The organism is Mesorhizobium sp. LSHC412B00 (genome assembly GCF_000503035.1).
Classification (GTDB): domain Bacteria; phylum Pseudomonadota; class Alphaproteobacteria; order Rhizobiales; family Rhizobiaceae; genus Mesorhizobium.
The window spans coordinates 1-113,705 of the sequence record NZ_AYWB01000013.1 but is presented as its reverse complement, the minus strand read 5'-3'; the positions used below and the strand labels follow the sequence as shown (position 1 = coordinate 113,705).

At 64.3% G+C, this 113,705-nt stretch carries 104 protein-coding genes and 1 pseudogene (1 of these 105 running past the window's edge); 49 read left to right on the top strand and 56 right to left on the bottom strand.

What is annotated here, in order from left to right; translation table 11 throughout:
* Nucleotides 1-759, top strand: partial view of a glutathione-dependent disulfide-bond oxidoreductase gene (gene yghU / locus X757_RS143340; protein ID WP_023693764.1) — the 3' portion only. 111 nt of this gene lie to the left of the window's left edge; the window shows 759 of its 870 coding nt (coding positions 112-870); its start codon lies beyond the left edge, outside the window; the stop codon is at nt 757-759.
* 152 nt (nt 760-911) lie between these two features.
* On the opposite strand, the gene X757_RS143345 is transcribed toward yghU, so the two are convergent.
* On the bottom strand, nt 912-2,108 hold the full coding sequence (locus X757_RS143345) for a PLP-dependent aminotransferase family protein (RefSeq protein WP_023708936.1): 1,197 nt from the start codon (nt 2,106-2,108) through the stop codon (nt 912-914).
* Nucleotides 2,109-2,375: 267 nt separating this feature from the next.
* Between X757_RS143345 and X757_RS143350 the strand changes: the two genes are divergently transcribed.
* On the top strand, nt 2,376-3,116 hold the full coding sequence (locus X757_RS143350; RefSeq protein ID WP_023693766.1) for a sulfotransferase family protein: 741 nt from the start codon (nt 2,376-2,378) through the stop codon (nt 3,114-3,116).
* Between the two features lie 22 nt (nt 3,117-3,138).
* On the opposite strand, the gene X757_RS07920 is transcribed toward X757_RS143350, so the two are convergent.
* The 4 genes from X757_RS07920 to X757_RS1000000168610 all read right to left on the bottom strand — a co-directional run bounded on the left by X757_RS07920 (nt 3,139) and on the right by X757_RS1000000168610 (nt 4,957).
* A complete protein-coding gene (locus tag X757_RS07920) occupies nt 3,139-3,327 on the bottom strand; it encodes a hypothetical protein (RefSeq protein WP_023671412.1) in 189 nt (62 codons plus the stop codon).
* Nucleotides 3,328-3,612: 285 nt separating this feature from the next.
* Entirely contained in the window at nt 3,613-4,317 is a 705-nt protein-coding gene (locus X757_RS143355) for a Crp/Fnr family transcriptional regulator (RefSeq protein ID WP_023685922.1), read from the bottom strand.
* Nucleotides 4,318-4,487: 170 nt separating this feature from the next.
* Nucleotides 4,488-4,661, bottom strand: a complete 174-nt coding sequence (locus X757_RS1000000168615; RefSeq protein WP_023689840.1) for a hypothetical protein — start codon at nt 4,659-4,661, stop codon at nt 4,488-4,490.
* A gap of 140 nt (nt 4,662-4,801) precedes the next feature.
* The gene (locus X757_RS1000000168610) at nt 4,802-4,957 is read right to left on the bottom strand and encodes a hypothetical protein (RefSeq protein ID WP_023671409.1); all 156 of its coding nucleotides are present in this window, start codon (nt 4,955-4,957) and stop codon (nt 4,802-4,804) included.
* 251 nt (nt 4,958-5,208) lie between these two features.
* Between X757_RS1000000168610 and X757_RS1000000169440 the strand changes: the two genes are divergently transcribed.
* Together X757_RS1000000169440 and X757_RS143360 are read left to right on the top strand one after the other, a co-directional pair.
* A complete protein-coding gene (locus X757_RS1000000169440; RefSeq protein ID WP_023727084.1) occupies nt 5,209-5,337 on the top strand; it encodes a hypothetical protein in 129 nt (42 codons plus the stop codon).
* Nucleotides 5,338-5,591: 254 nt separating this feature from the next.
* Nucleotides 5,592-6,428, top strand: a complete 837-nt coding sequence (locus X757_RS143360; protein WP_023727083.1) for a hypothetical protein — start codon at nt 5,592-5,594, stop codon at nt 6,426-6,428.
* Between the two features lie 645 nt (nt 6,429-7,073).
* On the opposite strand, the gene X757_RS1000000165830 is transcribed toward X757_RS143360, so the two are convergent.
* The 21 genes from X757_RS1000000165830 to X757_RS143445 all read right to left on the bottom strand — a co-directional run bounded on the left by X757_RS1000000165830 (nt 7,074) and on the right by X757_RS143445 (nt 33,583).
* Nucleotides 7,074-7,766 carry a hypothetical protein gene (locus tag X757_RS1000000165830; RefSeq protein ID WP_156933465.1) on the bottom strand — a complete coding sequence of 231 codons (693 nt, stop codon included), beginning with the start codon at nt 7,764-7,766 and terminating at the stop codon, nt 7,074-7,076.
* Nucleotides 7,767-7,798: 32 nt separating this feature from the next.
* A complete protein-coding gene (locus tag X757_RS0134570) occupies nt 7,799-8,977 on the bottom strand; it encodes a hypothetical protein (protein WP_023689836.1) in 1,179 nt (392 codons plus the stop codon).
* Nucleotides 8,978-9,056: 79 nt separating this feature from the next.
* Nucleotides 9,057-9,779, bottom strand: coding sequence for a TfuA-like protein (locus tag X757_RS143365; protein WP_023727078.1), 723 nt, complete (start codon nt 9,777-9,779; stop codon nt 9,057-9,059).
* Between the two features lie 5 nt (nt 9,780-9,784).
* Nucleotides 9,785-10,939, bottom strand: a complete 1,155-nt coding sequence (locus tag X757_RS0134565; RefSeq protein WP_023727077.1) for a YcaO-like family protein — start codon at nt 10,937-10,939, stop codon at nt 9,785-9,787.
* A gap of 23 nt (nt 10,940-10,962) precedes the next feature.
* Complete coding sequence (locus tag X757_RS143370) at nt 10,963-14,124, bottom strand: AAA family ATPase (protein WP_023727076.1); 3,162 nt, start codon at nt 14,122-14,124, stop codon at nt 10,963-10,965.
* Between the two features lie 302 nt (nt 14,125-14,426).
* Nucleotides 14,427-15,503, bottom strand: a complete 1,077-nt coding sequence (locus tag X757_RS143380) for a substrate-binding domain-containing protein (RefSeq protein WP_023727075.1) — start codon at nt 15,501-15,503, stop codon at nt 14,427-14,429.
* A gap of 120 nt (nt 15,504-15,623) precedes the next feature.
* Complete coding sequence (locus X757_RS143385; RefSeq protein ID WP_023727074.1) at nt 15,624-16,676, bottom strand: ABC transporter permease; 1,053 nt, start codon at nt 16,674-16,676, stop codon at nt 15,624-15,626.
* Nucleotides 16,676-18,193 (bottom strand): sugar ABC transporter ATP-binding protein, encoded by a 1,518-nt coding sequence (locus X757_RS143390; RefSeq protein WP_023727073.1) that lies wholly within the window; start codon nt 18,191-18,193, stop codon nt 16,676-16,678. Before X757_RS143390 ends, X757_RS143385 begins: the two co-directional genes overlap by 1 nt.
* Nucleotides 18,190-19,188: a LacI family DNA-binding transcriptional regulator gene (locus tag X757_RS143395; RefSeq protein WP_023735418.1), complete on the bottom strand. Its 999-nt coding sequence runs from the start codon at nt 19,186-19,188 to the stop codon at nt 18,190-18,192. Before X757_RS143395 ends, X757_RS143390 begins: the two co-directional genes overlap by 4 nt.
* A 265-nt stretch (nt 19,189-19,453) precedes the next feature.
* Nucleotides 19,454-19,918 (bottom strand): GFA family protein, encoded by a 465-nt coding sequence (locus X757_RS143400; RefSeq protein WP_023727072.1) that lies wholly within the window; start codon nt 19,916-19,918, stop codon nt 19,454-19,456.
* A gap of 31 nt (nt 19,919-19,949) precedes the next feature.
* Nucleotides 19,950-20,486 (bottom strand): isochorismatase family protein, encoded by a 537-nt coding sequence (locus X757_RS143405; protein WP_023727071.1) that lies wholly within the window; start codon nt 20,484-20,486, stop codon nt 19,950-19,952.
* An 80-nt stretch (nt 20,487-20,566) separates the two neighbouring features.
* Entirely contained in the window at nt 20,567-22,576 is a 2,010-nt protein-coding gene (locus X757_RS143410; RefSeq protein WP_031251450.1) for an amidase, read from the bottom strand.
* 99 nt (nt 22,577-22,675) lie between these two features.
* Nucleotides 22,676-24,706, bottom strand: coding sequence for an SEL1-like repeat protein (locus X757_RS143415; RefSeq protein WP_156933464.1), 2,031 nt, complete (start codon nt 24,704-24,706; stop codon nt 22,676-22,678).
* A gap of 80 nt (nt 24,707-24,786) precedes the next feature.
* Complete coding sequence (locus X757_RS01000000165105; RefSeq protein ID WP_245275088.1) at nt 24,787-26,004, bottom strand: WD40 repeat domain-containing protein; 1,218 nt, start codon at nt 26,002-26,004, stop codon at nt 24,787-24,789.
* Between the two features lies 1 nt (nt 26,005).
* Nucleotides 26,006-26,395 (bottom strand): hypothetical protein, encoded by a 390-nt coding sequence (locus X757_RS1000000169075; RefSeq protein ID WP_023727067.1) that lies wholly within the window; start codon nt 26,393-26,395, stop codon nt 26,006-26,008.
* A gap of 106 nt (nt 26,396-26,501) precedes the next feature.
* Complete coding sequence (locus tag X757_RS143420; protein WP_023727066.1) at nt 26,502-27,272, bottom strand: exodeoxyribonuclease III; 771 nt, start codon at nt 27,270-27,272, stop codon at nt 26,502-26,504.
* A 7-nt stretch (nt 27,273-27,279) separates the two neighbouring features.
* Entirely contained in the window at nt 27,280-27,924 is a 645-nt protein-coding gene (locus X757_RS143425) for an alpha/beta family hydrolase (protein ID WP_023727065.1), read from the bottom strand.
* 212 nt (nt 27,925-28,136) lie between these two features.
* On the bottom strand, nt 28,137-29,258 hold the full coding sequence (locus X757_RS143430; protein WP_023727064.1) for a tetratricopeptide repeat protein: 1,122 nt from the start codon (nt 29,256-29,258) through the stop codon (nt 28,137-28,139).
* The gene (locus X757_RS143435; RefSeq protein ID WP_023712534.1) at nt 29,255-30,160 is read right to left on the bottom strand and encodes a Ku protein; all 906 of its coding nucleotides are present in this window, start codon (nt 30,158-30,160) and stop codon (nt 29,255-29,257) included. The genes X757_RS143430 and X757_RS143435 overlap by 4 nt, the downstream gene beginning before the upstream one ends.
* Nucleotides 30,161-30,608: 448 nt before the next feature.
* Nucleotides 30,609-33,101, bottom strand: coding sequence for a DNA ligase D (gene ligD, locus X757_RS143440; protein WP_023727063.1), 2,493 nt, complete (start codon nt 33,099-33,101; stop codon nt 30,609-30,611).
* A gap of 257 nt (nt 33,102-33,358) precedes the next feature.
* Entirely contained in the window at nt 33,359-33,583 is a 225-nt protein-coding gene (locus X757_RS143445) for a hypothetical protein (protein ID WP_023727062.1), read from the bottom strand.
* 591 nt (nt 33,584-34,174) lie between these two features.
* Between X757_RS143445 and X757_RS08015 the strand changes: the two are divergent.
* The 5 genes and pseudogenes from X757_RS08015 to X757_RS143465 all read left to right on the top strand — a co-directional run bounded on the left by X757_RS08015 (nt 34,175) and on the right by X757_RS143465 (nt 39,859).
* Nucleotides 34,175-35,180 (top strand): annotated as a pseudogene (locus tag X757_RS08015) (aldo/keto reductase).
* A 406-nt stretch (nt 35,181-35,586) separates the two neighbouring features.
* The gene (locus X757_RS143450) at nt 35,587-36,534 is read left to right on the top strand and encodes a substrate-binding domain-containing protein (RefSeq protein ID WP_023673481.1); all 948 of its coding nucleotides are present in this window, start codon (nt 35,587-35,589) and stop codon (nt 36,532-36,534) included.
* 171 nt (nt 36,535-36,705) lie between these two features.
* Complete coding sequence (locus X757_RS143455; protein ID WP_373432849.1) at nt 36,706-38,337, top strand: sugar ABC transporter ATP-binding protein; 1,632 nt, start codon at nt 36,706-36,708, stop codon at nt 38,335-38,337.
* Nucleotides 38,334-39,350, top strand: coding sequence for an ABC transporter permease (locus X757_RS143460; protein ID WP_023727059.1), 1,017 nt, complete (start codon nt 38,334-38,336; stop codon nt 39,348-39,350). Before X757_RS143455 ends, X757_RS143460 begins: the two co-directional genes overlap by 4 nt.
* Nucleotides 39,351-39,361: 11 nt before the next feature.
* Nucleotides 39,362-39,859: a GNAT family N-acetyltransferase gene (locus X757_RS143465; protein WP_023703086.1), complete on the top strand. Its 498-nt coding sequence runs from the start codon at nt 39,362-39,364 to the stop codon at nt 39,857-39,859.
* 66 nt (nt 39,860-39,925) lie between these two features.
* Here X757_RS143465 and X757_RS143470 read toward each other — a convergent pair whose 3' ends face one another.
* Nucleotides 39,926-40,159: a hypothetical protein gene (locus X757_RS143470; RefSeq protein WP_031193476.1), complete on the bottom strand. Its 234-nt coding sequence runs from the start codon at nt 40,157-40,159 to the stop codon at nt 39,926-39,928.
* A 145-nt stretch (nt 40,160-40,304) separates the two neighbouring features.
* Nucleotides 40,305-40,934 carry a glutathione S-transferase family protein gene (locus X757_RS143475; protein ID WP_023703088.1) on the bottom strand — a complete coding sequence of 210 codons (630 nt, stop codon included), beginning with the start codon at nt 40,932-40,934 and terminating at the stop codon, nt 40,305-40,307.
* A gap of 210 nt (nt 40,935-41,144) precedes the next feature.
* Here X757_RS143475 and X757_RS143480 point away from each other — a divergent pair, with 210 nt between their 5' ends.
* The 7 genes from X757_RS143480 to X757_RS143510 all read left to right on the top strand — a co-directional run bounded on the left by X757_RS143480 (nt 41,145) and on the right by X757_RS143510 (nt 48,638).
* The gene (locus tag X757_RS143480) at nt 41,145-42,131 is read left to right on the top strand and encodes a sugar kinase (RefSeq protein ID WP_023699147.1); all 987 of its coding nucleotides are present in this window, start codon (nt 41,145-41,147) and stop codon (nt 42,129-42,131) included.
* Entirely contained in the window at nt 42,128-43,405 is a 1,278-nt protein-coding gene (locus tag X757_RS143485; protein ID WP_023673474.1) for a D-tagatose-bisphosphate aldolase, class II, non-catalytic subunit, read from the top strand. Before X757_RS143480 ends, X757_RS143485 begins: the two co-directional genes overlap by 4 nt.
* 52 nt (nt 43,406-43,457) lie before the next feature.
* Nucleotides 43,458-44,048 carry a DUF922 domain-containing Zn-dependent protease gene (locus tag X757_RS143490; RefSeq protein ID WP_023673473.1) on the top strand — a complete coding sequence of 197 codons (591 nt, stop codon included), beginning with the start codon at nt 43,458-43,460 and terminating at the stop codon, nt 44,046-44,048.
* Between the two features lie 194 nt (nt 44,049-44,242).
* The gene (locus tag X757_RS143495) at nt 44,243-45,328 is read left to right on the top strand and encodes an ABC transporter ATP-binding protein (protein WP_023673472.1); all 1,086 of its coding nucleotides are present in this window, start codon (nt 44,243-44,245) and stop codon (nt 45,326-45,328) included.
* 39 nt (nt 45,329-45,367) lie between these two features.
* Nucleotides 45,368-46,693: an ABC transporter substrate-binding protein gene (locus X757_RS143500; RefSeq protein ID WP_023693796.1), complete on the top strand. Its 1,326-nt coding sequence runs from the start codon at nt 45,368-45,370 to the stop codon at nt 46,691-46,693.
* A gap of 141 nt (nt 46,694-46,834) precedes the next feature.
* The gene (locus tag X757_RS143505) at nt 46,835-47,734 is read left to right on the top strand and encodes a carbohydrate ABC transporter permease (RefSeq protein ID WP_373432851.1); all 900 of its coding nucleotides are present in this window, start codon (nt 46,835-46,837) and stop codon (nt 47,732-47,734) included.
* 1 nt (nt 47,735) lies between these two features.
* Complete coding sequence (locus X757_RS143510; protein ID WP_023673469.1) at nt 47,736-48,638, top strand: carbohydrate ABC transporter permease; 903 nt, start codon at nt 47,736-47,738, stop codon at nt 48,636-48,638.
* 31 nt (nt 48,639-48,669) lie between these two features.
* On the opposite strand, the gene X757_RS143515 is transcribed toward X757_RS143510, so the two are convergent.
* Nucleotides 48,670-49,374 carry an SDR family oxidoreductase gene (locus X757_RS143515; protein WP_023673468.1) on the bottom strand — a complete coding sequence of 235 codons (705 nt, stop codon included), beginning with the start codon at nt 49,372-49,374 and terminating at the stop codon, nt 48,670-48,672.
* 131 nt (nt 49,375-49,505) lie between these two features.
* Between X757_RS143515 and gcvA the strand changes: the two genes are divergently transcribed.
* Nucleotides 49,506-50,405, top strand: a complete 900-nt coding sequence (gene gcvA / locus X757_RS143520) for a transcriptional regulator GcvA (protein ID WP_023727057.1) — start codon at nt 49,506-49,508, stop codon at nt 50,403-50,405.
* A 58-nt stretch (nt 50,406-50,463) separates the two neighbouring features.
* On the opposite strand, the gene X757_RS143525 is transcribed toward gcvA, so the two are convergent.
* Together X757_RS143525 and X757_RS143530 are read right to left on the bottom strand one after the other, a co-directional pair.
* The gene (locus X757_RS143525; RefSeq protein ID WP_023673466.1) at nt 50,464-51,567 is read right to left on the bottom strand and encodes an NAD(P)/FAD-dependent oxidoreductase; all 1,104 of its coding nucleotides are present in this window, start codon (nt 51,565-51,567) and stop codon (nt 50,464-50,466) included.
* 108 nt (nt 51,568-51,675) lie between these two features.
* A complete protein-coding gene (locus tag X757_RS143530) occupies nt 51,676-52,092 on the bottom strand; it encodes a helix-turn-helix domain-containing protein (RefSeq protein WP_023727056.1) in 417 nt (138 codons plus the stop codon).
* 137 nt (nt 52,093-52,229) lie between these two features.
* Between X757_RS143530 and X757_RS143535 the strand changes: the two genes are divergently transcribed.
* Nucleotides 52,230-52,817, top strand: coding sequence for a dihydrofolate reductase family protein (locus X757_RS143535; protein WP_023727055.1), 588 nt, complete (start codon nt 52,230-52,232; stop codon nt 52,815-52,817).
* A 95-nt stretch (nt 52,818-52,912) separates the two neighbouring features.
* On the opposite strand, the gene X757_RS143540 is transcribed toward X757_RS143535, so the two are convergent.
* Nucleotides 52,913-53,416, bottom strand: a complete 504-nt coding sequence (locus X757_RS143540; RefSeq protein WP_373432850.1) for a VOC family protein — start codon at nt 53,414-53,416, stop codon at nt 52,913-52,915.
* A 244-nt stretch (nt 53,417-53,660) separates the two neighbouring features.
* On the opposite strand from X757_RS143540, the gene X757_RS143545 reads away from it, so the two are divergent.
* Entirely contained in the window at nt 53,661-54,869 is a 1,209-nt protein-coding gene (locus tag X757_RS143545; RefSeq protein WP_023708705.1) for an MFS transporter, read from the top strand.
* A 30-nt stretch (nt 54,870-54,899) separates the two neighbouring features.
* Here the strand turns inward: X757_RS143545 and X757_RS143550 are convergent, their stop codons facing one another.
* On the bottom strand, nt 54,900-57,194 hold the full coding sequence (locus tag X757_RS143550) for a cation:proton antiporter (RefSeq protein ID WP_023727053.1): 2,295 nt from the start codon (nt 57,192-57,194) through the stop codon (nt 54,900-54,902).
* Nucleotides 57,195-57,432: 238 nt separating this feature from the next.
* Here X757_RS143550 and X757_RS143555 point away from each other — a divergent pair, with 238 nt between their 5' ends.
* Nucleotides 57,433-58,164, top strand: coding sequence for a DUF2270 domain-containing protein (locus X757_RS143555; RefSeq protein ID WP_023727052.1), 732 nt, complete (start codon nt 57,433-57,435; stop codon nt 58,162-58,164).
* Between the two features lie 37 nt (nt 58,165-58,201).
* Here X757_RS143555 and X757_RS143560 read toward each other — a convergent pair whose 3' ends face one another.
* Nucleotides 58,202-58,546 (bottom strand): PQ-loop domain-containing transporter, encoded by a 345-nt coding sequence (locus X757_RS143560; RefSeq protein ID WP_023673886.1) that lies wholly within the window; start codon nt 58,544-58,546, stop codon nt 58,202-58,204.
* 284 nt (nt 58,547-58,830) lie between these two features.
* On the opposite strand from X757_RS143560, the gene X757_RS143565 reads away from it, so the two are divergent.
* Nucleotides 58,831-59,136, top strand: coding sequence for a hypothetical protein (locus tag X757_RS143565; RefSeq protein ID WP_023689804.1), 306 nt, complete (start codon nt 58,831-58,833; stop codon nt 59,134-59,136).
* 52 nt (nt 59,137-59,188) lie between these two features.
* Here X757_RS143565 and X757_RS143570 read toward each other — a convergent pair whose 3' ends face one another.
* Together X757_RS143570 and X757_RS143575 are read right to left on the bottom strand one after the other, a co-directional pair.
* A complete protein-coding gene (locus X757_RS143570; RefSeq protein WP_023730380.1) occupies nt 59,189-59,821 on the bottom strand; it encodes a glutaminyl-peptide cyclotransferase in 633 nt (210 codons plus the stop codon).
* A gap of 29 nt (nt 59,822-59,850) precedes the next feature.
* The gene (locus X757_RS143575) at nt 59,851-61,071 is read right to left on the bottom strand and encodes a hypothetical protein (RefSeq protein ID WP_023727051.1); all 1,221 of its coding nucleotides are present in this window, start codon (nt 61,069-61,071) and stop codon (nt 59,851-59,853) included.
* Nucleotides 61,072-61,460: 389 nt separating this feature from the next.
* Here X757_RS143575 and X757_RS143580 point away from each other — a divergent pair, with 389 nt between their 5' ends.
* From X757_RS143580 to X757_RS143590, 3 genes are all read left to right on the top strand, one after another.
* Nucleotides 61,461-62,213: a thioredoxin family protein gene (locus X757_RS143580; RefSeq protein WP_023695474.1), complete on the top strand. Its 753-nt coding sequence runs from the start codon at nt 61,461-61,463 to the stop codon at nt 62,211-62,213.
* A gap of 86 nt (nt 62,214-62,299) precedes the next feature.
* A complete protein-coding gene (locus X757_RS143585) occupies nt 62,300-62,572 on the top strand; it encodes a hypothetical protein (RefSeq protein WP_023727050.1) in 273 nt (90 codons plus the stop codon).
* A gap of 48 nt (nt 62,573-62,620) precedes the next feature.
* A complete protein-coding gene (locus tag X757_RS143590) occupies nt 62,621-63,625 on the top strand; it encodes an NAD(P)-dependent alcohol dehydrogenase (RefSeq protein WP_023727049.1) in 1,005 nt (334 codons plus the stop codon).
* A gap of 18 nt (nt 63,626-63,643) precedes the next feature.
* Here the strand turns inward: X757_RS143590 and X757_RS1000000165825 are convergent, their stop codons facing one another.
* The 3 genes from X757_RS1000000165825 to X757_RS143600 form a co-directional block, all read right to left on the bottom strand.
* Nucleotides 63,644-65,464: an ATP-binding cassette domain-containing protein gene (locus X757_RS1000000165825; RefSeq protein WP_198024419.1), complete on the bottom strand. Its 1,821-nt coding sequence runs from the start codon at nt 65,462-65,464 to the stop codon at nt 63,644-63,646.
* A gap of 109 nt (nt 65,465-65,573) precedes the next feature.
* The gene (locus X757_RS143595) at nt 65,574-66,719 is read right to left on the bottom strand and encodes a sugar ABC transporter substrate-binding protein (RefSeq protein WP_032996317.1); all 1,146 of its coding nucleotides are present in this window, start codon (nt 66,717-66,719) and stop codon (nt 65,574-65,576) included.
* Nucleotides 66,720-66,877: 158 nt separating this feature from the next.
* Nucleotides 66,878-67,534 carry an SGNH/GDSL hydrolase family protein gene (locus X757_RS143600; protein WP_023727046.1) on the bottom strand — a complete coding sequence of 219 codons (657 nt, stop codon included), beginning with the start codon at nt 67,532-67,534 and terminating at the stop codon, nt 66,878-66,880.
* 166 nt (nt 67,535-67,700) lie between these two features.
* Here X757_RS143600 and X757_RS143605 point away from each other — a divergent pair, with 166 nt between their 5' ends.
* From X757_RS143605 to X757_RS143615, 3 genes are all read left to right on the top strand, one after another.
* Nucleotides 67,701-68,936, top strand: a complete 1,236-nt coding sequence (locus tag X757_RS143605) for an ROK family protein (protein WP_023727045.1) — start codon at nt 67,701-67,703, stop codon at nt 68,934-68,936.
* Nucleotides 68,937-69,180: 244 nt separating this feature from the next.
* Nucleotides 69,181-71,730, top strand: coding sequence for a caspase family protein (locus X757_RS143610; RefSeq protein ID WP_023727044.1), 2,550 nt, complete (start codon nt 69,181-69,183; stop codon nt 71,728-71,730).
* A 14-nt stretch (nt 71,731-71,744) separates the two neighbouring features.
* Nucleotides 71,745-72,050, top strand: a complete 306-nt coding sequence (locus X757_RS143615; RefSeq protein WP_023727043.1) for a hypothetical protein — start codon at nt 71,745-71,747, stop codon at nt 72,048-72,050.
* A gap of 22 nt (nt 72,051-72,072) precedes the next feature.
* Here the strand turns inward: X757_RS143615 and X757_RS1000000168095 are convergent, their stop codons facing one another.
* The gene (locus tag X757_RS1000000168095; protein ID WP_023733969.1) at nt 72,073-72,435 is read right to left on the bottom strand and encodes a hypothetical protein; all 363 of its coding nucleotides are present in this window, start codon (nt 72,433-72,435) and stop codon (nt 72,073-72,075) included.
* Nucleotides 72,436-72,569: 134 nt separating this feature from the next.
* Here X757_RS1000000168095 and X757_RS1000000166875 point away from each other — a divergent pair, with 134 nt between their 5' ends.
* Nucleotides 72,570-74,666, top strand: a complete 2,097-nt coding sequence (locus X757_RS1000000166875) for an alpha/beta fold hydrolase (protein WP_032996325.1) — start codon at nt 72,570-72,572, stop codon at nt 74,664-74,666.
* A gap of 9 nt (nt 74,667-74,675) precedes the next feature.
* Here X757_RS1000000166875 and X757_RS143625 read toward each other — a convergent pair whose 3' ends face one another.
* Nucleotides 74,676-75,293, bottom strand: a complete 618-nt coding sequence (locus X757_RS143625) for a TetR/AcrR family transcriptional regulator (RefSeq protein WP_023727040.1) — start codon at nt 75,291-75,293, stop codon at nt 74,676-74,678.
* Between the two features lie 302 nt (nt 75,294-75,595).
* Between X757_RS143625 and X757_RS143630 the strand changes: the two genes are divergently transcribed.
* Genes X757_RS143630 through X757_RS143640 form a run of 3 tightly spaced genes read left to right on the top strand, consistent with a single transcriptional unit; the run spans nt 75,596 to nt 79,349 of the window.
* Nucleotides 75,596-76,072 (top strand): (2Fe-2S)-binding protein, encoded by a 477-nt coding sequence (locus X757_RS143630; protein WP_023727039.1) that lies wholly within the window; start codon nt 75,596-75,598, stop codon nt 76,070-76,072.
* On the top strand, nt 76,069-77,052 hold the full coding sequence (locus X757_RS143635) for a xanthine dehydrogenase family protein subunit M (RefSeq protein WP_023727038.1): 984 nt from the start codon (nt 76,069-76,071) through the stop codon (nt 77,050-77,052). The genes X757_RS143630 and X757_RS143635 overlap by 4 nt, the downstream gene beginning before the upstream one ends.
* Nucleotides 77,049-79,349, top strand: coding sequence for a xanthine dehydrogenase family protein molybdopterin-binding subunit (locus X757_RS143640; protein WP_023727037.1), 2,301 nt, complete (start codon nt 77,049-77,051; stop codon nt 79,347-79,349). Before X757_RS143635 ends, X757_RS143640 begins: the two co-directional genes overlap by 4 nt.
* Before the next feature lie 184 nt (nt 79,350-79,533).
* Here the strand turns inward: X757_RS143640 and X757_RS143645 are convergent, their stop codons facing one another.
* A complete protein-coding gene (locus tag X757_RS143645; RefSeq protein WP_023727036.1) occupies nt 79,534-80,544 on the bottom strand; it encodes an NAD(P)-dependent alcohol dehydrogenase in 1,011 nt (336 codons plus the stop codon).
* Nucleotides 80,545-80,650: 106 nt separating this feature from the next.
* Here X757_RS143645 and X757_RS143650 point away from each other — a divergent pair, with 106 nt between their 5' ends.
* Both X757_RS143650 and X757_RS143655 read left to right on the top strand, forming a co-directional pair.
* Nucleotides 80,651-81,598: a LysR family transcriptional regulator gene (locus X757_RS143650; protein WP_023688979.1), complete on the top strand. Its 948-nt coding sequence runs from the start codon at nt 80,651-80,653 to the stop codon at nt 81,596-81,598.
* 95 nt (nt 81,599-81,693) lie between these two features.
* Nucleotides 81,694-82,194 carry a hypothetical protein gene (locus tag X757_RS143655; RefSeq protein ID WP_023713519.1) on the top strand — a complete coding sequence of 167 codons (501 nt, stop codon included), beginning with the start codon at nt 81,694-81,696 and terminating at the stop codon, nt 82,192-82,194.
* A gap of 140 nt (nt 82,195-82,334) precedes the next feature.
* On the opposite strand, the gene X757_RS143660 is transcribed toward X757_RS143655, so the two are convergent.
* From X757_RS143660 to X757_RS143670, 3 genes are read right to left on the bottom strand one after another with little or no spacing between them, the layout of a single operon-like run.
* The gene (locus X757_RS143660) at nt 82,335-83,222 is read right to left on the bottom strand and encodes a ribokinase (protein ID WP_023727035.1); all 888 of its coding nucleotides are present in this window, start codon (nt 83,220-83,222) and stop codon (nt 82,335-82,337) included.
* Nucleotides 83,219-84,094, bottom strand: a complete 876-nt coding sequence (locus X757_RS143665; RefSeq protein ID WP_023727034.1) for a MurR/RpiR family transcriptional regulator — start codon at nt 84,092-84,094, stop codon at nt 83,219-83,221. The genes X757_RS143660 and X757_RS143665 overlap by 4 nt, the downstream gene beginning before the upstream one ends.
* Nucleotides 84,091-85,092 (bottom strand): sugar phosphate isomerase/epimerase family protein, encoded by a 1,002-nt coding sequence (locus tag X757_RS143670; RefSeq protein ID WP_023727033.1) that lies wholly within the window; start codon nt 85,090-85,092, stop codon nt 84,091-84,093. Before X757_RS143670 ends, X757_RS143665 begins: the two co-directional genes overlap by 4 nt.
* A 239-nt stretch (nt 85,093-85,331) precedes the next feature.
* On the opposite strand from X757_RS143670, the gene X757_RS143675 reads away from it, so the two are divergent.
* From X757_RS143675 to X757_RS143700, 6 genes are read left to right on the top strand one after another with little or no spacing between them, the layout of a single operon-like run.
* Complete coding sequence (locus X757_RS143675; protein WP_023727032.1) at nt 85,332-85,934, top strand: CDP-alcohol phosphatidyltransferase family protein; 603 nt, start codon at nt 85,332-85,334, stop codon at nt 85,932-85,934.
* A 41-nt stretch (nt 85,935-85,975) separates the two neighbouring features.
* Entirely contained in the window at nt 85,976-87,757 is a 1,782-nt protein-coding gene (locus X757_RS143680) for a bifunctional alpha/beta hydrolase/class I SAM-dependent methyltransferase (RefSeq protein ID WP_031251437.1), read from the top strand.
* 4 nt (nt 87,758-87,761) lie between these two features.
* Nucleotides 87,762-89,117 carry a phosphatase PAP2/dual specificity phosphatase family protein gene (locus X757_RS143685; RefSeq protein WP_023712500.1) on the top strand — a complete coding sequence of 452 codons (1,356 nt, stop codon included), beginning with the start codon at nt 87,762-87,764 and terminating at the stop codon, nt 89,115-89,117.
* Between the two features lie 10 nt (nt 89,118-89,127).
* The gene (locus tag X757_RS143690) at nt 89,128-89,562 is read left to right on the top strand and encodes a hypothetical protein (RefSeq protein ID WP_031199625.1); all 435 of its coding nucleotides are present in this window, start codon (nt 89,128-89,130) and stop codon (nt 89,560-89,562) included.
* 3 nt (nt 89,563-89,565) lie between these two features.
* On the top strand, nt 89,566-90,234 hold the full coding sequence (locus tag X757_RS143695; protein WP_023685463.1) for a lysophospholipid acyltransferase family protein: 669 nt from the start codon (nt 89,566-89,568) through the stop codon (nt 90,232-90,234).
* Between the two features lie 20 nt (nt 90,235-90,254).
* Entirely contained in the window at nt 90,255-91,184 is a 930-nt protein-coding gene (locus X757_RS143700) for a phosphatidate cytidylyltransferase (protein ID WP_023713517.1), read from the top strand.
* Between the two features lie 10 nt (nt 91,185-91,194).
* On the opposite strand, the gene X757_RS143705 is transcribed toward X757_RS143700, so the two are convergent.
* From X757_RS143705 to X757_RS143730, 6 genes are all read right to left on the bottom strand, one after another.
* On the bottom strand, nt 91,195-92,802 hold the full coding sequence (locus X757_RS143705) for an FGGY-family carbohydrate kinase (protein WP_023727029.1): 1,608 nt from the start codon (nt 92,800-92,802) through the stop codon (nt 91,195-91,197).
* A 144-nt stretch (nt 92,803-92,946) separates the two neighbouring features.
* Nucleotides 92,947-93,675 (bottom strand): SDR family oxidoreductase, encoded by a 729-nt coding sequence (locus X757_RS143710; protein WP_023727028.1) that lies wholly within the window; start codon nt 93,673-93,675, stop codon nt 92,947-92,949.
* Between the two features lie 27 nt (nt 93,676-93,702).
* Complete coding sequence (locus tag X757_RS143715; protein WP_023727027.1) at nt 93,703-94,962, bottom strand: sugar ABC transporter permease; 1,260 nt, start codon at nt 94,960-94,962, stop codon at nt 93,703-93,705.
* Entirely contained in the window at nt 94,959-95,783 is an 825-nt protein-coding gene (locus X757_RS143720) for an ATP-binding cassette domain-containing protein (protein ID WP_023715131.1), read from the bottom strand. Before X757_RS143720 ends, X757_RS143715 begins: the two co-directional genes overlap by 4 nt.
* A 151-nt stretch (nt 95,784-95,934) precedes the next feature.
* Complete coding sequence (locus tag X757_RS143725) at nt 95,935-96,999, bottom strand: sugar ABC transporter substrate-binding protein (RefSeq protein ID WP_023727026.1); 1,065 nt, start codon at nt 96,997-96,999, stop codon at nt 95,935-95,937.
* Between the two features lie 229 nt (nt 97,000-97,228).
* Nucleotides 97,229-98,113 carry an AraC family transcriptional regulator gene (locus tag X757_RS143730; protein WP_023702911.1) on the bottom strand — a complete coding sequence of 295 codons (885 nt, stop codon included), beginning with the start codon at nt 98,111-98,113 and terminating at the stop codon, nt 97,229-97,231.
* A gap of 309 nt (nt 98,114-98,422) precedes the next feature.
* On the opposite strand from X757_RS143730, the gene X757_RS143735 reads away from it, so the two are divergent.
* From X757_RS143735 to X757_RS143750, 4 genes are all read left to right on the top strand, one after another.
* The gene (locus X757_RS143735) at nt 98,423-99,484 is read left to right on the top strand and encodes a maleylacetate reductase (protein ID WP_023727025.1); all 1,062 of its coding nucleotides are present in this window, start codon (nt 98,423-98,425) and stop codon (nt 99,482-99,484) included.
* Between the two features lie 301 nt (nt 99,485-99,785).
* On the top strand, nt 99,786-100,667 hold the full coding sequence (locus X757_RS143740) for a metal ABC transporter solute-binding protein, Zn/Mn family (protein WP_023727024.1): 882 nt from the start codon (nt 99,786-99,788) through the stop codon (nt 100,665-100,667).
* A 26-nt stretch (nt 100,668-100,693) separates the two neighbouring features.
* Nucleotides 100,694-101,488 carry a metal ABC transporter ATP-binding protein gene (locus X757_RS143745; RefSeq protein ID WP_023685455.1) on the top strand — a complete coding sequence of 265 codons (795 nt, stop codon included), beginning with the start codon at nt 100,694-100,696 and terminating at the stop codon, nt 101,486-101,488.
* On the top strand, nt 101,472-102,299 hold the full coding sequence (locus X757_RS143750) for a metal ABC transporter permease (RefSeq protein WP_023727023.1): 828 nt from the start codon (nt 101,472-101,474) through the stop codon (nt 102,297-102,299). The genes X757_RS143745 and X757_RS143750 overlap by 17 nt, the downstream gene beginning before the upstream one ends.
* A gap of 692 nt (nt 102,300-102,991) precedes the next feature.
* Here the strand turns inward: X757_RS143750 and X757_RS143755 are convergent.
* Nucleotides 102,992-103,345: a cupin domain-containing protein gene (locus X757_RS143755; RefSeq protein ID WP_023672492.1), complete on the bottom strand. Its 354-nt coding sequence runs from the start codon at nt 103,343-103,345 to the stop codon at nt 102,992-102,994.
* Between the two features lie 460 nt (nt 103,346-103,805).
* On the opposite strand from X757_RS143755, the gene X757_RS143760 reads away from it, so the two are divergent.
* The gene (locus X757_RS143760; protein WP_023727022.1) at nt 103,806-105,761 is read left to right on the top strand and encodes an acyltransferase family protein; all 1,956 of its coding nucleotides are present in this window, start codon (nt 103,806-103,808) and stop codon (nt 105,759-105,761) included.
* A 50-nt stretch (nt 105,762-105,811) separates the two neighbouring features.
* Here the strand turns inward: X757_RS143760 and X757_RS143765 are convergent, their stop codons facing one another.
* The gene (locus tag X757_RS143765; protein ID WP_023727021.1) at nt 105,812-106,804 is read right to left on the bottom strand and encodes an HNH endonuclease; all 993 of its coding nucleotides are present in this window, start codon (nt 106,802-106,804) and stop codon (nt 105,812-105,814) included.
* Between the two features lie 243 nt (nt 106,805-107,047).
* Between X757_RS143765 and X757_RS143770 the strand changes: the two genes are divergently transcribed.
* Together X757_RS143770 and X757_RS1000000165815 are read left to right on the top strand one after the other, a co-directional pair.
* Complete coding sequence (locus tag X757_RS143770; protein ID WP_023727020.1) at nt 107,048-108,322, top strand: DUF763 domain-containing protein; 1,275 nt, start codon at nt 107,048-107,050, stop codon at nt 108,320-108,322.
* Nucleotides 108,323-108,469: 147 nt separating this feature from the next.
* Entirely contained in the window at nt 108,470-109,237 is a 768-nt protein-coding gene (locus X757_RS1000000165815) for a hypothetical protein (RefSeq protein ID WP_156933462.1), read from the top strand.
* A gap of 57 nt (nt 109,238-109,294) precedes the next feature.
* On the opposite strand, the gene X757_RS143775 is transcribed toward X757_RS1000000165815, so the two are convergent.
* On the bottom strand, nt 109,295-110,179 hold the full coding sequence (locus X757_RS143775; protein WP_023730350.1) for an NmrA family NAD(P)-binding protein: 885 nt from the start codon (nt 110,177-110,179) through the stop codon (nt 109,295-109,297).
* 203 nt (nt 110,180-110,382) lie between these two features.
* Between X757_RS143775 and X757_RS143780 the strand changes: the two genes are divergently transcribed.
* On the top strand, nt 110,383-110,691 hold the full coding sequence (locus tag X757_RS143780; RefSeq protein ID WP_023727019.1) for a hypothetical protein: 309 nt from the start codon (nt 110,383-110,385) through the stop codon (nt 110,689-110,691).
* A gap of 65 nt (nt 110,692-110,756) precedes the next feature.
* Here X757_RS143780 and X757_RS143785 read toward each other — a convergent pair whose 3' ends face one another.
* Together X757_RS143785 and X757_RS143790 are read right to left on the bottom strand one after the other, a co-directional pair.
* Nucleotides 110,757-111,356, bottom strand: coding sequence for a DUF6456 domain-containing protein (locus X757_RS143785; RefSeq protein ID WP_023727018.1), 600 nt, complete (start codon nt 111,354-111,356; stop codon nt 110,757-110,759).
* 327 nt (nt 111,357-111,683) lie between these two features.
* Nucleotides 111,684-112,376: a GcrA cell cycle regulator gene (locus X757_RS143790; RefSeq protein ID WP_023689006.1), complete on the bottom strand. Its 693-nt coding sequence runs from the start codon at nt 112,374-112,376 to the stop codon at nt 111,684-111,686.
* 80 nt (nt 112,377-112,456) lie between these two features.
* On the opposite strand from X757_RS143790, the gene X757_RS1000000168605 reads away from it, so the two are divergent.
* Both X757_RS1000000168605 and X757_RS143795 read left to right on the top strand, forming a co-directional pair.
* Nucleotides 112,457-112,657, top strand: coding sequence for a hypothetical protein (locus X757_RS1000000168605; protein WP_023709399.1), 201 nt, complete (start codon nt 112,457-112,459; stop codon nt 112,655-112,657).
* Nucleotides 112,658-112,917: 260 nt separating this feature from the next.
* Complete coding sequence (locus X757_RS143795; protein WP_023727016.1) at nt 112,918-113,580, top strand: S24 family peptidase; 663 nt, start codon at nt 112,918-112,920, stop codon at nt 113,578-113,580.
* Nucleotides 113,581-113,705: the final 125 nt, after the last annotated feature.

Genomic DNA, 113,705 nt, shown 5'->3' with positions numbered 1-113,705 from the left:
GTCGGCAAGCATCCGCTGCAGCTCTATTCGCTGGCGACGCCGAATGGGGTCAAAGTGACTGTCATGCTGGAGGAGCTTCTGGCGCTCGGCCACAAGGGCGCCGAATACGACGCCTGGCTGATCCGCATCAACGATGGCGACCAGTTCGGCTCGGGGTTTGTCGAGGTCAACCCCAACTCCAAGATCCCGGCGCTGCTCGACCGCAGCGGCAAGACGCCTGTCCGCGTCTTCGAGTCCGGTTCGATCCTGCTTTATCTCGCGGAAAAGTTCGGCGAGTTCCTGCCGACCGAACAGCCGGCGCGCGCGGAAACCTTGTCCTGGCTGTTCTGGCAGATGGGTTCGGCGCCCTATCTCGGCGGCGGCTTCGGCCATTTCTACGCCTATGCGCCCGAAAAAATCGAATACGCCATCGACCGCTTCGCCATGGAGACCAAGCGCCAGCTCGACGTGCTCGACCGGCGGCTGGCGGAGACTGAATATCTCGGCGGCGCCTTCTATTCGATCGCCGACATGGCGGTATGGCCCTGGTATGGCGGCCTTGCGCTCGGCCGCATGTACAATGATTCCGCCGAATTCCTGTCGGTGCAGGACTACGAGCACGTACAACGCTGGGCCAAGGCGATCGACGCCCGCCCGACGGTGCAGCGCGGCCGCATGGTCAACCGCGCCTTCGGCGACCCGGCCATGCAACTGCACGAGCGCCACGACGCCAGCGATTTCGAGACGAAGACGCAGGATAAATTGGTGGTGGCGGAGTGAGCTAATCTCCCCCCTTGAGGGGGAGATGGCCGGCAGGCCAGAGGGGGTCGGCTCGACTGGGCGCGACCTCCTGCGACTGATGAAGGTTAGCGCTCCACGCGCGGCGACCCCCTCTGTCGCCTTCGGCGACATCTCCCCCTCGAGGGGGGAGATTAGCCCATCAATTTCGCCAGCCTCGGCACGCCTTCACCCACGGCGCGTTCATCTGCGAGCGTAAAGCTCATCCGCATCGTGTTGCGGCCCGAACCGTCGGCGTAGAATGCGTTGCCCGGCACGAACGCCACGCGGGCTTCCTTGACCGAGCGGGCGAGCAGCGCGGTGGCATCCGAACCCTCAGGCAACGTCAGCCAGACGAACATGCCGCCTTCCGGTCGGCTCCAGCTGACGCCATCCGGCATTTCCGCTTCGAGTGCCGCAAGCAAGCCGTCGCGGCGCTGGCGATAGGCGCCGATCAGCTTTTCCACCTGGCCGTCATACACGGCCTCGGAGACGCGGTGCATGACCAGCTGGTTGATCGACGGGCTGTGCAGGTCCGACGCCTGCTTCATCAGCACCAGCCGCTCGACGACGCGGCGCGGCGCGCAGACCCAGCCGACGCGCATGCCCGGTGACAGGATTTTCGAGAACGAGCCGCAATAGAGCGTGCGGGCGTTTTCGATGCCGCCGGAGCGTTCGCAGTCGAGCGCCAGGATCGGCGGCTGGCCCTCGCCGTCATAGCGCAGCGCGCGATAGGCGGCGTCCTCGATGATAGCAATGTCGAGCTCGTCGGCGAGGTCAAGCACCGCCTCGCGCTGCTGGCGGTTCAGCGTCTCGCCGGTCGGGTTGGCGAAATCGGGCACCAGATAGGCGAATTTCACCTTGCCGCCTGCAGCGGCAGCAGCGGCCTGGTAGGCGGCAGGCGTCATGTTGCCGCCGTCCGGCGTCAGCCGGTCGTAGCGCGGTTCGTAGGCGTTGAAGGCCTGCAGCGCGCCGAGATAGGTCGGCCATGTTACCAGTGCTGTGTCGCCGGGCGACAGGAAAAGCTTGCCGAGATAATCCAGCGCCTGCTGCGAGCCGGAGGTGATGAAGATGTTGTGCTCGTCGCAGGCAATGCCGAGCTTGCCCATCTGGCCGGCCAGCCATTTTCTGAGCGGCAGATAGCCTTCGGAGACCTGATACTGAAGTGCTGCGCTCGCCTCCGCACCGCCCAGCACCGAGGCATAGGCATCGGCGATCGCCTGGGCCGGAAACAAGGCCGGATCGGGGATGCCGCCGGCAAAGGAGATGATGTCGGGCTGGTCGAGCAGTTTGAGCAGCTCGCGGATTTCCGACGCCTTCATGCGCGAGGCGCGCGACGCCAACAGGTCCATCAAACTCACGAGCCCACCTCCCGGGATACGGCATCTGGTCCAGCATGACCGTTCTGGCCATGCGATTTAGGTCAATCTGACTGACCTATTATCAGGCTCCCTCACCCGCTGGAATAGCCAAACCCTCATTCCGCGTGGCCCAGACGAAAAAGCAAACACATTTCTGCCCTGGACAGGGAAAATTGTTGCGCGCCGAGGGGCGCGGATGCAACCTCATTCCGAGCGGACCGGCATAAAAAGAAAAGCGGTCTCAACAAGGGGGGTAAAATGACGCTTGAGCTCATCGGGGCCGGATTCGGCCGCACCGGCACATGGTCGACCTTTGCCGCGCTGAACAGGCTGGGCCTTCCCAGCTATCACATGCAGGAAGTCATCCTCAACAAGGCCAACAAGGGCCATCTCGACTTCTGGCGCAAGGTGGCCAACAGCCCGCCCGGCAGCCAGCACGACTGGACCAGAGTCTTTGCCAATTACAAGGCGACGGTCGACAATCCGGGATGCTGCGTGTGGCGCGAATTGATGGCCGCCTATCCCGACGCCAAGGTGCTGCTCACCCTGCATCCGCGCGGCGCCGAGGCCTGGTACGACAGCACCATCGACACCATCCACTTCACCGAGACATTGTGGCAGTTCAAGGTGCTGGAATGGCTGACGCCGTTCGGCCGCAAATTCGGCGACATGTCGCACAGGCTGATCTGGGGCCGCACGCTTGCCGGCGTGATGGACGACCGCGCCAAGGCGGTGGCGCGCTACAACGCCTATACCGAGGAGGTGATAGCGGCCGTGCCGCCGGAGAAGCTTCTGGTGTTCAAGGTCAGCGATGGCTGGGCGCCGCTCTGCGGCTTCCTCGGCGTGGCGCTGCCCAACGAGCCTTTCCCCAACCTCAACGACCGCGAAAGCGTGAAGAAGATCATCCGCGACATCATCAAGGGCAGCTACATCATGCTGGGGCTGTCGGTGGCGGCGGTGCTTGCGGCGATCGCGGCGCTGTGGTGGTGGCTGGGGTAGCCGCCGGACCGTCAGGATATTGCTACTTGCGCGTGATCCAGCCGAGCAGATCCGGCTCGACGTCTTCGTGGTCGGTCAGGTCGCGAACCAGGGAAGCGGCGAGCGCGCGCCAGCGCTTTTCCGGGACATTGTCTTCCATCACCGATTTGATGAAGGCGGCGCGCAGGATGGCGCAATCGAAGGCGGATACATCGAAAAGCAGTTCTGCCATTTCGGTTTTCCCCGTTCACATCGGGCGCGCGAGCCTGTCGAAGCCTCAGGCGCCAGCGCCCCATATACATGGTCGACGACAGCAGATTCATACTCTTGCCGAACCAAGGTTCAACACAATTCGATTGTACGGTTTTTACCAAGCGATTGCGGTTCGTTGCCCGCTTTTACGCCGATGCTAGATTTGCCGGGCGGCCTCTCCCCAGATGGCCGCAAATGGCCGGCGCGGCTCTGGCAACATGCTTTCACCGGCATTCGCGTCGGCCATTTCCAGCCCGTGCCAGGCTCAGCCCAGCAGGCGTTCGTATTCGGCCTCGGCCTGGCCATAGAAACCGTCGGCGACGGCGATCAGGCCATCCCGGTCGCGAATGACGATCTCGCCGCGCCTCGACCGGATCAGGCCGCGCCCTTCCAGGATCTGCAGGCCGATGGTGACGCCCGGACGCCTGACGCCGAGCATGACGGACAGGAACTCATGCGTGATCTGGATCTGGTGGCCGACCACCCTGTCGTCACACATCAGGAGCCATCGGGCCAGCCGATCCTCGAGCTTGGCGCGGGCATTGCTCAGTGCCGTGGATTTGGTCTGGCCGTGCAGATAATGGGCATAGCGCAGCAGGAAGGCGCGAAGCGTCGGGCTTTTCTGCAGCGCTGCCTTGAACGGCTCGGAATCGATGCACACCGCCTCGCCCGGCATCTGCATGTAGCAATCATGGGGCGCCCAGTCGGCGCCCATCACCAAGGCGGAGCCCGACATGCCTTCGTGGCCGATGATGCCGACCTCGGTGTCCAGGCCCGGCCGGTTCCTCGCCACCACCGAGGCCAGGCCGCTTTCCAGGAAGCATACCGAGGCGACCGGCTCGCCCGCCATTTCGAGCGGGGCTTTGAGATCGAGCACACGATGATGCAAATGCGGCGCAAGCAGTGCGAAGTCGGCCGGGTTCATGCGGCGCAAAAGGCCGCTTTTCTCCTTGCTGACCGACTGGTCCATCGCTCTCTCCCCAGGGCAAGAGCACATGTCATCTCCCAGCCGTCGGCGCCCTGCCCAAATGCAAACGGTCATTGGACGATAGCTGACTCGGATTCAGCCATTGTACTTCGTACAAAACCGACAAATCAGGGGCGACGCCCCATGGATCAATCCAGCAGCTTTTTCCTGGATCAGCGCTTCGGGCGGTCAGCCGCAACCATGCGCGCTTCGCGCACGATGGACGAGCGATCGTTGCCGATCAGCGATGCGATCTCTTGTATCTGCTGCTCGGAGGCCCCGGTTTCCCGCGCCAAGGCCGCGAGCGCCTCGGCGCTCAGACCGGACTGTCTCGGTTGCTCCGCCATGTCTCCAATGCCTCCTGTCGGGGCAGGAGTGCGATGGTCGCTCCCAAGCGTCAGCGCCCATTGATGTGGCTGACGATGCTATACTGTACGCTTCCGAACAATCGATGGCGAGCGATATATTAGCGACGCTGGATGCGGCCCTAGAACGGCAGCCTTATCTCATCGATCGACCTCGACTCCGTCCAGCCAATGTCCTTCTGGATCTCCGTCGGCAGCGCGTTCAGTGCGCGGACGGTCTTCCTGTGCTTGCTGGCGCGCGCCAGGGCAGCGCGAATTCTGCTGAGACTTTCAAACATCGGTTACCTCCATGCAGCAGCAGAGCGCTGCCTTAGGCCCGCTCTTGCGCCACCTCTGTAACCGATCGATTGCGCGGCAACGGTGAAGCGCTTCACAAACCGATGCCGGGCCAGAAACATTTGTATACAAATCAATTCAGGGAACGGGAGAGTCGCTAAGGAGGCCGCGCCAGACTGCCCGCGTCCAAAAGGCCGATATCCGCGTCGAGCTTGCGGGACGCTGGACCAAGGGCATCTGCAATTTCGAGAAAATGGGCGCGATGCACCATTTCGGCGGTACGGCGAGCGAGCAGACCGACTTCCGCCATAGCGTGGCGATGAAGCTCGACCATGCGAAGTTCTGTGATCTGATCGTCGATGCGCTGGGCCGGTTCGTGTAGGCCAAGGGGTGACTTCCCTCTTCCCGGGCAATCGCATGGGATTGCGCCAGCTCCATATGCGATTGCCCTGCCCTCCTCCGCGCCATCGCCGGCATCCTCGTCCGCCCGCTCGGCTATGGACGAATCCCATCATGCGCAATAAGGATGGGGTCTGCCGTGGCGCTTTCGCGCCGGGGCAGGCGACGTTCGATCAATGACGCTGCGCCGGGCGCCTTTGACGCCCCGCAAAAGTGTCGATACCGGGGGATCTGGTCATGACCGACAACAAGCCGACCGTAGACGTTACCAAGGACTGGCAGGCAACGCAGGGCCAGAAGTCCGGGGCCACGCGGCTGCGCCTGTTCGCCGTGCTGTCGTGGGTCATCGCCATTGGCGGCGAGATCGCCGGGATCGTACTGCTCTACAAGCACAAGTTCGACCAGGGAAACCTGCCGCTGCTGATCGGCATCCTGGTCGGGATCGCGATATTCGCCATCGCCGGCAGCCTGCTCTGGAAGGCGGCCAACCGGAAGGACCCGGCCCGCGAATCCGACACGTTCCGGTTCTTTGTCCAGAACCAGCTCGGCGCGATCATCACCCTGATTGCCTTCCTGCCGCTGGTTCTCTTGATCCTCAACGACAAGAACATGGACCCGAAGAGCAAGAAGGTGGCCGGCGGTATCGGCGCCGTGCTGGCCGTGCTGGCGACGCTGATCGGGGTCAGCTACCAGCCGCCATCGGTCGAGCAGTACACGCAGGACATGAACACCTGCGCGGAACAGATCAAGGCGGGGCAGCCGACCACGGCCTGTTCGCCCGAGGTCGCCGCCCAGGCGCAGGCGATCGCCACCGACTCCACCACGGTGGCCGCGGCGACGAAGGACGCGGCGCACCCCAATGGCCAAGATGTCGTCTACTGGATCGCGCCGGAAAACGGCGCCGCCAAGTCCGACACCGAGCATGTCTTCCACCTCTGCGCGGCCGTCAGCCCGCTGAAGGACAAGACCGTCAACAGCGGCACCGTGACGGAAGCCTACGCCCAGAACGCCATCCGCATCACCAAGCAGATCGAGATGGAACAGAAGCAGTGCGGGTTCACGACCACGCCGTGAATGAGGCTGCGGGCTGGCGTGGCCGATTGGGTGCGCCAAACTGGTGGTCCACATCATAGTTGTCCGTCAGTGGCGTGCGGTCCCTCGTGGCGCGAAGGCTTACATGGCGGGACTAGACGCAACGTAAGCGGCTGGGGCACGCCAAATCCCTGGCAGGGGCACGACGAAAATTGAATGTCGCATTTGGGCCGCTTCCTGCCTGTCCGGTTTCGGGTGGTAGCATTCGGAAAGCGGACACACTCGTTGACTGGCGCGACAGCTAAATCCCGTTTGCCGGACACGGCGAGGATGCCGAGGGCCTCTCGGATATCGATGTGATGAAGCCTTTCGCGTTCGTGTCGACAGGATTCAATGGATCTCGGCCGGCGGTGACAACCAGGGCGCACAACATGGCCATCGTGCGGAACTCCCGTCGCCAGTTATGTCGCCGAGCCGATGCGCCCCACGCCCGCCCTCTAGACCGAGGACAGCCCCGAGACCAAGACACGGAAGGCCGTACCCAACCCGCGGAATGAGAGTCTGATCAACCGTCGTCTCTGAGCTCCACCCCCCAGCCCTGTGCAGCTTCAGCCGATCCGACTGCATGGCAAACCTGCCAAGCAGGCGAGCCTTCTTGCCTTCAACCTTGACAGGGAACATGAGAGACTAGTCGCTCAGCTTTCCGCCACGGTGTCCCATCGTCATCTTGGATGCGTACATCGTCGGTGAACGCTTGCCTGGAAGGTTCGCCTCGAGGACGATCTGTTCGACAAAGCCCTGGTTCATCTCCAACTCCACGCATTCGTTGAGCTTATCGACGAGCCAAACCGCGTAGCCTTCAGGTTCCTTGGCGTCAAATTCCGAATCGTCCGCCGGAATCTTGGGTTCCGGAAACGCCGGGATGATCATTATCTTGGGCTTTGGCAAATCGTAGGTATGTCCCTCATAGGCATAACCGACAATTATCCCGCACGATGTTTTCTGTTCTGGAGATGATCCGAGCATGAAGGTACTGCCTACCGTTGAAAGGACCGCAGCGCCAAAATTCTTCAGGTCGATCTTGAAATGGTAGGAGACTCTGATTGGTATTTTTGGAAATGGGATATTTCCATTTATTATATCTTGGCGGCCTTTGTTGCTGTCATACCTCTTCAATACTTCAAGTGCGTTGACATGTTGCTCGTCGGTGATAGGTTCCCCAGGCGCGGTTTCGACATACATGCCGGTGTCACCAAAGGGTGCTGGCGCACCGGGCACGCTAAGTCCAATTTCCGCCCCCAAGCCATAGAGCCTAACCTGTGTTGCGTTGTAAGCGCCTGACGGAAAGGTTAGTGTCGGTCGGTGATAGTCGTCGCTCATTTTCCTCGCTCCTTTTTGCTGCATCCTTCAGTTCACAAGATCTCCCGCCAGCTGAAGTTCTCATCGAATTTTTCCGCGAGCATCGGCGCGACGCGATCGCTGGAGTCCACCACCAACGCCGCGGCCTTTTCGAACGACAGGTCGTCCGCATCGAGGCGTGGCCATGCCTGAGCAAGTGCGAGAGCCACCTCGTCCCTTGCTCTGATCAGCATGCTCTTGAACATGAAGGGCCGAGCGCGGAAGGCGCGGGACGTGAAATCCGAAATGCGCTGCATGTCGGATTGGTCGACATCCTTAATATCGATCCCCAGCAGCCGCTCGTCGGCCAACCCCTCGTGCACCAGTGCCGCGTGGTAGACGTGGACGATCGTGTCGAACACAGCCCCCGTGAATGGCCGTGACCTGTCATGGATTTCCGCCGTCACCTCCGACATGCGGCGTGCGTTGCTGGCGAGGCGGATCTGCCGATCGCCAGTCAGCTCGGCAATCCGGTTCAACTCATTGAGAACAAGCAGGTTGCCATTGCAGTGCCGCAGCAGCCGGTCCATGCCGCTGTCGAAATTCAGGAAGGACAAGAGCGAGACCAGATCCGAGCTGGCTTCGTGGAACGGTCCGAAATCGCCTTGAGTCAGGCCGCCAGTTGGTGTCCCGAACAGCGAAAACAAGATTGCGTGGCCGACCTCATGTGCGATCACATCGAAGTTGAGCGCATAGGGATAGTTGCCTCCGTCGATGCCGCGCTCTCGGCCGAGTTCCAGATAGCCATAGCCCGATTGCGCATTCTCCCAGTCGACGAAGGGGATGATTTCGAGCCGCTCGAACGTCTCGGCGAAATACCAGACAATCGGTTTGCCGAGGTAGCTTTCCCAGATGTCCAGCACGCGGCTGACCGAGGCGAAAGCGTGCGCAGAAAGGAACTGCCGCGAGGTCAAGGAAAGCTGATCGAAATGGCCGTCAAAGCCAGCCTGTGCAGGTGGAAAGGTTTCGCCGACAAACGGTGGCAGATAAGGGTAGTCATAAGGCTCCTTGTCGAGGAGCGGATCGCGAACGTAGATGCGGTGATCTTCCGGGCCGGAGCGGATCAGATCGGGTGGAGTAGAAATCCATACTGTTTCGGGTGTTCCGTAACCCGAAAGGTGAGGGACCTGCGGGTAGACCAGGAACCGCGTACCCAGCACACCTTGCGCAACGGCACGATCGACCGCGTCCAATTGCTTGGCCCCCTCTGACGATGCCACGCTATCACGGTGCTTACGTTTCGTAAATCGTCGGCCGCCAAGAGGTCAGGGCCTATAGCGCCAGCCCCGCATCATCCATATCCTTGGAGAAGGCCGTGGTTAGCTGTAATTCCGGCACGGGGTATGCTTTTTCAAATGCTTGCTCTCGCAAAAGTTCGAGTGCCCGCAGGGCATCTTGCTTTTTTTGCTGGACGAAAGCGGCGCCGAGCTCCCTGCACAAGTTCTCGACGTCGTCCTTGCCGTCGTGCGCATCCCGGACCATCCGTGCCAGGGTGCGATCGCGAAAATTGACGGCCTGTGCCACACCCTCGAGCCTCGCCTGCTGTTCGGGTGAAATCACGCCGCGCCGGCAAGCAGCACGAAGGGTCCGGCGCAGGTCAATCAGCGCATGCGTCAATTGAGCGAAATTCACCTCGGCCGGTCCATGCAATACCGCTACTGCGTCGTCGGGTGCAAAGGCGCAGCGGCGATACCATCGGTAGATAAGCCCGACGCCTTGCATATGGGGGAACAGCTCGGCTGCTCGAAGGGCACCCATGCTGGCCGCGCCGACGACATGAATGCCGCGGCTGAGGGCCCACAGGATTTCCTTGTGCCGAACCGCCGGCTCGGTCTGAAAACCGCCATCTATGAGAAGGATCGCACTCGGGTCGAAATGCTGCACGGCCGAAACGATCGAGCCTTGCACGGCCGGGGGAAGGCATACCGCATCGACGACCTTCAACGCGTCGGAATGGGACACGGTAGGGCCAGTGAAGACGAGTTTCGGGCGCATAATCCCTACCCCTGCAAGAGCGGCTGCAAGGCAGGGATGACAATCCTGACAACCGACAGGGCGTCGAACGGTTTCGTTCCCACCCGGATTAGGTGAACCGCATCGAACCCTCTCTCTTCGAGAATTGCCAAGAGGACCGACAGCCCGTCCGACGCCGTGTTGAACTTCTGCTCGGCGAACGCGCCGAAATCCACGCTGCGCGGGCCGTCGCGGAGGAGCCGGCGATGCGCTGCAATCACCTGCCGATCGGGGTATTTCGGATAGGACGCGCGCGTCAGGTCATCGCGCGCGCCCGAGATCGCCGCCAGACGGGCCTGGGCCGCTTCGTAGATGGCGTGCACCGCCGCGCCGGCGGGACTGAAACCGGCAGCCGAGCCATCAGCCGGATGATCCAAAAGGACCGTTTCTGTCGGTTCGTCTTCCAGCAGATGGCACCACACCACCGGTATGCCCAACGGCGACAAAGCTTGCCAAAGGCCAACCAGCACGTTCTTGGCCGCCAAAGTTTTCAGGAGATCGCGGAGCGACGGATCATCGATCGTCTCGGGATCGATGCGTTGACGGTGGAAAAACCCGTGGGTCCGGTATGCCGTGGCGATCGCGTCGCGTTCGATGCATTCAAGCATGCCATGAACGATGGCATCCGGCTCCGCGAAGCCTGCTGCCAAACCGCTCGTCGATGCCGCGAAAATGCCGTCATGGGGCAGCGACGGCAACACATAGGCGGTGTGCACGAGCTCGAACGGGACCAGGTCGCGGCTGCCGGTAAGAAGATTGTCTGCGGCTACCCACGCGGTCTCCCTGCCGCGCCATCCCGGCGCGGTGCCCCCTTGGAGATACCTTTCGAAACGATCTGGCGGGATGCCCAATTGATCGGCGCAGCCGACGACTGGTTCGAAATTCGCCACCTGCTCTGCAAAGAAGCTCTCGGCCGATTCCAGCATGGCCGATATCCCGGCTTGCACCAGGGTGGCGCCCTTGCCTTGCGCGACCGCGTTGGAGAGCGAGAAAGGTCTTGTCACCTGCACGACCGGGATACCAAGCTGGTCGAGCCCGGTGATGTCGGCGATCCGCGTGATGCCCAGGCCTTCGCGCATCTTCATCAGCCTCGCCAGCGCCTCGTCGGGCGGCGGACCAAGGCGTTGATATCGCTCCAGCATCGCGGATGCTCTTGCAGGGCCCGCTAGTGCCGAACGGCCGATTCGGGATTGACGATCAGCGCGGCGCCCGGCTCGAGAGCGGATTTCGCACGTTCGACCCGATCGCGATAGCGCGACGACAGTTCAGGCGACAGGCCTGATGATTGAAGGGTCTCGTATGTACTGACGAGGAAAGGCACGGCACTTTGCTCCGCGGCTATGGCGATGCTCTTTTCGAGGGCAGCGATTACGTCCGCCTCCGCATCGCCCTGGAGAAGAAGTAGCTCCGCCCTTCGCCTGTAGAGCTCTGCCAGCCAGAAGCGGCTGCCGCCGGCCTCGGCCTGCGCCACAGCCGAGCCCAGCAACGCGAGCGCCTCATCGACCTCGGCAGTTCGTGTCAAAAGCTCTGCCAGCATGCCGCAATAGACCGGTTCGTCCTCAGGCGTCTGGAACTCGCCATGGAGGCCAAGGCCTTGCCGCATTTTCTCCCTGCCGCTCTCGACCTGGCCGGCGTTGCCGTCGCACCAGCCTTCGAAGATTTGCGCTGCGGCGGCGAGAGCGGGCATATAATGGCGCTCCGTCAAGTGGCGCAGATCCGCTATCACGCTTCGTAACCTCGAAAAATCTCGGCGATAGCAATGCAGCATCGCCTCGTTGAGATAGGCATGTGCGATGCTGCCGGCATGTCCGGTTTGCTGCGCCCAGCTCCTAGCTTCCGACATCGAATGGATCGCGCTTGCCGGCTTTCCGACAAACCAAAGCGACAAGGCGCGGTGGGCGAGCCCGCAGACCCTCGCGTCATGCCCGCCGAACAACGCAGCATTGGCTTTGCCCTGGCCGTGCTCATAGAGCGAAAGTCCTGCGTCGACTGCCGCGATGCAGCGGTCGTGGCGGCCAAGATTGAAGTCGATTGCCCACACGCAATGCCTGGCCTGGAGTTGCACTTCGGCATCCTCGACATCCCTGAGATCGCTGAGCACCACTTCCGCGCGCTCGCCGTCCATGACGGTATCCGTGAACCACCAGCCCCAGTAGATCGGGAACCACTTGGCCCGCTCGGCCACCGGCCGCCGCCGGGCTATCACCACGCCGTCCTCGTACAATTTGCGGGCGGGCCCCGAGTTCGGACCTTCGACAGCGGTCAGGATGGGACCGAGCACGATCATGGCCGATAGCCGCAGCGCGTCTCGCCTGTCGGCTGCCGCAACGTGCTCGCAGAGCGCCAATGCATGCTCGAGTATCTGCCTCGCTTCCGCCATTGCCGAGCGCGACGAGCTTTCCGTGCCTGCGATCACGAACTGAGCGATCGCGTCCTCCATAAGGCCTGCGCGCTCGGCGTGCTCGGCGACCTCGGCGGTGCTCAGCCACCCGGCCAGGTTTCGGTTGCGGCTCACCGCGGCAAACAGGTGGCGATGCAAGGCCTGCCGTTTCTTGCGCAGCGTTGCGTTGTAGATCGTCTCCTGGATAAGCGCATGGCGCACGCCATAGACCGGAACGCCAAAAGGCCGCACGCGGATCAGGAACCCGGCCTCGCTCAGTGAATCCAGCGCGTTTGCGATGAGTTCGCCGTCGAGCTCCGGCAACAACGCGCGCAACAATTCCTGATTGAAACGATTGCCCGCGACGGCCGCGGCGCGCGCGACTTCGCGTGCCGGCCCTAGCGTTTCGAGCCTGGCCTCGATCACGCTTTCAAACACCGAGGCATGACTACGCGTCGCGGTCTGCGCCAGCCGATCCGTTGCCGAGGCCGCGTTCTCGGCCATCCACTGGCAGATTTCTTCGATGAACAGCGGGACGCCTCCGGTCACGCGTTCCACCACGTCGAGCAATTCCGGGGAAGTTGAAGGCTTGCCTTGCGGCCACATGGCCGCGATCGCCAGCCGCGTTTGCTCGCGGTTGAGCGGCTTTAGCGAGATATGCCTTGGATTCGATGCTGCCAGCCAGCTCCCGGATTCAGGGCGCGTGGTCACGATGACAAGCGCCCGGAAGTGACGGGCCGACTGTGCAAGCTCAGCCAACAATTGTCTAGACGTCAGGTCGATCCAATGGATGTCCTCGACCACCAGGACGATCGGTCCGCTGGCGCACAGGGCTTCGAGCGAGTGGCGAACCGCCCAATTGGCTTTCGCGCGCATCGCCTCGGCGTCGATTTCCTTAAGCATCGGATCGGCTCCCGCAGCGCCGAGCAGGAACGAGAAGACGTCTATGATTTCAGGATCGCGGACGTCATGATCGCGGAATACTTCTGCCACAGCGGCAGCGCTCAGCTGTCCTTCGTTGCCGGCGAAATCGCCGCGTACGTTCTGTAGCAGCGGATGCAGCGCCGAGCGCAAGCCGCCGGGCGTGCACTGGAAGAGCAGCAGTTTCGCGCGCTGGTGACGCGTGCGCCGGCGCACTTCGTGAAGAATGCGCGACTTGCCGATCCCGGCCTCGCCCTCGATCACCACCACGCCGCCGTTTCCTGCAACGGCGCTGTCCCATGCTTCGGCGATCGTGGCAAGTTCGGCCTCGCGATCGACGAGCGGACTGCTCAGCCGCCCGAAGGCGAAGAAGCGGTCGACCTCGCGCTTGTGACTCAGCGCGCGCCAGACCAGCTCCGGCTCGGCAAAACCCTTGATCGTATGGCTGCCCCTAAAGCTGAACACATGCGACCGTCGCGCCAGGTTGCGTGTCGCCTCCGAGACTAACACCGTATCCGGCTGCGCGATGGCCTGGAGCCGCGTGGCCATCGCGAAGGCAGGGCCGGTGACATTGTCACGACCCGTCTCGGCGTCACCCTTCTGGATCAGGGTCATCGATGTCGCGATTCCGACCCGGACATGCAAATCGGCGCGGCCTTGGTTCGAACCGACGCGCCTGCAGGCGTCGATGATTTCGAGCCCGGCCCGGATCGCCAGCGATGCCGCATCCTTGGCGTCTATGTCGGCAGGAAACAAAGCAACGCCGCCATCGCCGACCTCGACCTCTACGGCACCCGAGCACGACGCGACCGCCTGTCTCGCCGCCCGCTGGAAGGCTGATATCAGTTCCTCGAACTCTTCAATGTCCAGGATGCCAAGAAGGTCAGTCGATCCGACCAGGTCGTAGCAGAGCGCGGTCAGGATCCGGCGCTCATGCCGGGCTTCCGACGCATTGTTACCGTTGCCGCCCAGAAAACCTGTTGCCACCGACGCCGCCGGCAACGCGACCGGACTCTTCTCCGACATGCTGGGATTTCCTCGCCGAGCACAGTGACGGCAATATTAGCAAAGTGCGATGCTGTTCACAAAACACTTGATCAGTAGGGAGGGCAGGAAAAAGCCGATGCTGGGATCATTATGGAGAGAAATGCTCACGGCGCAAACTCCCCATGGCGTTGACACCAACTGTGACCGCTTTTGGCGGGCGGCCGGGATGACTTCGATGACCGAGATGAGGCGCGAAGCGGCCGTTCCCATACGTTGCCGCAATGCAACAAGGCCCCTCGGGGCCTTGCGCATCACCTCAATAGACGCGCTCTGCCCGCCCCTCACTTCCCCATCAGCTGCTTGGCATTCTCGGCCGTGATCGCGGTGGTCTCCACCGTCACCGTCTTGTCCACCTCGGTGGCGCAGTCGAGCAGGATCTTTTTCGACATCTCGATCGCTTCCTTGGCGCCTGTCGGGTAGGTGAAGGTTGCGACCCAGTCGCCCTTGGCGACGGCCTCGATGCCGCCGGCCGGGCCCGGCAGGCCGTCGGTGCCGATGATCTTGACGTCCTTGCCTGCACCCTTGGCGGCGAGCAGCGCGCCGGCGGCCATCATGTCGTTGGAGGCGTAGAGCACCTTTATGTCGGGGTGCGCCTGCAGCATGGCGGCGAAGGCGACCTGCGCTTTGTCCGGCACCCAGTCGGCGGCCTGCTCGGCGACGATCTGGACCTTCGGGTTGCCTTTCACGCCTTCCTTGAAGCCGTTGAGGCGCTCGACGGCCGGCGTCGAGCTCGGCAGGCCTTGCAGCACCGCCGCCTCGCCGCCATCGGGCAGCAGCGTCTTGGCGGTGTATTTGCCGGCTTCCTCGGCGATCTTGAAATTGTCGCCGCCGATGAAGGCGGTGTAGTCCTTGCCGGGGTCGCCCACCGTCTTGCNACGTGTGCTCTTCCGATCTTCCTCGGCGATCTTGAAATTGTCGCCGCCGATGAAGGCGGTGTAGTCCTTGCCGGGGTCGCCCACCGTCTTGCGGTCAAGCTCGATGACCGGGATGCCGGCATCCATGGCGCGCTTCACCGCCGGAGTCAGCGGCGCCGCCTCGAAGGGCGAGATCAAAAGGATATCGACCTTCTGGGTGATGAAATTGTCGACCTGCGAGGTCTGCGTGTTGACGTTGCCGGCGCCGTCGGCGATCTGCAGCGTGAAGCCAGGTACTTCCTTGGCCGCCGCCTCCAGCTCGTCATTGACGTGCTGGCGGTAGGGCTCGGCATTGTTGGCCTGCGAAAAACCGATGACGAACTGGCCGTCCTTGGCGCAGGCTTTCACCAGCGGCTCGGCGGCGTAAGCGGAGCCTGCAATGCACAGGCCCGCGCCGGCCAGCAGCACGGCCTTGAGGGTCGATCCTCTTAGTGTCGTTTTCATAACTCACTCTCCTCCTCGTCCGGCCGGGGGGCCAGATCTTGGTTTGACGTTCACGTGTTGCCGTCTCCTCCTTGTTTGTTTGTGCATGTCGTCATCGCAAAACCTTTTGCGCGACATGCACTAACGACCCAACCCCTCGCGGCGGCGAACGAGGGATTGAAGCACTGCCGCCAGAACGATGATCGCGGCGGTCGCGAGCAGTTGCATGGCGGGCGTGATGTTGTTGAGCTGCAGGATGTTGGCGAGCGCGCCCAGCATGATGGTGCCGGCTACGGTGCCGACCATCGAGCCGGCGCCGCCGAACAGGCTGGTGCCGCCGATGACCACGGCGGCTATGGCCGTCAGCTCATAGCCCATGCCGTCATTGGCGCTGCCGAAATTGAACTGGCCGGCATGGACGATGCCGGCAAGGGCGGCGGCAAAGCCGGTGATGGCGTAGACCGAGATTTTCACCATCGACACCGGCACGCCGGATATGCGCGCGGCGCGCTCATTGCCGCCGACGGCAAAGACATAGCGGCCAAAGCGCGTGGTGTTGAGCACGATGGTGGCGATCGCGGCAAAGACGACGAAGACGAGCGTTGCCACCGGCACGGTGTTGTTGAACAGCCGCTCGCCCAGCACGGCGAACACCGGCGGCGCCAGGCCCGGCCCTTCGCCATAGGAAATGTTGATGTACTGGTTGCCGGAGACGACCAGCGCCAAGCCGCGCGCGGCCTGCAGGCCAGCCAGCGTGACGATGAACGGTTCCAGCCTGAAACGCGTCGAGATGGTGCCCTGTATGGCGCCGAAAACGATGCCCAAAGCGAGCACGGCGAGGATGGTGGGGATCAGGCCGAAGCCGCCGGAGATCATCATAGAGGCCGTGACGACGCTGGACAGGCCAAGCACCGCGCCGACCGACAGGTCGATGCCGGCGGTGATGATGACGAAGGTCATGCCGATGGCGATGATGCCGGTCTCCGACACGGCGCGCACGATGTTGGCGATGTTGTCGGGGTTGAGGAACAGGATCTCGCCATGGCGGCGCGGCGAGAAGATGATGCCGCCGATCGCCACCAGCACCAGGCCGATCAGGCTCTGGAAGCGCACGATGAGCGCCAGCGGGTCGCGATGTTTTTGAGGCGCCGCCATCACCGGGCTCGCTGCCGCTGGATTGTTGTCCTGAGACATCAGGCCTCCCTGCCGTTAGCCGCGGCCAGCACCGTGTGCTCGTCGACGCCGCCCAAGAATTCCGCCACATTGCGCCCCTGGCGCAGCACCACGATGCGGTCGCACAGACCGATCAGCTCCGGCATCTCGCTGGACGCCACCAGAATGCCCAGCCCTTGCGCCGCGAGTGCCCTGAGCCGCTGGTAGATCTCGCCCTTGGCGCCGACATCGACGCCGCGCGTCGGCTCGTCGAGCAGAAGCAGCCTGGGGTTGCCGAGGATTTCTTTTGCCAGCACCACCTTCTGCTGGTTGCCGCCGGACAGTGCGCCGACGGCGATATCAGGGTTCTTCGGCCGGATGTCGAACTGACCGAAGGATTCCTTCACCGCCTCGGCCTGGCGGCGCGGCGAGACCAGCCAGTTCGGCGATATCCTTGAGATGACCGACATCACCAGATTGAGGCCGACGGCCATGCGCAGCATCAGGCCCGAGCCCCTGCGGTCGTCGGTGACGAAGGCGATGCCGGCGTGGCGGGCAGCGCTGATCGAATCCAGTTTTACCGGCTTGCCCGATATGGCGACCTCGCCCTCCCAGCGGCCCGACAGGCCGGTGCCGTAGAGGGCGGACAGCAGCTCGGTGCGCCCTGCCCCCATGATGCCGGCAAGACCGACGATCTCGCCTTCATGGACATCGAGCGAAACGCCTTGCGGCGCCTGCCAGCCGGCGCTGTCGCGGGCGAGTTTGAAGCTGGCGTTCCTCAGGCTGAGCAGCGGCTTGCCCGCGGCCTTGGCGCGTTGCGGATAGAGTTCGTCGAGCGGACGTCCGACCAGCAGCCTGACCAGCTCGGCCTGCGGCGCGTGCGGCTCGGTGATGCCGGCGACACGGCCGTCGCGCATTACCGTCACCCGGTCGGCAATCCCTGGCACTTCCTCCAGCCGATGCGAGATATAGACGATGCCGACGCCGGTGGCTGCGAGTTTTCTCATGATGTCGAACAGCCGCTCGACTTCGCCGACGGTAAGCGCCGCCGTCGGCTCGTCCATGATCAGCACGCGCGAGGCGTAAGACAGCGCCTTGACGATCGCCACCACCTGGCGCTGGCCGATCGACAGGTCGGCGACCATGGCAGCCGGATCGATGGCGATCTCGATGGCTTCCAGCCGCTTCTTGGCCTCGCGGCGCATTGCCGGCACGTCGAGGAAGCCGCCCGGACGCATCAGTTCGCGGCCGAGGAACAGATTGGCGGCGACATCCAGCGACGGCACCAGGTCGAGCTCCTGGAAGATGGTGGCGATGCCGGCCGCTTGCGCCTCACGCGGGTTGTTGAAACGCACGGGTTTGCCGTCGATCTCGATCGTGCCTTCGTCCGGCGTGTAGACGCCCGACAGAAGGTTCATCAGCGTCGACTTGCCGGCGCCGTTCTCGCCGAGCAGCGCGTGGATCTCGCCCGCCTTGAGGTCGAAGTCGACACCGCGCAGCGCCTGCACGCCGCCGAAGCGTTTGACGGCGCCCGTCATCACCAGAAGCGGCGCCTTCATTTCGGCCTCCCGCAGGAGGCGCGCGCCCGCAGCGTCGCCTGCAGCCGCACCGAACGTGGCTCTGAACCGGTCGCCGCGATGCGGGCGCTGAGCAGGGCTGCCGCCTGCCTGCCTATCTCGGTGCAGGGCTGCGCGACCAGCGTCAGGCGCGGTTCGAAACAATCGGCCCATTCGAAATCGTCGAAGCCGGCCAGCGACAGATCGCCCGGAATGGTGAGGCCTTTTTCGCGGATGGCGCGGACGGCTCCGATCGTCGTCATGTTGTTGCCGGTGACCAGTGCGGTTGGTGGCGACGGCAGCGACAGGATGGCGTGGGTGGATGCGGTCGCCGCCGCCGTGTCGACATTCTCGGCCGAGAGATAGTGCGGCACGCTTTCAAGTCCATTGGCGGCGAGCGAAGCCTGGAACGCCTCGATGCGCTCGCGCGTCGTCGTCAGGCCGGGCTGTCCGGCGATATAGCCGATGCGCTTGTGGCCGAAGGAGGCGACATGGTCGATCAGCGCGCGCATCGACGTTTCGTTCTCGACGCCGATCTGATCGAAGCGCTCGTCGGCGAAACGGTCGATCAGAACGCATGGCATCTTCTTGTCGGCGAGATAGTCGATGGCCCGCTGCGGCGAGCCCGACGGCGCCAGGATGACGCCGTCGACGCGGCGCTGATGAAAAGCGCGCACCACCTGCAGTTCGCGGTCGGGATCTTCCTGGGTGTCCGACAGGAAGACCATCAGCCCGAGCCGCGCGCATTCGGCCTCGACCGCGCAGATGATGTCGGTGAAATAAGGGTTGGAGATCGCCGAGATCGCCAGGCCGACGCTGTTGGTGGTCGAGGCCTTCAGTGAGCGCGCCAGCTCGTTGGGCTGGTAGCCCATGGCGGCAATGGCGTCGTTGATCAGCCTCGCCTTTTCCAGCGAAACGAAGCGCGTGTTGTTGACGACATGCGAGACGGTCGACACCGACACACCGGCGCGCCGCGCCACTTCAGCCATTGTCGGCAAGACAAATAAGCGCCTGCAAGCGCTCCTCCCTATGCGTTTCCCGTCCGCTCTGATGGCGGATTTTGAGGGAGTTTAGGGCCATCGAAACGTTTGCGCAATCGATTCGATGCAAATTTTTAGCGGGGCTTATCTCCCCCCTCGAGGGGGAGATGTCGCCGAAGGCGACAGAGGGGGTCGCCGCGCGTGAAGCGCCAACCTTCCATCTGCAGCAAGGACGTCGAGCCCAGTCGCACCGACCCCCTCTGGCCTGCTGGCCATCTCCCCCTCAAGGGGGGAGATTCGCAGTTTCAGCAAACTCGGCCACCAGCCCCTCATACGCCTCGAAGGCCGGCAGCGCCTCGTAACTATGCACCGCAGGCGTCGTCGCCCAGGGGAGTTTCTCGCTGGTCCATGTCTCGATGAACGGCGTGAACCAGCCGGGTTCATCAAGCATGGTCGGACGGAGATTGACGAACCAGTCGAGCTCTTCGGGCTGGGTGAACATCCAGCTCATGCAATGCGGGCAGAAGTAATGACGCGAGGCGCCGTGCAGCCCGCCGATCACCGGCTCGCCCTTCGTGATTTCGAACCCGTCCGAGGGAATGGCGGCGCTCAGAGAATAGGCGCTGGCCGACATGGTCTGGCAGCCGGTGCAATGACAAGCCATGGTCAAAAGCGGCTTTGCGGAAATCTTGAGCCGCACGCGTCCGCAGCGGCATCCGCCTTCGGCCGGCAATTTCAGGGTTGGCACGGCAGTCTCCCACTCTTCGAAGCGCGGTGCTTCAGTCGCCGGTCAGCGCCTTCGTCGTCACCAGCGTGACGCCGGCATCGGTGAAGTCCGCATTGTACCGGGCGATGATCTCGGTCGCGGTTTCGCCTTCAGTGTCCAGCGTCGAGTGCGCATCGGAAACGACAGTGACTCCGAAGCCTTCGGCCAGGGCGCCCTCAACGGTGCCGGCGATGCAGAAATCGGTTTGCGCTCCGGCAAGCACGACTTCGCCGGCCCCTTGCCCGGCCACCCAGGCGCCAAGCTCGGCATTCGAGAATGCGTTGCGGACGGTCTTGGAGAATGTCGGCTCGTCCTTGGCCTGGCCGAGTTCCGGCCATACCGGCCAACCCGGCTCGCCCGGCGCCAGCGGATCGCCGGCCGGCCCGTCATGCCGCACGAACGCGATTTTTCGCCCGCTGCGCCGTGCCCAGTCGATCAATGAGCGTGTGCGCTTGGCGATGCCTGGTGCATCATGGATCGGCGGCTCGACGCGCCCGTCGAACATGTTGGTCTGGAGATCGATGACGACGAGGGGAGCGAGGTTTGACATGGCGCGAAGATAACGCGGGCGATGGGAGGGTCAAGACGGCGAAGCTGCTGATCTCCCCCTTGGGGAGATTACCTGTACCCTCACCCGATTCCGCCGGTAACCACGTAAGCACCAGCCGTGCGTCCATCCTCCAGCCGCATGACGGCCGTAACGATCGAGCCGTAAGCGCCTCGCCACACACTGTGCATTCTTTCATGCTCGCCGGCCGGCACCAGGATGCGGCCGTGAAAGCTTGTGCCGCTGCGCCGCAGAGCGACCGGTTCGCCATTGACGTGAACCTTGACGCCAGCGGTCTCCGCATCGAGTTCAACCGTCACGGCGATCTCGGCCTGGTCTCCTCGCCGCATCGTCTCGGCAACAAGCGTAAGCCTCGGCGCCGGCGCATCGCTGGCCCGCAATCCACCAGGCCGCCCCGCAAAGACATCGTCCGGCAGTTCCGGCGTGCGCGGCGGGGCCGTGCGGCCTTGGGTGGCGCGCTCGTAGTCGCCGGCGAGGCGCAGCAATTCCACATCACCATAAGCCTTGCCCGCAAAGGTCAACCCGACCGGCATGCCGATATCGGCCATCGTTCCCATCGGCACGGTGACGGTCGGGATGCCAAGATGACGCCACACCAGATTGCCATTGGCAACCCAGGTGCCGTTGCGCCAGGCGATTTCTGCAGAGGTCTGGTTGACGTCGGCATCGGCCGGGCCGACATCGGCGACCGCCGGCAGCACGACGGCGTCGAGCCTGTGCTCGTCCAGCCAGTCCTCGAAGTCGATGCGCCGCGTCGCCTCCAATCCCTTCAGACCTTCCGCCAGCGTTGGGATATCCAGCAATGGCATCACGCCCTGCTTGGCGCTCGTGACGTAGTCGGCCAGATCGAAACCGTCGTCGCCATAGCGGTCCGGCAGCGCGCCCGGCGGCTGCGGGAAAATCTTTGGGCCGTCGACCGCAGCCAGATCGGGGATCGCCGGATCGGCATTTGCGCGCAGAAAATCGTCCCAGCCCCAGATGCAGAGATCCCAGATTTCGCGCTCTGCGAAGGCTTCCGGCACCAGCCCGCGTTCGACCATGGTTTTTGTGCCCGGACGGTCGCGCTCATAGTTCGAGACGACGGGGAAATCGACCTCGACCACCTCCGCGCCGAGCTTTTCCAGATCACGCGCCGCCTGCCGCCAGAGGTCGAGCACCGAGGCGCGGGTCTCGATGGGTTTGGGCGCGCCGCCGTCGCGGCCGATATACATTTTCGGCACGCCGAGGCGTTTGCCTTGTAATGAGCCTTGCAGTTGGAGCGCAGTGTAGCTTGGCGGCCTGAGAGCAGCGCTCTTCGCGATCGACACCCAGGGCTGCACACGCCAGAAATCGCCGCGCGTCTCGGCATCGTCGGCGACGATCACGTCGAGCAGTTCCAGCATGTCGGCAATGCCGCGCGTGTGCGGCACCACCACATCCATGGTCGGCACCAGCGGCCAGTTGCCCCTGACCGAAATGACGCCGCGCGACGGCGTGTAGGCGACAAGTGCATTGTTGGACGCCGGCGCGCGGCCGGAAGACCATGTCTCCTCGCCCAGCCCGAAAGCGGCAAAGCTCGCAGCGGTCGCGGTGCCGGAACCGTTGGACGAGCCGGAAGCGAAGGCGGCGGTCAGGTAATCTGCATTGTAGGGGCTCTCGGCGCGGCCATAGACGCCACGCTGCATGCCGCCATTGGCCATAGGCGGCATATTGGTCAGCCCGATCAGCACAGCACCACCGGCCCTCAGCCTGGCAATGGTGAAAGCGTCCTCGTTGGCGACGAGATGCTCGAAGGCGGGCGAGCCGGCGGCCACCGTCAGGCCCTTCACCTTATAGCTGTCCTTGGCGGTGTAGGGGATGCCGTCGAGCGGCCCGAGGGTGGCGCCATTGCGCCGCCGCAGGTCGGACGCCGCCGCCTCCTCGAACATTGCCGGGTTAAGCACCGGCACGGCATTGAGCGCAATGCCATGGCGGTCGTAGTGCGCGATGCGCCTGAAATACGCGCCGACCAGCTCGACGCTGGTGACGGTGCCGGCCTCCAGCGCGCGGCGCAGGTCGGCGATCGAGGCTTCGACGGGCTGGAGGTTGGGCATGGGGTTCTCGAGATGCAGCGGCAAATGAGTCTTCGCATCGTGCGATGCGAGTGTCACGCCGCAAACGAAAGGCGTGACGGCGACGCTTATGCACTCGGCTCACAGCATCTTGCTGTCGAGCTGGCCGTTTTCCTTCATCAGGTCGAGATAGGTCTTGGCTCCGGAACTGCCGTGGCCTGCCGCCTTGAAGAACCATTTGGCGGCTTCCTTGTAGTTTGGTTTCCCATCGACGCCGCGGTAGTAGAGCGAGCCCAGACTGAACTCGGCATCGACGCTGCCGGCCTTTGCGGCTTCCAGCCACCAGGACTCGGCAGCCTTGTCGTCTCTGGCAATGCCCACGCCGTTGGCCGAGGCATACGCTAAGGCTAGCTGGGCATCGACATTTCCCTGCCGCGCCGCCTTGAGCCACCAGCCCGCCGCATCCGCACTGCTTTGCGCAACGCCAACACCCTCGGAATAGGCTGTGCCGAGCGCTTTCTGCGCGAATGCATTGCTCTGGTCGGCGGCTTTGCGCCAGAGCCTTGCCGCCTGAACGGGGTCCTTCGTTACTCCCAGACCATCCCAATACAGTCCACCGAGAGCGAACTGCGCAAGGTCATTGTCCTTGTCGGCAGCCTTGCTCAGCCACTCGAATGCCTGCCTTTCATCCTTCCCGACGCCCTGCCCGTCCCGATACACGACCCCGACATTATACTGCGCTACCACATGGCCTTGGACAGCAGCCTTCATCCACCATCGGAAGGCCAGATCATTGTCTTGCGCAACGCCGCGGCCCTGGCTGTAGAGGATACCAAGCATATATTGAGCGTCGGCGTTTCGCCCGTCGGACGCCTTTTGCGCCCAAGTCGCGGCCAACGCATCGTCCCGTCCCACGCCTTCGCCCAGCGAATACGCCCGGGCCAGATTGGCACCGGCTTCGGCATTCCCCGCTTCCGCGGCCTTGCGCCACCAATAGACCGCCTGCCCGGCGCTCTTCTCGACGCCTTGGCCCATCGAATAATATCCGCCCAGATTCGACTGGGCGAACACAAAGCCCTGATTGGCGGCTTTGCTCATCCACGCAAACGCCTGGCCGTCGTCCCTAGGGGTACCTTTTCCCTGGCCATAAGCGGCCGCCACCGCGTATTGCGCTTCTGTCAGACCGGTGGTTGCGGCCTTCATCCACCACCCGAACGCAAGGCGGTCATCCTGCTCAACGCCGTGGCCCCGCGAGTACAACGTGCCCAGCAAAGCCTGGGCATTCGGCTCACCCAGATCGGCTGCCTTTTTCACCCACACTATGGCGGCCTGATCATCCTTCTTGACGCCTTGGTTAAGATAGTAGGCGCGTCCGAGACAGAAAGCGGCCTCCAGGCTTCCTTGGTCAGCCGCCTTGCGCCACCATGAGGCAGCCTGCTCGAAGCTTTGCGCAACACCCCGACCCTGCGCATACAGGACGCCGAGGGCGTACTGAGCATTCGCATTGCCCTTGTCGGCTGATTGCCTGGAAAACTTCAACGCCAGTTGATCGTTTCTTTCGACCCCTTGGCCATTTAAATAGACTTGGCCGAGAGAATATTCAGCCTCCCCGCTCCCCTGATCGGCCGCCTTGCGCCACCAATAGAGCGCCTGCTCATAACTTTGCGCGACCCCTTGGCCCTGCCAGTACAACACGCCGAGCTGGTACTGCCCATTCATGTTGTCTTTATCGGCGGCCTTTCGTGAGAAACTCTCGGCAAGCCGACTGTCCTTTTCAACGCCCCAGCCCATAAGGTAGGCCTGACCCAGTGCTGCTATGGCTTCCGCATTGCCGCCATCGGCGGATTTCTTCCACCAATACACCGCCTGGCTGTCGTTCTGAGCCACGCCCTCCCCGCGCCAGTACAGCGCACCAAGCTGGCCTTTTGCGTCAACATTGCCAGCGTCCGCCATGATCTTCATTTGACGGAATACCTCGGCATAATCCTTTGCCTGGAGAGCCGCTGCACCCTTTTGTGCCGCTGACCACTGCACATAGTAATTTCGGCCAGGACCGAGCAGCACAAAAGCCGCCAGCAACACCAGAACGACGGTAAGGACCCCTCGGCGACGCGACTTGGGCGGGCTGTAGACAGGTGTATCCACTTTGGGCGCCCAGTCGTTGTTGCTCACCGTCCCCAATCCATTTGCAGCCACCAGTAATCCATAGCGCAAGCCAGGCTGTTCTGGAATATCCAAAGCATTTGATGTCGCTACTGCGGTGCGCCGGCGAACAGGATTTCGCCATCGCCGCCAGCCGCCGGCCAATCCCTGATGGTGCGATCGTCGCCGCCGGTGACCAGTGTGCCGTCGGTGGCGAAGGCAACGGCGTAGATTGGGCCGGTGCGGCTGTCGAACATGGCGATCTGGTTTCCAGTGCCGAGATCCCACAGCCGCGCAGTGCCGTCGAGCGAGCCGGAGGCCAAGCGCTTGCCGTCGGCCGACAGCACCAGCGTATAGACGGTGCCTTCGTGACCCTCGAAGCGGCGCAATTCCCTAAACGTGTCGAGGTCCCAGAGCTTGATCGTGTAGTCGCCGCTGCCGGTGACGACATGATGGCCGTCGGCGGTGAAGACGGCGCCGTAAGTGCCCTGCTCGTGGCCGTGCCAGCTTCGCAATTGCTTGCCGCTTTCGACGTCCCAGAATTTCAGCGTGCCGTCGATGGAGCCGCTCAGCGCGCGCGTGCCGTCGGGCGAGATTGCGACCGTGCTGATCGGCCAGTCATGTCCGGTCATAACATGCAGCACCGATTTGTTGACGAGATCCCAGACGATGACGTTGCCGGTGTCGTGGCCACTGACGGCGCGCTTGCCGTCCGGGCTGATCGCCAGCTTACGCACGCCGCCATTCGCGCCCGACGAGAAGACATGCAGCACCGCGCCGTCGGCTAGCTTTCGCAGCACGATCTCGCCATCGTCGCCGGCGGTCAGCGCGGTTGCGCCGTCGGGCATGAACAGCGCCGTGCGCGCCATGTCCTTGTGTTCACCAAGGTTGCGGATCAGCCGCTTGCCGGCGATGTCCCAGAGCTTGATCATGTGGTCGGTGCTGGCGCTCATGACGTCGCGGCCATCGGCCGAGACGGCGAGCCAGACGACGGCGTCGCGGTGGCCGTCGGGCTCGGTCGGCAGCGCCGGCGGAGGCGGCGGCAACGGCGCGACGGTTTGCGGTGGCGTGGCCGGAGCCGGCGGTGGAGCAGTCTCCGGTGGCGGTGTCGCCGGAGCGAGTGCGACTTGTGGCGGCTGAGGGGGAGCAGCCGGAGGCGTAGGCTGCGCCGGCTCGGGCGGTTTGGCTGCCTGCACCGGCGGAGTTGGCTCGGGCGGCATGGTGACCTGCGGCGAACTCGGCGGGGCCGGTTGCGTCGCCAGGTCCGGCGGGACACCGTCGATGCCCTGGTCCTTCGGCTCGGCTTTGGGTTCGTTCGGGGCGGCCACCTCAGCGCCTGGGGCCGGCGTCACGCGCCCAAGGGAAGTGGTCGGCCAGCAGCGCCAACACGGCGAGCACCGGCAACATGAGGAAGGCGCGCCGCAGACCGGGGTGGCCCTTTGGGTCGATCTCGGCGTCGCGGCCAAAAAGCGGCGTTCCAGCAGGCTGGCTTCGCCGACCCGGCAGCAGTCCGGCCCAGAACAACAGGGCGCCAAGCAGGCAAAGCCCGCCGACGGTCAGGAACACCACCGGTCGCAGCGTGGCTGGGCCGTGCAGCATGTGATCGATCCCGCTCCAGCTGAAATCTCTGTCGCCGAGCAGCAGATACGCCCGCACCAGACAAGCCAAAGCGGCCGCCAGCAGCGGAAGCGCAAACAGCCTTTCGGCCAACCTGTCCATCGGACTCCCCCTCCGGTGCCGCACCTTGCTCATCATGCGGCCGCCGCAGCGAAACGAATAGTGCAAAACTGCGCCCACGAAAGTGGGCGCGATCACGCAGCCAAATTCACTTCAATTCGACCCATACCGGCGCGTGGTCGCTGGCGCCGTCCTCACCTCTGACATCGCGGTCGATGCCGGCAGCAGTGAGGCGGCGCGCCAGTTTCTTCGACAGCAAGATGTGGTCGAGCCGCAGCCCGGCATCGCGCGGCCAGCGGTTGCGGCGGTAGTCCCAGAATGTGTAGAGCGTTTCCTTCGGATGCTTCTTGCGCAGCGCATCGGTCCAGCCCTGCTCGAGCAGACGCTGGAATGACGCCCGGCTTTCCGGCTGCACCAGCGCGTTGTCGTCATAGGAGCGGGTGGCGTAGATGTCGCGCGGCTCGGGCACGATGTTGTAGTCGCCGACCAGCGCCACCGGCAGGCCGGTGTCGAACAGTTCTGCGGCATGCGCCTCCAGCCGCGCGTGCCACGCCAGCTTGTACTGGAATTTCGGCCCCGGCTGCGGGTTGCCGTTGGGCGCGTAGAGACAGGCGATGACGACGCCCGACACCGCCGCCTCGATGTAGCGGCTCTGCTTGTCGGCGGTATCGCCGGGCAGTTCGTCACGGGTCAGCACCGGCTCGGCTCCTCGCGCCAGTATGGCTACGCCGTTCCAGGTCGGCTCGCCCTTCCACACCGCGCCATAGCCGGCGTCGGCCAGTGCCGTGCGCGGAAACTGCAGGTCGCGCGCCTTCAGCTCCTGCAGGCAGACGACATCGGGCTTGGCTGCCGCCAGCCACGCCAGCAGGTTTTGCAGCCGGCTGTTGACGTTGTTGATATTGAAGGTGGCGATTTTCATTTGGCGATCAGGAAACGATCCGCCCTGTCCACGCCTTCACCGTCCCGGCCAGCGTCTTCAAATGATCGGCGGTCGAAAACCCCGACACGCTCTTGCGCGGCTTCAGGTCGTGGTCGCCATCCTCCAGCCAGATCACCTCGATGGCTTGGGAAAGGCCGTAGGTCGCGACCTCTTCTTTCGTGCCGAACTCGTCGCGGGTGCCCTGGAAGATCAGCGTCGGCGTCTTGAGGTCGGCGAGATGTTTTGTCCTGAGTTGCTCGGGCTTGGCCGGCGGATGAAAGGGATAGCCGAGGCAGACGAGGCCCGAAATCTCGCCCTTGGCGAACATCTCGTCGGCGACCATCGAGGCGACGCGCCCGCCCATCGACTTGCCGCCGATGATGAGCGGACCAGCGACGCCCCTCGCCCTCAGATCGGCGATGGCCTTGATGTATTCCGGGTTGACCGTTTCGGCGCGCGGTGGCGGCTTGCGCTGGCCATAGCGGCGGGCCGCCATATAGTGAAATTCGAAGCGCGCGACCTGGAAGCCGGCGGTGGCCAGCGCCTTGGCGGTGGCGGTCATCGAAGGCGAATCCATCGACGCGCCGGCGCCGTGGGCAAGCAGGATCGTGACGGGGGCGGTGTAATTGCCGTCGAAGAGGAAGGTGGTCATGGGGTGCGCTGCCGGTAAAGGCCGAGTTCCTTCGCGCCCCCCTCTGTCCTGCCGGACATCTCCCCCTCAAGGGGGGAGATTGGCAGTTTCAGCGCCTCACGGACCTCGCGACGATAGTGATTGGCGAAAGCGATGGCGACATCCAATCTCCCCCCTTGAGGGGGAGATGGCCGGCAGGCCAGAGGGGGGTGCTCAAGCGCTGCCATTGCGCCCTACCCCGCCGTCCGCGTCATCTGCAAATCGACGAACTGTATCCCCCGGGCCGCCATGCGAGCCCATTCGCTATCCGCATCAAGTTCGAGATAGCGCATCCAGTTCCGCCGCGCCTCCAATAGATTCCCGGCGTCGAATTCCAGTCGGGCGAGGTTGAACACTGGATCGGCATAAGTCCTGTCGAGCGTGATCGCCTTTTGCAGATGGCGGCGCGCAGAAGGCACTTTGCCCTGCTCACTCATCAGGCCGGCGAGGTTGAACCACGCCTCGACGAATGCGGGATCGAGCTTGATCGCGCGGGCATAGTCGTGCGCGGCCTCGGCTGCACGGCCGGCGCCGCGCAGGCAGTTGGCGCGGTTGAAGGCGGCGATGGCGTCGCTCGGATCGATGGCAAGGCAGCGCTGGTAAAGGGCCGCCGCCTGCTCGTGATCGCCCTGCTCTTCCGCGCTTTCCGCCTCGGCGAACAGGTCCTCCAGCGTGTCGTCGCCGGCTGCACTGCCGAGATCGAACAGCAGCTGGCCGTCGAGTTCGCTCTGGCCGCCTTCGAGATAGATCGCATCGGGCCTGCCATGCTGCGAGCCGACATTGAGCGATTTGGCGGTGAGCGAGGCGACCGGGCCGGAACGGTGGACCGAGCGCGCGATGGCGCCCCAGGATGCGCCGCCGGCGACCAGCCCGGCATATTTGCGGGCAAGGATCAGATCGCGGAACGAGTAGGGTTCGCCATCATGCTCGAACGCATCGAACAGGCTGAGCAGGTCGAGGTCGGCGCCCGGCAGTTTTGACTGGTCGATGAGCGACTTCCTGGACAGCGAAGACGCCTCGGGCGCCTTAATCAGACCGAGCAGGCGCAGGAAGCCATTTTCGCTAAGGAGCGTGCGGCCGGCGGCTCGCTCGGCCGCGACACGGCGTTCGATCTCGGCATCACCGGCTTTCGCCAAGCCGGCCTTGGCAAGCAGCGTGCGCCCGAACACGACGTGCGTCGTGCGTCGGGTAACGCCGCGCCGCAGCTGGCCGTGCTGACGCTCCACCTCACGGGCCGCGAGCCGCAGCGGAAATGCCGCCAGCGCGCCGATGGCGCCGAAGACGGCGCCCGGGATTATACCGGTCGGCGCCGTCACCCCTTGCTCTTGCCGACGGCCTTGAGCAGATTGGCCTTTAACGGGTTTTCCTTGGCCGCACCCGCCTTAGCCTTGGCGGCAGGTTTTTCAGCGTCGTCGGCCTTGCTCTTCGACTTGGCCGGCGGCTTGGCAGATTGCGACAGGCTCGCCTTCAACGCATCCATGAGGTTGATGACATTGCCACGCTCGGGCGCCGCCGCAATGATCGGCTTATGGCCCTTCAGTTTCTCGCGGATCATCGTCATCAGCGCGATCTCGTAGCGGTCCTCATAATTCTTCGGATCGAAGGTGGTTTCCTTCTGCTTGATCAGCGCTTCGGCCAATTGCAGCATTTCGGGATCCGGCTTGCCAGCCGGGATGTTGCCGAAATATTCAGCCGTGCCGCGCACTTCGTTCGGGTTCCTCAACGTACACACGAACATGCCGTTCTCGCGCGCGCCGATCGTCACCACGCGCTCGCGGCTGGACAGGACAAGGCGGGCAATGGCCAGCTTGCCGGATTTGCGCATTGCCTCGCGCAGCACGGCGAAGGTTTCCTCCGCCATGGCGCCATCCGGCGCCATGTAGTACGGCGCATCCTGATAAATGACGTCGACCTCGTCTTCGTCGACGAAGGCCTCGATGTTCATCGTGTGATTGGATTCGATGCGCACTGCTTCGAGGTCGGCCTCATCGATGATGATGTACTGCTTGTCCTCGTATTCGTAACCCTTGACCAAGTCCGCGCGCTCGACGAGGCCGAGTTCAGGGTCGACCGGCTTCATGTTGATGCGGTTGTGGGTCTTCTTGTGCAATTGGTTGAACGATATGCGCTCGCTGGTCGTCGTTGCCGGATAGAGCCGGACCGGACAGCTGACGAGGCTGAGCTTGAGGTAACCTTTCCAACTTGCCCTGGGCGCCATGATACTCTCCTACGCGGCCATGCACTGACATTTCAGACTGAGCATGATCTTCTCCGAAAACCGGTTCCCACGTTTCGGGATCATGCTTACTGCAGCGCTTCGTCCAAAGGACGAATGGTGCTGCGGAAATCCTACACCGGCCCCAAACATACCGGCAAATTCCTGACGAAACCTTCCAGGTGAGCTGGAGGGCACCGACGGAGGATAATTCAAATTGTCCGCATGGTCGATGGACTTGGGGAAGTAAGTCATGCCGGAGGGACAGCACCCCCCTCTGTCCTGCCGGACATCTCCCCCGCAAGTGGGGAGATTGGCAGCTTCAACCTTATCGCTCCTCTTGCAAGGTTTGCGATTGGCGAAAGCAGAGGCGACATCCGATCTCCCCCCTTGCGGGGGAGATGTCCGGCAGGACAGAGGGGGGTGTGCCGGATCGCCAACACCTCCCGATCTACTTCCCCGAAAACAACGGCAAATCTCTTGCGAAATCCTCCATGTCCGCCCACGGATCGCCCGACGTCGCCAACAGCCCCGGCAAGGACGAATAGTTCAGATCCTGCGGCGTATCGATCGTCTCAAGGTCTGCCCAACTCACCGGCGTCGACGCCGGCAGGTTGGTGCGGGCGCGCAGCGAATAGGGGGCGGCGGAGGTGTGGCCGCGCGCGTTGCGGTGATAGTCGATGAAGATGCGGCGCCTGCGGTTTTCCTTGCCCATTGTGGTGGTGAAAGTGTCGGGCGCGGTGGCCGCCAAGTGCGTGGAGATGGCGCTGGTCGCCTGGTGCAGCTTCTTCCAGTTCTGCTTTTGCGTCACCGGCACGGTTATGTGGATGCCGCTGCCGCCGGATGTCTTGGCGAACGGCACCAGGCCGAACCGCTCCAATTCGCCCTTGATGTGGACGGCGGCCTCGACCACTTCGCGCCAGGCGATGCCCTCACCCGGATCGAGATCGAAAACGATCTGGTCGGGCTTGTCGAGGCTCAAGCGATGCGTGCCCCAGGTGTGGAACTCAACGACGCCGAACTGCGCGAGTGCCAGATAGCCTTTTGCTCCCTCGACCGACAGATAGGATTTGGTTTCACCTTCGGAGTTGGTGGCGTCAAAAGTGACCACCGACGGCGGCATGCCGGTGAAGGCGTGGCGCTGGAAGAAACAGTCCTTCGGCAGGCCCGTCGGGCAGCGCACCAGCGACACCGGGCGGCCCATGATATGCGGCAGCATGAAATCGCCGACCAGCGCGTAATAGACGGCGATGTCGAGTTTGGTCGGTCCGGTCTTGCCGAACAGCCGCCGCTCCGGATTGGTCACCCAGATGGTGGCGAGATCGGCTTCGGCGATCAGCCGCTTGCGCTTCGGCGACACCGGCGTCGACAGGCCGACATCGCGCAAGCCCCGAAACACACCGTGGCGCAGCGAATTGTCCGCCGTTCGGTTGGCGTAGTGGATGCGGGCCGACAGCATCGGCCGCACCCATTTCATCTCGCGCATGATCTCGCGCGGCACACCCTCGGGTGCTGTCGCGCCGTCGCGCAGCGGCTGCAGCCGGGCCAGCAAGTCGCCCGCCGTCGCGGCATCGAAGCCGGTGCCAACCTTGCCGCGATAGTGCAGTTCACCATCCGCGAATTCAGCCATGCCGATTGCCGCCAGTCCTTCGGCCGCGTCGGAAACGGTGTAGCCGGCGATGATGAAATCGCCGGTCTCCAGCGCCTTGACCTTGGTCCAGGTCTTGGTGCGGCCGCTCTGGTAGATGGCGTTGGCGCGCTTGGAGACGACGCCTTCCAGCCCAAGGATCGAGGCCTGATCGTAAAGCCCCTGCCCGTCGCCTTCGACATGGTCGCTCAGCTGGATGGCGGAATTGGCGCCCTGCCCGGCTAGCAGTTCGGCGAGCAAGGCCTTGCGTCTTGCGAGCGGCGCCTTGCGGAGGTCCCAGCCGTCGAGATGCAGCAGGTCGAAGGCATAGAAATGGAGCTTGCTGCCCGCACCCGCCGACAGCGCATCCTGCAGCAGCGCGAAACGCGAGATGCCCTTCTCGTCCAGCACCATGATCTCGCCGTCGATGATCGCCTGGCTGAGCGGTAGCCGGGAAAAGGCTTGCGGCAGGTCGCCGTAACGCTTCGTCCAGTCGATGCCGCCGCGGGTGATCAACCTGACCTCGCCATCTCCGACATGCGCCATGGTACGATAGCCGTCGAATTTTATTTCATGCAGCCAGAGTTCACCTGTGTCTTCCACCGGCCCGCCCGGCGGTTTCGGCACCTGCGTGGCGAGCTGCGGCTCGATGCGCGACGGCGGATCGCCCCTGACCGCACCGGACAACGCGCCGGGTTTCAGCGCGCCGGGCCTTGGCGGCAGGCGCGCCAGCTTGTTTGGCGGCGCCACCAGTTCCTCGATGCGCTTGCCGGACTTCACGCTTTCCGGCCGCGCTTCGAGGATATCGAGGCTGGTGTCGGAGGCGAGATCGCGCTCCTTGAACAGCAGCCAGTTCTTCATGTTCTCGTCCTCGCCCGGCTTCGGCTTCAGGCGAGTCAGCATCCAGCCGCCATTGAGTTTTTCGCCGGCCAGCCGAAACTTGAACGCGCCGGTGCGCAGACTCTTGTCGACATCGTCCATCGGCGCCCAGGTGCCGGTGTCCCAGACGATCATCGGACCGCCACCATATTCGCCTTCGGGAATGACGCCTTCGAAGTCGATATATTCGAGCGGATGGTCCTCGGTCTCGACCGCGAGGCGCTTGTCGGCCGGGTTGAGTGACGGCCCGCGCGGCACCGCCCAGCTTTTCAGCACGCCGCCGACCTGCAGGCGCAAATCGTAATGGTCGGCGGTGGCGTGATGCTTGTGGACGACGAAACGGTTGCCGTCGCCTGAAATGAGCCCGCCCGCCGGTTCCGGCGTCTTCGAAAATTCGCGCTTGGCGCGATAGGCCTTGAGCTTGGGCGGGTTTGGCATGGATCAGGTAGGAGCGGCGCTTTCCCAGCGCCGCATTCCGTCACACCCCCCTCTGTCCTGCCGGACATCTCCCCCGCAAGGAGGGAGATCGGATGTCGCTGATGCTTTCGCCAATCCCCACCGTCGCAAGAGAGGCGCCGTCGATGAAGCTGCCAATCTCCCCCCTTGCGGGGGAGATGTCCGGCAGGACAGAGGGGGGTGCTGTCCCGCCAACATTTCAGATTTCCCAGCACGGTGCGAAGGAACGAAGATCACGCTCAATCGTCAGCAGCCGGCATCAACTCAAGCTCGGCCGGCGACAGCCCCTGCTGCAGCTGGCTCAGCCGGAATTCGTCGACCCAGTAGGCCTCGCCGTCGACCAGCACGCGGGCCGAGTAGACGCCGCCGGAAAAGCTTTGCGCGGTGACGTACACCTTGTGGCGGTCGAGCGCCTTGCGCACCGCGGCGCGCTTGGAATTCTGGCTGGAAGTAGGACTGACCATGCAACGCTCATACACAACCGCCGCAGGACATAACGGCTATCTAAGGATGCTGGAGATCAGCTGCTCTGTCAATTTTGACTGCTTGCCGGCGTCAGGCGGCCTTCCGCTGTATCAGACTGGCCAGAACGGTCCGCATTCCTGAATACGATGGGCCGCCAACTTTCACGTCCCAATCTGTGTTGCGTTTCCGAGGGTGCTTCACCCTCCGCAACGCTGCGCGGAATGTGTCCGGGTCAACACCTACAGTTCGAGCCATATCTTCGGCGGTTGTGCGATTGGCGATCATGTCGTCTCCTATGCTTCCGCCAGGTATATAGGGCTTTTGCACAACTCGACCAAGGATTTAGGGTGTTTGCTCTAACTTCAAGCTGAGAAACCAGCTTTGTTCCGCAGCCAATTCGGGCGTGTCCTCACCGCGCAGCGATAGATCTTGGGCGCGTTGCCGGCGTGCTGCCGATGCAAGGCGGTGTGCGGCTGACGGGAACGCTGGGCGTGATGCCCTATGCGATCGATGCGGAATTCGCCGAACGGCTATGGAAACTATGCGAGCGGCTCCTATAATTCTGTCTGCCCTCCCGGAGATCACAGACTATGACCTTGAGCACCCGCAAACTCGGCAGCCAGGGGCTGCAGGTCTCAGTGATCGGCCTCGGCTGCATGGGCATGAGCCAAGTCCTATGGTCCGGCCGACGAAGCGGAATCGATCGCCACCTTGCACCGCGCCATCGAACTCGGCTGTACCTTCCTCGACACGGCGGAAGTCTACGGCGCCTATGCCAATGAAGAACTGCTCGGGCGGGCGCTGAAGGGCCGGCGCGATGAGGTGACCCTTGCCACCAAATTCGGCTTCCGCATCGAAAACGGCAGACAGGTCGGCACGGAGCGTGACAGCCGGCCCGACCATATCCGCGAGGCGCTGGAGGGCTCGCTGAAGCGGCTCGGCACCGACCATATCGACCTTTACTACCAGCATCGCGTCGATCCGGCGGTGCCGATGGAAGACGTCGCCGGCACGGTCGGCCGGCTGGTTGCCGATGGCAAGGTGCGCTTCTTCGGCCTGTCGGAAGCGGGCGCGGCGAATATCGGCCGTGCGCATGCCGTGCACCCTGTCTCGGCGCTGCAGAGCGAGTATTCGCTTTGGGAGCGCAATCTGGAGCCGGAGATCATCCCGCTGCTCAAAAAGCTCGGCATCGGCCTGGTGCCGTTCGCGCCGCTCGGCCGCGGTTTCCTCGCCGGCGACGTCAAGCGCGCCGAGGATTATCCGGAAGGCGATTTCCGCCGTGGCGACCCCCGCTACCAGGGCGCCAACTACGACGCTAATATCGCGGCTGCGGCTGCGGTGCAGGAGGTGGCCGCGGCCAAAGGGGCAAAGCCCGCACAGATCGCGCTGGCCTGGGTGCTCGGCAAGGGCGACGGTTTCGGCATTGACATCGTGCCGATCCCGGGGACAAAGCGGCGCAAGTATCTCGAAGAAAATGTTGCTGCGGCCGCGATCACGCTCGCGGCCGAGATAGCTGCGCTCGATGCAGCCCTTGCGCCGGGCAAGGTCTCAGGGCCGCGCTACAATGAGCGGGTGATGACGACGATCGACAGGTAGAGGCGTCTAAGCTGCCAATCTCCCCCCTCGTGGGGGAGATGCCTGGCAAGGCAGAGGGGGCGCGAAGGATCGCCCGCATCAAGTATTCTGCGTAGAGGTTAGCTCAAAGATGTAAGTGAAATTGGCCAATGTCGGCGGGACAGCGCCCCCCTCTGTCCTGCCGGACATCTCCCCCACAAGGGGGGAGATTAGCAGTTTCAGCCCCTCGCCTCACCTTGCGTAATCGATTTTCCTTGGCTAGCATCCTCGGGTCGGCGCCGTGCGGAGGAGAACGTTGCGGCGGACCGGCTGGAGCGCCTCGCGTCCCCTCGGGGCGTTCACAGGACACTCCATTTTTGAATTGACGCAAGGACCGTCCCGAGCCGCTCCCGGTTTCGGGCTCCTGCGTTCATGTGGAGGATATCTGATGAACAGACGCGAATTCCTGTTGTCGACCGTGGCGACCGGCGCCATGGCGCTGGCCGCGCCCATGGCCTTTGCCGCCGACAAATTGACCATATTGGGCTCGGTGCCCAATCTCGGCTTTCCGTTCTTTGTGCACATGCTGAACGAGATCAAGGCGGAGGCGCAGGCGCAAGGCGTCAATCTGACCGAGAGCGACGGCCAGAACTCGGCGCCGAAGCAGACCGCCGACATCGAGGCCGCACTTGTGCAGAAGGTCAACGCCATCGTGATTTCGCCGCTTGACGTCAACGCGCTGGCGCCGGCGATCGAGGAAGCGGTCAAGGCCGGGGTTCCCGTGGTCACTATCGACCGCCGCGTTGACGGCGTCGAGGGCATTCTGGCCCATGTCGGCGCCGACAATGTCAAGGGCGGCGAGGCCGAGGCGCAGGCCATGGTGGCGGCGTTCCCCAACGGCGCCAAGCTGTTCCATTTGCAGGGCCAGCCGGGTGCCGGGCCCGCGATCGACCGCAACAAAGGCGTCCACAATGTGCTCGATCCGCTCAAGGACAAGTACCAGATCATCTTCGAGCAGACCGCTAATTTCGCCCGCGCCGAAGCGCTGTCGGTGACCGAGGCCGGGCTTGCCGCCAACGGCAAGCCGGACGCCATCATCTGCGCCAATGACGACATGGCGCTCGGCGCGCTCGAAGCCTGTGCCGCGCGCAACTTCACCGACGTCAAGATCTACGGCTTCGACGCGCTGCCGGAAGCGCTGGTCGCCGTGCGCGACGGCAAGCTCGCCGGCACGGTCGAGCAGTTCCCCGGCGAACAGTCGCGCAAGGCGGTGCAGATCGCGGTCGCCTTCGCCAGGGACAAGACCGAGCCGAAGGAGAAGCTGGTGCTGTTGACGCCGATCGTCATCGGCAAGGACAATCTCGACAAGGCGGAGAGGTTGAACGAGACGAAGTGAGAGTAGGGCCCATGACGGGTGGAGGTCGCGCTCTGTCGCGCCCCCCTCTGTCCTGCCGGACATCGCCCCCACTTGGGGGGAGATTGGCCGTCACGTCTGCTTTCGCCAATCGCCAACGTTATAGAAATAGTGCTGCCGGCAAAACTGCTGATCTCCCCCCGTGTGGGGGAGATGTCCGGCAGGACAGAGGGGGGCGCTGTCCCGCTGCCTATCGCAATCCGGGAGCAATGCTTGTCCGCCGTTGAACCCACCGCATCATCGCCCCCGCTCCTTTCCGTCGAAGGCGTGACCAAGCATTTTTCCGGCGTCACCGCGCTCATCGACGTTTCGCTCGAGGTGCGGCCCAGTGAGATCCTTGGCCTGCTCGGCGAGAACGGCGCCGGCAAGTCGACGCTGTTGAAAATCCTGTCCGGCGTGATGCCGCCGTCAAGCGGCCGCATCGTCTTCGACGGCGCCGACTACGCGCCGTCCAGTCCGCAGGATGCGAAGCGGCATGGCATCGTCACCATCTATCAGGAACTGAGCCTGATCCCGACGCTGACGGTTGCGGAAAACATTTTCATCGGCCGCGCGCCGCTCGGGCCGCTCGGGCTGGTCAGCTGGCGCAGGATGGAGGACGCCTCGCGCGCGATCATCGCCCGCGTCGGTCTCGACATCGATCCGGCGACGCCGGTGTCCTCGCTGTCGGTAGCCGAACAGCAGCTGGTCGAAATCGCCCGCGCTCTGTCGCTGGAAAGCCGCCTGATCATCATGGACGAGCCGACCTCGGCGCTGACCGAGACCGAGGTGCAGAAACTGATGTCGATCATGGACAGGCTGCGCAAGGACGGTGTCGCCATCATGTTCGTCACCCACCGGCTGGAGGAAGCGTCCGCCATTTGCGACCGCATGACCGTGCTGCGGGATGGCAGGCTGGCCGGTCATCTCGACCGTGACGGCCAGCCGATCCAGGTCCCGAAGATCATCGAGAAGATGGTCGGCCGCGCCGCCTCCGAGCTCTACGCGCGGCCGACGCAGCGCGATGTCGCCGGCGAGGTCAGGCTCTCGGTGCGCGGGCTGCGGACCGTACGCGACCCGTTGGCGCCGCATGCCATCGTACTCGAAGGTGTCAACCTCGATCTGAAGGCCGGCGAAATCCTCGGCGTTGCCGGTCTCGTCGGTTCCGGCCGCACCGAGCTTGCCCGCGCCATTTTCGGCGCCGACCGCATCGCGGCCGGCACGATTGCGCTCGACGGCAAGCCGATCGCCCCGGCCTCCCCCGCCGACGCCATCAAACTCGGCATCGGGTTGGTGCCGGAAGACCGCAAGCACCAGGCGATTTTTGCAGCACTTGGCATTCTCAACAATTTCTCCATCGCCTCGCTCGGCCGCTACAGCAATGGGGCCGGCTTCATGGCCGAACGGCGCGAGCGCGAGGCGCTGGCCGGCTATCGCAAGGCACTGTCGATCCGCATGGCCTCGCCCGAGCAGGCGATCGAGGGCCTGTCCGGCGGCAATCAGCAAAAGGTGATCCTGGCCCGCTGGCTGGCGCGCGACCCGAAAGTACTTATCGTCGACGAGCCGACGCGCGGCGTCGATGTCGGCGCCAAGGCCGAAGTGCACCAGATCCTGGTGCAGCTTGCCGCACGCGGCATCGCCATCATGATGATCTCGTCGGAGCTGCCGGAGGTGCTGGCAGTGTCGGATCGCATCGTTACGATGCGGCGCGGCCGTATCACTGGCGAAATGCCGGGCATCGAAGCGACCGAGGAAAAACTGATGGAACTGATGGCGCTCGACCGCAAGCAGGACGCAACGCAATGACCAGCACCACCGAACAGACCCGGCGCAGCGGCATCAACATCGCGCGGCTTCTGATGAGTTTTGGGCCGCTGATGTTCCTGGCGGTGTTGATCGTCATCTTCACCGTGCTGAAGCCGAGCTTCATCGATCCAATCAACCTGTTCAACATTTTGAGGCAGATCTCGATCACCGGGCTGATCGCGCTTGGCATGACTTTCGTCATCCTCACTGCCGGCATCGACCTGTCGGTCGGCTCACTGCTCGCCTTCTGCGGCATGGTGGCCGCGGTGGTGGCCAAGGGCGGCACCGCCAACACGCTGTCGCTGTCGACCACGGGCACGCAAGGCTATGGCTGGTTCGCCGCCTTGCTTGCCGCCGTCATCGTCGGGGCGCTGGCCGGCGGCGTCCAGGGCTTTGCCATCACCCGGCTGAAAGTACCGCCCTTCGTCGTCACGCTGGGTGGGCTCACCGTGTTTCGCGGCCTGACGCTGACCATCTCCAATGGCGGACCGATCTCCGGTTTCGACGCCTCGATGCGCTGGTTCGGCACCGGGCTCATCGGACCGGTGCCGGTGCCGGCGATCATCTTCGCGGCGGCGGCCATCCTGTGCCACATCGTGCTGCGCTATACGCGCTATGGCCGCGCCGTCTATGCCGTCGGCGGCAATGCCGAGGCCGCACGCCTGTCGGGCCTGCGCGTCGACCGCATTCTGATCTCGGTCTATGTCATCGTCGGCTTCTTCGCCGGGCTGGCCGCCTTCGTTTTGTCAGCACGGCTCAACTCCTCCGAAGCCGTGGCCGGCATCGGCTACGAGCTTACGGTGATTTCGGCCGTGGTCATCGGCGGCACCTCGCTATTCGGCGGCATCGGCTCAGTCGGCGGCACGGTGGTGGGCGCAGCACTGATCGGCGTGCTGCAGAACGGGCTGCAGTTCAACAATGTCTCGTCCTACACACAAAGCATCGTCATCGGCCTGATCCTGATCCTCGCCGTGGCCTTCGATCGTTGGCTGAAGTCGCGGGTGAGGCGGTGAGGATTTAGGCCATGGTTCAGATCAGGGCGATGACCGAGAAAGATATAGCGGCGGTGTCGCGGCTGTTGGGGGAATCCTGGCGGCGCACCTATTCGGCGATTATGGGGCCAGAGACCACTGCGCGGCTCTCGGACGACAAGCATGCGCCCGAGCGGCTGGCCGAGGAACTTGCGGACGACAACAAGATGTCGTTCGTGGCCGAACGGCCGGACGGTTCGATCGCCGGCTACGCGATGGCGGCGATGGACGATCGTGGCGATGTCCTGCTCGACCGGCTGCACATCGACAAGACAGAGTTCGGCAGCGGGCTCGCCACCGACCTGCTGCACGCGGTGCTTGTCGCGCATGCCGGCATCCCCAGCATTGCGCTGGAAGTGATCGAGGGCAACGACCGGGCGATCGCCTTCTATCGCAAGCACGGTTTCGAAGTGGTCGAGCGCCGCACGGCCGCGCACGGCGTTGGCGGCCACGCCTCGCTGATCATGCGCCGGCTGCTGTCGAGGGCGTAAGGGGAGGGAATAGGCCGTAGGGAATAGGGAATAAGGTGGCGCAGACCGATACCCTACGCCTACAGCCTACTGCGCCGCCGCTTGCCGGCCGTCCTCGTCGTCCGGCATATCGAGAATTTCGATCAGCCGCGCCACCTTCGTTCCCGGCAAGGGGCGGCCCTCGTTGACCAGCGCCTCGTCGGCACCGAGCCAGGCGAACGCCTCGCGCAGTTCTTGAAGGGTGGCGCCGGTCAGCGCGATGTCGGCTATGACCGCCTCGTCTACCGGCCCCAACACCGAAATGATGTCGTCGCGTGTCATGGTCACCTCCATGCTAAGTGCCGGCAGGTCGTCGAGTTGACGCCGGGATCCGGCCATCCAGTCAACGGATTGCGAGCGAAAGCCGCCGACAAAGCAGAATCTGGGTCTTCTTTTCGACTAAGCAAGGTGAACGCGCCTTTTGCCTTCAAGCAGCCGAATGCCGATCGATGCTGTAGAGATGCACGGGATAGCCGGGACCGATGGCGTCGCGTACCCGGCCCGTCCAGGCACGAACCGCCGGATAAGCCGCCAGCGCAAAGCCGCAATCTTCGGCACGGTGGCCGTAGGCATAGACAGCAATGTCGGCGATGGTGAGCATGTCGCCGACAAGGAACGGCGTGTCGTTCAGGCTGCGCTCCAGCGCTGCCAGCGTGCGGGCGCCGGCTTCGCGCTTGGCCGGAAGCGTCGCCTGGTTGCGCTCCAGCCTTCCGGCCAGCGTCCAGAAGCGCAGGGAGCCGATGACCGGCTCGACATGGTACTGTTCGAAGAACAGCCATTGCATAACTTTCGCGCTGACATAGCGATCCGCCGGCAGCAAGGGCGTGCCTTCGGCGAGATAAATGAGGATCGCATTCGATTCGGCGATAGCACGGCCATCCTCGAGTTCGAGCACAGGAACGGCGCCGGCCGGGTTGAGCTTCAGGAAGGCGTCGGTGTGGCTCTCGCCCTCGAAAATCGACACCAGGCGGCTTTCATAGGGAATGTTGAGCAGGCCGAGCACGACCCTCGCCTTCCAACCGTTTTGCGACGGCAAATAATCATGAAGCGTGAGCATGGCTGTCCTTTCGCTGCGGTCGACGCCTGATTTGCACGGTGCCACGATACCAGCCACCCGAATCCTGCAATGTGTACGCGCGGAAACAGATAAACTATACGCATGTAGAGTTTTATTGACTTCGCTGTATGTGCGATTTACCCGATAAACACTTGCGTCGGATAACTGCGCGGGCAAGCAATCAGTTTGCGTGTGAGAGGAATCGCAAGCATGAGCCTTTCGCGCCGAAGCGAGATCGCCGCCGAGGCCGTGGGGCCAACGATTGTCGCCGGCGAAATCCTGGTCGAGATCATGGCGACGGAACGGGGTTTCGGCTTCCTCGAGCCGCAATCGCTTGTCGGGCCATTCCCCAGCGGTGCGCCGGCGATCTTCATCGATCAGGTCGCCCGGCTGGGAGGCGGCGCCGGCATTATCGGCTGCGTCGGCCGCGACGATTTCGGCACGCTCAACCTGGACAGGCTGGAGCGCGACGGCGTCGACGTCTCAGCCGTCGATATCAGCGACCGCTTCCCGACGGGATGCGCCTTCGTGCGCTACCGGCCCGATGGTATCAGGGACTTCGTCTACAACATCGCCGAATCCGCCGCCGGGCAGATACACCTGACCACTGCTGCGCGCCTGCTGGCGGACAGGGCCGGCCATCTGCATATCATGGGATCGACGCTGTCGGTGGCAGGGCTGAAGGAGATCGTCAGCTACGCAGTGCAGGCGGTTCGTGCCCGCGGCGGCTCGACCTCATTCGACCCGAATGTGCGCAAGGAGCTGATCGACGGCTCCGACGGCGCACTGTTTTCCGCACTCATCGACGATGCCGACCTGCTGCTGCCGTCCGGCGACGAATTGCTCGCTACGGCGGGCGTCGATGACGAGCACCGGGCGGTGGCGGCGCTGTTTGCCAGGGGCGTCGGCGAGATCGTGCTGAAGCGCGGTGCTGACGGCTCTTCCTGGTTCGGCGCCGACGGCGCCAGGATCGACTGCGCCGGTTTTCAGGTCGAGGAAGTCGACCCCACGGGCGCCGGCGATTGTTTCGGCGCCACCTACCTGACCTGCCGCCGCCAGGGGATGGAGCCCGGCAAGGCGCTGCTTTATGCCAATGCCGCCGGCGCCCGCAACGTCACCCGGCGCGGCCCGATGGAGGGCGTCACCAGCTTCGACGGACTCGATCAATTCATCAAGGGAACAGCGAGACGGACATGAGCGCCAACCCGCTTGCAGGCCTCGCCAGCGCGCGCAAAAACGGCTCGCCCTACGGCATCACCTCGATCTGCTCCGCGCATCCGCTGGTGATCCAGACGGCGATCAGGCGCGCCGTTGCCGACAGGGAGAAAAACCTGCTGATTGAGGCAACCTGCAATCAGGTCAACCAGTTCGGCGGCTATACCGGAATGACCCCGGCGCTGTTCGTCGCCTTCGTGCTGGAGATCGCCTGCCGCGAGGGGCTGGAAGCCTCGCGTATCATCTTCGGCGGCGACCATCTGGGACCGAACCCGTGGCGCGCAGAGCCGGCGGCGCAGGCGATGGACAAGGCCGAGGCCATGGTCGGCGCCTATATCGCGGCCGGCTTCACCAAGATCCATCTCGACGCATCGATGGGCTGCGCCGGCGAGCCGGCGGCGCTTGACGACGAGACCATCGCCACCCGGGCGGCGCGGCTGGCAAAGGCGGCCGAAACGGGCGCGCACGCCGCAGGCAGCACCTTGCCGGTCTACATCATCGGCACCGAAGTTCCCGCCCCCGGCGGCGTCGACCATGCGATCAGCGAGTTGAAGCCGACCGAGGCGGCGGCGGCGCGGCGCACGATCGAGGTTCACCGGGAGATCTTTGCCCGCGAAGGCCTGACCGAGGCGTTCGGCCGCGTCATGGCCGTGGTGGTGCAGCCGGGCATGGAATTCGGCAGCCAAAATGTCGTCGCCTACGCGCCCGAAAAATCCAAGGGCCTGACCGGCTTGCTCGATGAGCAGCCGTCGCTCGTCTACGAGGCGCATTCGACCGACTACCAGACCCGTGCGGCTTTGACCGCGCTGGTCGCAAACGGCTTTCCTATCCTCAAGGTCGGCCCCGGCCTGACCTTCGTCTTGCGCGAGGCGCTTTACGGGCTCGACCTGATCGCCTCCGAAATGGCCAGGGACTATGGCGACCGGTCGCTCGCCCGGACCATGGAAAGCGCGATGCTGGCAGCCCCCGGCCATTGGCACAGCCACTATCATGGCAATGAAGCAGAGCTCTATGTGCAGCGGCATTACAGCTACAGCGACCGCATCCGCTATTATTGGAGCAACCCCACCGCTGTCGCGGCCGTCGAGCGCCTGCGCAAGGCGCTGGACGACGTTGCCATTCCCGAAACGCTGATGCGGCAATTCCTGCCGGCGCTGCCGGCCGAACTCGGGCCGGCGGGCAATCCCGAGGCTATCCTTCTCGAAGCTGTCGATCAGGTGCTGGCCGACTATGACGCGGCCTGCCGTGGGACCTGAGTGCATTGCGCCGGGTTGATCTTTGCCTCAGCCCAGTGTCTCTGACGTTTCCATGAAACCAGCCATGTTCTTTCTCCTGTTCGCGGCCTCCCTGCTGGCGTCGCCGGCACGCGCCGACTGGAAGCCGGTCGAAAAGGTCGAGACCTACGCCATCGCAGGGCGGACCGGCCCGGAACTCTATGCCGCGATCGGCGAAGCCGGCCCCTTGCTCGGCAAGGGTCGGGTCATTGCGCACACCAATTTCAAGCTGACCTGGACCAGGGACTACAGGCCGCAAGGCGACGCCTGCGTGCTCAAATCGGCGCGCCCGAAACTGATCATCACCTACACCTTGCCGAAGCCGGCCGAACCGTTGCCGGCTTCCGTCCAGAAGAACTGGACGGTGTTCATCGCCGGGCTCGCCGCCCACGAGAGAGTGCATGGCGCAGCCATCGCCGAGATGGTGCGCAAGATCGAGGCGGTGAGCGTCGGCCTGACCGTTACTGATGACCCCGCCTGCAGCAAGATCAGAACCGAGCTGACGAGGCAACTCGCCCAGATCTCGCTGGCTCAGCGGCAGGCGAGCCGCGACTTCGACCGGGTCGAATTCGGCCCCGGCGGAAACCTGCAGAAGCTGGTGCTGGCTTTTGTGAATGGGGGGTAGTTTGCCGGCGAACCGGTCATTGCGCCGGTGTTCCGAATGACAAGAGCACCGGCCGCATGGCCGCTTTACAGGCAGGCTTGGTAGCGCTACCGTCTGATCGTCACGCGACCTGTTGGGGGAATGGGAGACGGTCGCGAGGCGGGAGAGGAGCGGTTTCCTTCGGGGCGTCGCAAGAAGCATTCGGGAGGAGATCGATGGCGTCTGTCGCGATCGGCGATGTTTACAAATCGTTCGGGACCGTCGAGGTCCTGCATGGCGTCAGTGTGGATATCGACGACGGCGAATTCGTCACGCTGGTCGGCCCGTCGGGTTGCGGAAAATCGACCCTTCTCAGGATGATCGCCGGCCTGGAAAAGATTTCTCGGGGCGAGATCGCGATCGGGGATCGGGTCGTCAACAACGTTGCGCCGAAAGAGCGCGACGTTGCCATGGTGTTCCAGAACTACGCGCTCTACCCGCACATGACGGTCGCCGAGAACATGGCGTTCTCGCTCATGCTCAAAGGTGTTTCGAAGGCCGATTGCGCTACCAGCATTCAGCGCGCCGCCGAAATCCTCGGGCTGGTGCCATTGCTGACGCGATATCCGCGCCAGCTTTCCGGCGGCCAGCGCCAGCGCGTCGCCATGGGCCGGGCGATCGTGCGCGATCCACAGGTTTTCCTGTTCGACGAACCGCTCTCCAATCTCGACGCCAAGCTCAGGGTGCAGATGCGCGCCGAGATCAAGGAACTGCACCAGCGGCTCAAGACGACCACAGTCTATGTCACCCACGACCAGATCGAGGCCATGACCATGGCCGACAAGATCGTCGTCATGCATGACGGCATCGTCGAACAGATCGGACCGCCGCTGGAGCTCTACGACAGGCCAAACAATCTCTTCGTCGCCAGTTTCATCGGCTCGCCCGCCATGAACCTGATCAAGGGCGAGATCGTCACCGACGGGTCTCCGTCCTTTCGCGGCGCCGGGGGAATTTCCGTGCCGCTGGCCGGCGCGCCGGCCGTTGGCAACGGTCATCCGGTGGTGCTGGGAATACGGCCCGAGCATTTGCGGCTATCGTCAGACCAAGGCATTCCAGTCACCGTCGCGGTGGTCGAGCCGACCGGGTCGGAAGTGCAGATCATCGGCCGCACCGCCGGCGGCGACGAGATCGTCGCCAATTTCCGCGAACGCCATGCCTTAACACCGGGCGAATCCATACGGCTCTCTGCCGCGCCTGGCCTGATTCATCTCTTTGACGGCAAGACCGGAACACGATTTGAAACGCGTAACGGATGGTAAGGACCGCATAGCAAGGAAGATAAACCGGAGGAGACGACCATGAAATTCACGAGACGCGATGTAATCCGCACGACCGCAGGTGCCGCGGCGGGAGCTCTGGGAAGCCGGTTCGTCGGCTCGCCGGCTTTTGCCCAGGAGGGCTTGAAATACAAGCCCGAGGAAGGCGCAAAGCTGCGGCTGCTGCGCTGGTCGCCCTTCGTCAAGGGCGATGAGGATCAATGGCTGGCCAACACCAAGCGCTTCACCGAGGCGACAGGTGTCGAGGTTCGTGTCGACAAGGAAAGCTGGGAGGACATTCGCCCCAAGGCAGCGGTCGCGGCCAATGTCGGTTCCGGCCCGGACCTGATGTTCGTCTGGTTCGACGACCCGCATCAATATCCCGACAAGCTGCACGACGTGACCGAGCTCGGCGAGTATCTGGGCTCGAAATATGGCGGATGGCACGACGGACCGAAGCAATATGCGACGCGGGACGGCAAGTTCGTCGGCCTGCCGCTGGCCACGATCGGCAATGCCATCGTCTATCGCGAAAGCTGGGTGAAGGAGGCCGGCTTCTCCGAATTTCCGAAGGACACGGCAGGCTTCCTCGAGCTTTGCAAGGCGTTGCAGGCGAAAGGACATCCGGCCGGCTTCACGCACGGCCACGGCGTCGGCGACGGCAACAATTACGCGCACTGGCTGCTGTGGAGCCATGGCGGCCAGATGGTCGACGAGAGCGGCAAGGTGGCGATCAACAGCCCCGAGACGCTAAAGGCGATCGGATACGCGCAGGAACTCTACAAGACCTTCATTCCCGGGACCGAAAGCTGGCTCGACGTCAATAACAACCGCGCCTTCCTGGCCGGCGAACTCGGCGTCATCGCCAACGGCATTTCCGCCTACAATACGGCCAAGATCAACAAGGACAACGATCCGAAGCTGGCTGAGATCGCCAAGGACATCCGCACCACCAACCTGCCGATCGGTCCCGTCGGGAAATCGGTCGAACTGTTCCAGGTGACCACCGCCGTCATCTTCAACTACACGCCCTACCCCAATGCGGCCAAGGCCTATCTGCAGTTCATGTTCGAGGATCCGCAGATGACCGACTGGATCACCTCCTCGGCGGGCTATTGCTGCCAGACGCTGAAGGCCTTCGACAACAATCCAGTGTGGACGGCCGACCCGAACAATGCCGCCTATGCCAAGGCCTCGGCGACGCTGCGCCCCAACGGCTATGCCGGGCCGCTCGGCTATGCCTCGGCGGCGACCATGGCCGACTATGTCCTGGTCGACATGTTCGCCAAGGCGGTGACCGGCCAGGCGACGCCGCAGGAGGCGATGGAGGAGGCGGAGAAGCGCGCCAACCGCTACTACCGCGTTTGATCACGGCACCGCCGGGCAGCGTCTAGTGCGCTGCCCGGCCCGTCGCACAATCCCATGGCGGCCGTTGACGCCGTGACCTGATTCCCCGATGAGGAGCCCTCCATGGCCGTGCCGTCCGTTGCCGCCCAGCCGCGTCCGTCGATGCTTTCGCGGATCTCCGAAAGCCGCAACGCGCTGGGCTTCGGCTTCATGCTGCCGGCGGCGGCGCTGCTGCTGGTCTTCCTGACCTATCCGCTCGGGCTGGGCGTCTGGCTCGGTTTCACCGATGCCCGGATCGGCCGCCCCGGCATCTTCATCGGCGTCGAGAATTATCAGTACCTTTGGAATGACAACGTCTTCTGGCTCTCCGTCTTCAACACGCTGCTCTACACGGTCAGCGCCTCGATCCTGAAGTTCGTGCTCGGCCTGTGGCTGGCGCTCATCCTCAATGAAAACCTGCCGTTCAAATCGTTCTTCCGCGCGATAGTCCTGCTGCCCTGGGTGGTGCCCACTGTACTGTCAGCCATCGCCTTCTGGTGGATCTACGATTCGCAGTTCTCCATCCTGTCCTGGGCGCTGCAGCAAATGGGCCTGATCGACCACCGCATCAATTTCCTCGGCGATCCGGAGAATGCGCGCGCTTCGGTTATCGCCGCCAACGTCTGGCGCGGCATTCCTTTCGTCGCCATCACGCTGCTCGCCGGCCTGCAGACCATTCCGCAGTCGCTCTACGAGGCGGCCACGCTCGACGGCGCCAGTCGCTGGCAGTTGTTTCGTTATGTGACTCTGCCGCTGCTGACGCCGATCATCGCCATCACCATGACCTTCTCGGTGCTGTTCACTTTCACCGATTTCCAGCTGATCTACGTGCTGACCCGGGGCGGACCGGTGAATGCCACGCATCTGATGGCGACATTGTCTTTCCAGCGCGGCATTTCCGGCGGCCAGCTTGGCGAGGGCGCGGCCATCGCGGTGGCCATGATCCCGTTCCTGCTGGCGGCGATCCTGTTCAGCTATTTCGGCCTGCAACGCCGCAAATGGCAACAAGGCGGCGGAGACTGACATGGTCAAGACGGCCGCGACAAGGAAGGCGAAACGTGGGGATATCGACGAAGGCGGCATGGGCTACCTGCAGAGCCTGCCGCGTCGCGTGGTGACGGTCTATCTGCCGCTGCTGGTGTTCGTCTTCGTGCTTTTGTTTCCGTTTTACTGGATGACGATCACGGCGGTTAAACCCAATCTCGAAATGACCGACTATGCGCAGTTCAATCCGTTCTGGGTGGTGCATCCGACATTGGAGCACATCCGCTATCTCCTGTTCGAGACCTCCTATCCGGGCTGGCTGCTCAACACGATCATCATCTCGACCGCCGCTACGTTCCTGTCGCTGCTGGCGTCGGTGTTCGCCGCCTATGCGATCGAGCGGTTGCGCTTTTCCGGGGCGCGGCAGGTCGGCCTCGGCATCTTCCTCGCCTATCTGGTGCCGCCCTCGATCCTGTTCATTCCGCTGTCGGTGATGGTGTTCAACCTCGGGCTCTACGACACGCCCTTCGCGCTCATCCTTACCTATCCGACCTTCCTGGTGCCGTTCTGCACGTGGCTGTTGATGGGCTACTTCCGCTCCATCCCGTTCGAACTGGAAGAATGCGCGCTGATAGACGGAGCGAGCCGGTGGCAGATCCTCACCAAGATCGTGCTGCCGCTGTCGGTGCCGGGCCTGATCTCCGCCGGCATATTCGCCTTCACCCTGTCATGGAACGAGTTCATCTATGCGCTGACATTCATCCAGTCCTCGGAAAACAAGACCGTGCCGGTGGGTGTGCTGACCGAGTTGGTGCGCTCCGACGTCTACGAATGGGGGGCGCTGATGGCGGGAGCGCTGATCGGCTCGCTGCCGGTGGTGGTGCTCTATTCGTTCTTCGTCGAGCACTATGTCTCGTCGATGACCGGCGCGGTGAAGGAGTGACGCGCCGGCTCACGCAAGGCGACCGGCGCGGTCAGATCGCGCCGATGATGCCGCCGTCGACGCGGATGTTCTGGCCGGTGATGTAGCCCGCACCTTCGGAAGCGAGGAAGGCGATGGTCGCGGCGATCTCCTCCGACGTGCCGTAGCGCTGCATCGGCACGCTGTCGCGGCGCTCCTCGGTGGCCGGCAGGCTGTCGATCCAGCCGGGCAGCACATTGTTCATGCGCACATTGTCGGCGGCGTAGGTGTTGGCGAAGATCTTGGTGTAGGCGGCAAGCCCGGCGCGGAACACGGCGGATGTCGGGAACATCGGGCTCGGCTCGACCACCCAGGCGGTCGAGATGTTGATGATGGCGCCAGCCCTCTGCTTGACCATCTGCGGCGCCACGATGCGCACCGGCCGGATGACGTTCATCAGATAGACGTCGAGACCGGTGTGCCACTGCTCGTCGGTGATTTCGAGGATCGGCGCGCGTGGCCCGTGGCCACCGCTGTTGACCAGCACGTCGATGCGGCCAAAGCGCTCGAGCGTCAGATCCGCGAGCCGCTGCAGATCGTCATTCGACTGGTTGGAGCCGGTGACGCCGAGGCCGCCAAGCTCCTTGGCCAGAGCCTCGCCCTTGCCGGAGGACGACAGGATCGCGACCTTGAACCCGTCCGCCGCCAGCCGCTTGGCCGCCGCCGCACCCATGCCGCTGCCGCCCGCGACGACGACTGCTACTTTTTCTACACTCATCTCGATTTTCCTTCGTGCGGGTTGGCGGGACTCTAAAATCCATGTTTCCGAGGTTCGACCAGTGCTATAAACGGTTTTGCCATCTGGTTCGAACCAGAAAGCCTGAAATCAAGCTGTAGAAAAACTCCTGCATGCCTGAAGCCTTCCTGAGCCTGCCGCCGTTGAATGCGCTGCGTGCCTTCGAAGCCGCCGCGCGTCACCTCAACTTCCGTATCGCCGCGCAGGAGCTGAACGTGACTCAAGGGGCGGTGGCGCAGCATATACGCGGGCTGGAAGCGGATCTCGGCGCAAAGCTGTTCGACCGGCTGCCGCGCGGCCTGGCGCTCACCGACGAGGGCCGCGCCTATATGCCGAACATCCGCCGCGCCTTCGAGCTGATCTCGGAGGCCACCTTGCTGCTGCGGCCCGAACCGGCGCGGCTGACGATCAGCGTCACGCCGAGCTTTGCCACCAAATGGCTGATCCCGAAACTGCCGGAGTTCGTCGCGCACAACCCGCTCGTCGATCTGCGAATCCTGGCCAGCGAAAACCTGTCGAGTTTTCAGGCCGACGGCGTCGACATTGCGGTCAGGCAAGGCCGCCTGCCCTTCGGCGCCGGCCTGATGGTGGATCTTTTGTTCCCACAGCAGATCGTCGCCATCTGCAGCCCTGCCCTGCTGCCTACCGAGGCGAACGAGATCGCGACGGCCGATATCCAGCATCATGTCCTGTTGCACGACGCGCACAATCTGTGGCCGGAATTCATGGAGAGAGCGCTCGGCCTGAGGATGGCCACCGGGGCCAAACGCATGCGCTTCAACCAGACAGGCCTAGCCATCGACGCCGCCATTGCCGGCCAGGGCATCGCACTGGCCAGCCGTTTCCTCGTCGCTGCCGACATTGCCGCCGGCCGGCTGGTGCAGCCGATCAACGCGGAGATGCGTGGGACGCACGATTTCTATGTCGTGATGCCGCGCAAGCAACGGCACCCAGAACCGACGCAAGCCGTGCGGCAATGGCTGCTGGATGAGGGCGATGCGGCGCGGCTGTGATAGATAGCCGATCTCCCCGCAAGGCGGGAGATCCGCAGCTTGGCCGACGCCGCCCCTTTCAGCCTCGCCGAGCAATGTCGGCCGCCACTGCCTTCGCCTCGCGTCCAATTTCCCTGAGCAGACCGGTGACCGGATTGTAGAAGCCGACGAGGTAGAGGCCGAGTTGCGAGGCGCGGGCGTTGACGCCACTGCGCTCCGGCTGCAATTCCACGGGCAGAAACTTTTCGTAGCCCGGGCGATAGCCGGTGGCGAGGATGACGGCGTCGAAATTTTCCAGCCTGCCGTCGGTGAACGCAGCGCCGCGCTCGGTGAAGCCCGCTATGTCGGGTGCGATCTTGATGGCGCCTTTGGTGATGGCGTCGACCGTGCCGACGTCGATGACCGGGATGCGGCCGACTTCGTCGATCTGTTGCAGGATGCCCTGCTTCGGCCTGACGATGCCGTATCTCTCGAGCTTGCCCAGCGCGAAATCGAGGATGATCGGAAACATCCACTCGTTCAGCGCCTGCGGCATTGGCCGGCTGGCGATGCCGACCATCTGGATCGGCACGCCAAACAGCTGGCGCGGCACGATGTGGACGCCCTTGCGCACCGAAATGGTCGGACGCGCGCCACTTTCCGCCAAGTCGAGCGCGATCTCGGCGCCGGTGTTGCCCATGCCGACGATCAGCACCGAGCGGCCAGCAAAGGGCGCCGCTTGCGTATAGTCGGCGCTGTGCAGCACCTCGCCCTTGAAAGCCTCGATGGCAGGGAGCCGGGGGACGATCGGCTCGGCATTGTTACCGCTGGCGATGACGACATGGCGCGCCTTCAGGTTGTCCGAACCTGTCTCGACCAGAAAACCGCTGTCGGTACGGCGAATGGCTTTCACCGTTATGCCGAAGCGCGGGCGCAGATCGAATTTTTCCGCATAGTCGTCGAGGTAACGGACCACCAGTTCGCGCGGCACGTAGCGCGGATAATTTTTGGGAAAGGGCAGGAACGGCAGCGACGAGAACGACTTGACCGTATGCAGATGCAGTCGCCGATAGTGCCGCCGCCAGGCGGGCGCGATCTCCTGCGATCTTTCGAGCAGGATGAAATCCACTCCTGCCCGCTTCAGGCAGGCACCGACCGCAAGGCCGGCAGGCCCGGCGCCGACAATAACGACAGTGGTGTCCAAGCGATTCTCCTCCCGCCGGGTTGGCAGAGGTTATGTGCAGAGGCGCAGGCGGGACAAGTCACCCGTTGCGCAGCATCCCGGCCGCGAAGGGAGGGCTGGCGTTGCTCCCTAGCCGATATGCTCGGCGCGCAGCTTCTTCTTTATCTGCTCCAGGCCCGCCTCGCCGCCCCCCGCCAGTTCGTCGGCGATCCTTGCCAGCTCGTCATCGGCGTTGCGGTACTTGCTGCCCCAGGCGCCGAGCGTCGCCAGCACCGGCAACAGGTCGATGCCCGCCTCCGTCAGCTTGTAGATCGCCTTGAGCTTGTGCGTGGGGTCGTCGCTTCTGGTGACAATGCCCTCATCCTGCAAGGTCTGCAGCCGCTCGGCCAGCGTGCGCGACGAGATGCCTTCGCCTGATAGCAGAAACTCCCGGAAGTGCCTTTTTCCCGCGAAAATCATGTCGCGGATGATCAGCAGCGTCCAGCGGTCACCGAGCAATTCGAGCGACAGGCTGATGGGGCAGCCGGATCTTTCCCTGGTCGACATTCTCAATGCTTCCATTTCTAAATCACTTTACTATTGACATCATTTTTCTCTCGTGTCAATGGTTCCGAAAGTAAAGCAATCACCAACGCCGCCTGACCTGGCGCTGGTGACACCAGAGCTCAATCAGGAGAACAACGATGAGAAAACTGATCCTGCAGATGCAGATGTCGGTCGACGGTTTTGTCGGCGCGGCCGGCGATGAGCACTGGCAGCTCTGGGAATGGGGCGCCAACTGCCCGTGGGACGACGACTTGAAGCAGGATTTCAACGCGGTGTTCGCCGGCATCGATACCATTCTGCTCAGCCGCAAGATGGCCGAAGAAGGCTATCTAACCCATTGGGGCAATGCGGCAAAAAACTATCCGCACGATCCCTTCTACGCCTTTGCGCAGCGCATCGTCGAGGCGCGCAAGGTGGTGCTGAGCGACAAGCTCGCGGCATCGCGGTGGGAGCGCACGACGCTTGCCAGCGGCGACCTGCCGCGCGAGGTCAAGGCGCTGAAAGCTGAAGGTGAAGGCGACATGGCGGTATTCGGCGGCGCCGGCTTTGCCTCGGCGCTGATTGCAGCGGGACTGGTCGATGAGTTCCAGCTGTTCATCAATCCGGCCGCGCTGGGCGACGGCGAGCGGATTTTCGACTGTGGCGGCTTCCTGAAATTGCGCCTGCTCGGCTCTAAAGCCTATGCCTGCGGAATGGTGGTGAACCGCTACGCGCCGGCAATGTGAAGTAGTTCAGCGATTGAATCCGTGGACCGCTTCAACTCTTTGTTTTTACGAGAACTCCGGACGGATCACCGCAACCCGCTCCTCGTGAACCTGCGCTAGAAATTGATCTCGACCGAAGCGGCACTTCGCTTTGCCGGCCCGTGAAACACCGCCTCGATGTTGTTGCCGTCGGGGTCGAGCAGGAAGGCGGCGTAGTAGCCGGAGTGGTAGGGCCGCTCACCCGGCGCGCCATTGTCGGCGCCGCCGGCATCGAGGCCGGCCTTGTAGAACGCATCGACCATGGCGTTATCCCTGGCCTGGAAGGCCAGATGATGGCGCCCGGTCAGTTGTCCCCTCGCCGCCCGGCTGTCGAGGCTTGAGATGAACAGTTCGTCGGCCCAGAAATAGTCCTCGGCCTCGCCGCCGATCGGAATGCCGAGCACCTTGAAGACGGCTTCATAGAAGCGCCGGCTCGCCTTGAGGTCCCTGACCACCAGCTGGACGTGGTCNCCGAGCACCTTGAAGACGGCTTCATAGAAGCGCCGGCTCGCCTTGAGGTCCCTGACCACCAGCTGGACGTGGTCGATGAGGCGGCCGCGATGCAGTTCCATGAGCGATATCTCCCGTCGCGAGACCACAAAGCTAGTGCCGCGGAGCGGCTCGTCAATTCGGCAGTCTATTTGTCGGCGCGCTTGGCAGCCTTACACCTGCTTTTGTCATATCCGGATGGACTTCCACGCAGACCGGATAAAAAATGCAACCGGATTGTCGGATTCGAAATCCCGCCAACGTCCTTCGGACGCAAGCGGCGCAACGGAGCTGGAGCGAGTGGCGCCGCATCGAAACCGATCTCGGGAGAAGAGCATGAACAGTTCCTACCGTTGGGTGATCGTCGCGTGCGGCGCGCTGATGACCTGTGTGGCGCTCGGCGCGATGTTTTCGCTGGCGATCTTTCTCGAGCCGATGGCGCTCGACACCAACTGGTCGCGAACCGGCATTTCCAGCGCCATGACGCTGAATTTCTTGGTGATGGGCGCAGGCGGTTTCGCCTGGGGCGCCATCTATGACCGTGTCGGCGCCCGCCCGGTGGTTTTTGCCGGCGCGGTGCTGCTCGGCCTGTCGCTGGTGGTGGCGAGCCGAGCCCAATCGCTGCTAGTCTTCCAGCTGAGCTATGGCGTCATCGTCGGGCTGGCGGCCAGCGCCTTCTTCGCGCCGATGATCGCGCTGACCACCGCCTGGTTCGAGACCCATCGCAGCCTGGCCGTGTCGCTGGTCTCGGCCGGCATGGGCGTGGCGCCGATGACCATTTCGCCCTTCGCACGCTGGCTGATCACGGCCTATGACTGGCGTACCGCCATGTTCGACATCGGCATCATGGCCTGGGTGCTGTTGCTGCCGGCCGTCTTCCTGGTGCGCCAGCCGTCGGCGGCGGTCGCGGCAGCGGATGGCAGCGCGCCCGCGCCTGCCGCGGCCCCCGGCATGTCAGTCGGCCAGGCGTTGCGCTCGCCGCAATTCCTGGTGCTGGGCATGACCTTCTTCGCCTGTTGCGCGGCGCATTCGGGGCCGATCTTCCACATGGTGAGCTATGCAATGTCGTGCGGCGTGGCGCCGATGGCAGCCGTGTCGATCTACAGCGTCGAGGGCCTTGCCGGCCTTGGCGGGCGCGTGCTCTACGGCGTGCTCGGCGACAGGCTGGGCGCCAAGCCGGTGCTGATCGTGGGCCTCGCCATCCAGGCGGTGGTGATCGCCGCCTATCTCGCCGTCGGCAATCTCGAGCAGTTCTATCTCCTGGCGATCATCTTCGGCGCCACCTATGGCGGCGTCATGCCGCTCTATGCGGTTCTGGCGCGCGACTATTTCGGGCCGCGCATCATCGGCACGATACTTGGCGCCGCGACCCTGTTGTCCAGCCTCGGCATGTCGTTCGGCCCGCTCGCCGGCGGCATGATCTTCGACGCCTATGCCAGCTATTCCTGGCTGTTCATCGGCTCGGCGCTGATCGGCCTCGGTGCTGCCGGCATCGCCATCGCCTTCCCGCCGCAGCCCGGCCGAGAGAGGCTGCAGGCGGCATGAGCGAAATTTCCCCTCGAGGGGAAATACTCATCACCCTGTCCCCGTTCCCGAGCGCAGCTCTTCCCTGCCCTCGTCGTCGCGGCTGAGCCTGGCGTTCGAGATCAGCACCACCGGGCATTGGCAGCGCTGCAGCACGCCGGTGGTCGTCTCGCCGAAGAAGAGTTCCTCGCCAGGGCGCCGCGCCACGCCCATGACGATCAGCGCCGCCCCCCTGCCGGCCTGGCGGGCAATGGCATCGGCGGCGGCGGCCCGGCTGCGGATGGCCGTCTCGATCTCGACGCCATAGCGGTCGGCTAGTGCGACGGTATCCTTCAGCACCGCCTCCCTGCGGCGATGCGAGACAGTGTCGCGCGGTTCGTCGCGGCCGACGCGCGCGACATAAAGTATCTTGACCCGCGCACCCGTGACCGCTGCAATCGCCAGTGCCATTTCGGCACCCCGGCGGGCGATCGCGGTGCCGTTGACCGGAACCAGAATCTTCCCGCCTTCAGGTCCTAGCCTTGGCATCTGGCGGCCGGCGCCGGTCGCCTTCAGCACCAGGCATAGCGGGCCCTCGAAGGCGCCGGCGATCTCGTTGATGCGGCGGGCAAACCCACCTTTCGACGTGACCGCGCGGCCGAGCCCGATCAGCAGCAGCCCATAGCCTTTGCGCGCCTCCTTGGCAACCGTTTCGGCCGAAAGCTCGGCCTCGTGGCGCCGCGTGACAGGCGCCGCGCGGGCCAGCTCCTCGTCCGAACTCCTGGCGGCCTCGCGGCTGTCCTCGGCACCCTTTTCGATCGGCTCGAGCTTCGCATCCGTGCCGGGCTCGGCCTCCTCCCCCTCGCCTCGGGCATGCAGCACCGTCGTCGGCCTGCCGGCGCCCACGACTCCGGCGAGGTAAGCAGCAAAGCGGCCGACAACGCCCTCATCGGTCACCACCAGCAGTCGTTCCAGATTGGCGATGAAGCCGCGTTGGTCGATCTCCTCGCGCTCCAGACGCTTCTTCTCGTTCTCGCCCATCGGCAAGCGGCCGAGTGCCCAACGCAAGGTCGGCGGCATGGCGAGCGTGGTGATGACGGCCATGGTCACGATCATGGTGAAAAGATTGTGCGACAGAACGCCGATCGACAGGCCAATCGAGGCGACGATGACTTCGGTCGAGCCGCGCGCGTTCATGCCGCAACCGACGGCGATGCCTTCCTTGCGGCTCATGCCGGCAAGCTCGGCGCCGATGAAGGCGCCGGCGAATTTGCCGAAGCTGGCGATCAGCACCAAAGCGGCCGTGAGTAGCGCAAGCTCGTGGTCGACAAGCACGGTGAGATCCGCCGAAAGACCGGCGACGCCGAAGAAAACCGGCATGAACAGCGCCATGATGACGCCGCGCAATTGCCCTTCGATATGACGCGACAGGATCGGCGATTCCCCAACCAGTATGCCGGCGACGAAGGCGCCGAGCACGGTGTGGACGCCGATCAGATCGGTGATCAGCGCCATTGCGCCCATGATGGCGAGAATGACGGTGACGACGGCGTATTCGCTGCGGAACGTATCGTTGGTCCAGCGGATGGCGTCGAAGACGATGCGGCGGCCAATCGTGAAGGAAAACCCCATGAAGGCGGCGACGCCGACAATGGTGAAGGCAAGGCTGCCGAGCTCGATGCGCCCCTTGGTGGCGATGCCGATGGTGATGGCGATGATCACCCAGCCGATCGTGTCCTCGATGATGGCCGACGAGACGATGGTCTGACCGAGATCGCGGCGCATGAAGTTCATCTCGCGCACCACCATGGCGACGATCTTGACCGAGGAGATCGACAGCGCCGTGCCGAGGAAGAGACCGGCGACAATGCGCTCGGTTCCGTCGGCCAGCAGCGAGGCCGGCATGAACTGCGCGGCGGTGAAGCCGAGCGCGAAAGGCACGGCGACGCCCGCGGCGGAGATGGAAAAGCACGCACGGCCGACCCTGCGCACCAGCCGCAGATCCGTCTCCATCCCGGTGAGCAACAGAAGCATCAACACGCCGAGCTGGGCGATGGCGCTGATCATGCTCTTTTGGGTGGCGTCGCCTGAAAAGATCACGCGTTCTGCTTCCGGCAATAGCCAGCCGAGCAGCGATGGCCCGAGCAGGATGCCGCCGATGAGCTGACCCATCACCGCCGGCTGGCCGAGACGCTCCAGCAACTCGCCGATGCCGCGGCCGACGAGAAGCAGAAGGAGGATTTCGAGAACGAAAATGCCCTCGCTGGACATGCCGGTCTTTTCGGCTGCCAACGATGCGGCCGGCATGAATGCCAAAGCTGCCGCGGCAAGCGCGACCGACCGGCGCCGGTTGACCACGAAGGACATGCACCCCCTCATTGTGCCCGGTATAACGTTTGCGGGCGAGATCGGTTGCACGCCACGCTCCCTTGGCGCGCCGCAGGTTCCTCCTTACCTGAATCGCATAACGGGCCTATCTGACTGCGGATAAACCGCCGAGACCCGGGCCGGCGACGGAACATTTTCAACCGATTGCGCGTTGCGCAGATGGGGATGACCGGCGTCGTTTCGGCCGGCCATGGCGTTGGGAGGCGCGTGGCAAGGGATGTCCCAGGTCAAGACCGTGAAAACCGACGAAGCGGCTGCAGCGCCGCGGGCCTCTGATGCGTTCGCGCTGAAGCTCACCTCATCGGAATTCGTGGCCACCATGTCGCATTTCCACCGCGCCGAAATCGCCCGCATGGCCGGCTGGCGCGACCGGCTGGACCGTACCAGCAACTGGGCGATTACTGTCGTCGCCGCCATGCTCTCAGTCTCACTCTCGACGCCCAGCGCCCATCACGGGGTGCTGCTCTTTGCCATGCTGCTGACCACGCTGCTGCTATGGATCGAGGCGCGGCGCTATCGTTTCTTCGATGTCTACCGGGCCAGGGTGCGCCAGTTCGAGCGCTATTATTTCGCGCAGATCTTCTCGCCGCAGCCCGACTACGCCTCCAACTGGCTGGCCATCGTCGGCGAAGGCCTGCGTTCGCCGCGCTTCCTGATCTCGCAACGCGCGGCGTTGGTGCGCCGGCTGCGCCGCAACTACATTTTCATGTACACGATCCTGATGCTGGCGTGGGTGCTGAAGATCACGACGCCCAGTCTGCAGCGCGAAGGGTCGCCGATAGGCTTGGGCGCGTCATTTCTCGACGCCGCGCGCGTGGCGCAGCTCGGCCCGGTTCCAGGCATCTATGTCGTGTGCATGGTCGGGCTGTTCTATGTCGGCCTACTCGCAGCCGCTTCCCTCATCTCAAGCGACGAGGGCGAGCTTTCGCATGGCACCGTGCATGTCTGAGAGCGGCCTCGAAAAGCGCAATCTGCCGCGGTGATCTTCAGCAGACATTGTCGACCATCAGAGCGGTCGCTTCCGACCGGCTTGCGGCTTCCTCAACCGGAAGCCGTGCGCGATGGCGCTTGTAGGCGGTGAGCGCGATGACCAGCACGCAGCATACGGCGTTCAGCCAGTTGATCGCCGCCAGCGCGGGATCGTTCAGATTGATGTGGGCGTAGAGTCCCGTCGTGGCGTTGGCGCCTGTCCACAACAGCCAGGTCGCGTAGGAAATCGCCGACGCCCCGTGCCTGTCCCGGGCCACCCGCACGATCTGCGGCAGGTAGGACACCACCCGCAAGCCATTGAAAATAGTGAAAAGATAAAAAGACAGATCAGCAAGTGTCATCCGAAACCCCTGTCATGGCCGGACGTCCCATAGCGTTCCTTGCAGTGGCGGCATGTGAGCCCGTTCACATGCCGGTTTCGATTTTCCTGTTGCGGCCCGGCATCCGGATTCTTTCGCCATGGGGGCGTTCGCCGTGAGCCAGCCCGACGAGGTCGACATGAACCAGATCTTGTTTCGGCCGACGGCGCGGGAGTGCTAAACAGATCTCGTGCTTGGGCAAAGTTCGGGTTGACCGCTGCCAAGCGCGCGGCGACTATCCTTGCAACGTGCAGGAGGACATGAGAATGGACGAACCCGATCGCTGGCGGCACATGGCGAGCGCCCCCAAGGACGGCAGCCGCATCCTGGTCACGGTCAGGCCATCGGAACAGGGGCCGGCCGAGGTCGACCTCGCTTACTGGTCGCGCGCCGACCAGTTCGGCACGGAGGGCTGGCGCTCTTCCGATTCGTCGCCAGGACGGGTGATCGAATACCCCGAACCGGAGTTGAAATGCTGGATGCCGCTGCCGACGGCCAATCTGAGCCGGGCTTCAATGCCAAGTCCGTGGCAAGGCGAAGACGTCCCGCTGCTCGACGGCTCCGGGATATGATCTCGGCGGGATGACCGTAGGAAATACGCTGCCGGCCCAATACTTGACGGCCTTACTTCGGCCGACGCACCGATCGCACCATGCCGCCGGGGCCGCTGCCGCAAAAGAAGCGGTCGCCGCCGTCGGATTCGAGCCCGGAAACGCCCACCCCCGCCGGCATGTCGAGCCGTTCCAGCACCTTGCCAGTTTGCGGATCGACGCGCCGGACATCGCTCTGGTCGCCTTCCCAGGTGCCGTGCCAGAGCTCGCCATCGACCCAGGTCACTCCGGTGACGAAGCGGTTTGAGTCGATGGTGCGCAGGATTTTCCCGGTCTCGGGATCGATCTGGTGGATCTTGCGCTCCCGGTTCTGCCCCACCCAGAGCGTGCCCTCGGCCCAGGTCATGCCGGAATCGCGGCCGCCGCCGGGCGCCGGGATGGTGGAGAGCACCTTGCCGGTATCGGGGTCGATCTTCTGGATGCGGTCCCCGGCGAGCTGGAACAGATGCCGGCCGTCATAGGCGGTGCCGGCATGGGCCGCGACATCGATCGAGCGCAGCGTCTCGCCGCTTGCCGGATCGAAGGCGGTCAGCCGCTCGCCCGTCGCAAACCAGACATTCTGTCCGTCGAAGCTCACGCCGTGCACGGTGTCGACATCAGGAAAGGGCCCGTATTCGCGCAGGATTTCCGCTGCTGAATGTTTCATGTCCTGGTCCTCGATCATGGTCACCTTTCCTAGCCGTTCGGCAGCGGCGACGGGAGTAACAAGGTGGTCGTGAAACCAGCGACCGGTGGCGTCATCCAGCGCCGCGCCCGGCCGTGGCCGAAGGACTGCACTTTGCCGGTCTCGGCCAACTGCTCGAGCGCCCGCTGTACGCTGCGCTGTCCGGCGCCCAGCGCCAGCGCCAACGCCGAGCTGGCCCAGGATTCACCATCGGCCAGGAAGGCCAGCACCGCGGCGTGCCGCTCCTCGATCGGCCGCGCCAGCACCGCCACGGAGCCTGCTTCGCGCGGCTTTAGCGCAAAGCCCTGGCTGGTCGCGCCGATGCCCGCCAGCGGCCGCAATTCGGCGCGCAGCCGGCCGATCTCGACCCGCAGCCTGGCGCGATGCGATTCATCGGCATGCCGGCCGCCAAAGGCGCGGGCAATCAGCGTCGCCCTCGGCACATCCGCCGGCCAGGCTTCGGCAAGCGCGCGCGCCAGCGCAAACAGCACCGGCCGCGTTGCCAGCGAGATCGTTGCTTCCTGCTTGTGCACGATATAGCGGAACGTATCGACGACCAGCGCGCGTGACGCCTGCAGCGCCTCGACCTCTTCGAGCAACAGCGGATGCTCCTCGCCGCCTGCGATCAGCCGCGCCGCCGGCGTCTCCAGCGCCAGGAAGGCGCTGTCGACCTCCGCCATGAGACCCGGATTGCCGGCCCGGCGGGCGGCATGGCGCGCCCACTCAAGGGCTGCGCGCGCGGCCTTCGTCTTCAGGCGCCGCATGGCGATGCCGGCAACCGCGAGTTCATGCGCGGCGCGTGAGGCCGGCGGAAGCGGCGACGGATCGAGCCCAGCCAGCACGTCTTCAGCTTCGTCGAGGCGGCCGATCAGCAGCAGGCGGCGCACTTTGAGATGCCCGGCATGCGCCGCGTTCAGCCGGTCGCCATGCTTTTCCAATGTCGACCGCGCCGCGTCGAGCGCCTTGGACGGCCAGCCGAGATCACGCGAAACAAGCGCGATCTCGGCTTCGGCGACAACGCACCTGGCGCGCGCCACCGCCTCCTTTGGACCGAAGGCACGGCCGGCCCTACGCAACAGTACTTTGGCGCGATGGAAATCGCCGAGCTGCGCCATGGCAATGCCGCGCAACGCCAGCGCCGGGGCATCCTCGCGCAAGGCGACGCGGTCGAGTGCCGCCAGCGGGTTGCCCGCCGCCAGCGCCAGCCCTGCCGCGGTGATCAGCGAGTCCATGCAAATCCCGTCACATTTGTAACTCCCACCGCTCCCCTTACCGGCCCTAACTTAAGTCACCACCGCCAAGCAGCAAGCCGCGGACGGCGACCTAGCCATCTGGACTGGTTGAAGACGCCCAGGCCTGCGTTGACGGCAATATTCGCATTCGCTAGCCTGAGCATCTCAGACAGTCGCGTTAAGCTTCTCAATAAGGAAAAACCGACCATGCCTGCTTCCGAGGACTTCGAGAACACCGTGCGGCCTCGCCACCCCTGCTGCGGTGGCCCGCCTGCAAATGCCGTCACATTTGTAACTCCGCCCTCGCCGCCTCGCGGCCCTAGCCTGCCTCACGATCAACAGGCAACGACAAGCCACAACGGCTCAACAACTGGCAAAGGAAACAAGCAATGACCAAGCACGTGGCAATGAAGACCCCACCGGTCGTTTCAAGGCAGGAATGGGAAGCCGAGCGCGAAAAGATGCTGGTGAAGGAAAAGGCAACGATGCGCGCCAGGGACGCGCTGTCGGCCGAGCGCCGGCGCATGCCATGGATGGAAGTAGACAAGGCCTACGTGTTTGAGGGTCCCAACGGCAAAGCGAGCCTGCTCGATTTGTTCGAGGGCCGGCGGCAGTTGATCGTCTACCGCGCCTTCTACGAACCCGGCGTCCACGGCTGGCCCGAACATGCCTGCCGCGGCTGTTCGCTCGGCGCCGACCAGGTCGGCCATCTCGCCCATCTGAACGCCCGCAACACCACGCTTGCCTATGCCTCCCGCGCGCCGCAGGCCGACATTGCCAGCTTGAAGCAGCGGATGGGTTGGGAGATGCCCTGGTACACAATCACCGACAGTTTCGACAAGGATTTCGGCGTCGACGAATGGCACGGCCACAACGTGTTCATCCAGGACGGCAAGAAAGTGTATCGCACCTACTTCATCAACAACCGCGGCGACGAGCAGATGGGCACGGTCTGGAGCTACCTCGACGCAACGCCGCTCGGCCGCCAGGAAATCTGGGAGGATTCGCCCGAAGGCTATCCGCAGACCGAGCTCTACAGCTGGTGGAACTGGCACGACAATTACGACGCCGCACCCGACAAGACGTGGGAGGAAGTGTCGGCGGCCGGCGAAGCCGCGTTCCGCAACAAGGACGGCAAGTAAGGACCTGGAGCGGCGCCCATCCAGCTTGGTTTCCTGTCCCTCACGGGACAGGAAACCCAGGCATTGATCATCAAGGGATTACGACCATGAGCGATATCGGCACAGGCACCGGCAGTGAGGTCCCTCAACGCTCCGATGCAGTTTCTCTCCGCACCGCCGACTGGCTGTGCCTCGCCGCGGCCCCTGTTTTCGCCGTGATGGCGCTGCTTACCTGCATTCACGCTGGCGACGGCGCCATGTCGTGCCTGGGGGCCGATGCCTCCCCGCTCACCGGCATGCCGCTGATGTATCTCTTGATGAGCGCCGTCCATCTGGCGCCTTGGCTGCGCGTGATTTCCGGCCGGCCGGTCCGGCGATAGGCTGGACCGCCGCCGCCATGCTAACGCTCTTTACGTCGGAGAGAGACTATGAAGCTGGTCAGGCTGAGAGCGCCGGGCGGGTTGGACAAGCTCGACCTGGTCGAGGAGGATCAGCCCCGGCCTGGGCCGGGAGAAATGCTGGTCAGGATTCGCGCCTGCGCGCTGAACATGCGCGACGATTTCGCCGTACAAGGCAAGGTGCCGCTCGCCGACGGCCGCGTGCCGCTGTCGGATGGCGCCGGCGAGGTGATCGCGATCGGTGACGGCGTCGACACGTTCAAGCCGGGCGACAGCGTCGTCAGTGTTTTCTACCCCTGGTGGCTGGCCGGCGACATGAGATCCGATACAAGCCGCGACATTCCCGGAGACAGTTTCGACGGCTTCGCCAGGGAGTATGTGTGCATGCCGGCGCAGGCCTTCACCAAGGCGCCGGCGGGCTATACGCATCTCGAGGCGGCAACGCTGACCTGCACGGGCGTCACCGCCTGGCGCGGCCTGGTGACATGCGGCAAGGTAAAGCCCGGCGACACGGTGCTGATCCTTGGCACCGGCAGCGTGTCATTGTTTGCGCTGCAATTTGCCAAGGCCGCCGGCGCAAGGGTCATCGCCACGTCGTCCGATGAAGAGAAGCTGGAGAAGCTCAGACGACTCGGGGCCGACAGCGTCATCAACTACAAGGCGGTGCCGGAGTGGGGCGGCAGGGCCAGGGAACTGACGGACGGACGCGGCGTCGATCATGTGATCGAGGTCGGCGGACCGGCGACGCTGGCGCAGTCGATAACGGCCTGCCGGACAGGCGGGCATATCGCACTCATCGGCGTCCTGACCGGCTTTGCAGCAGAAGTTTCGATCCCGGCGCTGTTTTCGAACCAGATCCGCATCAGCGGAATTTCCATCGGCAGCAAAGCCGACCAGCAGGACATGATCCGTGCCATAGAGGTCAACCGCCTGAAGCCCGTCATCGACAGCAGCTTTCCACTGCAGGATATCGCCGCCGCCTTCAGGCATTACGAAGCGCAAAGGCATTTCGGCAAGATCTGCCTCGAGCTTTAGACCCTGCGATCGGCATTCCTACCCAGCGGCCGGCGCCAGCGTCCCGCTTGCCATCAGGCCCCACAGCTGATCGGCCGTCAGCTGTCTGGCCGAGCCGTCGTAAGCCACCCGGCCGAGGCTGAGCACCACGATCCTGTCGGCCAGCGCCCTGACCGTCGACAGGTCGTGCGTGACCAGGATGACGCCGGTGCCGCTGACGGCGATCGAACGGATCAGCTTGACGACCTGCGCGGTCTGCTTGACGCCGAGCGCGGCGGTGGGCTCGTCGAGGCAGATCAGCTTGACGTGATCGGCAAGCGCGCGGGCAATTGCGATGGACTGCCGCTGGCCGCCCGACAGCGAGCGCACCAGAACGTTTTCGTCGCGAAGCGTGACGCCCAGCGCGGCAAGCCGGGCACGACACTGCTCGGCGGCCTTTCGGTCGTCGCGAACCGGGAAGACACCGAGCCAACGCCGCGTTTCCTCACGCCCGAGGATCATATTGTGGGCGACGCTGAGGTTCGGGCAGAGCGCCAAATCCTGATAGACGGTCTCCAGGCCGGCGCCGCGTGCATCCTGCGGGCTCCTGAAGGAAATCGGCTGGCCCTCGAGGGTCATCGCGCCGGCATCGGGCCGGATGGCGCCCGAAATAATCTTCACCAGCGTCGACTTGCCGGCGCCATTGTCGCCGAGCAGACAGACGATCTCGCCTTTGCCGACCGTGAAACTCGCCTCTTCCAATGCCGTCAGCGCGCCGTAGGATTTGCGGGCGCCGGCAATCGAGAATGCCGGACCTTGCGGGGCTTCTCCATTGCCCTCCGTCACGGCAGGGCCGGCCGAGGCGACGGCACCATTGTCCGCCACCGTGAAGTTGGTCGCGGCGGCCCGAGCGCGCCGGCCGCGAAGACCGATCGCAGCCTGGTCGGCCACCAGCGCCAGCAACAGCATGCTTCCCACCGAAATGGATTGCCACCATGATTGCAGGCCGACGAAGATCAGTCCTGCATTGAGGATGCCGATGGTGGCAACGCCGATGGCGATGCCGAGCGGCCGGCCGGAGCCGCCGGAAAAAGCGACGCCGCCAAGGATCGCGGCGGTGAGCACGTCGAGCTCGAAGCGAACGCCGATGGTCGGCGTGATGCTGCCGAGACGACCGGCGATCAGAACCGAGACCAAACCGATCAGCAAGCCATTGGCGGCGTAGAGGCCAACCACCGTGCGTCCCACAGGAATGCCGCAGAGTTCGGCCGCGCGTGGGTCGCCGCCGATGGCATAGATTCTTAGTCCCGTGACCGTGCTGGTCAGGACAAAGGCTCCGGCGACAAAGACCAGCGCGGCGATGACCACGGTGTACTGGATGCCGAAGATCTTGCCCCGCCCCAATTCGAGCAGAGCCTCGGGAAAACCATAGACCGCGGTGCTGGAGACGACGAAGGCAAGGCCGCCATAGAGCGCCAGCATCGCCAGCGTGACGATCAACGGCGAGATGCTCAGCCTGCGCACCAGCAGACCGTTGAGCAGACCGAGCAAAAGGCCCAGACCCAGGCCGACGCAGATCGCCAGCAGCGCGCTCTGCGTCGCCACTGCAACCTTGGCAGTGATGATGCCGATCAAGGCGACCATGCTGCCGATGGAGAGGTCGACATAGCCGGCGATCAGCAGCGCGGAGGTGCCGAGCACGGCAATCAGGATCGAGGTCGAGTTGACGCCGATGACGACGAAATTGTCGAGGCTGAAGAACGATTTGTTCAACAGCGAGAAGGCGACGATCAACCCCAGCGCAACCAGGGCAAGGCCGACGCGGCCCGAGGCTTCGCCGGGCGGCTTGGTGCCGGGCAGCAGGGATGAGGCTGCTTGCATGGGCAGCCGCTCGGATCGAACATTGTCTGTCATCATGCCCAACCGGACTCAAGGATAGCAACCGGCCGGCCAGCCACGGCTGGATCCGGCCGGCGCAACACATTGGGCGCTACTTTGCCTCGGATGACCAGGGGAAATTCACATACTGGTCGCGCGTATCGTAGCAGATGTTGCCGTACATCCTGAGATAGATATCGCGGCGCTTCGGGTCCTTGTAGACCGCGGCCGGGTCGGCGACGTCGGCCTCGTACTGGGCCATGTAGTCGCTGGTCAGCGCCACCGGCAGGATATCCATCGCCTGCGGGATGCTCTTGCCCTCCAGCCAGTCGGCCGCGTGCTGGCCCATGGCATAAGCGAAGACCGGCGACGCCAGGCTGATGCTTGCCTTGTAGGGACCGCCGCCTTTCTTGATCGCGGCGACCGCCTCCGGTTCGCCGTCGATGCCGCCAAGGAACTGGTCCGACCGCGCCTTGCCCGCCGCTTCCAGGGCAGCCAGCGCGCCGAGCACGACGGTGTCGGCGCCGAGCACGACATCGACGTCGGGATGGGCCTGGAGAATGGTGCTCATCGTGGCAAAGCCGCCTTCCTTGTTGACGGGATTGGGTGAGATGTCGGCGACGATGGTGACGCCTGGCATAGCCTTGAAGATGTCGCGCATGGCGGCAAAGCGCGGCGCCAGGAATTCCATGCTGTCATGCGACAGGATGACGACATTGGCCTTGCCACCGAGCTTGTCCTTTATGTAGGCCGCGGCCGCTTCGGCCAGCACCTTGCCGGTCTCGTATTGCGGCGCGTTGAGCAGCGACGTCGCCGGCGGCGGCACGATGGTGCCGACATAGGCGCCGGACCAGATAAGCTCCTGCAGGCTGCGGCTCATGGAGGCCGGGTCCACGGGCGCCGCCACCAGACCGCCGATCTTGGAGGCGAGAAACAATTGCACCTGCTCGACCCCCTTGGCGGCGTCATTGTTGGCAAGCGCGCGGCGATATTCCAGCCCGCGATCCTTGGCGGCGGCGGCCAGGCCGCGGTCGACGCCCTGCATGAATTCACGCTCGTTATCCTGCGCGAAGGCCAGCACCTTGTTCAGGCCGGGCGGTGGGCTGCAGGCCGGCGCCTTCGGATCGAACGGCGCAAATACCGCCGGCTTGGTGAGCCCGGCCGGGCCGTCCTGCGCGCTTGCCAGAATGGTACCGCCCGCGAGCACACCGGCAACGCCGAGCAGCGTCGCCAGCATCATGTTCCTGTCAGATCGCATTTTACTTCCTCCCTGTCCTTGATTGTTGCCGCGCATCGCAAGCCTCGCGGTCGCTACTCTTCCCAGTCTCCCCAGATACCCACCTTCCCGCTCGCAAGTCAAAACTTTTTCCAGTGGAATTAATTAATCAGAGATAGTCGGGTGACTCGCCCACCCGATCACGCCTTGCCGATCAGCGACTGGACGGCTTTGGCCAATTCCGTGCCGAGCACGCGATGCGCGTCGCTGTCGAGGTGAATGCCGTCTACCGCGCTCGACTCGACGACGTCGCCGGCGTTGAAGAACGCGGCGCCGGCGCGCCGGGCGGCATCACGGAACAGGCCGGCAAAGTGCATCGACTTTGCGGCGCCGCCCAGGAACATCTGGCCGAACCAGTCGACCTCCAGCATCGGCGGCGGCGCAACAATCAGGACCGCGGGCGCCACGCCTGCGGGGCCAGCTTCGCTGCGCAGGACAATTCTGGCCAAAATCTCAACGGAATCAGCGACGTCGTTCGGCGTTACCGAGAACCTATGCTTGAGATCGTTGGTGCCGAGCATCAGGATGACGAGGTCGAGCGGCATATGCGTTTCCAGGCACACCGGGAGCGATTTGAGCCCGTTCTTGTGGAGACCTTCGATCGGATCGTCGTGCACGGTGGTGCGCCCGCCCTGCCCTTCTTCGATCACATCCCATCCGTTGCCGAGCTGGCGGCGCACGATGCCCGGCCAGCGCCGGTCGGGCGTGAAGCGGCGCCGTCCGACGCGGGCCAGGGTGGGAATGGCGCCATAGGTATTGGAATCGCCAAAGCACATGATGGTCCGGGTCTGCGTCACGGCATTGCTCCTCCAGGCTTGCATACTTTGAACGACAGCAGGCCGGCCGGCGTCAACTACATTTTTCCATCGGGTGGATTTAAGTGTTGCCTTGCCGTGCCCGCATTGCTACGTCAGCGCTTTGATCGGCTCGCCTTGCGGCCAACCTCCTTGCGCAGGGGAAAGCGTGACCGGCACCAGCTTCTTCAGTCTCGAAAAGATCGCCGAGGGCCGCAGCGGCGGAACCACGCAGGCCGAGAGCCGCATCTACAACGAACGCCTGATCGTCTCGCTGATCCGCCGGCACGGCCAGCTGGCCAAGACCGATTTGACGCGGCTGACCGGGCTGGCCGCGCAAACCATTACCACCATCGTCAACCGCGCCGCCGACAACAAGCTGCTGCTGCGCCTGGAGCCTCTGCGCGGACGGCTGGGGCAACCCTCGGTTCCCTATGCGTTGAACCCGAAAGCCGCCTATGCCTTCGGCCTCAAGGTCGACCATCGCAGCGCCGATGTCGCCCTGGTCAATTTCGTCGGCGACGTGATCGCGTTCGAACGCACGCTGTTCGACTATCCGACGCCCGTCGAGGTGATGAAATTCGCCAAGGGCGCCATCGCGCGCATGTGCCGCAAGCACAAATCGATAGAAAAAGACCGCATCGCTGGTCTTGGCATCGCCTCGCCATTCCATCAGTGGAACCTGAGCGAAGAGGGCGCGGTGCCGGCGGGCAGGCTGGATGCCTGGAAGGAAATCGACATTCGCGCCGAACTGGACCGGGCGTTCGACTGGCCGGTGTTCCTCTACAACGACGCCACGGTGTCGGCCGCGGCCGAACTGATGTTTGGCGCCGGCGGATCCCGCGCCGACTTTCTCTATGCCTATGTCGGGCACTTCATCGGCGGCGGCCTGGTGCTCGATCATCACTTGTTCCCCGGCCGCAACAAGCTGGCCGGGGCGCTGGGCGACATGCCGGTGCCCGCGCCGGGGCGCAAGGGCGACCGGATGACGCCGCTGCTGCGCGTCGCTTCGCTGCATTCGCTCGCCGGCAAGCTCAACGACCAGGACAATGGGGAGAAGGACGCCGGCCGCATCTGGTCGTCGCCCGACGATTGGGGCGACCTTGGAGAGCCGGTCACCGCGTGGATCGATGAGGTTTCGGACGGGCTTGCCTATGCCGCCCGCAGTGCCGTTGCCTTGCTCGACATCGACAATGTGGTGATCGATGGCGCCATACCGAATGGCGTGCGCAAGGAGATCGCCAAGGCCATGCGCAGAAAGCTGGCACGGATCCTTGTCGATCGCCCCGAGCCGTTCTCCGTCATCGAGGGGACGTTTGGCCATCTCGGCCCCGTTATCGGCGGCGCCAGCATTCCGCTGCTGGTGAAATATTCGAACGACAAGGAATTGCTCTTCAAGGAATAGGCGCGCAGCCGCCGGCACCAGGCATTTCCCCAAAACAGCGAACTGTGAGACTTGTCACATACCTGCTCGTGAAGCGCGTGCTACTTGCACTCTGCGGTTGGTCAACGCCGAAAGAAATCGCCTGCCATGGTCTGGCGGTGACGGGCCTTTCACTTTATGCTGTGGCAGGTTGCATACTCTCAACGGACCTTGATGCCGGAAGCGGTGTTCTCGTCGGCGTCAGGCCGCGACCAGGAGTTTTGCCATGCTCCGACTTTGTGGATTCATCGCGGTCTTCATCCTCGCCGGCCTCACGACGTTCGAAGCCTGCGCCGATCGAAGGGTCGCGCTCGTCATCGGCAATTCCGAATACCGCAACATTCCGGCGCTGAAGAACCCGGCCAAGGATGCGCAGGACGTATCGGCCACGTTCCGGCTGGCGGGCTTCGAGGTTTTCGTCGCCGAGAACCTCACCAAGCAGCAGTTCGAAGGCCAGTTCCGGGACTATCTGGCCGCCGCCGACGGCGCCGATCTCGCCGTCGTCTACTATTCCGGGCACGGCTTTCAGATCGGCGGCGAGAATTTCCTGATACCCGTCGACGCCTCGTTGAAGAAGGCGGCCGACATCGAGGTCCAGGCCATCAAGCTCAACGACGTGCTGGAGCAGCTGCGCTCGAAGTCGAAGATCCAGGTGATCATCCTCGATGCCTGCCGCAACAACCCCTTCCCGCGCAACAATTACTGGCTGCGCGACCAGCTTGTCACCGCCGGCAATACCGGGCTGGCGCAGGTGCGAAGCTCGCTCAACACGCTGATTGCCTTCGCCACCGAACCAGGCGCGGTCGCCTATGACGGCAGCGGCGACCTCAGCCCGTTTTCATCGGCCTTTTCGCGGCGCGCGCTGGCGCCGAACCAGGAGATCCGCACGGTCATGTCGGCGGTGCGCCGCGATGTCGTGCAGGCCACCAACGGCATGCAGGTGCCCTGGGAAAATTCCTCGCTGATCGATGACGTGGTGCTGGTGCGCCGCAACAACCGGCCTTCGCTGCCGCCAGTGCTGGAGAAGGTAGTGCTCTCGGGGGTCGGTCCTGTCGCTCTCGGCCTGCCGGAGCCGGTCGATGTCGATGGCGGCACTATCAGCGTCAGCATCGAACGTCCGCCGGCAATGGGCCGTCTGGTGCTGGACGGCAAAGACGTCGCGGTGGGCGAACCGATCGCCGGCAAGGACCTGCCGCGCCTGCAAATGGATGTCCCCAAAGGCGCCGCCACGCAGGACGAGGTGGATATGCTGGCCTATGCCACGCATGACAATTGGGGCGGCGGGAGCCAGGGCATACTCGTGTTCCGCGTCAAGAGCGGCGAAGGTGCGGCGGGTCAGCAGATCATGGCTTCGCTCGAGGCCGAGCAGAAGCAGCAGGTGCTGGATCGCGGCATCCACATCACCGGCGCTGCCGAAGCGATCGAGAACCGCAAGCTTGATATTCCCGTCGGCGTCGGCCCGGTCGCGCTCAATCTGGATTTCCCCACCGACGATCCGGCGGTCAGCCTGAAGGTCACGGGGTATCCGGCAACGGGAACGCTGTCATTGCCTGATCGAACCTTGTCGCCGCAATCCAGCCTTCTGGCCGGTGAAGTCGACCATCTCCGTTACGAGCCGCAGATCGGCGCCGGCGCGCCGGTCGAGGTCGGCTTCGAAATCCGGGCCGACAGCAGCTCGGCTAAGCCCGCGACAATGAAGCTGTCGCCGACGGTCGATGCCTGCGATACCGCCGCCGGCGAGCCTCTCGACCTGCAAGGCGTGGTGCCCGGCCTGCTGCCGAACGAGATCGGCGCCGGTGCGGTGGCAGCCTGCGAGGCGGCCGTGAAAACCTATCCAGACGTCGCCCGCTTCCACTACGAGCTCGGCCGCGCCCTGCTTGCGGCAGGCCAGGTTAGAGAGGCCAGGACAGCCATCGAGGACGCCGCCAAGAAAGGCCATGTGCGCGCCGTCTTCGAACTCGGCTATCTCAACGCAACCGGAACCGGAACGACCATAGACCGCACCCAGGCCAACGCTCTCTACAAGGCTGCCGCCGACAAGGGTGATCCTTACGGTATGACCTCGTGGGGACGCGCGCTGTTCAATGGCTATGGCGTCAACCGCGATACGGCCAAGGGCCTCGACCTGCTGCTCAAGGCGGCGGCCATGGGGCACACCTATGCCATGAACGATCTTGCCGCCATCTTCACCGAGGGCCGCAATGGCGTGCCTGCCGATCCGGCCCGCGCCGTCGCCTTCCTGCAAGCGGGGGTGCAGCGCCAAGACATGTATTCGATGAACCTGCTCGGCCGCAATTACCTCGCCGGCCAGGGCATCGACAAGGATCCGAAGACGGCGCAGGCCCTGTTCCAGCAGGCCACCGATCTTGGCCAGCCCTACGCGCCCGGCAGCCTCGCCCGCATGTACAGGGATGGCGCCGGTGTGCGCCAGGACCCGGCGGAAGCGCAAAGGCTGTTCGAACTGGCGACCACGCGCGGCGATCCGTCGAGCGCCTATGATCGCGCGGCGCTTGAAATGGCGAAAGGCGACAAGGCCGATCAGGCTGTCGCGGTGCGCTTCCTGGCATTCGCCGTCGCGCTCGATCTGCGCAAGGAGCTGCCGGACGCCAAAAAGGGCCTGGCGCAGTTCGGCACCAAGCCGAAAACGGCAGCTTTGGACGCCCTGCGTCGAGAGCTCAAGTCGAAGATTCCCGCGTCCGGTTCGCTGGACACGCAACTGGTCAATGCGGCCCGGGGGGTCTGGGAAGAAGCCAATCCGCGTCGGGATTTGTTCTGAACAATAAGGAGGCCATGGTGGGCAAGGCATTCAAGCAGACATTCGGGCAGGCATTCATCGGGATAATTCTATCCGGCGTTCTGGCCGGGCTCATGGGCTGCACCTCGGTGTCGCCGATGTTTGAGCCGGCATCGCCGGTGAAACATCGCAAGGTGGTTCGCGCAGCACCCCAGCCAAAGGTGGTCAGATTCAAGAAGGCGGCCACCGGCAAAGTGATCAAGCCGGCCGAGGAGATCCCGCAAAAGCCGCCCGTCATTCCCGCTCTCGGCGGTAGCGGCGGAGGCGGTGGGGCTGGCGGCGGCGGCGGCGGTTGGGGATGAGATCGTCGACCAGGCGCTGCACTCAGCGGCCCCAAAGGGTCTTGCTAAGATCCGCATGAGCCTTGGACAACGTCAAGCCGAAATCGTCCATCCCTGTCGCGGCATCGGTTGGCCAGCGGACAATTCGGCGCAGCGCTGCACGGAAAAGGCAGCGGACGAACGCTGCCAGTGCAGAGGCCACGACCGCCGCCGGATCGAGTCTGCGAGCCGCCAATGCCCGATGGGCCTGTTGTGTTTCGAGATAGCGGGCCAGCGCAACATCGTGACGCGATGGTGCGCCAAGCTCCTGCCGGTCGCGCCCGGGGTCGTCATGCCAGATGGGCCACTCGGTCGGGCTAGGGTGATGCACGGTATCCTCCTGCGAAAAGAGATCCAGTGCGAACAATCTCCTCAAGCGCCGTGAGCAACGCGTGGGAACCTGCGTGATGGAATCGTGAAAAGCGCCTCGGCGGCGGAATAAGTGTTGAAATGGACCGAGCTTGAGCGGATCGTCGTCGCGCTGTGACCGTGGCGGATCCGATGACCGGACCTTATCTTCACCTGCTGGGTGGTTTCGACTTTGCCGGCGTCGGGGCCACGGTTCCAGCCATCAGCCGCAAGGCGCGTGCGATGGTCGCCTATCTCGCGCTGCAGTCGGGGCATTCGCAGTCGCGCGAGAAGCTGGCGACCCTGCTCTGGGGCATCAACAGCGAGGCGCAGGCGCGAATGAGCCTGCGGCAAGCGGTATCGTCTGTCAGGAAGGCCATGCAGACGTGCGGCGGCGGCCGCTTCCTCACCGATGGCAACAGCGTCGCTCTGCATCTCGACGGCCTTGATTTCGACGTCGCGCGGTTCGAGGCGCTGGTCGCCAGCCCGGCACCCGAAGACCTCGAACTGGCGCTCAATGTCTACCGCGGCGACCTGCTCGACGGCTTCGGCCTGAAGGAGGAGCCATTCGAGGACTGGCTGAGGATCGAACGCGAGCGGCTGCGGGCATTGGCCGTCGCGGCGCTCGACAGGCTCGTCGCGCATTATGCAGCGACGAACGATCCTGCCGCATGCGTGCGCGCGGCAGCGCGCCTGCTGGCCATGGACCCGTTGAGGGAGGATGTCCACCGGGCCCTGATGCGCGCCTATGCGGCGCAAGGCAGGACCAATCTCGCGCTGAAGCAATATGAGCACTGCCGCACCGCGCTTCTACGCGATCTCAAGCTGCAGCCGGAGCCGGAGACGCGGCAATTGTTTGAGACGCTGCGCACACGCCGCACAATGGCGCCGGCACGGCCACCCACGACCGATGCGGATGACGCTACCGGCTTCAGCCACGAACTCGCAGCCCCCCCGACCCACTATGTCAAATCGGCCGGGATCAACATCGCGTATCAGGTGACCGGCGACGGTCCGGTCGACCTGATCCATGTGCCGGGATGGGTCTCCAACCTCGACCACGCCTGGGGCTCGCCGCGGCTTTCGCATGTGCACCGGCGGCTCGGCACTTTCTCGCGCCTAATCCGCATGGACAAGCGCGGCACCGGGCTCTCGGACCGCAATGTCGGTCTGCCGACCCTGGAAGAGCGGATGGAAGATGTGCGGGCAGTGCTGGATGCGGTTGGCTCGAAGCGCACGGTGCTTTTCGGCAGCTCCGAGGGCGGCCCGATGTGCATGCTGTTCGCGGCGACCTATCCCGAGCGCACAGCGGCACTCGTGCTCAATGGGGCCTACGCCCGCGGCAGGTGGTCACAAGACTATCCGTGGGCGAAGACAAGCGAGCAGGTGGAAGAGGATCTGGCGATCGTCGAGAAAGAATGGGGAGCGGCGGCGGATATGAGCAACGCGGCGCCCAGTCTGATGAGCGACACGTTCGAGACAGAATGGTTCGCCGCCTATCTCAGGAATTCTGCCTCGCCCGCCGACGCGATCGCCCTGTGGCGCTGGGGAGCCGAAATCGATGTTCGCGACATTCTGCCTGCTGTCCATGTTCCGACACTGATCATGCAGACGACTGGCGACGGCTGGGTGAAGCGGGAAGAAGGACGTTACTTGGCGACGCACATCGAGGGCGCCCGATACATTGAGTTCGCCGGCCGCGACCACGTCATCTGGGGCGAGAATTCCGATCGGATCGTCGACGAGATCCAGGCTTTCGTCACCGGCGCCTTGCCGGCGGCCCCAGGCGAACGGCTGCTTGTGTCGGTGCTGTCCCTCGATATGACGGGCTCGCCTTTCGGCATCGAGCCGGCCGAGCGGCACGCCGAAGCGCTCCGTGGCGAACTCCTCGCGGCCGAAGGCAGAGAGATCAGCCGATCGGACGGCAAGGTGCTCGCGGTGTTCCAGCGGCCAACGCGGTCGATCCAGTGCGCGATCGCCATCCGCGATCGCTTGCGGCAATCCGGTGTCGAGGTCCGCTCGGCGGTGCATATCGGCGAGTGCGAGCAGCGGGGCCATCAATTTTCAGGCGCGGCGATCGAACTGTCATCGCGTCTGCTTGACCATGCGCGGCCGGGCGAAATCATCGCATCAAGGACGGTGCGCGATCTCGTGGTCGGCTCCGGCCTGCGGTTCGAGGAGCGTGGCGAAATGGCGGCAAGCGGGCTGCCCGGCGCGTTTCCGTTCTATGCGGTCGATGGTTCGGCTTGAGCCGCTAGGTCACCTCTTCCCTGCCCTGAACCTCAACCCGTCCATCAGCAGCTTGACCAGACGGCGCGAGCGGTCGCGCCAGTCCTTGGTGTCGGGCGCCGAATAGATGCCGCCCAGCGCATGCAGCACATCGGAGGCGTCGACGTCGTTGCGGATCGAGCCTTCGGCGCCCGCCGCCTCGACCAGCTGGCGCAAGGCCAGCGACACCCGGCCCGACATGTCGGAGAACACGGCGGAATTGGTGTTGAACAGGATGCGCAGGCTGGCCGCAAGGCCGCGCTTGGTGGCGATGTAGTCGACGAAGCGCTGCATCCACTGTTCCAGCGCCACATCGGCCGAATGGTGCCTGGCGAGATCATCGGCCGCCGCACAGAGCGCCTCGACTTCACGCCGATAGACCACCTCGACCAGATGCTCGCGGGTTGGAAAATGCCGGTACAGCGTGCCGATGCCGACGCCCGCCTGGCGCGCGATCTCCTCCAGCGAGGCATCGACGCCGTGCTCGGCAAAGGCCGCTGCCGCAACCTCGACCAGCCGGTCGCGGTTGCGCTGCGCATCGGCGCGCAGCGGCCTTGGCGCTGCGGCTTCGCGCTTCTCGTCGGCAATTGCGTGCGGCTGGTCGGTCAATTTTTTCTCCACTGTCGATATATGGGGGCTTGAACCCGGAGGGGTAAAGCCCCCAACTGGATAAACGGAGGCGCCTCCGTTTTAGTGGAGCAGCCTTATCATATAATCAGGGGAGCCGGTATGTCACGTGTTGAGATTGTGAAGACTGAAGCATCCCCTGTCCGCTGGAGAGTCGGGGCGGCAGAGCTGCCAATCTCCCCCACAAGGGGCGAGATTAGGCGCACCGTCGCCTCTTCCCTTTTCCTCTCTCACTCGGACGCCATTTCAATCCCCTTGCGTCAAGCAACTGGAGCCAGACGCCCATGACCAGCCAGACCATCCACCTCACCATCAACGGGCACGACCATGAACTGCAGGTCGAGCCGCGCGTCACGTTGCTCGACGCCTTACGCGACCGTCTTAACCTGACCGGCACCAAGAAGGGTTGCGACCAGGGCCAGTGCGGCGCCTGCACGGTGCATGTCGAGGGACAGCGCGTGCTCGCCTGCCTGACGCTTGCAGCACAGGTCGAAGGCCGCGAGATCACCACCATCGAAGGATTGGCCGGCGATGACGGCACGCTCAACGCGGTTCAGGCTGCTTTCCTCGACCAGGATGCTTTCCAGTGCGGCTACTGCACGCCGGGACAGATCATGTCGGCGGTCGCCTGCATCCGCGAGGGCCATGCCGGCTCGGATGACGAGATCCGCGAATACATGGCCGGCAATCTGTGCCGCTGCGGCGCCTATCCGCACATCGTTGCCGCCGTGCGCCAGGCGGCACTGGAGGTCGCGTCATGAGGGATTTTTCCTACGTTCGCGCCGATAGTATCGATGCGGCACGACAGGCAGCCGCCCTGCCTGGGGCCATGCTGCTTGCCGGTGGCACGACGCTGGTCGATCTCGCCAAATGCGGAGTGGCCGAACCCGACAGCCTGGTCGACATCACCCATCTCACAGGGCTCGACGCCATCAAGGTCGACGCTAACAGTGCTATGATCGGCGCGCTGGCCAAGATGAGCCACGTCGCCGACCATGCCGAGATCAAGAGCCGCTTTCCCGCGGTCTCCGAAGCGCTGTGGCAGGCGGCTTCCGCGCAACTGCGCAACATGGCGACCATCGGCGGCAATCTGATGCAGCGCACGCGCTGCCCCTATTTCCGCGATCCCGCGAATTTTTCCGCCTGCAACAAGCGCTCGCCCGGCAGCGGCTGCTCGGCGATCGGGGGCGTCACCCGCGGCCATGCCGTGCTCGGCACCAGCGACGCCTGCATCGCCATGTATCCCGGTGACCTCGCCACCGCGCTGGTCGCCTTCGACGCCGTGGTTCATCTTGGCGAACGCCAGGTTGCCGTCGACGACTTCTTTCTCCTGCCCGGCGCCACGCCCGACAGGGAACATGCCATCCAACCGGGCGAGATGATCACCGCCATCAGCATACCGGCTTCCGGCACGGCCCGGCGTTCGACCTATCTCAAGATCCGCGACCGGCAGTCGTATGAGTTCGCCGCTGCAAGTGCCGCAGTCGGCATCGACTTCGAAGCCGATGGCCGCACCATTCGCGACCTGCGCGTCGCGCTGGGCGGCGTCGCGACGAAGCCGTGGCGGGCGCACGCCGTGGAAGCGGCGTTGAAGGGCAAGGTGCTCAGCGAAGACAGGGTGCGGGCAGCCAGCTTGCTCGCCATGGAAGGGGCGATCGACCACGGCGCCAACCACTACAAGATCGAACTGGCGCCGCGCGTCGTTGCCCGCGCCATCCTCAAGACGGGAGCCATGTCATGACCATTCACGACCCGAGGACACGGCACGGCGACGCTTCGGACGGCACTGCCGATCAGGTTGGCGGGCGGCTGTCGCGCGTCGACGGCCCGGCCAAGATTACCGGTGCGGCAAAATATGCCGTCGAGCAGCAGCTCGACGGGCTAACCTACGGCGTCCTGGTCGAAAGCACGATCGCATCAGGCAAGGTGCGCTCGATCGACACGTCAGCCGCCGAGGCGGCACCTGGTGTGCTCAAGGTGCTGACGCCGGACACCATCATGCCGCTGAAGACTGCATCGGACTGGTTCGGCACACCGCCGCCGGACAAGCCCTACTGCCCGCTGGCGCGCGATATCACCTTTTCGGGCCAGCATGTCGCCGCGGTCATCGCGGAGACCTTCGAGCAGGCCGTTGCGGCCGCAGCCCTGGTCAAGGTCAGCTATGACGAGACGCCGGCCATCGTCGACCTCAGCGACGCCAAGGCGGGCGACGGCATTCCGATCGCCGCCATGACCAAGGAATGGGGCGATGCGCAGGCCGCTTTCGCCGCTGCCCCGGTGCGCGTCTGCGGCGCCTATAACACGCCGCGCGAATACCAGGCGCCGATGGAGCCGCATGGCCTCATCGCCCGCTGGGAGGGCGACAAGCTCACCGTGTGGGAACCAAGCCAGTGGCTCGACGGCATGGCCCGCACCTATGCCGAATGGTTCGGCGTGCCGTTCGAGAATGTGCGCCTGGTCTCGCCCTATATTGGCGGCGGCTTCGGCTCCAAGGCGCTGGCGCTCGGCCATGGCGCGGTGGCTGCTGCCGCAGCCAAGATGCTGGGACGTCCGGTGCGGGTCGTGATGACGCGGCCGCAGACTTTTACCGGCTATGGCGGCCGCGCCGCGACCCGCCAGACGGTGACGATCGGCGCCGACCGTGACGGAAAGATCCAGTCGATCGTGCATCGCGGCGTCAATGAAACGTCGATCGACGGCATGTGGGTCGAGCCTTTGGGCGTGGTCACCTCGATCATGTATGCGACGCCCAACTTCTCCTCGAAGCAGAATGTCGTGCGGGTGAATTCGGTGGTGCCTGGCGCCATGCGCGCGCCGGGCGAAAACCCTAGCGCCTTCGGCATCGAAAGCGCCATTGACGAGCTCGCCTACGAGGTCGGCATCGATCCGCTGGAGATCCGGCTGAGGAATTACGCCGAGCAGGATCCGCACGCAAAAAAGGCTTGGTCGACGCGGCAGTTGCGCGAGGCTTTCGCGGCTGGCGCCGAACGCTTCGGCTGGGCCCAGCGCACGTCCAAACCGCGTTCGATGCGCGACGGCAACCAGCTGATCGGCTGGGGCGTCGCCGCCGGCACCTACCCGGTGCGGCGCGCTTATGGCGAGGCCATCGTGCGTATCCTTGCCAACGGCTCGGTCGAGGTCGAAAGCTCCTCGATCGACATGGGCCAAGGCACGTACACGATCCTGGCGCAGACGGCGGCCGAAACGGTCGGCGTGGCGGCCGACCATGTCGTCGTGAAGCTCGGCGATTCCCGGTATCCCCGCGCCGGCGTGGCCGGCGGGTCGCGGCTGGCCGGCGTGATGACGGGCGCGGTCTACAAGGCGGCGACATCGGCGCTCGATCAGCTTGTCGGACTGGCGATCAGCGATCCGCGCTCGCCCTTCCACGCGCTGCAGGCCAACACGCTGGTCGTCGCCAATGGCCGCATCAGGTCGCCGCGCGGCGATGGTCCCGATGTCTCGATCGCCGACCTGCTGGCCAGCGTCGGCCGCGACCGCATCGAGGCCACCGGCGACACCATGCCGGCGAACTCGACCGCCGAGGATCGCTACAAGAACTACACCACCATCGCGGCGGCACTGCCGCACACCGAGGGCGACTATTCGCGCCACTCCTGGTGCGCGCATTTCATCGAGGTGCGCGTCGACGAGGATTTCGGCACCGTGCGCGTGTCGCGCGTGGTGTCGGCGCTGGATTCCGGCCGGCTCTACAACCCGAAACTCGCGGAGAGCCAGTGGAAGGGCGGCATCATCATGGGCATCGGCCAGGCGCTGCTGGAAGAAGGCATTGTCGACCGCAGGCATGGCCGCATCGTCAACAACAATCTCGGCGACTATCTGGTGCCGACCAATGCCGACATCCCCGATATCGAGGTCATCTCGGTCGGCGTTCCCGACCTGCACTCTTCGGTGCTCGGCGGCAAGGGTGTCGGCGAACTGGCCATCGTCGGCGTAGCGCCGGCGATCGCCAATGCGGTGTTCCATGCGACGGGAAAAAGAGTGCGGGACTTGCCGATCACGCTGGAGAAGTTGATCTAGGAAGCGGCGTGCGTAATCTCCCCCCTCGAGGGGGAGATGTCGCCGAAGGCGACAGAGGGGGTCGCCTCTCGTAGAGCGCCAACCTCCTTCCGCCGCAGTAGGTCGAGCCCGGTCGGACCGACCCCCTCTGCCCTGCCGGGCATCTCCCCCTCAAGGAGGGAGATTGGCAGCTCGCGCGCCTCGGTTACCAGTCGAGCTTGAACGCAAGCTTGCCGAAATGCTGCCCGCCCGCCGCCATGTGCGCGTAGGCTTCGGCCGCCTGCTCCTGGCTAAACACCTTGTCGACGACCGGGTCGATGCGGGCGGCGGCGATGGCGCGGACGGCGGCGCGAAGGTCAGATACCGACCCGGTGTTGTTGCCGACCACCTTCAGCGCCTTGATGATGATCGGCAGCAGGTCGACCGTGGCCTCGGCGCCGGTGACGAAACCGATGGTGAACAGCGTGCCGCCAGGCGCGGTGGCGTTGACGGCGCGGGCGAAGGTGGCGGTGCCGGCGGTCTCGACGACGAGGTCGGCGCCGAGGCCGCCGGTCAGTTCCAGCACCTTGCCGTCCCAGTCGGGCGTCGCGCGGTAGTTGATGAGATGATCGGCGCCGAGCGCCTTCGCCCGCCCCAGCTTCTCGTCCGACGAAGAAGTGATGATGACGGTGGCGCCGGCGGCTTTCGCCAGCTGCAGGGTGAAGATGGAGACGCCGCCGGTGCCGAGCAGCACGACGACCGAGCCCGGCCCGACATCGGCGGCGCAGACCGCGTTCCAGGCGGTGGTCGCGGCGATCGGCAGTGTCGACGCCGCCTCGAAGGAGAGACGAGCCGGTACCGGCACGAGCGAGTTGGCCGGCAGCGCGACATATTCGGCGAGCGACCCCGGCAGCGAAATTCCGCGCATCTGTGTCATCTCGTTAGGCCGGGGCGGACCGCCGATCCAGCGCGGCTTGGCATGGGCAACGACGCGATCGCCGACGGCGAAATCCGTAACGCCCTCCCCCAGCGCGACGATCTCGCCGGCGCCGTCGGCGACGGGAATGAGCGGAAAGCCGGGCACGCGATAATTGCCGCTGGCCACCGCCACATCGACGAAATTCAGGCTCGCGGCGCGCTGGCGGATCAGCACTTCGCCGCGCTGCGGTTCAGGCGTGGCAATGGTGGTGGCGCGAAAGGCGTCCAGTTTGGCGGCGGTCAGTTCGATGGCTTTCATGGCTCACGCATTCCTGTTTAAGGGGTCAATCGTCAGGATTGAGTGAAGCTATCTGCTGCGCTACAAGCAGATAATCCGGAATTTTTACATTTGAGTCCTGTGCTTTATGCAGCAATCACACGACCCCGCCAGCCTTGCCGAAATGGCCGCCTTTGCGGCCATCACCGAAGCGCGCTCCTTCACCAAGGCAGCGTTGCGCGTCGGGCGCGACTCGACGGTTCTGTCACGCCGCCTGCAATCGCTGGAGGAGCGGCTCGGCGTGCGGCTGCTGCACCGGACCACCCGAAGCGTGTCGTTGACGGAGGCCGGAGCGGAGTTCCTGGTGCGTGTCCGCGCCATCCTGGCCTCGGTAGACGAAGCTGAGGCTGCTGCTTCCGCGCATGCCAGCGGGGCTCCGCGGGGCTTGCTGCGGCTGGCGATGCCGGGAACCTTTGGCCGTATGTGGATCGGGCCGCTGCTGCCGCAATTTCTAGCGACGTTCCCGGATGTCCGCATCGAGGCCGAGTTCTCCAACCGGTTCGTCGATCTCGTTGCAGAGAACTTCGATGTCGCCGTCCGTCTCGGCGCGCTGGAGGACTCGCGCCTGGTGGCGCGCAAGATCGCGACACGGCGGCGGTTGCTGTGCGCTGCTCCCTCCTACCTCGCCCGCCGGGGCACGCCGGAAGCGCCGGAAGCGCTCACAGAACACGCCTGCCTCGGCTTCTCCGGCTTCCAGACCTTTCCAACCTGGGAGATGACCGACAGTTCGGGACGCCGCGTCAACGTCGACGTCTCGGGGCCGATGGTGTGCGACGATGCCGAGGTGCTGGTCGAAGCCGCGGTGCAAGGCCTCGGCCTGATGATGAGCACCGACTGGCTTGTCGGACGCGAACTCGCCGACGGACGGCTGGTGCCGGTGCTGGCGGACTGGACGCTGGCCGACGAAGGCGCGGTCTATGTCGTCATGCCCTCGGCCAAGGGACAAGCCGCCAAGACACGCGCCTTCGCCGAGTGGATCGGCAAGCGCTTCGCGCCGGAGCCGCCCTGGACGTCGAGGCCGGTCTCAAAGGCTTGATCAATGGGGCGCGCCGGGGGCTAAGACGGCATATGCCGCTGTCACCAGGCCTTTTGTCCTGTATGATCTCGTTGAATGTAGCTTGGGAGGGGATCATGCAAAGTGCATTGGCGAAGTTCATGATGGCAGGTTCCGTTCTGGCCGCGCTGCAAGCCGCGCAGCCGGCTTTTGCCGCATCCTGCAACTGGAGCGCCAAGATGGAAGAAGACGAAGGCGGCAGCGTGCTGACGGCTTCGGTGTGCGGCGGACCGAAGGCCGATGCGCATCTGATGCTCGTCTGTTTCGACAAGCCGGTGCTGAGCTACGATCTGGGTGCGGCCGGCCAGCAGCTGGAACCCGGCATCAGCGCTTCCTTCACCTTCAAGGGCGGTGACAAGAGCGTGACCAAAAAGCTCGACCTCGAGGCCATGTATAATTACTTCACGGCTGAGCTGAGCAAAGACGATCCACTGCTCGGCCTGTTGCGCGGCAAGGGCGACGTCACGGTTACGGCCGACAAATATGGCGAGAACAGCTTTCCGCTGACGGGCTCGAGCGCTGCGATCGGTAAGGTGCTGGCGCAGTGCGGCAAAAGTTCGGCCGGCGAAGCGGACTGAAGCTCCCTACTTTCGACCACGCAGCTTGGTCCCGCGCCTCCATCAGGGCAAAGCCAAGCAGGTTCTCGCCGCGCCCGGTTTGCCGTTTCGCTCATCGACGGGGGCACGGGTTTGGAGGCGGCAATATGCGGCCTGAGTTTTCAACGCGAGCTGCGCTTTCCCTCCGGTGTCGCCACCAGCGAGGCGGCGGCGGCATTGGCCGTGGCGATCGCCGCTTCCATCGGATGGCCACGGGCGAGGCCTGCCGCGAAGGCGCCGACGAATTCGTCGCCGGCGCCATGGGTGCTGACGACTTTTACCGGAATGGCGCCCAGCGCGAAGGCCGCGCCCGTCCGGTCGCAATAGGCGACCCCCTCACCGCCGGCGGTGACAATCGCCGAGGGGTAGGCATCGATAAGCCGCCGTGCGGCTTCGGTTGCGCCGGCGAGCGTATCGACCGGAACGCCGGCCAAAAATTCCGCTTCGATGGCGTTGACGATGACGATGTCTGTCAGCGCGGTCAATTCGGCCGACAGTGTTCGCGCCGGTGCGGCGTTGAGCACGACGCGGCCGCCGGATGCCTTCACCGCGCGCGCGGCAGCGATGTTGGCGGCATCGGGCACTTCGTTCTGCAGCAACAGCACTGCCGTCTGTACCACCACCTCGCCCGCAGCCGCGATGTCATCACCGCCCAGGATGAGATTGCTGCCGGAGACGATCACCGCACCATAGTCGCCATCGCTGTCGAAGATCGCCACGCTCATGCCGGAGCCTGCGCCGGCCGCCACGCGCACGAAGCGGCGATCGACGCCGGTGCGATCGAGATTGGCCAGCAGCGCCGTGCCGAAATCGTCGTCGCCGACGGCGCCGATCATCGCCGCACGCACGCCGGCGCGTGCCGCCGAGACCGCCTGGTTGCCGCCCTTGCCGCCGCATTTCGGCTGCCAGGCACGGCCGGTCACCGTCTCCCCCTTGCGCGGACGGTCGGGCGCGTCGACCATGATGTCGTAATGCAGGCTGCCGAAGACGGTGACCAGCGGAACCGTCATGTGCCCCGGTCTTTTCGCTTCGAGGTGACCGCCGACATGGTGCGGCCGAGATTGCGCTCCGCCGCCTGGTAGTCGCGCTGCGCCACCGCCACGAACAGCGCGTCGAGGATGTTGAGCTGCGCGATGCGGGCCGCCGCGTTCTCGCCCATCAGCGGCGATCCCTGCGCCGTCGAGCACAGCACGATGTCGGCAATCCGGGCCAGCGGCGAGTTGTCGTAGTTGGTGATGGCCAGCGTGCGGGCGCCGCTCTTGCGGGCAAGATGGATGGCGTCGATGACGGCCGACGTGTTGCCGGAATGCGAGAAGCCGACGGCGATGTCGTCGGCGCCGAGGAGCGAGGCCGACATCAGCATCATGTGCGAGTCGTCATAGACAGACGCGCGGATGCCGATGCGCAGGAATTTGTGCGAGACGTCGCGGGCGATCTGGGCGGAGCCGCCGACGCCATAAAAATCGCGGTTCCTGGCGCGGTAGAGCAGATCGGCGGCACGGTCGAAATCGTCCATGTCGAGGATCGCGAGCGTCTCCTCCAGCGCCTGGATCGAGGTGCGGAACACTTTCTGCACGATCTCGGCCGAGCTGTCGTCGACCGACAGTTCCTGGTGCATCTCGGCGGTCGGGAGGCGGCTGTATTCATAGACGGCGGTGCGGAAGTCGCGGTAGCCGGAGAAGCCGAGTTTCTTGGCGATCTTGACCACCATCGCCTCGGACACGCCGGCCTCCTCAGCGATCTGCTTCAGCGGAATGGTCTGGTCGAAACCGCGCCGGCCGAAGACGGTTTCCACCACCTTGGCCTCAAGCGGGGTGAGATGCGGCATCATCATGCGGATGCGCGGCCCCACGGCTTTCAGATCGAGATTGCTCAACGTCATCCACGTCCCCTCGTCTCCGGCCCGAGCATGGCTTCCTGGACGATAGCCTGCGACGTCACGGCGTCCTGGCTGTCCATGGCGGCGGACAGGCGGTTATCCTTCTCCAGCCGGTCGACAACGCACAGCAGGCGCTTGACGGTGGCGATGTTGACTTCGCATTCGCGCACCGGATCGAGCCCGGTCATGTCGGGGAAGGTGTCGAAGTAGATGGCGCCGGCATAGCCGTCGCGGCGGATCTGGCGCAGCAGTTCGATGGTCTGCAGCGTGTGCACCGCGCCGACCATCAGGCCGTCGTCGCGCTTGGCATAGCCATCGTTGAGATGGACGCCGAGAAGTTTGCTGTGGCGAGCGATCAGCGCCGCGGCGAAGGCCGGCTGTTCGTCGGCATAGAGCACATGGGCAAAATCGAGCGTGACGCCGAGATTGGGTAGGCCGACCTCGCGGATCGCCAGCAAGGTGGTCGCGGCATCCGGCATCAGCGAGTAGGAGCGCGGTTCGTTCGGCTTGTACTCCAGGCTGATCTGGCAGCCGGGATCATGCGCGGCAACTTCACGAACCCCATCGATCTCGTGTTGCCAGAGCGTCGCATAGTCGGCCTGGAAGGCGTAATCGAAACCATCCTGGCCGAGCCACAGCGTCATCAAACTGGCGCCCGCCGCGCGCACCGCATCGATACCGGCCTTGGTCAGGTCGATGGCTTCGCGGCGCACCGCCGGGTCCGGATTGGTGAAGGCGCCGAGCTTGAAGGCCGGATTGGAGTAGTAACGCATGGCAAAGCCATTGATGGAAAGCCCGAGGCCGCCGAGCTTTCGGGCGATTTCAGCCGGCTTTTCACTGACATGGTCGGGGAAATTAAGATCAAGATCGGTCAACCCGTCGACCTTGGCCGCGCGAGTGGCCATCTGCAGCATGGACGGCTTGCCGGTGAGATCAGGCCATTCGGCTTGCGGCCGCGAGGCGAAGGAATTCAGGCGGGTGGCGAAGCGACTGTTTGTCATGATCGACCTTTCAGTGATTTACTTCACATAAATACGAGTATTTGTAAAGTTCTCATTTGCGAGACGGTTTGTAGCGCGCAACATTCTGCTTGGCCGAGATCTTCGGCTGCGCCTCTGCATCCATGCCGGGAGTTTCGAGTCCCTCAACGGTGCGGATGCTGGTGCGAGCCCTTGCGCCCTGCCTGCCGATTGACCAATCTCGCCGACACTGTCATGAGCCGCGGTCGGGGGGATCACATATGCCTACGCTCTATGCTCTGAAGCCGGCCTTTCAGGCCAGGCTGCGGCCGCTGGCCGACCGGCTGGCCGATGCCGGCGTCACCGCCAACCAGATCACGCTTCTCGCCGCAGCACTGTCCATTGCCACAGGCCTGGTGGTCGCAGCCTTTGCCTTCCATCCCCTGGTGTTCCTGTTGATGCCGGTGGTGCTGTTCGTGCGCATGGCGCTCAACGCCGTTGACGGGATGCTGGCCAGGGAACATGGGCAGGCGTCGAAACTCGGCATGTATCTCAACGAACTCTGCGACGTCGTCTCCGACCTGGCGCTGATCCTGGCCTTTGCCACGCTATTCCCGGCCTGGGGCGTTGTGGCTTTCGGTATCGCCGCCATGCTTGTCGAATTCGCCGGCGTGCTTGGCGTGCCCGCCGGCAGCGGGCGCAATTATGCCGGGCCGTTCGGCAAGAGCGACCGGGCCCTGGCGCTCGGCGTCATCGCCTTCCTCATCGCCTGCGGCCTGTGGTTCCAAGCGATTGTGCCCTTTGTGTTTCCGGTCATGGCTACACTGTCAGTCGTAACCGCCATCAACCGGATACGCGGCGGCCTTAGAGCGGGCGGCGCATGATGCCAAAGCGTCAGGCGCCCGACCGCCAGAGGGAAACCATGATCCACCAGACCATTGCAGCCGGAGCACCGGCAAGCCTCGAGCGCATCGCGCAGGAGCGCACGTTCAAGAGCCATGACGGCACCGAGATCTTCTACCGCTACTGGCCGGCCGCCGGGTCGGCGCCAAAGGGTGCGATCCTGCTGTTCCATCGCGGCCACGAGCATGGCGGCCGCATGGCGCATCTGGTCGACGAACTCGCCATGCCCGAACATGCCTTCTACGCCTGGGACGCGCGCGGCAATGGCCGCTCGGCCGGCGAGCGCGGCTATGCGCCATCCTTTGCCGCCCTGGTTCGTGACATCGACTGCCTGGTGCGTGAGATCGGCCGGGATGGTTTTGGCCAGCGCGACATCGCGCTGATCGCGCAGTCCTTCGGCGCCGTGCTGGCCGCTGCCTGGATGCATGACTATGCGCCCGACATCCGCGCGCTGGTGGTGGCTTCACCGGCCTTTTCGGTCAAGCTCTACGTGCCCTTCGCCAAGGAGGGCATTGCGCTGTGGCAGAAGCTCAAGGGCCGCTTCTTCGTCAATTCCTACGTCAAGGCGAAGTTTCTGACGCATGATGCCGAGCGCATCGCTTCCTTCGACGCCGATCCGCTGATCACGCGACCGATCGCCTCCAACATCCTGGTCGAGCTTTACGACCACGCTGCCCGCATCGTCTCGGACGCGCGCGCCATCACCGTGCCGACGCAGCTCTTGATCTCCGGCAGCGATTGGGTGGTGCGGCATGGACCGCAGCACGAATTCTTCGTCAATCTCGGCAGCAGCGCCAAGGAGCGGCATGTGCTGCCCGGCTTCTTCCACGACACGCTGGGCGAGCGCGATCGCAAGCAGGCGCTGGACTTGATCCGGCCGTTCCTCGAAAAGCAATTTGCCACGCCGGAGAAAACCATCGACTTGCTTCAGGCCGACCGCGCCGGCTACACCCGCGACGAGGCCGAGAGGCTCGCCTCGCCGCTGACGCTGTTGTCGCCCAAGGGAATTTTCTGGGCGATGAGTCGCGCCTCGATCCGCATGGGCGCTTGGCTGTCTTCGGGCATGAAGATTGGCATCGCCACCGGCTTCGATTCCGGCTCGACGCTCGACTATGTCTACGAGAACGACGCGCGCGGCACCGGCTTCATCGGCCGCATGATCGACCGCACCTTCCTCGACGCGATCGGCTGGCGCGGCATCCGCCAGCGCAAGCTGCATCTGGAAGAGCTGATCGGCAACGCCGCCGCCAGCCTGAAGGCAGCCGGCCGTCCCGTCCACATGCTCGACATCGCCGCCGGTCACGGCCGCTATGTGCTCGATGCCGTCACCAAATGCACTGAACCGCCAGCAAGCGTGCGGCTGCAGGATTATTCCGAGCTCAATGTCGGGTTGGGTTCGAAGCTGATCGCCGAGCGGCAGCTGCCGACCAGCGTCACCTTCCATCAGGCCGACGCCTTCGATGCCGACATGCTGGCCGGGCAAAAGCCGGCGCCGGACCTCGCCATCGTCTCCGGGCTTTACGAATTGTTCGCCGACAACACGATGATTTCCCGCTCGCTCGGCGGGCTGGCCAGCGCCATGCAACCCGGCAGCCTGCTCGTCTACACCAACCAGCCATGGCATCCGCAGCTGGAGATGATCGCGCGCAGCCTGACCTCGCATCGCGGCGGACAGGCCTGGGTGATGCGGCGGCGCACGCAAGGCGAGATGGACCAGTTGGTGACGGCTGCCGGTTTCGCAAAGATCGACCAGCGCATCGACCAATGGGGCATCTTCACCGTCTCGGTCGCACGGCGCGTCTGAGACCATGGCCCTGCCTGTCGCTGACCCTGCCCCGGCGCGGGAACCCTATTTGGGCATCGTGCTGAGGGCAGCCCTTTGGCTGGCGCTGCTGGCGCCATTCTTCTATTCGACCTATGGCTTTGCCAACTGGCTGGCGTCGCGGCGCGACCATGTCGGCAGCATCGTGTTTGCCTGGGAATACGCCATCCCGTTCGTCGCCTGGACGATCGTGCCCTATTGGTCGATCAATCTGTTCTACGGCCTATCGCTGCTGCTCAACACGACCAGGCGCGGCGTCGACCGGCTCGCCGGCCGCTATCTCTCGGCGCAGATCATTGCCGTCGCCTGCTTCATCGCGTTCCCGCTGACGGCGACCTTCGTGCGGCCGGAAACCACCGGCCTGCCGGGTTTCCTGTTTGCGGTGCTCGGTGGTTTCGACAAGCCGTTCAACCAAGCGCCATCCCTGCACATCGCACTCCTGGTGATCATCTGGGACCATTGGCGTCACGTTCTGGCACGTCACCGTCTCGGCGGCATTCTCCGCCCGGTCTGGCACGTCTGGTGTTTTCTCATCGGCGCCTCGGTGCTGACGACCTGGCAGCATCATTTCATCGACATTCCGACCGGCGCCCTGCTCGGCCTGTTTGCGCTGTGGCTGTTTCCGTCCAAGGGCGAGCTGCCATTCTGGGGTTTTCGGTTGACCGCCGACCCAAGGGCGCGGCGGCTGGCGGGTTATTACGGGCTGGGGGCGGCCCTTGCCCTGGCCGGCGCTGCCGAGGGCGCGTTGGTCTCCGCCGATTTTCTCATCCTGTTGTGGCCGGCATTGGCGCTGGCCATCGTCGCCTTCGGCTATGCTGGGGCCGGCGCCAAAGTGTTCCAGAAGGCAGCCGATGGTAGCGTCTCACTGGCCAACCGTATCCTGCTCCTGCCCTACCGGCTTGGCGCCCGGATCAATGTGTGGGTATGGACCCGCCAACTGGCGCCGCAAGCGGAGATCACCGACGGTGTTTTCCTCGGCCGGTTTCCGAGTGCCGACGAGGCCAACCGCTTCGGCACAGTGATCGACCTTGCCGGCGAGATGGAACGGCCGCGCGGCGTGACCTGCCGCTGGATCAGCTACGCGATGCTCGACCTCGTGGCGCCGCCTCACGACAGGCTGGAGCGAGCGGTGGCGGCAATCGAGCTGGCGCGCCGGCGCGGCACCGTCCTGGTCTGCTGCGCGCTCGGCTTCCAGCGCAGTGCAGCCGTCGTCGCCGACTGGCTGGTGGTGACGGGGCGCTCGTACACAGCTGCACAGGCGCGCAAGAAACTCGCCGCGTCGGGCAGGCCCGTGCACCTTCAGATCGGGCTGGATGAACCGGGGCTGGAAGAACCGACATGAGTTGGCCGGCATGAGTGGCGACAATTTTCCCGAGAAGGCCGAAATATTCGCCGCCGGGCTGATGGTGCAGGCGGTGTGGCCGATCCTGCTGGTGGTCGCGGCTGTGATGGCAGCGCCGGTCATCGGCCTGGTGGCCGGACCGCAGACGACAGCGCTGTCGGCGGCGGCCTGGCTGGTCGCGGCGGCGAGCGCCGTGGCCACGCTGGCTCTTTCGGCCTTGCTTTTGTTCGATGCGCTGCTGTTCCGGCTGATGGCAAGCCACGCCAGCGAGGCCGCCGGGGGTGCCGCGGTCGACGATGTGCTGTCGCGCATGCGCCTGAAATCCACCACTGCCGGCGGCCGCTCGCTCGACCATCGCATGGCAGGCACGCGCCGCCTGCTGACAAGGCAGCGCATGGCGCTCGCCATGTTTGCTGCGGCATCCCTTTTCGCAGCATTTGTTTGAGCCATGACAAAACTTCACCTGCGCGCCAACACCTTCACCTTGCTGCAGACGGTGACGTCGGTCGGCCTGTCGGCGGCGGCCTGGGTGGTAACCGGCGTCAGACCAATCTGGAACGGCAGCCAGCCGTCGGAGCGGCAGCGCATCTACTTCGCCAACCATGCCAGCCATGGTGATTTCATCCTACTGTCGGCCTGTCTGAGTGAGAAGGTGCGCGCCCGGACCCATGCGATCGCGGCGGCCGAATATTGGGGCAAGTCGCGGCTGCGCCGCTTCATCGCGCAGGACATGCTGTCGTCCGTGCTCATCCACCGGCAGTGGACCGACGAAACGCAACACCCGATCTCGATCATGCTGTCGGTGCTCGACGACGGCCACTCGCTGATCCTGTTTCCCGAAGGCACTCGCAACACGACGGAGGCGGATCTGCTGCCGTTCCGCTCCGGCCTCTACAATCTGTCGATGGCGCGGCCCGATGTCGAACTCATCCCGTGCTGGATCGAGAACATGTCGCGCGTGCTGCCCAAGGGCCAGTTCCTGCCGGTGCCGCTTCTGTGCCGCGTCGTCTTTGGTCCGCCGGTGGCGATCGCGCCCGGCGAAGAACGCCGCACCTTCCTCGAGCGCGCGCGCCAGACGCTGCTGTCGCTCAACCCGCGTCCGGATCGAGACGACTGATGCCACTCACGCTTCCACCGATGCATGAAACCGTCATCCTGCTGGCCGGCCTTGTCTGCGTGCTGACCACGGCGAGCGTCATTGCCGGCATCCTGTCGTGGCGGGCGCCGAAGCCGTTGCCCTCGACGCTCGTCAACTTGAACCAGCGCGTCAACGCCTGGTGGGTGATGGTGCTGGCGATCACCGTCGCCTTCTTCTTCGGCCGCACCGGCATGACCATCCTGTTTGCGCTGATCTCGTTTGCCGCGCTGCGCGAGTTCGTGACGCTGACGCACAGCCGGCGCAGCGACCACTGGGTGCTGCTCGGCATGTTCGGCATCATCATTCCCTTCCAGTACTGGCTGGTGTGGACCGCCTGGTACGGGCTGTTCACTATCTTCATCCCCGTCTACTGCTTCCTCTTGATGCCGGCGATCACCGCGCTCAACGGCGACACCGAGCGCTTCCTCGAGCGCGTGTCCGCGCAGCAATGGGCGGTCATGATCTCGGTCTACTGCGTCAGCCATGTGCCGGCGCTGCTGACGCTCAACGTGCCCGGTTTCGAGGGCCGCAACCTCCTGCTCATCGCCTTCCTGATCATCACCGTGCAAGGCAGCGACGTGCTGCAATACATTTTCGGCAAGCTGTTCGGCCGGCATTTTTTGTCGCCGTCCGTTTCGCCATCAAAGACTTGGGAAGGGCTGATCGGCGGGCTGGTGTCATCGAGCCTGCTCGGCGCGCTGCTGTCGTTCCTGACGCCGTTCTCGCCGCTCGCGGCGGCAGGCGTCGCCTTCATCGCCTGCCTGATGGGGTTCCTCGGCGGGCTGGTGGCGTCGGCGATCAAGCGCGACCAGGGCGTCAAGGACTGGGGTCACCTGATCGAGGGTCACGGCGGCATGATGGACCGCGCCGACAGCCTGGTCTTCGCCGCACCGGTGTTCTTCCACATCGTCCGCTATTTCTGGACGTGAGCTAAGCCGTTCAATCGCGGATGGCGCGGCCTGCCTGCTGCAGCAATTCGAAGGCGGCGAAGCGCTTGTCGTGCCAGGGCACGAGGTCGCCACCGGCCGGGCGATAGATGTCGCCGATGCGCGACATGCCGGTCATCGCCGCGATCACATCGGGAAATTTTTGCGCCGCCACCGCAGCCAATATGGCTGAGCCGAGCAGCACCGGTTCGGGCGAGGTCGAACCGGCGACGGTCAGGCCTGTGGTGTCGGCCAAAAGCTGACGTACCAGCTCGCTTTGCGCCGCACCGCCGCTGACGACGATAGTGTCGATGGCAATGCCTTTTTTGGCCATCGCCGCCAGGATCTGGCGAACGCCGTAGCCGATGCCCAGCAGGCCGGCGACATAGAGCGCGACCAGACTGTCGAGGGACGTGTCCATGCCAAGCCCGGCGATCAGGGCCTTGGACTCGGGATCGGCGAAGGGCGAGCGGTTGCCGAGGAATTCCGGCACGACATGCAGTCCATCGGCTAGGTGCGCTACTGCGGACAGGTCGGCGGACTGTTTCGCCGCCTGCTGACCAAGCCAAGCGGTCAGGCCGAGACCTTCCGCCTTGGCTTTTGCGGATGCCTCAGCCGTGGCCGGATGGAAAGCGACGAGGTGGTCGATTGCAGCACCCGCCGCCGATTGCCCGCCTTCATTGAGCCAAAGCCCCGGCACCATCGAGGAAAAATACGGACCCCAGACGCCGGGCACGAAGGCCGGCTCGCTGGTGCTGGCCATGGTGCAGGCCGAAGTGCCGAACACATAGGCCATGCGCGACTGCAAGGTGCCGACCGAGCCCTGCCCACCAACCGTGCCGACGCCGCCGGCATGGGCATCGATCAGACCGGCCGCAACCGGCGTTCCCGGCAGCAGGCCGAGATTAGTCGCGGCGGCCCCAGTCAGGCCTTGGGCAAGCGCGGTGCCGCCCTCGACGATCTCGGTGCCGATGCGGGCAAAGCCTTCATCGGCGAGTGCGCCGAGGCCGATGGCACGGAAATAGGCATCGTCCCAGCGCCGCTCATGACCGAGATAGGTCCATTTGCAGGTCAGCGTGCAGATCGAGCGCGCCAGGCTGCCGGTTGAGCGCCAGGTCAGATAGTCAGTCAGGTCGAAGAAATGCTCGGCCGCATCGAAGGTGGCGGGCAGGTTCTCGCGCAGCCACAGCAGCTTCGGCGTTTCCATTTCCGGCGAGATGGTGCCGCCGACATAGTCGAGCACGGCGTGCTTGCCGGCATTGATGCGCTGCGCCTGGTCGAGCGCGCGGTGGTCCATCCAGACGATGATGTTGCGCTGGGCATCGCCGGAATGGCCGACCGGCAACGGCGCGCCGTCCTTGCCGACCACGACCAGCGAACAGGTGGCGTCGAAGCCGATGCCGGCAATGTCGCGCCCAGCGAGCCCCGACTTGGTCACCGCCTCGCGCACGCTGGCGCAAACCGCACGCCAGATGTCCTCGCTCGACTGTTCGGCGATTTCGCCGGGCTCGATGAACAGAGCGATGTCGCGCTTCGCCGAGGCAAGCATGGCGCCCTTGCTGTCGAACACCCCCGCCCTGGCACTGCCAGTGCCGACGTCGATGCCGAGGAAGTGGGACATGGGGAACCTCAGAAGTTAGGCAGTAGGCAGTGGGCAGTAGGCAGTAGGCAGTAGGCAGTAGGCAGTAGGCAGTAGGCGAGATGGTCAGCAGTGAACGGTCAGTTGCAAGAGCCTCTCCCCATTCCCTGCCTAATGCCTATTGCCTCACAAATCATTGCTCTGCGGCAGGATCACCAGGTCCCGGATGGTGACGTTGCGTGGCCTAGTCAGCATGAACAGCACGGCTTCGGCGACCTCGACCGGTTGTATCAGGCCGCCCTTGGCCAGTTCATCCTCAAGCTTGTCCTTCGGCCAATCGCTGATCAGCGCTGTCACCACCGGCCCCGGCTGCACCGCGCCGACGCGCAGGCCATGCGGGGCGACCTGGCGGCGCACCGTATGGACGAAGGCCTGCACGGCGTGTTTCGACGCTGTGTAGATCGGCTCCCAGACCACGGGCACCAGTCCGGCGATCGAAGACGTGACGATGATGTCGCCGGTCTTGCGTTCGACCATATGCGGCAGCACGGCGTGGATGGAACGAAAGACCGCATTGATGTTGAGGTTCAGCATGCGGTCCCAGGCATCCGGGTTGCCTTCGAGCACCGGGCCGCCGACATAGGCGCCGGCATTGGCGTGGAAGATATCGAGCTGGCCTGCCTTGTCCAGGATTTGCGGCATCATCGTCGCGACGCTGGCCGGCTTCATCAGATCGATCACCAGCGGGATCGCGTTGGGACCGAGTTCGGTGCAGACGCTTTTCAGCGCGTCTTCGGCGCGATCGACGAGCACAACGCGAACGCCGGCGGCAATCAGCGCTCTCGCGCATTCCAGGCCTATGCCCGACGCGGCGCCGGTGATCGCCGCGACTTTTCCACTCAAATCCTGAGCCATTCTTCTATCCTCGTATTCTCTGTTGGTTCAGGCTCGGCCGTGGGAAACCCGCGAGCGGCGTGCCAGGGAGTCGACGATGACCGCAATTGCCAGAACGGCGCCGGTGATCATGTAGCGAAGCGACGATGACAGATCGAGCAAGGTCAGCCCGCTGGCGATCGACTGGATGACGATGATGCCGAGCAGCGCGGAATAGGCGCTGCCCCGGCCGCCAAACAGGCTGGTGCCGCCTATGACCGCCGCCGCAATGGCGTTGAGGTTGACGTCGCCGGTGCCGGCCTGCTGGCTGGCGGAGGCCAGCCGCGCCGCCGACAGCACGCCGCCAAGGGCGGCAAACATCGAGCACATGACGAAGGCGCTGAGGTAGATCGAGCGCACCTTGATGCCGGCCCGGCGCGCCGCTTCGCGGTTGCCGCCGACGGCGGTCATCGAGCGGCCCCATTGGGTGCGGGTCAGCGCATAGTTCATCGCCACCACCAGGCCGACGAACAGGCCGAACATCCACGGTATGCCGCGCGCCTGGTTGAGATAACCGACGATCAGTTCGAGCAGGATGGTCAGGGCGGCGACGCGCACGATGAGGCCGCCGACAGACGGCGCCGACAAATTGACGGCCCGGCGGCGGCTGACGGTGCGCAGGCCGGTGATCAGCATGACGATGCCGGGCAATGCCGCCAGTGCATAGGACAGCCAGTCCGGCATGACCAGCAACTGGCCGAAATTCACCAGGTTCGACCCATAGGGCAGATTGATCGAGCCGGTGGAGCCCAGAATATACAGCTGCAGGCCGAGCACGGCGAGCAGGCCGGCGAGCGTCGAGACGAAGCTTGGCATGCCGAGCCGGTTGAACAGCAAGGCATAGAGCCCGCCGATGAAACCGCCGACGGCGATCGCGGCGAGGATGGCGAGCGCCACCGGCCAGCCCTGGTTGACCCACAGTGTGCCGACCATGGCCGAAGCAAAGCCGCTGATCGAGCCGACCGACAGGTCGATCTCGCCGACCATCAGCACACAGACGATGCCGAGCGCGATGACGCCGACGGTCGAGCAGTCGAACAGGAGATTGACCAGATTGCTCGACGAGACGAAGACCGGATTGAGGGCGGTGAACACGCTCCAGATGATGACCAGGCCGACGATGACCGGCAACGAGCCGAGGTCGCCGGAGCGGACGCGGTCGAAGAAGGCGCTGATGGCGCCACCAACGCCGGCCTGGTGCTTGACGCGCACGTCGCTGCGGTCGAGCGCCGTCGATGAGGAGGTGTCCTGCTTGGGCTCCGCGCTCATGGCCGCTGCTCCTGATTGTTCGCTTGTTCGGCGGCCTTGCGCCGTTCGGCGCGGCGCGACACTGCATTGTTGGCGGCGCCGGTGATGGCGCTGACCAGTTCCTGGTTCGAGGCGTCGGGTTCGAAGACGCCGTTGTTGCGGCCGAGCCTGAGCACCACGATGCGATCGGCGACGGCGCGCACGTCCTCCATATTGTGACTGATCATCAGCACGCCGAGCCCACGCTCGCGCACCCGGTCGATGAGGTTCAGCACTTCCGCCGTCTGGGCGACGCCAAGCGCGGCGGTCGGCTCGTCGAGGAGGATGACCTTGGGGTCGAGCAGCAGCGAGCGGGCGATCGCCACCGTCTGGCGCTGGCCGCCGGACAGCGAGGCGACCGCCTCGCGGACGCTTGGAATACGCGCCGACAATTCGTTGAGCAGCGTCCAGGCGCGAATTTCCATCGCCACCTCGTCCAGCCGCAGCGGGTTGATCTCCTTGCCGAGAAAGATGTTGGCGACGACGTCGAGGTTTTCGCACAACGCCAGATCCTGGAAAACGGTGGCGATGCCGAGCGTCAGCGCGGCACTCGGGTCAGGCATGGTCACCTGCCTGCCGCGGAAATTGATGGTCCCCGAGCTCGGCTGGTGGACGCCGGCCAGGATCTTGACCAGCGTCGACTTGCCGGCGCCATTGTCGCCGACCAGCGCCACCACCTCGCCGGCATGGACATCGAGATCGATATCGGTGAGCGCCGAAACGGCGCCGAAATTCTTCGAGATGCCGCGCAGGCTGAGCACCAGCTCGCCTGCCGAAACCGGTCCGTCAGAGATGTCAGACATGGTGGCAAACCTTTCCGGATGGCGGTCAAGAGTGACTGCGAACTTCCGGCCACCGCAAGGGCGGCCGGAAAGCAGTATCAGGATTCTAGGTCATCCTTTTATGCATGTCGTTATCCCAAAACCGCTGCGCACTTTTGGGCGACCTGCATTGTCACTTTGTAATGCCGAGCTTCTTGCAACCTTCGGCGTAGCGGTCGACGCAAAGCTCTTCGGCGGTGTTGATCTTCTTGTCGATGATCTCGGCCTTTAGGTTTTCCTGCGTCACCACCGCCGGCGTGAACAGCTGCGAAGGAGTGTCGTAGAGGGTCATTTCGGCCTTCGGCGTCTCGCCCGACAGAAGCTGGACGGCGACGTTGGCGGCAGCGGCCGCAACGATCTCGCTCGGCTTGGAGATGGTGTTGTACTGGTCGCCGGCGATGATCAGCTGCAGGGCGGCGATGGTCGCGTCATTGCCGGTCACCGGCGGCACCGGATCGACACCGGCGGCCTTGAAAGCGGCGATGGCGCCACCACCGGTGCCGTCATTAGCCGCAACGACGCCGACGATCTGCGTGGAAAAGCGGGTGATCTGGCCGCTTGCCCATTGCTGCGCCTTCGGCGGCGCCCATTCCGGCGTGTCGTATTCGGCAAGGATCTTGTAGCCGCTGTCGTCGAGGCTGGAATGGATGCCCTTCTTGATCAGCCCGGCGGCCGCGTCGGTCGGCGATCCGTTGATCTGCAGCAGGCCGCCGCTGGCGGGGTCGACCTTCAGCGCCTTGAGGTGTTCGACGAGCGAGTCGGCAATGGCCTTGCCGATGCCTTCATTGTTGAACGAGACGTAGAAGTCGGCAGGTGCGGTCGGGATCGGGCGATCATAGGCGATGACCTTGACGCCCTGGCTCTGCGCCAGCTTGACCAGCGAGGCGGCGGCGGTCGAGTCGACGGGGTCAAGCACGATCGCCTTGGCGCCTTGCGAGATCACCGAGTTGAACTGCTGCTGCTGGCGCGAGGCGTCGGCATCGGCGTTCTGGTAGATCACCTTGCAGCCGGGGCAGAGTTTTTTCATCTCGGCGACGAAGCCGGGATAGTCGTGCTGCTCGTAGCGCGTCGAGGCCTGGTCGGGCATCAAGAAGGCGACCGTGGCGTCGGTAACCGGGGCGGCAAAGGCAGCGGTGCCGCCAAGAAGAGAAAGAGTGAGCGCGATGGCTCCCGTCGATTTCCAGGCAAATCTGGTCATTTTGATAGCTCCGTTTCAAGGAATGGTTTCATGAAGCCCCGGACACCATATGGCACCGGGCCTTGACTGCAGTCGGGCTGTTGCGAGGAACAACGGAGCACTTGATCCGTGCTGCGCATCCTCTAGATATCTCTGGATTTCGGGACAAGCGATCTCCAGCACGGAGCGCCTCCAACGCACCCCGCGTTCTTACCTCAGTAAATGTCTAGGCTCCTCCCGGTCCTCCCTGTTAGGCGGCAATCTCCGCGCTGACGTTTTCCGCCAGCAGGGCCCTGAAGCGCGAAGGCGACATGCCTTTCTGGGTCAGGAACTGGCGGTTGAAATTCGAGATGTTGTTGTAGCCGGCGGCATAGCAGATCTCGGTGATCGGCATGTCGGCCTCGCTCATCAGCAACTGGCAGGCAAGGTTGATGCGCAGCCGGTTGACATACTGCACCAGCGCCATGCCGGTATGGCGGCGGAAGCTGCGCGAAAACGCGCTCGGGCTGCGGCCGGCGATCGCCGCCAGATCGCTTTCGCTGAACGGCTCGGTCAGGTTGGCGTTGATATAGGCAAGCGCCTTGTTGACGCCGGCCGACATGAAGCCTGAGGGATCCGGCAGATAGCTGGCGCTGGTCAGCGTCCGCACATCGGCGGCGCGGCTCAGAATGTCGATGAGCTCCATGAACAAAGCGATGCGGCGAACGCCTTGCGCCTCGACCAGTTCGGCCAGCACAGGTGCGGCGAGCTTGGCGGTAGCGGTGGAGAACAGCGCGCCGCGGCGGCTGAGCTCGAGAATGTTTTCACAACCGGCAAGTTCCGGCAACGCGGCGGTGGCGTCGGCAATGAACTCTTGCGAGAACTGCACGACACGGCCGCGCAGCGGCACGCTGGCGCCTGCCGGCACGTCGCTGACCCAGTTGTGCGGCAGGTTCGGGCCGGTGAGCACGAGATTGCCGGGCTCGAACTCGCCGATGAAGTCACCGACGAAATAATGGCCCGTGGTGGCGACGACGTGATGGATTTCGTATTCGGGGTGGAAGTGCCAGCGCACCGTGTGGAAGGGGTAGCCGTGGGCCCAGGCCTTGAACGACTCGCCGCGTCTGATCTGGACGACTTCCAAGTCCGGATTCATGTCAGTTCCTCCCGGCCCCGGTCCGGTCATGCGACCAGTTGCAGTGCCATCTCCCGCAGGCCGCGTTTGCCGCTCTCTGCAGTGATCGAAGCTTAGGCGGCAATTCATGCAGCCGCCACCACGGTGTGTCCACCTCACTGATACTTTTTTGACGTTTTTGTGGTCAAGGCGATACGTTTGCGAGTACGCGGGAGAGATCAGGCCCCGCTTGCGAGACGGTGACGACGCAAACGATGTCGCCGGCGGCGAGAGCTGGTCGCTCGATTTCGGCTCCGTCACAGTGATAATATGCAAAGGGAGCGGATCGGCATGACAAGGACGTTCACCTACTCCGGCAGCCCTGCGCATATTGTCTTCGGCAATGGCGCGTCGTCCGAGGTGGGCACCTGGATCGAAAAACTCGGCTGCAATCGCGCGCTGGTGCTGTCGACGCCGCATCGGGCTGCCGACGGCGAGGCGCTTGCCAAATCCCTCGGCGCGCTGGCGGCCGGCACGTTTTCGGGCGCCGCCATGCACACGCCGGTCGAGGTAACCCAAACGGCAATGGCCAAGGCGACCGAGGTCAACGCTGACTGCGTTATCGCGCTTGGCGGCGGCTCGACCACCGGTCTCGGCAAGGCGATCGCCTGGCGCACCGACCTGCCGCAGTTCGTCATCCCGACCACCTATGCCGGCTCGGAGGTGACGCCGATCCTCGGTCAGACCGAGAACGGCGAAAAAACCACAATGCGTGACGCAAGGATCCTGCCGGAAGTGGTGATCTACGATCCAGAGCTGACCGTCGGCCTGCCGATAGCGATGAGCGTCGCGTCAGGACTCAACGCCATGGCGCACTCGGCCGAAGCGCTTTACGCGCAGGATCGCAATCCGATTTCCACCCTGATGGCGAAAGAAGGATTGCGCGCCATGAAGGCGGCGCTGCCGGTGTTGACCAAGGAGCCTGGAAATATCGATGCACGCGGCGATGCGCTTTACGGCGCCTGGCTGTGCGGTACGGTGCTCGGCGCCGTCGGCATGGCGCTGCATCACAAGATCTGTCACACGCTCGGCGGCTCTTTCGACATGCCGCATGCCGAGACGCATGCGGTGATGTTGCCGCACACGATCGGCTTCAACGCCGCCGCGGTGCCCGACTTGTTGAAGCCGGTCGCCGACTTGTTTGGCAGCAGCGCCGGTAGCGGTCTCCAGGATTTCGCCAAGGCGGTCGGCGCGCCCCTTACATTGAAAGAACTCGGCCTCAAGCAGGCCGATCTCGACCGCGCCGCCGAGATTGCGACCAGGAACCCATACTGGAATCCGCGGCCTTTCGACCGCGCCGCAATCCGCGCCCTGTTGCAGGACGCGTGGGAGGGAAGGCGTCCGCAAAACTGACGGCAACAAGCAAGGAACTTACCCGCCGCGAATTCATCAGGATACCGCCACGACCGGTGTGCTCGCGGCGGCCTCGCGGTGCCGGCGATCGCCTGCCCTTTCGCATATAGCCGACAGGCATGAGTGGCTCCGCCTGATCGGCGCAGGCCGCTCACGGTTTTGTGCGCGTGAAAAACTGCGCGGCTCGAAAAGCCCATTGACATCAGCCGTATTTTCGACGCAAACGTTATATTGTTACTGTTATACAGTTACACAGCCGCCTCTCCGGCGACATACCTTTCAGACTGCAAGGAGACCACGGATGCGTCGCATTCCCTTTCTCGCCGCGCTGCTCGTCGCGGTGCCGCTTTTGACCGGCACGGCTGCCCGCGCCGAAGACAAGCTGACCATCGTGGCGGCCGAGAATTTCTATGGCGACCTTGCCCGCCAGATCGGCGGCAGCAACGTCGCCGTCACCAGCATCCTGGCCAATCCCGATGACGATCCGCATCTGTTCGAGACCAGCCCGTCGACGGCGCGCACCATCGCCGACGCCAAGATCGTCATCTACAACGGCGCCGACTACGATCCGTGGATGGACAAGCTGCTGTCGGCCTCGACAGCCAAGGATCGCACGACCATCGTCGCCGCCGACCTGATCGGCAAGAAGTCGGGCGACAACCCGCATCTGTGGTACGACCCGGCGACGCTGCCGGCCATCGCCAAGGCGCTGAGCGCCGATCTTGCCAAACGCGATCCGGCCAATGCAGCGCATTACGAGGCCAATCTCAAGGCATTCCAGACCTCGCTCGAGGCCATTGACAAGGAAATCGCCGAGGTCAAGAACACCTATGCCGGCACCGAGGTGACGGCTACCGAGCCGGTCTTCGGCTACATGGCGGAAGCGCTCGGCCTGAAAATGCTGAACTACGATTTCCAGGTGGCTTTGATGAACGATGCGGAGCCGAGCGCCACGCAGGTGGCGGCGTTCGAAAACAGCCTGAAGGACGGCTCGGCCAAGATCCTGTTCTACAATTCGCAGGTGACCGACGAGGCAACGACAAGGCTGCTCGACATCGCCAGGCAGAATAAGGTCACTGTCATCGGCGTCACCGAGACGGAACCGGCGGGGCAGACGATCCAGACCTGGTTCGGCGGCCAGATCGACGCGGTTCAGAAGGCGCTCGCCGCCCGCACACAATGAACGTGACTGCGAATGAATGTGACTAAATGAACGCAATCGAATTCGACAAGGTCACGCTGACCTATGGGGGACGCCGGGTTTTATCCGACGTCTCCTTTTCTCTACCGCAAGGCGCCTTTGTCGGCCTGCTCGGCGCCAATGGCGCCGGCAAGACGACGATGCTGCGCGCCATTCTCGGCCTGATCAAACCGGCCGGCGGCGCCATTTCGGTGCTTGGCAAATCGCCGACGCGCGGCAACGCCGACATCGGCTATATGCCGCAGGCGCGGCGCGCGCTTGGCGATGTCGGCGTCAGCGGCCTCGACTTCGTGCTGAGTGCCGCCGGCGGGCATCGCTGGGGCTGGCCCGTCGCATCGGCTGCCGAGAAGGAGGCGGCGTGGAAGGCTCTTGAAGAGGTGGGCGCCGGCGACCTTGCGCGGCGGCCGCTGGGCGAGCTTTCCGGTGGCGAGCGCCAGCGCATCCTGATCGCTCAATCGTTGATCGGCAATCCGCAACTGCTTCTGCTCGACGAGCCGCTGATCAGCCTCGATGCAGGCCATCAGCGCGCGATCATCGACCTGGTGCATCAGATCGGCGAGCGGCTCGGCATTGCCGTGCTGTTCTGCTCGCACGAGATCAACCCGCTGCTGCGCGCCGTCGACCGCGTGCTCTATCTCGGCAACCGCAAGGCGGCGATCGGCTCCGTCGACGAGGTCATCAGCGGTCCGGTGCTGTCGAAACTCTACGGCACGCATATCAATGTGGTGCGGGTTGCCGGCCGCATCTTCGTCATGGCCGACGATGTAGAACTGGAGAGCGGGGCGCATGTCCACGATCTTTGACTATGAATTCATGCGCAACGCCTTCTATGCCTGCACCATCGTCGGCATCGTTTCGGGCGCGGTCGGCTATTTCCTCGTGCTCCGGGGCCAGACCTTCGCCGGCCATGCGCTCTCCCATGTCGGCTTTCCCGGGGCCACGGGGGCCGGCCTGATCGGGCTGTCGCCGTTTCTCGGCCTCACCGTGTTTACCGTCGTCGCCGGCATCGGCATCGGCCTGCTCGGCGAGCGCGCGCATCGCGACGTCGCCATCGGCATCGTCTTGACGCTGTCGCTCGGCCTGGGCTTGCTGTTTCTGCATTTCTACACCGCCTTCGCCTCGCAGGCGACTAACGTGCTGTTCGGCAATGTGCTGGGCATCAGCCTGCGCACCGTTATCGTGCTTGCGGTGCTGGCGGTGGCGATCCTTGTCGCGCTTTTGCTGATCGCGCGGCCGCTGCTGTTCGCCAGCCTGCAGCCGGAACTCGCCGAAGCGCGCGGCGTGCCGCTCACTCTTGTCTCGACCCTGTTCATGGTGCTGGTCGCCGTCGCCACGTCCGAGGCGGTGCAGATCGTCGGCGTGCTGCTCGTCTTCGCGCTGATGGTGGCGCCTGCAGCCACCGCGCTCAGGCTTACCAGCGGCGTCGGGGCCGGCGTGCTGACGTCCATCGCGCTTGCCGTGATCATCGCCTGGATCAGCCTGACGCTCGCCTTCCTGACCGACTGGCCGACGAGCTTCTGGATCACGGCGCTGGGCGCGGCGGCCTATGTCGTCAGCGGCATCGTCCGGCGCCCGTCGGTCCGAGAGACTCAGAGCGCCGACGCCGGCCCCTGAGGCTTGCCCTCCGGCAGGTCGATCGGGCCGGCTGGGGTGCAAAACTGACGTGAGGGAAATACACCCAAAAAAAGTCAGGTCTACAATCCGGCTCCTGAAACGTTTCAGCCGCGAAAGACAAATTCATCCAATCGCCTAGATCGCGACCTCTGTCGCGCCAAAGGTCCGCTCCGGAGCGGCCGGAACACCCGGAAAACCGCCATTTCAAGCGCATTTTGCAGCGGCGAGAGGCTTGCGCGAGGCCGGCTGGAAAGCTGGCCGGGAGGCGCAAAAGGACCTCCCGCGGCCATTGCGGGCGGCGTTGACAGACCGCGGTGCTGCATGCGTATAGCAAGCTATGGGTCACGCCATGGCCGTGGCGGTTGAGACGGGGCTGGGGGGTTTCGTAACAACAGCATTGACGGCCCGGCGCCGGACGGGCGGCATGCACTCTCGAAGTGCGCCGCTCGCTCTTGGCTGACGCGCCGGCGACCCGGCAGCAGACCTGGCCTGCGTTCTCTCGACCAGGCTCCGCAGAACGCCATCGTCTCAGCTTTTCGATCCGCATCGGTTCGAAGCGAACGAGGTGACGCCCTCTTAACCGATATTCGCTTCGCTACGTCCCCCTCCCCCTGCTGGGCGAGGGGGACGCTGGCGATGAACCGCGCCGGCCGACGTGTATCGGCACGGATCAGACACTCCTGACGACGCGATCAAGCAAGCTTGACGACGAAGTGCTTGGTTACCGGCTCGATGATCTGCCAGGTGCCCTTGAAATCGGCTTCGACCACGAACGCATCGCCCGGACCGACCTCGACCGGCGTGCCGCCATCGGGCGTGATGATGATGCGGCCGGCGATCATGTGCACGAACTCATAGTCGGTGTAGGTGGCGTGATAAGTGCCGGGCGAGGCCCGCCAGGTGCCCGACAGCACCTTGCCATCGGCGGTGGTGTGCTGCACGGCGGTCTGCATGGTCGGTCGGCCCGCCACAACGATCCAGCCCGGTAAGTCGCCGCCCTCGGCATGCTCGACAGCGCCGAATTTGAAAATGGTGGTGTTGGTCATGGGAGGCTCCGTTTGAATTGCATGGCTGCCGGTTGGATAGCCGATGCGTGTGACGGGGGCAACGCAAGGGCCGACCCCGGATGTCGGAGATTTGGCGAAGGAGGCGGGGAGCTAATCTCCCCCATCGAGGGGGAGATGTCGCCGAAGGCGACAGAGGGGGTCGCCGCGCGTGGAGCGCCTGCCTTCACTTGCAGGATTGGGCCAGTCCGGTCGAACCGACCCCCTCTGGCCTGCCGGCCATCTCCCCCTCAAGGGGGGAGATCAGCGGCGTCGCCTCCTCCAATGTTGCACTGCGTTAGATTTGTTGCATTGCGATATCGACCCATAGGGCGGAGTCTTGGTCCGACTGTCAACGGTTGCAGCGCCGTGTCCCGTTGGGCGCAAAGCTGCCGCACGTATGATCCCGGCGCGATCGTTACTCGCCGAGGCGGGGTCATGCACCAGCACGAGGTGGCAAATCGTGTCAGCATCGTTCCGGCCCGATATCGAAGGACTGCGTGCCTTGGCGGTGGCAGGCGTGATCGCCTTTCATTTCGGCTTCACCGGCCTGCCCGGCGGCTTCACCGGCGTCGACATCTTCTTCGTCATCTCGGGCTATCTGATCACAAAACACCTGCTTGCCGAAATCACCGAGACCGGGCGGCTCAACCTGTGGCGGTTCTATGCCAGGCGCGCTCGGCGGCTGTTGCCGGCGTCGCTGTTCGTCATCCTCGCCACACTGGTGGCCGGCGCCTTCATCCTGTCGCCGGAGGAACAATCGCTCTATTCCAAAGGCGCCATGTTCGCCTCGGCCTACATGATCAATCTGTGGCTGATCCGCTGGTCGTTCGATTATTTCGCCGCCGATGCGGCCAGCAACCCGTTTGTCCATTTCTGGTCGCTGTCGGTGGAGGAGCAGTTCTATGTCGCCTGGCCGGCGCTGCTTGTGCTGGCGGCATGGCTGCGCCCCGGCAAGCGCGGCGCGATCCTGGTGATCGGCATTGCCGGCCTCGTCTCGTTCGCCGTCTGCGCGTGGCTCACCACGGTCTCGCAGCCCTGGGCCTTCTATTTCTCGCCGCTACGCGCCTGGGAGTTCGCCGCCGGCGGGCTGGCCAGCATGGTGCCGCAGCAAGTCTGGCAAAACCGCCCGCGGCTCGCCACGCCGCTGGCGTGGCTCGGCCTAGCGCTGATTGCCGGCGCCTATCTTTCCTTCAGCGACGAAACGCCCTTCCCGGGTTTCCTCGCCCTGGTGCCGGTGGCCGGCACCGTGCTGTTGCTGCTGGCAGGAGCGGCGCACGCGCAGCAGGAGAGCGCTAAGAAAAGCCCGATCGAGGCACTGGCGCTGGCGCCGCTGCAATGGGTCGGCAAACTCTCCTACTCGCTCTATCTCTGGCACTGGCCGGTGATCGTGTATGCCACGATGCTGACGCCGGAACTTTCGCCGCTGCAGCGGCTCGGCTGCTTGGCGCTGACGCTGGCGCTGTCGGGGTTCACCTATCATGTCATCGAAAACCCGATCCGCCGCAATGGCTGGCTGATGGCCAGTGCGGCGCGGGCGCTGGTGCCGGCCGTCCTCCTGACCGGCACCGGCGTCGCAGCCGCCTACGCCAATGCCAGGCTTGCCGTCCACGATCTGGACCCTGAGCAGCGCAGCATTGCCGCCAGCGCCGCGCAGCCGTCCACGGCGCGCGCGGCCGGCTGTATTCTCTCCTTTGAGACGGTGACGCCGAAGGCCTGCGTGTTCGGCAACAAGGACGCCGGGCGCTCGATTGCGCTGTTCGGCGATTCGCATGCCGACCACTGGTCGACGCCGCTGATCGAGGCGGCGGCCAAGAACAATTATCGCCTCGTCACCTATCTCAAATCGTCCTGCCGTGCCTCGCGGGTGACGACCTGGAACTGGCGGCTGAAGCGCGACTACACCGAATGCGACCAGTGGCGGGAGCAATCGGTCAAGGACATTATCGCGTTGCACCCGCACATGGTGGTGATCTCGGAATTCTCGATCGGCAATGTGATGAAGGAATCGCCCGAGGAACTGAAGCACGCCGATTGGAACGAGGAGTGGAAGGCCGGCCTGCGCTGGACGCTGGCGGCATTCAGCCGGGCCGGGATCAAGGTCGCGGTAATCCGGGACGTTCCCTACAATGGAAGCTATGCCGACAAATGCGTGGCGCGGGCGCTGTGGCGCGGGCAGGTGCCTGAAGTCTGCGACACGCCGAGGGACGCGGCGGCGAACGACGACATCGCCGCGGCCGAGCGCGACGTCGTGCGCAGCGTGCCCGGCGCCACCTATGTCGACCTGACCAGCCAGTTCTGCGACGCCCAAACCTGCCACGTGTTCATCAACGGCCAACTCGCCTTCCGCGACCGGCACCACCTGGCGACGCCATTTGCTGAATCACTGGAGCCGGTCTTGGAGAAGGCGGTGTTTTAGGGGGCGGCGAGGTAGGGGGACCTGACGGCTGACCGCTCAGTTGATGCGAGCTATGCCACAAACACATCCTCTCGATGGTGAGCGAGGTAAGCCTGCTGCGGCGGGGTGAAGGTGCTAGTGCGCCAGACGGCGGGGGCTTCGGCAAAGCCGAAACTCTGCATCACCAATTGCTCGAATCCGAGCCGCCGCAAATCAGTCTTGTCGACGCGCTGGGATATGAGGACCTGCCCGCTATCTTCAAAACTGATGAAGCCACGGTCAAAGAGGTGGTCGGCATCAGGCGTGAGGAGCAGCCCGTTCATGCCGTCCAAGCGCTCCTGCGCGGAAGCGCATAGGCGCCAAGGCTTGATGTGGCTTGCAATCAGCAACGAGGGATTGGTGACCCCTGTGAGTCGGCACGAGCGCTCCATGGCTTCGACATTGGAACGAAATTTACCTTGGCCGCGACGAGCTTGAATGACGCTCGTCTTTACAGTGTCCTCGAGTTGGAGGTCATCTCGGATACGGCGCTCAACGACGTCCTCTAAAATTTCATTGACGACTTCGAAAGTGAGACTGTTTGCGCCACCACGCCTCAGAGCTTCGCGGTCGAAAGCTGTACCCGCGACAATGGTGTGAAACACCTCTTGCGATACGCTCGCGAGATAGGCGTTTTGACGGCCTGATCCGGAGTTTGGGTCGATGGGCGAGTATCGGGGAGGCAGAAGCGGACCCAATTCGCCAATTATGTCCGACGGGCGCACCGTCGGCAGGAGCGGCGCCCAATACACCGGGAGAAGCCAACCTTCCTCGTTCCAATTGGCTCCAGTGTTCTTGAACTCCGGTGGTTTCGGTGCTGTGAATGCAAACTCCGCTACCCGACCAATATAGCGCACGGCTTGACCGAAAAAAGACAACACGAGGTCACCAGGTGTCGCCCGACGCATATTTTTGTAGAACTCGCTGCGTGCCCCATTCTTCTGAGTTTTGGGCGACCAGAGATATTGCCCGTCGATCTCTTGGCGGGCGGTCTGACTGTGATTTACCCACCAGAATTGCGACATCGTTTTGGTTTTAATAGTTGCCGTCGGCTGGATAAGCTCTATTCGAGACCTGTCTCGCCTTCAAGCAGGGAGCCGACCTTATTGCCAGGTGCGACAGGCGGCGTAACTGCATCTTTCGGCGAGACACCAAGAAGAGCGTAGGGCGACGATAGTCGCCGCCCCCACCCCGCTTGCAAATCGCCCCCCAAATGCCATCTACATCACAGGCGCACCGCCGGTGCGCGGCATCCACGGAGCATTCACTTGACGCAGCGAAGCGGCAGTGCGGACTTGCCGCTGCATGGCGGGCGGGTTCCGAAATGGCTGGGCGATCGTATGACGCGGCTGGGTGCGGTGTTGTGCGAGGCGATCATCCATCACTATGGCCGCGACGAGCTGTTGCGGCGGCTGGCGCACCCGTTCTGGTTCCAGTCCTTCGGCGCCGTCATGGGCATGGACTGGCACTCCTCGGGCATCACCACCTCGGTCGTCGGCGCGCTGAAGCGCGGGCTAAACCCGATGTCGCGCGAGCTCGGCATCCATGTCTGCGGCGGGCGCGGCGCGCATTCGCGCAAGACGCCGCAGGAACTGACCGCCATCGGCGAGCGTGTCGGCATCGATGGCGCGGCGCTCGCCACCGCTAGCCGCCTGGTCGCCAAGGTGGACAGTGCGGCCGTGCAGGACGGCTTCGACCTCTATCTGCACGGCTTCATCGTCACCGACGACAGCCGCTGGGTGGTGGTGCAGCAAGGCATGAATGGCGACAGCCGCCAGGCGCGGCGCTATCACTGGCTGTCGGAAGGGCTGACCAGCTTCGTCGACCAGCCGCATGCGGCGATCCAGGGCGAGCGGCAGGGCGAGATCGTCAACCTGACCGACCATCGCGCCGCGCCGTCACGTAGCGGCCAGATCGACCTGTTGAAGACCATGAGCCCGGAGCGGATCCTCGACGAGCTTGCCGTGCTGGAGCCGCCGCCGAAATCACCGGCCGCGAAATCATCCGCGCAGCCGATGCTGCCCAATCTGGTGATGCCGGCGCATCATGACGTGCGCGAGAGCGACATCGTCATGCACCGGCTGCACGGCAACATTTCCGCCGCCATCGAAAGCGGGCCGGCCGATTTTCCCGAGCTGCTACTGGTGCCCGGCGTCGGCGCGCGCACGGTGCGGGCGCTGGCCATGGTGGCGGAAGTGGTGCATGGCGCGCCCTGCCGCTTCTCCGATCCGGCGCGCTTCTCACTTGCCCATGGCGGCAAGGACCGGCATCCCTTCCCGGTGCCGCTGAAAGTCTATGACGAGACGATCGCGGTGCTGAAATCGGCCGTCGGCAAGGCCAAGCTCGGCCGCGAGGAAGAGCTTGGCGCGCTGAAGCGGCTGGATGGCGAAGCGCGGCGGCTGGAGCGCTACGTCACCGGGCCGAGCCTTAAGGAGATCGTCGCCGGCGAGTTCGACCAGTCGCACCTGCTTGGCGGGCGCAGTGTGTTTGGGTGGGAGACGGCGGCGGAAAGCGACGACGGTTCAGACAGGGGCCGCCAGTAGCGGCCTGTCCATCATGCAGAGATAGTGCGCGGCCGATAGAAACACGTGCTCGGCTTGTTTTGATAATGCTTGCAAAGACCCATTTCTCAAGTGATGCTCTGCCAGGCGAGGCTCGGCATGAAGACATTCGCATGGACGTTGGTTTTCGTGCTGCTGGCGATTGGCGGCGCGATCGCCCAAACGACGCCTGAGCCTGCCATACTGGCATATACACCGCCGATGCACTTCGTCGTTGTACGCAACAGCACGCCAGGATGCGAGCCGACATGCCCGGAATGGATTTCGGCGGAAGGTCACATCGTGGCCGGCACGCCAGCTTTGCTGAAGGCCTTGCTGAAAAAACTCGGCCCCCGCAAATTGCCTTTGGCGTTGAATTCCCCGGGCGGCGAGACCGATGCGGCGATGGCGCTTGGCCATATGATCCGCGCCAGCGGGCTCGACACGATGGTTGGCAAGACGGAGTTCTCCGAATGCGCGCCAGACACAAAAGCCTGCGGGCCGGGCGACCTCCGCTTCGGCGTCGCCAACCCCGTCGGCGCAGTCTGTTCGTCAGCTTGTACGATGGTTCTTGCGGGCGGCGTACGGCGCCTGGCAGACAGCCGCGCCTTTGTCGGCATTCACCGGATCATGCTGCCGACCGCCAAGAAAATCCACGGCAAGAAGACCATCGTCCTCGTTCCGATACCCAAATGGTATGAACGCAAGGTCGACAGCTATTTCACCGAGATGAAAGCAGGTTCGTGGATCGTATCGGCCATGCAAAAAATACCCGACGACAGCATACGATACCTCGTGACATACGAACTTTTGGACCTGAATCTGATAACCGAAACCGGTCACGGCGACACGCGCACCTCCATCGATATCTGCAAGACCACGCCGCCGGCGGGCAACTGCCGAACGGTCAGGCAATAGGAATAGCGGGCCACGTAGGTCGTCGAAGCGCCTGTTTCTCAACAGCAACCCTTCACTTTACGCGGCACCCTTCAACAGGTCTTCCGGCCGGCCCTCGACGAGCGCAGCAATATAGCTTTCCAGGCTGGTCGTGCCGCGCTCCGGGTTTTCCGGCTCCGCCGGCTTGTCCAGCGTGGCCCCGGTCATGCGGGTGTAGGACTCGGCCGCCGCTTTGGAGAAGCCGAGTTTTTCGTAGGTTTCTGTCCAGCGCTCGCGCGGCACCGTGACCACGCGCACGTTTTTGCGCAACGCCGCACTGAAGGCTGCGGCGACATCGGCGGCCGAGTAGCGCCGAGGGCCCTCGATATAGTGCGTGCCGGTCTTGTCCGTCGGCTCCAGCAGACGTCTCGCCGCGGCCTCGCCGAGATCCTGCGGCGCCACCATCGGCAGCTCGAAATCCGCCGGGAAGAAGGAGGTGATGACGCCGTCGCGCCGCGCCGTCTCCAGGGCCTGATCCCAGTTGCTCATGTAATAGGCGGCGCGGTTGATGCTTGCCGGAATGGCCTGGGCCTTCAGCTTCTGCTCGAGGCCGTAAAGGACGGTGAGATCGCCGACACCCTCGCCGGCCTGCGCGCCGTAGGTCGATTCCGCCACCAGCTTTTCGAGGCCGGAGCCCTCCAGCGCCGCCGCAATGGCGCCAACCGTCTTGCGCTCCTCGGCGTCGGTGTCGGTCGATGGATCGGCCGGCGGGTTGAGCAGAAACGCCCGCTTGCCGCGCCGCAAGACTTCACGCAGCGCCTCGACATCGAGCACATCGGCAACCGCGGCCTCCGCGCCCTGTTCAACCAACCATGCGGCCTTCGACTCGTCGCGCGTCACCACCGTGACATCCTCGCCCTGCCGCAACAGCGCCATTGCCGCCGCCGAGCCGACATGGCCGGTACCTCCAAGAATGACATGCATGGTCTCGTCCTTCCCTTGCTGATTCATGCCGGATTAATGGCTGGGGCGGCGAAGGGTTCAAAAATCGGGGGACGATGCTGACAGGAGGTGACGCTGAACTTCCTCGCAATGCACGGCGCAGGGGTCGTTCGCATCTTGCAAAATTATGGAACGAGGTCGTGCCCAGCGAGTTATATTAGCGCAACCTTGAATAGGAGGCAGCTATGAGAAAGCTCCTGCTTGCTTCGGCTATCGCTATCACTGCGGCGGCGGCGATGATCGCCCCGGCGAATGCCGGCGGGCGCGTCGTGATCGGCATCGGCAACGGCTACTATGACGATGACTACAATGACAGCTATGGCGACTATTACGATCGCTTCGCTCCTCGCCCCTACTACCAGTATGATGCCTACGACAACGGCTTCAGGTACCACAGGTATCACAGGCACCATCGCCATTGCCGTATAGAGTTGGTCAAGCATTGGCGCCATCATCACAGGATCGTCGAGGAAATTCGCGTTTGCGAACGGTGATCCGATGGGGTGAAACCGGTCGGCCGGCATCTGCCGGCCGGCCGCTTCCTGCGCGGCTGCCGGCCTTATCGCGGCTTCCGCATCAGCATCATCCCGTAACCCACGGCCAAAAGGTCGAGCCCGACCTTCAACAGCTTCACCACCACATCTCGTCCCTCGCCGGTGCGTTCGGCGAGCGCCTTCACCGACTGGCCTTCGAGGCAGATTTTGCGAACCACCTCCGCCACTTCCCAGTGGGCCATGGCGGCGATGGCATGGGTGTGGGCGCGGCCGGCGTTGAGCACGCGGTCGGGGATGCCGCCATTGATGCGGCCGCCGTCAATGCGCTCTTCCCACGGCATCGGCCGCAGCCCGTCACGCGAGGCGCGCTCGAAATCGTCGCGAAACCGCTGGGCGGCCTCACGCTGCTGGCGGGTCAGCGAGGTGATGCCGACCAGCGGATCGACATTGCGCACCCGCACGATGCCGCCGGTCGCGGTGTAGCCGTCATTGGAGACCTCGTAGACGCGCCGCGCCTCTTCGGTGCCGACGCTCAACCGCTTGCGGCCGAAGCGATCGTCCTTCAGCGCGAAATCATGGCCGATCTCGCGGCGGATGCGCACCTGCTCGGCTTCGCCCGCAGGCAATTTCGGCGGTTTGGCTTTCTGCGCGGTTTTTTTGCTCATCGGGGGATCCTTGTGGGATTGGGTTGTTGAGCCGGAAGGTTGGCGTTCCTTCGCGCCCCCCTCTGCCCTGCCGGGCATCTCCCCCACTTGGGGGGAGATTGGCAGTTTCGGCGGCTGCGCCTCTGCAACGTTGGCAATTGGCGAAATCGGCGGCCATATCCGATCGCCCCCCTCGTGGGGGTTGAGGAGTGGTCCGCGAAGCGGACGGAAAGCCAATTGCTTGGCTTTCCGAGCGACGAACGTCCGGCAGGACAGAGGGGGGCGCTGTCCCGCCGGCTTTCGATCATTGGTGGGGTCGTCCGGAGGCGAGGAACGGAGCCCAGCCGCTCACACCACCTCCGCCACAGGTCGGTGGAAACGCGTCTGATGATATTCGCAGTAGCTTTTCAGCGCCCTTGTGCGCAGGCCGCAGCACAGCATCTCGAGCCCCGGCCGACTGCCGGGAGCATCGTTGTCGGGGTCTTCCTCCAGCGTCAGGTCGAGCGGCGCGCGGCAGCGGTCGAACAGGCAGTCGATGAAGCGCATGGCGGCGACATGCGGCTGACGCCCGAGCGAGGCAGGGCGCGGCGCCGGCACATTGAAGCGGTAGATTTCGCCGTCCACCACCAGCCGTCCTTCGCCCGGGATCGAGGGCGCCGGACGGGCTGGCAACAGAGGCCTGGCCGATGGCTGACGGCTCGGTTTGGCGGCCGGTTTGACCGGCGCGGCCTGCTTCGAAACTCCTACTTCCGTTACGGGCTTGCTTGGCTGCGCCGGCGGATTCCTCTTGGCGGTATTCTCGTTTGCCGCAGTCTTCCCCGTCGCATTCTTCCTCGGTCGGCCGCCGGACCTGCCGCCTCTGGGGTTGGCGAAGCCGATGGTCTTCAACGCGCTGTTGCGGTGGACGATGCCGATGATGGCATTGCGCGAGACCGGACTGCCGCGCAGCGCCGTGAAGCGGACGGCGATCCCTGTGGCCGACAGGCCATCCCTCAGCCAGACGGCGATCTCCTGCAATTCGGTGTCGGTATAGGCAGTCATGTCGGTATCCATTGATTGCGCGCGCAAAGGCCGAGCGCCGGCCCCGGGGGCCCACGGGAAAAAATCAGAGCGGATGGTCGGTGCGGTCAGCCGATACTGGCGGCCGGCAGCGAGCCGGCGAGATGCCGCAAGGCGGCTTCGGCGGCCGCTTTGGTGAGGGCGGAAACCGCCCTGCCCGTCAGCCGGTCGAACAGGATGACGGTGCCATCTTCCGTGCGGATGCAGGAAATACCCTGCCCGCCGGAGACAGCCCTTGGCGCACCGGCGGCGCCATGGGCTGAAGAGGTGGCCGGAGCCGGGAGAGGAGCGGCTCCGGCCGTTCCGGTCGATCGGGGGGACGACGGTTCGACCGGATCCGGGGCAGAAGCCCCGGTTTGCGTCCGGACCGGGGAGGAGGACAGCCCGGACGATGGGAGAAAGCTGAGGATGTCTGCGGAAACGCTTGCGATTTGTTCGATCATGCGCTAAGCGTACGATATGTACGAAACGTACGCAAGCGAAATCGTACATATTGGACGATAAATTTCAGGCAATTTGTACGATGCAGGAACCGAGGCACAGATTGCAGCAGGCGCGGGCGGAGGCGGGCTATGCCTCGCCGAGCGACGCTGCGCGGGCATTGCGCGACATCAACAAGAACACGCTGATCAGTCACGAGAACGGTAACCGGCCGCTGTCGCGCAAGGCGGCGGAGAAATACGGCCGCCTGTTCGGCGTCGATCCCGGCTGGCTCTTGTTCAACGGTGACGGCGGCAGCCTTGCGGGGGGCCATTTCGGCTTTGACGAGTCGGGCCGGCAGATCCCGATGCCGTCGCTGGCCACCGTCGATGTGCCCATCGTCTCGTGGATCAGCGCCGGCGAACTCGGCAGCCAGGATACGGTGGTCAATCTCAGCGACTATCCGACCATCCCCACCACCGATCTGGAGCAGGGCCAATGGATTGCGCTGCGCGTCGACGGCCCGTCGATGAACAAGATCTCGCCACCGGATTCGATCATCTTCGTCAACCTCAGGGACAAGCGGCTGGTGACCAATGGCTGCTATGTCATTTCGGACGAAAGCGGCCAGGCCACCTACAAGCGCTATCGCCCCAACGAGAACCCGCCCTTCCAGCCGGCCTCCTACATGGACATCCCGCCGCCGGCGCTCGAAGGCGCCATCACCATCATCGGCCGGGTGAAGCGCTCGATGATCGATATGTGAGGGAGAAGGCGGTGAGGCGCAATCTCCCCCCTCGAGGGCATAGGCGCTAAGATAGCTTTGGCATGGACTGAAACTTGCGCTTTCGTGGTGGTTCGCGCCAGCGATATCGCAAGGCATGGAGTTTT

Excerpts from the sequence above, each read along its gene's own strand:
- X757_RS143495 (WP_023673472.1), top strand. The coding sequence starts at position 44,243 with ATGGCGTCTGTCGCGATCGGCGATGTTTACAAATCGTTCGGGACCGTC.
- X757_RS143485 (WP_023673474.1), top strand. The coding sequence starts at position 42,128 with ATGAGCGCCAACCCGCTTGCAGGCCTCGCCAGCGCGCGCAAAAACGGC.
- X757_RS143665 (WP_023727034.1), bottom strand. The coding sequence starts at position 84,094 with ATGACGTTGAGCAATCTCGATCTGAAAGCCGTGGGGCCGCGCATCCGC.
- X757_RS143780 (WP_023727019.1), top strand. The coding sequence starts at position 110,383 with ATGAGAAAGCTCCTGCTTGCTTCGGCTATCGCTATCACTGCGGCGGCG.
- X757_RS143695 (WP_023685463.1), top strand. The coding sequence starts at position 89,566 with ATGACAAAACTTCACCTGCGCGCCAACACCTTCACCTTGCTGCAGACG.
- X757_RS143735 (WP_023727025.1), top strand. The coding sequence starts at position 98,423 with ATGACAAGGACGTTCACCTACTCCGGCAGCCCTGCGCATATTGTCTTC.
- X757_RS143790 (WP_023689006.1), bottom strand. The coding sequence starts at position 112,376 with ATGACTGCCTATACCGACACCGAATTGCAGGAGATCGCCGTCTGGCTG.
- X757_RS143490 (WP_023673473.1), top strand. The coding sequence starts at position 43,458 with ATGAAACCAGCCATGTTCTTTCTCCTGTTCGCGGCCTCCCTGCTGGCG.
- X757_RS143435 (WP_023712534.1), bottom strand. The coding sequence starts at position 30,160 with ATGGCGCCCAGGGCAAGTTGGAAAGGTTACCTCAAGCTCAGCCTCGTC.
- X757_RS143595 (WP_032996317.1), bottom strand. The coding sequence starts at position 66,719 with ATGCGATCTGACAGGAACATGATGCTGGCGACGCTGCTCGGCGTTGCC.
- X757_RS143425 (WP_023727065.1), bottom strand. The coding sequence starts at position 27,924 with ATGACCACCTTCCTCTTCGACGGCAATTACACCGCCCCCGTCACGATC.
- X757_RS143445 (WP_023727062.1), bottom strand. The coding sequence starts at position 33,583 with ATGGTCAGTCCTACTTCCAGCCAGAATTCCAAGCGCGCCGCGGTGCGC.
- X757_RS143740 (WP_023727024.1), top strand. The coding sequence starts at position 99,786 with ATGCGTCGCATTCCCTTTCTCGCCGCGCTGCTCGTCGCGGTGCCGCTT.
- gcvA (WP_023727057.1), top strand. The coding sequence starts at position 49,506 with ATGCCTGAAGCCTTCCTGAGCCTGCCGCCGTTGAATGCGCTGCGTGCC.
- X757_RS143785 (WP_023727018.1), bottom strand. The coding sequence starts at position 111,356 with ATGAGCAAAAAAACCGCGCAGAAAGCCAAACCGCCGAAATTGCCTGCG.
- X757_RS143560 (WP_023673886.1), bottom strand. The coding sequence starts at position 58,546 with ATGACACTTGCTGATCTGTCTTTTTATCTTTTCACTATTTTCAATGGC.
- X757_RS1000000165830 (WP_156933465.1), bottom strand. The coding sequence starts at position 7,766 with ATGAGCGACGACTATCACCGACCGACACTAACCTTTCCGTCAGGCGCT.
- X757_RS143645 (WP_023727036.1), bottom strand. The coding sequence starts at position 80,544 with ATGAAAGCCATCGAACTGACCGCCGCCAAACTGGACGCCTTTCGCGCC.
- X757_RS1000000165825 (WP_198024419.1), bottom strand. The coding sequence starts at position 65,464 with ATGCAAGCAGCCTCATCCCTGCTGCCCGGCACCAAGCCGCCCGGCGAA.
- X757_RS143765 (WP_023727021.1), bottom strand. The coding sequence starts at position 106,804 with ATGTCGCAATTCTGGTGGGTAAATCACAGTCAGACCGCCCGCCAAGAG.
- X757_RS143500 (WP_023693796.1), top strand. The coding sequence starts at position 45,368 with ATGAAATTCACGAGACGCGATGTAATCCGCACGACCGCAGGTGCCGCG.
- X757_RS143705 (WP_023727029.1), bottom strand. The coding sequence starts at position 92,802 with ATGTCCCACTTCCTCGGCATCGACGTCGGCACTGGCAGTGCCAGGGCG.
- X757_RS143345 (WP_023708936.1), bottom strand. The coding sequence starts at position 2,108 with ATGGACCTGTTGGCGTCGCGCGCCTCGCGCATGAAGGCGTCGGAAATC.
- X757_RS143465 (WP_023703086.1), top strand. The coding sequence starts at position 39,362 with ATGGTTCAGATCAGGGCGATGACCGAGAAAGATATAGCGGCGGTGTCG.
- X757_RS143590 (WP_023727049.1), top strand. The coding sequence starts at position 62,621 with ATGAAGCTGGTCAGGCTGAGAGCGCCGGGCGGGTTGGACAAGCTCGAC.
- X757_RS0134565 (WP_023727077.1), bottom strand. The coding sequence starts at position 10,939 with ATGCTGGAGCGATATCAACGCCTTGGTCCGCCGCCCGACGAGGCGCTG.
- X757_RS143505 (WP_373432851.1), top strand. The coding sequence starts at position 46,835 with ATGCTTTCGCGGATCTCCGAAAGCCGCAACGCGCTGGGCTTCGGCTTC.
- X757_RS143755 (WP_023672492.1), bottom strand. The coding sequence starts at position 103,345 with ATGACCAACACCACCATTTTCAAATTCGGCGCTGTCGAGCATGCCGAG.
- X757_RS143420 (WP_023727066.1), bottom strand. The coding sequence starts at position 27,272 with ATGAAAATCGCCACCTTCAATATCAACAACGTCAACAGCCGGCTGCAA.
- X757_RS143555 (WP_023727052.1), top strand. The coding sequence starts at position 57,433 with ATGTCCCAGGTCAAGACCGTGAAAACCGACGAAGCGGCTGCAGCGCCG.
- X757_RS143635 (WP_023727038.1), top strand. The coding sequence starts at position 76,069 with ATGAGGGATTTTTCCTACGTTCGCGCCGATAGTATCGATGCGGCACGA.
- X757_RS143355 (WP_023685922.1), bottom strand. The coding sequence starts at position 4,317 with ATGGACCAGTCGGTCAGCAAGGAGAAAAGCGGCCTTTTGCGCCGCATG.
- X757_RS143655 (WP_023713519.1), top strand. The coding sequence starts at position 81,694 with ATGCAAAGTGCATTGGCGAAGTTCATGATGGCAGGTTCCGTTCTGGCC.
- X757_RS143405 (WP_023727071.1), bottom strand. The coding sequence starts at position 20,486 with ATGTCAAACCTCGCTCCCCTCGTCGTCATCGATCTCCAGACCAACATG.
- X757_RS143460 (WP_023727059.1), top strand. The coding sequence starts at position 38,334 with ATGACCAGCACCACCGAACAGACCCGGCGCAGCGGCATCAACATCGCG.
- X757_RS143360 (WP_023727083.1), top strand. The coding sequence starts at position 5,592 with ATGACCGACAACAAGCCGACCGTAGACGTTACCAAGGACTGGCAGGCA.
- X757_RS143545 (WP_023708705.1), top strand. The coding sequence starts at position 53,661 with ATGAACAGTTCCTACCGTTGGGTGATCGTCGCGTGCGGCGCGCTGATG.
- X757_RS143370 (WP_023727076.1), bottom strand. The coding sequence starts at position 14,124 with ATGTCGGAGAAGAGTCCGGTCGCGTTGCCGGCGGCGTCGGTGGCAACA.
- X757_RS143570 (WP_023730380.1), bottom strand. The coding sequence starts at position 59,821 with ATGAAACATTCAGCAGCGGAAATCCTGCGCGAATACGGGCCCTTTCCT.
- X757_RS143650 (WP_023688979.1), top strand. The coding sequence starts at position 80,651 with ATGCAGCAATCACACGACCCCGCCAGCCTTGCCGAAATGGCCGCCTTT.
- X757_RS143710 (WP_023727028.1), bottom strand. The coding sequence starts at position 93,675 with ATGGCTCAGGATTTGAGTGGAAAAGTCGCGGCGATCACCGGCGCCGCG.
- X757_RS143640 (WP_023727037.1), top strand. The coding sequence starts at position 77,049 with ATGACCATTCACGACCCGAGGACACGGCACGGCGACGCTTCGGACGGC.
- X757_RS143660 (WP_023727035.1), bottom strand. The coding sequence starts at position 83,222 with ATGACGGTTCCGCTGGTCACCGTCTTCGGCAGCCTGCATTACGACATC.
- X757_RS143725 (WP_023727026.1), bottom strand. The coding sequence starts at position 96,999 with ATGACCAGATTTGCCTGGAAATCGACGGGAGCCATCGCGCTCACTCTT.
- X757_RS143515 (WP_023673468.1), bottom strand. The coding sequence starts at position 49,374 with ATGAGTGTAGAAAAAGTAGCAGTCGTCGTCGCGGGCGGCAGCGGCATG.
- X757_RS143550 (WP_023727053.1), bottom strand. The coding sequence starts at position 57,194 with ATGTCCTTCGTGGTCAACCGGCGCCGGTCGGTCGCGCTTGCCGCGGCA.
- X757_RS1000000168610 (WP_023671409.1), bottom strand. The coding sequence starts at position 4,957 with ATGTTTGAAAGTCTCAGCAGAATTCGCGCTGCCCTGGCGCGCGCCAGC.
- X757_RS143390 (WP_023727073.1), bottom strand. The coding sequence starts at position 18,193 with ATGAAGGCGCCGCTTCTGGTGATGACGGGCGCCGTCAAACGCTTCGGC.
- X757_RS143750 (WP_023727023.1), top strand. The coding sequence starts at position 101,472 with ATGTCCACGATCTTTGACTATGAATTCATGCGCAACGCCTTCTATGCC.
- X757_RS143585 (WP_023727050.1), top strand. The coding sequence starts at position 62,300 with ATGAGCGATATCGGCACAGGCACCGGCAGTGAGGTCCCTCAACGCTCC.
- X757_RS143455 (WP_373432849.1), top strand. The coding sequence starts at position 36,706 with ATGTCCGGCAGGACAGAGGGGGGCGCTGTCCCGCTGCCTATCGCAATC.
- X757_RS143700 (WP_023713517.1), top strand. The coding sequence starts at position 90,255 with ATGCATGAAACCGTCATCCTGCTGGCCGGCCTTGTCTGCGTGCTGACC.
- X757_RS143410 (WP_031251450.1), bottom strand. The coding sequence starts at position 22,576 with ATGCCCAACCTCCAGCCCGTCGAAGCCTCGATCGCCGACCTGCGCCGC.
- X757_RS1000000169075 (WP_023727067.1), bottom strand. The coding sequence starts at position 26,395 with ATGGACAGGTTGGCCGAAAGGCTGTTTGCGCTTCCGCTGCTGGCGGCC.
- X757_RS143630 (WP_023727039.1), top strand. The coding sequence starts at position 75,596 with ATGACCAGCCAGACCATCCACCTCACCATCAACGGGCACGACCATGAA.
- X757_RS143795 (WP_023727016.1), top strand. The coding sequence starts at position 112,918 with ATGCAGGAACCGAGGCACAGATTGCAGCAGGCGCGGGCGGAGGCGGGC.
- X757_RS143450 (WP_023673481.1), top strand. The coding sequence starts at position 35,587 with ATGAACAGACGCGAATTCCTGTTGTCGACCGTGGCGACCGGCGCCATG.
- X757_RS143575 (WP_023727051.1), bottom strand. The coding sequence starts at position 61,071 with ATGGACTCGCTGATCACCGCGGCAGGGCTGGCGCTGGCGGCGGGCAAC.
- X757_RS143350 (WP_023693766.1), top strand. The coding sequence starts at position 2,376 with ATGACGCTTGAGCTCATCGGGGCCGGATTCGGCCGCACCGGCACATGG.
- X757_RS143565 (WP_023689804.1), top strand. The coding sequence starts at position 58,831 with ATGGACGAACCCGATCGCTGGCGGCACATGGCGAGCGCCCCCAAGGAC.
- X757_RS143670 (WP_023727033.1), bottom strand. The coding sequence starts at position 85,092 with ATGACAAACAGTCGCTTCGCCACCCGCCTGAATTCCTTCGCCTCGCGG.
- X757_RS143720 (WP_023715131.1), bottom strand. The coding sequence starts at position 95,783 with ATGTCTGACATCTCTGACGGACCGGTTTCGGCAGGCGAGCTGGTGCTC.
- X757_RS143510 (WP_023673469.1), top strand. The coding sequence starts at position 47,736 with ATGGTCAAGACGGCCGCGACAAGGAAGGCGAAACGTGGGGATATCGAC.
- X757_RS143580 (WP_023695474.1), top strand. The coding sequence starts at position 61,461 with ATGACCAAGCACGTGGCAATGAAGACCCCACCGGTCGTTTCAAGGCAG.
- X757_RS143385 (WP_023727074.1), bottom strand. The coding sequence starts at position 16,676 with ATGTCTCAGGACAACAATCCAGCGGCAGCGAGCCCGGTGATGGCGGCG.
- X757_RS143730 (WP_023702911.1), bottom strand. The coding sequence starts at position 98,113 with ATGAATCCGGACTTGGAAGTCGTCCAGATCAGACGCGGCGAGTCGTTC.
- X757_RS143530 (WP_023727056.1), bottom strand. The coding sequence starts at position 52,092 with ATGTCGACCAGGGAAAGATCCGGCTGCCCCATCAGCCTGTCGCTCGAA.
- X757_RS143745 (WP_023685455.1), top strand. The coding sequence starts at position 100,694 with ATGAACGCAATCGAATTCGACAAGGTCACGCTGACCTATGGGGGACGC.
- X757_RS143470 (WP_031193476.1), bottom strand. The coding sequence starts at position 40,159 with ATGACACGCGACGACATCATTTCGGTGTTGGGGCCGGTAGACGAGGCG.
- X757_RS143535 (WP_023727055.1), top strand. The coding sequence starts at position 52,230 with ATGAGAAAACTGATCCTGCAGATGCAGATGTCGGTCGACGGTTTTGTC.
- ligD (WP_023727063.1), bottom strand. The coding sequence starts at position 33,101 with ATGCCAAACCCGCCCAAGCTCAAGGCCTATCGCGCCAAGCGCGAATTT.
- X757_RS143480 (WP_023699147.1), top strand. The coding sequence starts at position 41,145 with ATGAGCCTTTCGCGCCGAAGCGAGATCGCCGCCGAGGCCGTGGGGCCA.
- X757_RS1000000166875 (WP_032996325.1), top strand. The coding sequence starts at position 72,570 with ATGACCGGACCTTATCTTCACCTGCTGGGTGGTTTCGACTTTGCCGGC.
- X757_RS143365 (WP_023727078.1), bottom strand. The coding sequence starts at position 9,779 with ATGCGCCCGAAACTCGTCTTCACTGGCCCTACCGTGTCCCATTCCGAC.
- X757_RS143690 (WP_031199625.1), top strand. The coding sequence starts at position 89,128 with ATGAGTGGCGACAATTTTCCCGAGAAGGCCGAAATATTCGCCGCCGGG.
- X757_RS143715 (WP_023727027.1), bottom strand. The coding sequence starts at position 94,962 with ATGAGCGCGGAGCCCAAGCAGGACACCTCCTCATCGACGGCGCTCGAC.
- X757_RS143610 (WP_023727044.1), top strand. The coding sequence starts at position 69,181 with ATGCTCCGACTTTGTGGATTCATCGCGGTCTTCATCCTCGCCGGCCTC.
- X757_RS143675 (WP_023727032.1), top strand. The coding sequence starts at position 85,332 with ATGCCTACGCTCTATGCTCTGAAGCCGGCCTTTCAGGCCAGGCTGCGG.
- X757_RS143475 (WP_023703088.1), bottom strand. The coding sequence starts at position 40,934 with ATGCTCACGCTTCATGATTATTTGCCGTCGCAAAACGGTTGGAAGGCG.
- X757_RS143615 (WP_023727043.1), top strand. The coding sequence starts at position 71,745 with ATGGTGGGCAAGGCATTCAAGCAGACATTCGGGCAGGCATTCATCGGG.
- X757_RS07920 (WP_023671412.1), bottom strand. The coding sequence starts at position 3,327 with ATGGCAGAACTGCTTTTCGATGTATCCGCCTTCGATTGCGCCATCCTG.
- X757_RS143685 (WP_023712500.1), top strand. The coding sequence starts at position 87,762 with ATGGCCCTGCCTGTCGCTGACCCTGCCCCGGCGCGGGAACCCTATTTG.
- X757_RS143775 (WP_023730350.1), bottom strand. The coding sequence starts at position 110,179 with ATGCATGTCATTCTTGGAGGTACCGGCCATGTCGGCTCGGCGGCGGCA.
- X757_RS1000000169440 (WP_023727084.1), top strand. The coding sequence starts at position 5,209 with ATGGGCGCGATGCACCATTTCGGCGGTACGGCGAGCGAGCAGACCGAC.
- X757_RS1000000168615 (WP_023689840.1), bottom strand. The coding sequence starts at position 4,661 with ATGGCGGAGCAACCGAGACAGTCCGGTCTGAGCGCCGAGGCGCTCGCG.